We start from the raw sequence: 107,968 nt of genomic DNA, 5'->3' as shown, positions 1-107,968 counted from the left end.
CCCCCCCCCCCCCCCCCCCCCCCCCCCCCCCCCCCCCCCCCCCCCCCCCCCCCCCCCCCCCCCCCCCCCCCCCCCCCCCCCCCCCCCCCCCCCCCCCCCCCCCCCCCCCCCCCCCCCCCCCCCGGCGCCGGGGAGCGATGAGTCCGTCGGCGTCCGGCGGTCTACTGCTGCATGGCGACGACTCTGCTGGCGATCGGCACGCGCAAGGGGCTCTGGCTCGCGACGAGTGAGGACCGGCGCAGCTGGTCGCTGTCCGCACCGCACTTCCTGATGACCGAGGTGCCGAGCATCGGCATCGACACCCGCGCCGGGCGCACCCGGCTGATGGTCGGCGTCCGGTCCGAGCACTTCGGGCCCACGGTGCTGCACTCCGACGACCTGGGCCGGACCTGGGACGAACCGGCCGGCGGCGCGATCGGCTTCCCGGCGGACACCGGGGCCGCCGTCGAGCGGATCTGGCAGCTGCAGCCGGACTCCGCCGACCGGCCCGGGGTGGTCTGGGCCGGGTGCGAGCCGATCTCGGTGTGGCGCTCGGACGACGGCGGGGAGTCCTTCGTGCTGTGCCGCGGGCTCTGGGACCACCCGCACCGTGCCGAGTGGGGCGCCGGCTACGGCGGCGCGGCGGCGCACTCCGTCGTCCCCGGGCCCGAGGGCACGGTGCACGTGGCGATGAGCACCGGCGGCGTCTACCGGACGCGGGACGGCGGGGCCTCGTGGCAGCCGCGCAACTCCGGCATCTCCGCGTACTTCATGCCCGGGCCGGCGCCGGAGTTCGGCCAGTGCGTGCACAAGATCGCCCGGGACGCCGCCGATCCGCGGCGGCTGTACGCGCAGAACCACCACGGCGTGCACCGTTCCGACGACGACGGCGACTCGTGGACGTCGATCGCCGACGGGCTGCCCTCGGACTTCGGGTTCGTGATGCTCGCCGACCCGCGCCGGGGCGGGCGGATCTGGGTGGTGCCGCTGGTCGCCGACGGGCAGCGGATCCCGCCGGACGGCGAGTTGGCCGTCCACCGCAGCGACGACGCGGGGGAGAGCTGGCAGCGGCTGGATGCCGGGCTGCCCACGCACGAGTTCAACGCGGTGCTGCGGGACGCCGCCTGCGTCGACGCCGGTGACCCGGTGGGCGTCTACGTGGGCACCCGGGGCGGGGAGGTGTACGCCAGCGCGGACGCGGGGGAGTCGTTCACCCAGGTCGCCGGGCACCTGCCCGACGTCCTCTGCGTGCGCGCGGCGGTGCTGCCGTGACCGTGCAGGTGCTGCTGCCGCGGCTGCTGGCCGACTGCACGGGCGGCCGGTCCGCGGTGGCGCTCGACCTGCCCGTCGGGGCGACCGTGGGCGCGGTGCTCGATGCGCTGGCCGCCGAGCACCCGGTGTTCGACCGGCGGGTGCGCGACGAGACCGGGGCGCTGCGCCGGTACGTGAACGTCTACGTCGACGGCGACGAGGTGCGCCGGCTGCGGGGGCTGGCGACGGTCGTTCCGGCCGGCGCCGAGGTGATGGTCGTGCAGTCCGTCGCCGGCGGCTGAGGGTCAGCCCAGCAGGAGTGCCGCGGTCAGCAGGGTGACCGCGGCGGTGACCTCGCCCATCGCGCCCATCACGTCGCCGTTGACCCCGCCCAGCCGGGTGCCGGCCCGGGCGAACAGCCCCTCGGAGGCGCCCAGGCCCACCGCGAGCGCGGCCACGAGCGCCAGCGCAGCGGTGGCGCCGTCGGCGCCGACCAGGAGGGCGGCGCCGACGACGGCCGCGACGGTGAGCAGCGCGCTCGCCGCCAGCCAGCCGCGGGACACGGTGCCGGCCACCGCCCGGCCCAGCGAGGACCCTTCGGCGATCGGCACCCCCGCCAGCCCGGTGCGGGCCATCGCCAGCCGGGCGGCGACCGTGGCCGCGGGCAGTCCGAGCCAGCCGCCGTCCAGGGTGAGCAGGTGGGCCAGGCACGCCACCTGCAGCAGCAGGGTGAGCACCAGCGTGGCGACGCCGAACGGGCCGACGTCCCCCGAGCGCATCACCTGCAGCGCCCGCTCCCGCCCGCGCAGCGGGCCCAGCCCGTCGGCGGTGTCGGCGAGCCCGTCCAGGTGCAGCCCGCGGGTGCCCACGGCGAGGACGGCGATCCCCAGCACCGCGCCCACCAGCGGGCCCGCCGCGCGGCCCGCGGCCCAGGCGACCGCGGTGGCCACCGCCCCCAGCACCAGCCCGACCAGCGGCGCCCACGGCAGCGCTCCCCGCACCGACCCGACCGCCGGCATGCGCACCGCGGACAGCAGCGAGAACGCCTCGACCGGCCCGGACCACCAGCGGCGGCTCATCGCAGTCGCTGCGGCAGCCCTGCCACGACGAACCACACCTCGTCCGCGGTCGCGGCCAGCCGCTGGTTGACCGTGCCCAGGGTGTCCCGGAAGAGCCGCCCGGAGCGGGTCTCGGGTACCACGCCCAGGCCGACCTCGTCGCTGACCGCGACGACGTGCGCCGGCGTCATCACCCAGTTGGTGACCAGGGCGTCGCAGCGGGCGGCCAACCGGGTCAGCGCCGCCTCGGCCCGGCGCCGGTCGGCGGCGTGCGCGCCCCCGGTCTCCGCGCCGTTGTCGGCGGTGTCCCAGACCCCGGTCTCGTCCATCAGCGCGGCCACCCAGGTGGTGATGCTGTCGACCAGCACCGCCCCACCGCGGACCAGCTCGGAGGGCATCGTCGTCTCCAGCGTCGTCCAGCCCACCGGCCGGCGGGCCCGGTGCGCGGCGACCCGGTGGGCCCACTCGGCGTCGCCGTCGGTGACCTGGCTGGTGGCCAGGTAGGTGACGTCGTGCCGGCCCTCGAGCAGTTGTTCGGCGTAGGCCGACTTGCCCGAGCGGGAGCCGCCCAGCACCAGCACCCTGCTCATGGCAGCTCCAGCACGGTGCCCGCGCCGGTCAGCTCGAGCCGGGTGACCGTGCCGTTGAGCGGGGTGACCACGGGCAGCTCCGCGGGGCCCAGCCCGGCCGCGACGGCCTGCGCGGCCCGGATCGTGTCGCCGTGGGTGACGAGCGCGACCACCTCCGCCGGCGGGTCGGCGAGCAGCCGGGCGACGAGGCCGGCGACCCGGGCGTGCAACTGCGCCAGGCTCTCCCCGCCCTCGGCGGCCCAGTGCACGTCGGTCCAGTCGACGACGTCCCACAGCTCGCGCGAGGGACGGCCCTCCAGCACGCCGTAGCCCTGCTCGCGCAGCTCGGGCGTGGTGGCGACCGGCAGCCCGGTGGCCGCGGCGCAGTGCTCGGCGGTCTGCACCGCGCGCCGCAGGTCGCTGGAGAGCAGGGCGCCCGGTCCGGTGCCGGCGGCGGTCAGCGCGGCCAGCTCCGCGGCGGCCGTGGCCGCCTGGCGGTGCCCCAGCTCGGTGAGCGGCACGTGCGCGGTCTGGCCCTGCATCAGGCCGGCGGCGTTCCACTCGCTCTGGCCGTGCCGGACGAGGAGGAGGGTGAGGGGACCGGCCATCGTGGGGGAGAGCCTAGGCGGGGCCCGGCGGCGCACACTGGCCGGCATGACCGCCCCGGAACCAGTCAACGTCACCGACGCCCTCGCCGAATTCGACGACGTGTACAGCCCACGCATCGTCGCCCGGGTCAACGACTACGACGTGCGGATCGCACACACCCTCGGCGAGCACGTCTGGCACACCCACGAGGACACCGACGAGTTCTTCCTCGTCCTCGACGGCCGCTTCGACGTCGCCGTCCGGCAGCCCGACGGTTCGGAGGTGACCGTGCAGCTGAGCCGCGGGGACACCTACGTGGTGCCGCGGGGCACCGAGCACAAGCCGTCCTCGCCCGGCGGGTCGATCCTGATGTTCGAGCCCACCGGCACGGTCACCACGGGGGACGACGAGAGCGTCGTCGTCCCCGACCACGTCGACCGCACGGCGGGCCGCCCGCTCTGACCCGCCCGGCGACCACCGGCCGGGGGCGACTCGTACCGTCGTCGGCGTGACGATCCCGCTCCGCCCCGGCGCCGGCCGAGCCCCGGCACCCGCCGCCCGCCCGACCGGCCCCGATCCGCTGGCACCGCTGCTCGAGCTGCCCGGCGTGGCCGCCGCCGCGGAGCAGGCGCGGGCCGCGGTGGACCGGTTGCTCGGCCACAAGGTGCTCCGCCGGGAGTCCGCCGGGGTCAGTGCGGAGTCGGCGTTGCGCGGGGCCCGGGCATCGGCGGCGCTGGAGGGCGTCGACGTCCCGCTGCCCGCGCTCCGCGCCGGGGAGGTGAGCGACCCGGTCGTGCAGGGCTCGCTGCGGGTGTCGGTGGGGCTGGGGTCGATGGTGGAGACCTGGGAGCGCGCGCCGGGCCAGGTGCTCGCCCGGCTGCACGTGCTGGCCGCCACCGACCTCGCCGAGCCGGCCGACCTGGGCCGACCCGGCGGTGCGGCCGGTCCGCGGCTGGGCGGGCTCTTCTCGATCATCACCGGCGCGACGACCGTGCCGGCCGTGGTGGTGGCCGGGGTGGTGCACGGGGAGCTCGCCGCGCTGGCGCCGTTCGGGGTGCAGGACGGCGTGGTCGCCCGCGCCGCCGCCCGGCTGGTCGGCATCACCCGGGGCCTGGACCCGAAGGCGGTCTCGGTGCCCGAGGTCGGGTTCGCCGAGCTGGGCCGGGCGGCCTACGACGCCGCGCTGGCGGGCTACCGGTCCGGCGGCCCGGCGGGGGTGGCCGGCTGGCTCGTGCACTGCTGCCGGGCCACCGAGCACGGCGCCACCGAGGGCCTGGCGATCTGCGAGAGCCTGCTCCGCGGCTGACCCCGGCGGCCGCCGTCCTGCACCGCGGTGGCGGCTCGACCAGACTGGGCGGATGCGCTTCCTCGAGGTCGACGGTCTCGGACAGGTCAGCCGGGTCGGACTGGGCACCTGGCAGTTCGGCTCCCGGGAGTGGGGCTACGGCGACGAGTACGCCGTGGGGGCGGCGCGCGACATCGTCCGGCGGGCGCGGGAGCTGGGCGTCACGCTGTTCGACACCGCCGAGGTCTACGGCTTCGGGCGGAGCGAGAAGATCCTCGCCGAGGCCCTGGGCGCCGACCGGGCCGAGGTGGTCGTCGCCAGCAAGGTCTTCCCCGTGGCGCCGTTCCCGGCGGTCGTCCGCAACCGCGCGGCCGGGAGCGCCCGCCGGCTGCAGCTCGACCGGATCCCGCTCTACCAGATCCACCAGGCCAACCCGCTGGTCCCGGACTCGGTGATCATGCCGGGCATGCGCGCCCTCCGCGAGGAGGGCGTGATCGGTGCCGTCGGGGTCTCCAACTACCCACTGGCGCGCTGGCAGGCGGCCGACCGCGCGCTGGGCAGCCCGGTGGTGAGCAACCAGGTGCAGTTCTCCCTGGCGCACGCCGGGCCGCTGGCCGACCTGGTGCCCTTCGCCGAGCGCGAGAACCGGGTGGTCATCGCCTACAGCCCGCTCGCCCAGGGCCTGCTGGGCGGCAGGTACTCGGCCGAGAACCGCCCCGGGGGCGTCCGGGCGATGAACCCGCTCTTCGGCACAGAGAACCTGCGCCGGGCCGAGCCGCTCCTCCAGCTGCTCCGCGACGTGGCCGCCGCGCACCAGGCGAAGCCGGCCCAGGTGGCACTGGCCTGGCTGCTGAGCCTGCCGCAGGTGGTGGTGATCCCGGGGGCGTCCAGCGTCGAGCAGCTGGAGTCCAACGTGGCGGCCGCCGAGCTGGAGCTGACGCCGGAGGAGCAGCAGGCGCTGACCGCCGCGGCGCGCGACTTCCAGCCGGTCTCCACCGGCCGCACGGTCGCGGACCAGGTGCGCGAGAAGGTCGCCGAGGTGCGCCGCCGCGTGGGCGGCTGAGGAGGCGGCCGCGGCGGCGGCCGGGTGGGGGCCGGATGCGCCGGAGGTCAGGCGCCGCGGCGCCGGCCGCGACCCTCCGGCGGGGGCACCACCGGCACGGCGGTGTCCCCGGGAGAGACCGCCCGCAGCGCCCGCCGGCGGGCGTACCAGGCCAACCCGGCCACGGCGGCACCGACGGCGGCGCTGGTCACCACCGGCGTCCGCCCACCGAAACGCGAGCGCAGCGTCACCGGGCGGGTGAACTCCAGCACCGGCCAGCCGCGCTCGGTGGCGGCCCGGCGCAGGCCCCGGTCGGGGTTGACGGCCGTGGGGTGGCCGACCGCCTCGAGCATCGGCAGGTCGGTGACCGAGTCGCTGTAGGCGAAGCAGTCGGCGAGGTCCCAGCCCTTCTCGGCGGCCACCTCGCGCATCGCGGCGGCCTTGTTCTCGCCGTAGGCGTAGAAGTCGATCTCGCCGGTGTACTTCCCGTCGACGGTGACCATCCGGGTGGCGACCACCCGGTCGACGCCGAGCATCTCGCCGATCGGTCCGACCATCTCCGCCCCGCTGCTGGAGACGATGACGATCTCCCGGCCGGCGGCCCGGTGCGCCTCGATCAGGTCGGCGGCCTCGGCGTAGATCAGCGGGTCGACGATCTCGTGCAGCGTCTCGCGGACGATGTCGTGCACCACCGCGACGTCCCAGCCGGTGGTCATCGCGGTGATCTGGCTGCGCATCCGCTCCATCTGGTCGGCGTCGGCGCCGGCGAGGGAGAAGACGAACTGCGCGTAGGCGCCCTTGAGGACCGCCCGGCGGTTGATCAGCCCACCCTGGAAGAACGGTCGTCCGAAGGCCAGGGTGCTGGACTTCGCGATGACCGTCTTGTCCAGGTCGAAGAACGCCGCAGCGCGGGTCACATCCCACACGGTAAGGGGATCGGCAGCCCCACTGTCCAGGTGCACCGCCGTCCACACCCCGAGGGGTCATCCACAGTTCGCCCGCCGGCCTTCCGTCCGGGCCACCCGGCCGCTGCGCTGGTGCGGTGCCCGTTGCCCCGCGCCGCGCCAGCGCCCTCCCGTCCGACCGCCGCCCCCTCGTCGCCAGCACCGACGAGGCGCTCCTCGACGACCTGCTGGGGGTGCTCGCCGCCGCCGGTGCCACCGCGGAGCTGACCACCGGCGGGCCGGCGCTGCGCCGCGCCGCCCGCGACGCCCCGCTGGTGCTCGTGGGGGCCGACCTGCTCGGCAGCGCCCCGGTCCGCGCGCTGCCCCGGCGACCGGGGCTGCTGGTGGTCACCGGCACCGAGCCCGCGCCGGAGGTCTGGGCCGCGGCGGTGGAGCTGGGTGCCGAGCGGGTGGTGGTGTTGCCCCGCGACGAGGCGTGGCTGCTGGAACGGGCCGCGGCGGCGGTCCGCGCCCCGGCCCGGCCGGGCTGGCTGGCCGTCGTCGGCGGCGCCTGCGGTGGCGCCGGGGCCAGCACGCTGGCGACCGCGATGGCGGTGGCCGCACGGGCCGCCGGCGCCGGTGAGGTGCTGCTGGTCGACGGTGACGGCTGGGCGGCGGGGCTGGACCTGCTGCTGGGCGCCGAGCACGCGCCGGGCCTGCGCTGGCCGGAGCTGTCCGGGCTCAGCGGCCGGGTGTCCGGCGCCGCCCTGGCGGCCGCCCTGCCCGCGGCGCACGGCGTGGCGGTCCTCTCCGCCTCCCGCGACCAGCCGCAGCCGGTGCCCACCGACGCGCTCCTGGCGGTGGCCTGCGGGTCGCGGGACAGCGGGCTGGGCGTCGTCGTCGACCTGCCCCCGCGCGCCGAGGCGGCCGAGCAGCTGCTCACCGCGGCCGACCTCGCCGTGCTCGTCGTGCCCGCCCGGCTGCGGGCCGCGGCGGCCGCCCGCGCCCTGCTGGAGCCACCGGCCGGCGCCTGGTCCGCGGCGCTGCTGGTGAGCCGGCCGGTGCCCGGCGGGCTCACCCGCGCGGAGATCGCCGGCCTGGCCGGTCGGTCGGTCTTCGCCGAGCTGGCCGTCGACCGGGCCGCCGTGGTGCGCAGCGAACGCGGTGAGCCACCCTCGGTGGCCGCCCGCGCTCCGCTGGGCCTGGTCAGCCGCCAGCTGCTCGGCAGGCTGCCGGGGCGGGCGGCATGACCGCCGCCGCGACCACCCCGCTCATCGACCGGGTCCGCTCCCGGCTGGCCAGCGGCCCGGCGGCCGGCGTTCCCGGCGCGGCCGCCGTCGCCGCGCTGGTCCGGGAGGAGAGCGGCGGCCTGCTCGGCGACCGTGCGGTGCTGGACGCCGTGCGGCTGGCCACCGACGAGCTGGCCGGCGCGGGGGTGCTCGAACCGCTGCTGCGCCGTCCGGGGGTCACCGACGTGCTGGTCAACGGGCCGGAGGAGGTGTGGGTCGACTGCGGCGGTGGCCTGGAGCGGGCCGACGTCCGGTTCCCCGACGAGGCCGCCGTGCGACGGCTCGCCGTCCGGCTTGCCGCCTCGGCCGGGCGGCGGCTGGACGACGCCGCACCCTGGGTCGACGCCGGGCTGCCCGACGGCACCCGGCTGCACGCGGTGCTGGCCCCGGTCGCCGCCGGTGGCACCTGTCTGTCCCTTCGGGTGCTGCGGCGGGCGGCGCTGTCCTGGGCCGACCTGCGGGCCCGCGGCGCCTTCCCCGGCGCGGCCGCCGACCTGCTGCGCGCGGCGGTGCACCGCCGACCGGCCTTCCTGGTGACCGGCGGCACCGGCACCGGCAAGACGACCGTGCTGTCCGCGCTGCTCGGGCTGGTCGACCCGGCCGAGCGGATCGTGCTGTGCGAGGACGCGCCCGAGCTCGCCCCCGGCCACCCGCACGTGGTGCGGCTGCTGACCCGGCCGCCCAACGTGGAGGGCGCCGGCGCGGTCACCCTGCGCGACCTGGTCCGGCAGGCGCTGCGGATGCGCCCGGACCGGCTGGTGGTCGGTGAGGTGCGTGGCGCCGAGGTGGTCGACCTGCTGGCCGCGTTGAACACCGGCCACGACGGGGGCTGCGGCACGGTGCACGTCAACCGGGCCGCCGACCTGCCCGCCCGGCTGGAGGCGCTCGGCAGCACCGCGGGGCTGGACCGGGCGGCCGTGCACAGCCAGGCCGCCGCCGCGCTCGCGCTCGTCGTGCACCTGCGCCGCGGGCCGGCCGGGCGGTCGGTCGACGAGCTCGGCGTCGTCCGCCGCCGGGGCGAGCTGATCGAGGTGGTGCCCGGCTGGCGGGCCGACGGCGGGGAGTGCCCGGCACGGACGGAGCTGGCCGAGCTGCTCGACTGCCGGGTGCCCGGATGACCGCGGCGGCGCTGCTGTGCCTGGCGGCCGCGCTGCTGGCCTGGCCGGCGGCTGCCGGTGCGGCGCAGCGGCTGGGACCGCAGCGGAACCGGGGGTGGCGCCTGGCCCGCCCCGGGACGACGGCGCACCGGTGGGCCCTGCGGACCGGCCCGGCCGTGGCGGCGGGCATCGCCGGGTTGCTGCTGTCCACCCCGGTGGTCGCGCTGCTGGCCGCGGTCTGCGCGACCGCCGCGGCGCGGGTGGTGCGCAGCCGGGCCGAGGTGGGCGCGGAGGAGCGGCGCACCCGGGCCCTGGCGGAGGCGCTGGGCGTGCTGGTCGCCGAGGTCCGCTCCGGACGCCCGCTGGTCGAGGCCGCCGGCGCCGCGGCGGACGGCTGCCCGGACCCGGCGACCGCGCGGGTGCTGGCACCGGTGCTCCGGCTCGGTGAACCGCCGTCCCTCGCGCCCGGTGACCCGCTGGGCCCGCCGCTGGTCCGGCTGGCGGCCGCCGTCCGGCTCAGCGGGCGCACCGGCTGCTCGCTCGCCGCCGTCGTCGGTGCGGTGGAGGACGACCTGCGGGCGCGGCTGCGCACCGCGTCCGAGCTCCGCTCCGCCGTCGCCGGGCCGCGGGCGAGCGCCACCGTGCTGGCGGGCCTGCCGGTGTTCGGGCTGCTCATGGGCGCGGGCGTCGGGGCCGACCCGTGGCGGGTGCTGACCACCACCACACCGGGCACCGTGCTGCTCGTGCTCGGTGTGGGGCTGGAGGTGGCCGGGCTGGCCTGGTCGGCCCGGCTGGTCGGCCGGGTCGTGCGCGGGTGACCGGCGCCGCGCCGGCCGCGGTGGTGCTCGCGGCTGCGCTGCTGTGCTGGGTGCCGCCCGACGCGGCCCGCCGGGCCCGGGTCCGCGCGGTGACCGGGTCGCCTCCGGCAGGTGGTCCCGGCCTGCTGCGCCGGGCGTCCGGACTCCGGGCAGGGGCCCCACCGGGCCCGGCGCGGCGTCGGATCGAGGCGGCCGGGGGAGCGCTGGCGGTCTTCGCGCTGCTCGGCGGCGGGCTCCCGGGGGCGGTCGCGGCGGTGGTCACCGGTGTGGTGCTGGACCGGGCGCTGCGCCACGCGGGCGACGGACCGGAGCGCGCCGGTACGGCCCAGGTGCGCGCCGACCTGCCGGTGGCCTGTGACCTGCTCGCGGTCTGCCTGGCCTCCGGGACGCCGGTGGGGGAGGCGCTGGCCGCGGTCGCCGGCGCGGTGCCCGGCCCGCTGGGCGACCGGCTGGGGCAGGTGGCGGCGCTGCACCGGCTGGGCGCGGCGCCGCAGCGCGCCTGGGCGGGGGTCGGGCCGCCGGTCGACGCGCTGGCCCGGGTGCTGGTGCGGGCCGGGGAGTCCGGGTCGTCGGTGGTGCCGGCGCTGGCGCGGTTGGCGCTGGAGCTGCGTGCGGCCGAGCGGGTGCGCGTCGACGCCGCCGTCCGGCGGGCGGGGGTCTGGGTGCTCGCCCCGCTCGGGCTGTGCTTCCTGCCCGCGTTCCTCTGCCTCGGCGTCGTCCCCCTGGTGCTGGGCATCGCCGCCGACGTCTTCGGCTGAGGCACGACCGGCCCCCGCTCCGCCGGCCGGTGTCCACATCCCGACCCGCTCTCCACAGCTCCGTCGACCCCCTGGGTCGGGGGCGTGCGGGCCGGGAGGGTCGGGTCGACGGGCCGGGAGGCGGCCCGCGGGAGGGAGCGAGATGACACAGCGGGACGACGGGGGGCAGCAGGACAACGGAGGACGCGGGGCCACCCGGAGCGGTCGGGTGCGGGGTGCGCTGACCCGGCGCTGGGCGGCCGTGCGGGATCCGGGCGAGGACGGGATGAGCACCGCCGAGTACGCGGTCGGCACCGTGGCCGCGTGCGCGTTCGCCGCGGTGCTCTACCAGGTGGTCACCGGCGGATCGGTGCTCGCCGCGCTCGGCGACCTGGTCGAGTCCGCGCTGAGCACGCTGTCCTGAGTGGTGCCCGTGCGCCGCAGCCGTCGCCCGGGTGCGGAGGCGGGGATGGTCACCGCCGAGACCGCGGTCGTCCTCCCGGTGCTGCTGTTCGTGCTGGCGGGGGCGATCGCCGCGGTGGTCGTGGTCGCCGGTCAGCTGCGCTGCGTCGACGCCGCCCGGGAGGGGGCCCGGGCGGCGGCCCGCGGGGAGCCGGCCGCCGTGGTGCAGCGGATCGCCGGTGCCGCCGGCCCCGACGGCGCCGTGGTCGGGGTGGGCCGGAGCGGGGACACGGTGACCACCACGGTCGCCGCGGTGATCACCCCGCTGGGCCCGGTGCCGTGGCGGGTGACCGTGACCGCGACGGCCACCGCCGAGGTCGAACCCGCCGCCCGCGGGAGCGCACCGTGACCCGGCGGCCGTGTGCCGAGAGGGAGCGGGGCTCGGCGACGGTGTGGGTGGTGGCGCTCGCCGGGCTGCTGGCCGCGGTCGGGGTGGCCGCCGTGCTCGTCGGTGCGGCGGTCGTCGCCCGGCACCGGGCCACGGCGGCGGCGGACCTCGCGGCGCTGGCCGCGGCGGGCGCCGCGGTGCAGGGCGACCCGGCGGCGTGCGCCGTGGCCGGCGAGGTGGCGGCCGCGAACGGTGCGGCGATCACCTCGTGCCGAGTCGGTACCGGGCAGGTGGTGGAGGTGCACGTCCGGGTGCCGGTCCGGCTCGGCCCGCTGGGCGTGGTCGACGCCCGGGGGCGGGCCCGCGCCGGTCCGGTGCCGCCGGACGGCGGGGGGTCAGGAGGCGGGGGGTCAGAACACCAGGTCGTCGACGACCTCATCGGCGCCGGGAACGGCGTTCCCGGGCTCGAGCCGGACGTCGGTGTGGTCGTCGTCGTCGTCGTTGTCGGGGGCCGGGCCGATCCGGGCCGCGGGGCGGGCGTCCTCGGCGGGCAGCTCGGGGGCGCCGGTCAGCTCGTCCAGCACCACGTCGAGCACCCGGACGGCGCCGCGCTTGTCCAGCGGGTCGTTGCCGTTGCCGCACTTGGGCGACTGCACGCACGAGGGGCAGCCGGACTCGCACTCGCAGCTGGCCACGGTGGCCCGGGTGGCCTGCAGCCACTCCCGCAGCACCGCGTAGCCGCGCTCGGCGAAGCCGGCCCCGCCGGGGTGGCCGTCGTAGACCACGATCGTCGCGGCGCCGGTGTCGGGGTGCAGCGCGGTGGAGACGCCGCCGAGGTCCCAGCGGTCGCAGGTGGCCAGCAGCGGCAGGATGCCGATCGAGGCGTGCTCGGCGGCGTGCAGCGAGCCGGGCAGCACGGCGTCGTCGACGTCGGCGCGGCGCACGGCCCGCTCGTCGAGGGTCAGCCAGACCGCCCGGGTGCGCAGCTGCCGGGGCGGCAGGTCCAGCGGGAACTCCGCCAGCACCTCGCCGGTGCCCAGCCGCCGGCGCTGGTAGGCCACCACCTGGTTGGTCACGTCGACCACGCCGGTGTGCGCGGTCACCGTGCCGAGCCGCCGGGTGCGCTCGATCGAGACGATCGACAGGTCCACGGTGTCCCGGGCGACCGTCGTCCACTCCGGGCTCTCGGCGTGCACGACCGCGCAGGCGTCCTCGTCGTCGAACTCGTCGACCACGTAGGTCTCCCCGCGGTGCACGTACAGCGCGCCGGCGTGCACGGTGGCGTGCGAGGCGTCCCCGTCGACGGTGCCGAGCAGCCGGCCGGTGTCCCGCTCGATGATCGACACCGGCGCCGCGCCGCTGCCCCGGATGTCGACGTCCGGCCGTCCCCGCCCGGCCCAGTACCAGCCGGTGGGGCGGGCCCGCAGGTGCCCGGCGGCGACGAGCTCGGCGATCTGCGCCTCGGCCACCGGTCCACCGAAGTCGGCCAGCTCCTCGCTGCGCAGCGGCAGCTCGGCCGCCGCGCAGCACAGCTGGGGGCCGAGCACGTACGGGTTGCTGGGGTCGGTGACGGTCGCCTCGACCGGCCGCCCGAACACCGCCCGCGGGTGGTGGGCCAGGTAGTGGTCCAGCGGGTCGTCACGGGCGACGAAGACGACCAGCGACTCCCGCTGCGCCCGCCCGGCCCGGCCTGCCTGCTGCCACATCGACGCCAGCGTGCCGGGGTAGCCGGCCAGCACGACGGCGTCCAGGCCGGCGATGTCGATGCCCAGCTCCAGGGCGTTGGTGGTCGCCACGCCCAGCAGCTCGCCGCTGGACAGCGCCCGTTCCAGCTCCCGCCGCTCCTCGGGCAGGTAGCCGCCGCGGTAGGAGTCCACCTTCGCAGCGAGGTCCGACCGCCCGCGCGAGCGCAGGATCGCCCGGGCCTGCTCGGCGACGGTCTCCGCGCCGCGCCGGGAGCGGACGAAGGCCAGCGTCCGGGCGTCCCGCGCGACCAGGTCGGCGAGCAGGCCCGCCGCGTCCGCGGCCGCCGACCGGCGCAGCGGGGCGCCGTGCTCGCCGGTCCGCTCGGTCAGCGGCGGCTCCCACAGGGCGAACGTCGCACCCGGCCGTGGGGAGCCGTCCTCGGTCACCGCGGTCACCTCGGCGCCGACCAGCCGGGTGGCGGCCGCGGCGGGGTCGGCGACGGTCGCCGAGGCCAGCACGAAGACCGGCTCCGCGCCGTACCGGCGGCAGACCCGGCGCAGCCGGCGCAGCACGTGCCCGACGTGCGAGCCGAAGACGCCGCGGTAGGCGTGGCACTCGTCGATCACGACGTAGGCGACCCGGCGCAGCGTGCTGGACCACTTCTGGTGCGCCGGCAGGATCCCGCGGTGCAGCATGTCCGGGTTGGTGACGATCCACCGCGAGTGCCGACGCACCCACTCCCGCTCCTCGGTGGGGGTGTCGCCGTCGTAGGCGGCCGGGCGCACCGAGGGATCGGCCAGCGCCGCGACCGAGGCCAGCTGGTCGCGGGCCAGCGCCTTGGTGGGGGCGAGGTAGAGCACGCAGGCTCGGTCGTCCTCGGCGAGCGCGGTGAGCGCCGGCAGCTGGTAGGCCAGCGACTTGCCCGAGGCGGTCCCGGTCGCGACGACGACGTGTGCACCGCTGCGGGCGAGCTCCGCCGCGGCCACCTGGTGGCTGAACGGCGCGACCACCCCGCGGGCGGTGAGCCGGTCGCGCAGCTCCGTACCCACCCAGTCCGGCCACGCCACCACCCGGCCGGGGCGGGCGGGGAGCCGGTGCACGTGGGTGACCGGGTCCTCGTCCTCCGCGGTGCCGGCCAGCAACGACTCCAGCAGCTCGTCACCGGGCAGCGTCGCGGGCTCGGCGCCGCCGTCCGCGAGGGGCGGGGCCGGGTGGAGCGACGTCACGCCTCCCACTGTCACACCGCCGCGCAACCCGCCCACCGGTCGGCCGGGCCGAACAGCAGGGAGTGTGCGGCAGATCACAGAAGCTCTGGTGGAACCGACCGGGCTGCGGCACAGTGCGTGCCACGCCGGGACCCTCCCCGAGCGCGAGCCCGGGGGTGGCCGGCCAGTGTGCGCCCACCTCGCCGCGGAGGCCCCCATGCCCGACGCCGACCTGTCCGGAGGAGACCTCGCCCTGGTGGCGGTCGTGCTCCTCGTCTCCCTCGCTGCGCTGGCCTTCGCCGCCTGGCTGGTCCGGGCGGTGCTCGCCGCCGACCAGGGCACGGCGTCGATGCAGGAGATCGCCAAGGCGATCCAGGAGGGAGCGGGGGCCTTCCTGCGCCGCCAGTTCCGCACGCTGGCGGTCTTCGCCGTCATCGCCTTCCTGCTGCTGCTCCTCCTGCCGGTCATCGACGGCGGCCTGGGCACCCGGGTGGGGCGGGCGGTGTTCTTCCTGGTGGGGGCCGGCTTCTCCGCCAGCGTCGGCTTCATCGGGATGACCCTGGCCACCCGGGGCAACGTGCGCGTCGCCGCGGCCGCGGCCGCCGGCGGGCACCGCCCCGCCTTCCGGATCGCGTACCGCACCGGCGGCGTCTGCGGGATGATCACCGTCGGGCTGGGGCTCTTCGGCGCCGCGCTGGCGCTGCTGCTGTTCCAGGAGACCGCGCCGGTGGTGCTGGAGGGCTTCGCCTTCGGGGGGGCCCTGCTGGCCATGTTCATGCGGGTCGGCGGCGGCATCTTCACCAAGGCCGCCGACGTCGGGGCGGACCTGGTCGGCAAGGTCGAGGCCGGCATCCCCGAGGACGACCCGCGCAACGCGGCGACCATCGCGGACAACGTCGGGGACAACGTCGGCGACTGCGCGGGGATGGCCGCCGACCTGTTCGAGTCCTACGCGGTCACCCTGGTCGCCGCGCTCATCCTCGGCCAGATCTTCCTCGGCCCGGTCGGCATGGTCTTCCCCCTGGTGGTTGCGGCCATCGGGGTGATCGCCTCCATGATCGGCATCCTGACCAGCAACCCCCGCGGTGGCGACCGCTCCTGGATGGCGCCCATCAACCGGGGCTTCTTCACCTCCGCGGTCGTCTCGCTGGCGCTGGTCGCCGTCGCCTCCTTCACCGTGCTGCCGGTGCTGTCGGCCGGGCTGGACGTGCCGGTCAGCCCGCAGGTGCTCGGGTTCCTGTCGGTGCTGATCGGGATCGTGCTGGCCGCCGCCATCCAGCAGCTCACCGGGTACTTCACCGAGACCTCCCGGCGCCCGGTGAAGGACGTGGGCCGCAGCTCGCTGACCGGCCCGGCCACCGTCATCCTCTCCGGCATCTCCCTCGGCCTGGAGTCGGCGGTCTACGCGGCGCTGCTGATCGGCGCCGCGGTCTACGGGGCGTTCCTCATCGGCGGGGCGGCCGCCCTCTACGCCGTCGCGCTGGCCGGCTGCGGCCTGCTCACCACCGCCGGCGTCATCGTCTCGATGGACACCTTCGGGCCGGTCAGCGACAACGCGCAGGGCATCGCCGAGATGTCCGGTGACATCGACGAGGACGGCGCCCAGGTGCTCACCGACCTGGACGCGGTCGGCAACACCACGAAGGCGATCACCAAGGGCATTGCGATCGCCACCGCCGTGCTGGCCGCCACCGCGCTGTTCGGCTCCTACAACGCGAGCATCGTCGATGCGCTGGACGACGCCGGGTCGGCCCTGGGTGACGCCTTCACGCTGGTCTCCCCGAACAACGTCGTCGGCGCGGTCATCGGCGCCGCCGTGGTCTTCCTCTTCTCCGGGCTGGCGATCAGCGCCGTCTCCCGGGCGGCCGGGCGGGTGGTCTTCGAGGTGCGCGAGCAGTTCCGCACCCATCCCGGGATCATGGCCGGCACCGAGCGCCCCGACTACGGCCGCGTGGTCGACATCTGCACCCGCGACTCGCTGCGCGAGCTGACCACCCCGGGGCTGCTCGCCGTGCTGTCGCCGGTCGCCGTCGGCTTCGGGCTCGGGTTCGGCCCGCTGGCGGCCTACCTGGTCGGGGCCATCGCCACCGGCACGCTGATGGCGGTCTTCCTCGCCAACTCCGGCGGCGCGTGGGACAACGCCAAGAAGATGGTGGAGGACGGCGCGCACGGCGGGAAGGGCAGCCAGGCGCACGCCGCCACCGTCATCGGCGACACCGTCGGCGACCCGTTCAAGGACACCGCCGGGCCGGCGATCAACCCGCTGATCAAGGTGATGAACCTGGTGGCGCTGCTGATCGCCCCGGCGGTCGTGGCCCTCTCGGTCGGGGACGGCCAGAACACCACGGTACGGGTGCTCATCGCGCTGGGCGCCGTCCTCGTCATCGTCGCCGCGGTGGTGGTCAGCAAGCGCCGCTCGGTCGTCGTCGGCGGGGAGAGCGACACCACCGCTCCCACCCTGAGCGCCAGCGCCCCCTGAGCCGCCCGCCGCTGTGGACGACGCCGGCGGGTGTGGACGACGGCGCACGCGAGCCCCCCGCCGCCGCCCAGCATCGGCTCGTCGACCCCACCCGGGGCCGCACGAGCAGGGGAGGGCTGCGTGTCCGGACTCGTCTCCGTCCAGCTGGAGGCGCTCGGGCAGCTCCGCGTCGAGCTGTCCGGGCTGGGCGCGGAGCTGGCGGCCGACGCCGAGCTGAGCGGGGCCACCGGGCGGTCCCTGGCCACCGCGCTGGCCGGTCCGGTCGGTGCGGCCGCGGCGGGCGCCGGCGTCCGGTGCGCGGAGCTGGCCGGCGCGCTCGCCGACCGGACGGCGGCGGTGGCGGCGGTGCTCGACGCCGCGCTGACCGCCTACCGGGCCGCCGACGCCGGGCTGGCCGGGCAGCTGGCCGCCCTCGACCCACCCGGCGGCCCACGGGTGCCGCGGTGAGCGCACCGCTCCTGGCGCAGCTCGCCCGCTGGGACCTGCCCCAGCTGCGCGGCTGCGTCGGCACCCTCGCGCTGGTGGCCGACCGGCTGACGCCCTGGCGGGTGCGGCTGGACGCCCTGGGGCGGCAGCTGGCCACCGCCGAGTGCTGGTCGGGCGAGGCGGGGACGGCGGCCGCCGGCGCGCTGCTCGAGCTGTCCGGCGTGGCCACCGGCGTCGGCCACCGCATCGACGACGCCCTCACCGCGCTGCACCGGCTGGTCGGCGCCGCCACCGACGCCGCCGAGCAGGCCACCCGCGCGCTCACCGTCGCCGGCTCGGCCGGGTTGGAGCTCGACGACGACGGCCGGGTCAGCGGGCTGCCGCCGCACCCGCACCCGGCGATGGCCCCGGACCAGGCGGCGGAGCTCGCCGGTCGCCGGTCCGCGGCGGAGCACGCCGCCGCGCTCGCCGCCGGCCTCGCCGCGGAGGCCCGGTCCGCGGGGGAGCGGGCGCTGGCCGCCGCCGTCGCGGCGGGCGAGGCGCTGGGCGACCTGGTCGCCGTTCCGGGGGCGGTCACCTTCGCCGACCTCCTGCCGCGGCTGGCACCGCCCTGCCGGGTCGACGCCCCGGCGCCGCCCCGGGCGGGGCCGCTGGCCGCCGCCGAGTGGTGGGCCGGGCTGAGCGCGCCCCAGCAGCTGGCCGTCATCGCCACCCGTCCCGGCTCGGTCGGCGCGCTCGACGGCCTGCCGGGGTGGGCCCGGGACCGGGCCAACCGGCTGCGGCTGCGCACGGCGCTGGCCGGTCTGCCGCCCGGCGAGGCCCGGCAGGCCGCCACCGCGGTCGCCGCCCAGCTGGCTGCGGGGGAGGACGGCCCGCTGCCGGTGCAGCTGCTGGTGTTCGACCCCGCGCAGGGGCTGGCGGCGCTGTCGGTCGGGGATGTCGACGCCGCGCAGGCGGTGGCCGTCCTCGTCCCCGGCATCTTGACCACGGTCGCCGACGACCTCGCCGGGCTGGCCGGCGCCGCCGCGGACGTGGTGTCCGCCGCGACCACGGCCGCGCCCGGGCTGGCCGTGGCGGCGGTCGCCTGGCTGGGCTACCGCACCCCCGGGCTGCTCGGCGCCCTGCAGCCGGTCACCGCCGTGCACGCCGGTCGGAAGCTGGACCGGGCGCTGGACGGGTTGGCCGCGGCCCGCGGCGGCCCGGGAGCGCCACCGGCGGCCCGCACCACGGTCGTGGCGCACAGCTACGGCACCCTGGTCACCGGCCAGGCCGCGCGGGCGCCCGGCCGGCTCGCCGCCGACGCCCTCGTCCTGCTCGGCAGCCCCGGCACCGGAGCGGGGCGGGCGTCCCGGCTGGAGGCCGAGGAGGTCCACGGCGCGTGGACGCCGGTCGACCTGGTCAGCATCAGCGGGTACTACGGGTCCAGCCCGGCCGACCTGGGCTTCGGTGACGTCCCGCTGCCCACCGACCCCGGCCAGGGGCACACCGAGTACTACGACCCCGACCGGCCCACGCTGGCCGCCGTCGGGGCGGTCGTGGCCGGCGCCGGGCCGGCCCGGTGACCCGGTGCCACTGCCCCGGCGGGACGAGGCCCCCGCACCCGGGGAACCGCAGCGTGCGCCGACCGTTGACCGGGCATCGGCGCGCCCGGATCGGCTCGCTGCCCGGCCGGGTGTCCGGGCGGTGGCCTACCGTGGCGGCTGCCGAACGGGTGCAGTCGACCCTGCCCCGTGTGCACCGGGCGGGAGCCCGGCGCCTGCACCAGCACCCTGACAGGAGTCCCGTGCCGCCCTCCAAGACCACGAAGTCCGCCACCAGCACCGGTGCCCGTGCGCCGCGCAAGCGTGCCGCCGCCGCCGGGTCCCGGCCGCTGGTCATCGTGGAGTCGCCCACCAAGGCGAACAAGATCGCCGGGTTCCTGGGTGGCGAGTACACCGTGGAGGCCAGCGTCGGGCACATCCGTGACCTGCCGCGCAACGCCGCCGACGTGCCGGCCGCGCACAAGGGCGAGTCCTGGGCGCGGCTGGGCGTCGACGTCGACCACGGCTTCCAGCCGCTCTACGTGGTCAGCCCCGACCGCAAGCAGCAGGTCACCCGGCTCAAGCAGCTGGTGAAGGAAGCCAGCGAGATCTACCTCGCGACCGATGAGGACCGCGAGGGCGAGGCCATCGCCTGGCACCTGATCGACACCCTCAAGCCGAACGTCCCCATCCGCCGGATGGTCTTCCACGAGATCACCCGCGAGGCGATCGCACGCGCGGTGGCCAACCCCCGGGAGCTCGACACCGCCCTGGTCGACGCCCAGGAGACCCGCCGCATCCTCGACCGGCTCTACGGCTACGAGGTCTCCCCGGTGCTGTGGAAGAAGGTCCTGCCCAAGCTCTCCGCCGGCCGCGTGCAGTCGGTCGCCACCCGGATCGTGGTCGAGCGCGAGCGGGCCCGGATGCGCTTCACCGCCGCCGACTACTGGAGCCTGGACGGGGTCTTCGAGGTCGCCCGGAAGCGCGCCGGTGCCGACGCCGGTGAGCCGACGACCCTGCGGGCCCGGCTGGTGACCGTGGACGACAGCCGGGTCGCCACCGGCAAGGACTTCGACGCCGACACCGGCACGGTCACCAGCAACGTCGTCCACCTCGACGAGGCCGGCGCCCGCGGCCTGGCAGCCCGGCTCGAGGGGCGCGCGGTCGCGGTCAGCCGGGTCGACGAGCGGGACTACACCCGCAAGCCCTACGCCCCCTTCATCACCTCGAGCCTGCAGATGGAGGCTGGCCGCAAGTTCGGCTGGTCCTCGGCGCAGGTCATGCGGGTGGCGCAGCGGCTGTACGAGAACGGCCACATCACCTACATGCGGACCGACTCGACCAACCTGTCGAACGAGGCGATCACCGCCGCCCGCCGGCAGGCCGCCGAGCTGTACGGCGATGCCTACGTGCCGGCCGAGCCGCGCCGCTACGCGACGAAGGACAAGGGCGCCCAGGAGGCGCACGAGGCGATCCGCCCCGCCGGTGACTCCTTCCGCACCCCCGGCCAGCTGGCCGGGCAGCTGGCCCGCGACGAGTTCCGGCTCTACGAGCTCATCTGGCAGCGCACCATCGCCTCCCAGATGGCCAATGCCGTGGGCAAGACGCTGAGCATCCGGCTGGCGGGCAGCTCCAGCACCGGCGAGGCCGTCGAGTTCACCGCGTCCGGGCGGACCATCACCTTCCCCGGCTTCCTGCGGGCCTACGTCGAGGGCAAGGACGAGGGCTCCGGGACCGAGGACGCCGAGGCCGACGACAGCGAGCGCCGGCTGCCCCGTGTGGAGCAGGGGCAGCAGCTGGACACCCGCGAGCTGGAACCCAAGGGGCACACCACCAGCCCGCCGGCGCGCTACACCGAGCCGAGCCTCACCGCCCGGCTGCAGGAGCTGCGGATCGGCCGGCCGTCGACCTACGCGTCGATCATGCAGACCATCCAGGACCGCGGGTACGTGTGGAAGAAGGGCTCGGCGCTGGTCCCGTCCTTCGTCGCCTTCGCCGTGGTGAACCTGCTCGAGCAGCACTTCGGCCAGCTCGTCGACTACGACTTCACCGCCCTGCTGGAGGACGAGCTCGACGAGATCGCCGCCGGGCGGTTGGGCCGGGTCGACTGGCTGACCGAGTTCTACTTCGGCGGCGAGGGCGGGCACGCCGGGGGCATCGGCGCCTCCGGTGGCCTGAAGTCCGTGATCGGCCAGCGGCTGGAGGAGATCGACGCCCGCGGCGTGAACTCCATCCCGTTGCGGGCGGTGGCACCCAACGGCGACCCGGTGGTCGTGCGGGTCGGCCGGTACGGCCCCTACCTGCAGGCCGGTGGCGAGGACGGCGCCCGGGTCAGCATCCCCGAGGAGATCGCGCCCGACGAGCTGACCAGCGAGAAGGTCACCGAGCTGCTGGAGGCACCCTCCAGCGACCGCGAGCTGGGCATCGACCCGGAGTCCGGTTTCCCGGTGGCGGTGAAGGCCGGCCGCTACGGGCCCTACGTCACCACGCTGGTGCCCGAGGGCAGCAAGGAGCAGCCGCGCACCGCGAGCCTGTTCAAGAGCATGTCGCCGGAGACGGTCACCCTCGAGCAGGCGCTGCGGCTGCTCACCCTGCCGCGCACGGTGGGCGTGGACGCCGACGGTGAGGAGATCCAGGCGCTCAACGGGCGCTACGGGCCCTACCTCAAGAAGGGCACCGACTCGCGCTCGCTGGAGAGCGAGGACGCGCTGTTCACCGTGACGCTGGAGCAGGCGCGGGAGATCTTCGCCCAGCCCAAGCAGCGCGGTCGCGCCGCGGCCAAGGCGCCGCTGAAGGAGCTGGGCCCCGATCCGGTGAGCCAGGGCCAGATCACCGTGCGGGAGGGACGCTTCGGTCCCTACGTCACCGACGGCGAGCACAACGCCAGCCTGCGCAAGGGCGACGACATCGAGACGCTCACCCTCGAGCGGGCGGCCGAGCTGCTCGCCGACCGCCGCGAGCGGGCGCCGGTGAAGAAGAAGGCGGCGAAGAAGACGGCGGCCAAGAAGGCGCCGGCGAAGAAGGCGACCGCGAAGAAGACGACCGCGAAGAAGACGACGAAGAAGGCCGCCCCGGCGGCCGCCGACGTCGCCGAGCCGGTCTCCGCGGGCAGCTGAGGGCGGGCAGCGCGGTGGAGGGCTGGGACCAGCGCCGGGCGTCGTTCGGCGCCGTCGCCGCCGAGTACGCCGCGCTGCGCCCGTCCTACCCGGCCGACGCGGTGTCCTTCCTGCTCGGGCCCCGACCACGGCGGGTGCTCGACCTGGGCGCCGGCACCGGTCTGCTCACCGACGCGCTGCTGGCGGCCGGGCACGAGGTCGTCGCCGTCGAGCCGGCGCCGGGGATGCTCGACCAGCTGCGTGCCCTGCTGCCGCAGGTCGAGGCCGTGCTCGGTGGCGCGGAGGCCGTGCCGCTGCCCGACGCCGGCGTGGACGCCGTGGTGGCCGGCCAGGCCGCGCACTGGTTCGACCCGGTCCCCGCCGCGGCCGAGCTGCGCCGGGTGCTGCGGCCCGGTGGCGTGGTCGGGTTCGTCTGGAACACCCGCGACGAGCGGGTGCCCTGGGTGGCCGCGCTCGGGCAGCTGCTCGCCGCCGAGGCGCGGGACCACGAGGCCGACCAGGGGGTCGTGGCGCGGTTCGCCGTCGAGCTGGCGGCCGAGGTCGCGGTCGCCGACTCCGGGGTCGTCCAGGAGGTCACCCCCGAGCAGGTGGTGGCCGGGATCGGCACCCGCAGCTACGTGGCCACCATGGACGCCGACCACCGGGCGGAGTTCCTCGGCCGGGTGCGGGAGCTGCTGGCCGGGCACCCCGACACGCGCGGCCGCGCCGTCCTCCGGCTGCCGTACACCACCCGGGCGTACCGGCTCACCCCTCGCTGAGGCCCCGGGAACCCACCGTCCGGGCTCGGAACCGGGCCGTTCCGTCGTTCCCGACCGGTACGGTGACCCCGCCGCCCGTGGCCCGACCGCCACCGTTCCCACTCACCTCCGGGAGTCCCGATCAGCTCCGACCCGGACGGGCCGTCCACGCACGGGCCGTCAGCAGACCACCAGCCGGGCCCCGGTCCCGCCGACGTGCCCGGCGCCGGGTCCGGCGGGGTGGTCGACGGCGGTGCGATCGCCGACGAGCCGGACGCGGTGCCCGCCGACGGGCTGGCCCCGGCCGGCACGCCCACGGTGGACGGCGCCGGGGTGCCGCTGGCCGGGCTGCCCGAGCGGCCCTGGCGGGCCGAGTACGAGCGCTCCGGCGCCGAGCCCGGCCCGGACACCGCGCAGGACACGGCCGGGCCGGGCGGGGCCGGCGGCAGCGACGAGCCGGACGGCGACGCGATCGACGGCAGCGTCGGCATCGGCTCCCGGATCCGCGCCGTGCTGCGGGTGCGCGACTTCCGCAAGCTCTGGCTGTCCACCGCGCTGTCCAGCTTCGGTGACTGGCTGGGGCTGCTGGCGATCACCTTCACCGCGTACTCACTCGTCGAGGGCTACGCGGCCAACTTCGCCCTGGGGGGCGTGCTGCTCTTCCGGCTGCTGCCGGCCATCCTGCTCGGCCCGCTCGCCGGTGCCTTCGCCGACCGGTTCGACCGCCGGAAGACGATGGTCGTCACCGACATCATGCGGTTCGGCCTGTTCGCCTCGATCCCGCTGGTCGGCAACCTGTTGTGGCTGTTCATCGCCCAGTTCCTGATCGAGGCGATCAGCCTGTTCTGGATCCCGGCCAAGGACGCCGCAGTGCCCAACATGCTGCGCAAGGACCAGCTGGAACCGGCCAACCAGCTCTCCCTGATCACCACGTACGGCTTCACCCCGGTGCTGGCCGCAGGGGTGTTCGCGGTGCTCACCGCCGCCGGTGGGCTCGGCGAGGTCATCCCCGGGTTGGACGAGGCGGACCTGGCCCTCTACCTCAACGCGCTGACCTTCCTGGTCGCCGCGATCGTGATCTGGAACCTGCCCTCGATCAGCGGCCGCCGGGCCGCGGGCACGAAGGTCACCGGCGACAGCTTCCTCAAGTCGCTCGGGGAGGGGTTCTCCTTCGCCGGGCACACCCCGCTGGTCCGCGGCCTGGTCGTCGGCATCACCGGGGCCTTCGTCGCCGCCGGCGTGGTCATCGCCACCGCGCAGGCCTTCGTGGTGTCCATGGGCGGCGGGGCGGCGGCCTATGCGCTGCTGTTCGGCGCGGTGTTCGTCGGGCTCGGGCTGGGCATCGCGGTGGGCCCCAGCGTCGCCCGGGACCTGCCCCGCGAGCGGCTCTTCGGGATCATGATCGTCGGCGCGGGTACTGCCGTCGGCCTGCTGGCCTGGACCTTCACCCTGTGGCTCGCGCTGCTCCTGGTCGTGCTCATGGGCTTCTTCGCCGGGATCGCCTACCTGGCCGGCTTCACCCTGCTGGGCACGGAGGTCGACGACTCCATCCGCGGGCGCACGTTCGCCCTGGTGCAGTCGCTGGTCCGCGCGGCGCTCATCCTGTCCCTGGCCGTCGCACCGTTCGGGGTGGGCTCGATCGCCCGGCGCACGGTGGACCTGGGGCCGGTGGCGCTGACGGTCACCGGTGAGCGGGCGATGCTCTTCCTCGCCGGCCTGGTGGCCGTCGGCGTCGGCCTGATCGCCTACCGGCAGATGGACGACGGCCGCCCGATGCCGCTGGTCGCCGACGTCGTCACCGCGCTGCGCCGGGACACCACCGCCCGCCGCCGGCTGGCCGGGGGCGGTGTGCTCATCGCGTTCGAGGGCGGCGAGGGCGCCGGCAAGTCCACCCAGGTCCGCCGCCTCCACGAGTGGCTGACCGAGGAGGGGCTGGGCGCCCGCACGACGCTCGAGCCGGGTGGCACCGCCTCCGGTGGGCGGATCCGCTCGATCCTGCTCGACCCGGCCAGCTCCGGGCTCTCCCCGCGCGCGGAGGCGCTGCTCTACGCCGCCGACCGGGCCCAGCACGTCAACGACGTCCTCCGGCCCGCGCTCGACGCCGGCGAGGTCGTCATCACCGACCGGTTCGTCGACAGCTCGCTGGCCTACCAGGGCGCGGGGCGCACCATCCCGATGGACGACGTCCGCTCGATCTCCCGCTGGGCGACCCAGGGCCTGCAGCCGGACCTCACCGTGCTGCTGGACCTGCCCCCGGAGGTCGGGCTGGCCCGCGCCCGCGGGCGGGCCGCCGCCGACCGGATGGAGTCGGAGTCGCTGGAGTTCCACCAGCGGGTCCGCCAGACCTTCCTCGCCCTGGCCGAGGCCGAGCCGGACCGCTACCTGGTGCTCGACGCGCGGCAGTCACCCGACGAGCTGGCCGCCGCGATCCGCAGGAAGGTCAGCGTCCTGCTCGAGGGGATGCCGCTCCAGCAGCCGGCCAAGGCCCGCGTGGCGCGGGGGCGCCGGGGGAACGAGCACGGCGTGCAGACCGGTGCCACCCCCCAGTTGCACCCCTGAAGGGTGAAGGACCCCGTTGCCCCCCACGCCTCGCACGCTCGCCGCGGGCCCCTGCAGCGGGGCCGGCACTGAGTGGGGCAAGGTGACCACGTGAGCGCTATCGGGGTGTGGGCGGACGTCGTGGGCCAGCCCGCGGTCGTCGCCGAGCTGCAGGCCGCCATCGCGAACCCGGCGGCGATGACCCACGCGTGGCTGTTCACCGGCCCGCCGGGCTCGGGCCGCTCGGTGGCCGCCCGCGCGTTCGCCGCCGCCCTCCAGTGCCCCGCCGGCGGTGACGGCACCTGCCACGAGTGCCGGACGGTGCTCGCCGGCAGCCACGCCGACGTCCACCGCGTCGTGCCCGAGGGCCTGTCGATCGGCGTCGCCGAGGTGCGGCAGATCGTCCGCACCGCCGGCCGCGCGCCGTCCGGTGGCCGGTGGCAGGTCGTCGTCGTCGAGGACGCCGACCGGATGACCGAGCAGGCGGCCAACACGGTGCTGAAGATGCTCGAGGAGCCGCCGCCGCGCACGGTCTTCCTGCTGTGTGCGCCCTCGCTGCACCCCGACGACGTGCCGGTCACCATCCGGTCCCGCTGCCGGGTGGTCGCGCTGCGCACCCCGAGGGCCGAGGCGGTCGCCGAGGTGCTCACCCGCCGCGACGGCATCGACCCGGCGCTGGCCGCCTGGTCGGCGGCGGCCGCCGGCGGGCACGTCGGCCGGGCGCGGCACCTGGCCCGCGACGAGTCGGCCCGGCTGGCGCGCAAGGCGGTGCTGGACATCCCGCTGTCGCTGGTCTCGCTGGCCGCCTGCCTCAACGCAGCCGACGACCTGGTGGGCGCCGCGAAGGAGGAGTCCGACCGGACCACCGCCGAGGTCGACGCCGTGGAGACCGACGCGGTCAAGGCGAGCCTGGGGGTGGGCGCCCGCGGCCCGGGGGTGGCCGCGGCCAGCCGGGGCGCCGGTCAGCTCAAGGAGCTGGAGAAGCGGCAGAAGTCCCGGGCGACCCGGCTCGGCCGGGACTCCCTGGACCGCGCACTCGTGGATCTCGCCGCCCTCTACCGCGACGCGCTGGTGATCAGCTCGGCCGGGGGAGCCGCCGACCCGGGCGTGCCCCTGGCGCATCCGGACCGGCGCGCGGACGCCGTGGAGCTGGCCCGGCGGATCGGTGCGGAGGGCGCGTTGCGACGCATCGACGCGGTGCTGCGTGCCCGCACGGCGCTGGAGCAGAACGTCAAGCCGCAGATCGCGGTGGAGGCGCTGACCGTGGCGTTGCGGCTGCCGGCCTGACCCGCCGGGGGCTGCGCGGCGCCGGCTCACCGGTGCCGTAAGCTCTCCGACGCACGCCCGCCGCCTTAGCTCAGTCGGTAGAGCATCTCACTCGTAATGAGAAGGTCGTCGGTTCGATTCCGACAGGCGGCTCTCCAGCTCCCCCCGCCGGGAACTCAGCCCCGGCCCGCAGCCTCCGGCTGCTGTCCCGCGACGCGGCGCCACGCGGATCTCCCGGTGGGACGCCGACGGCGGCGCCCCCGGGTGGGTGCGCCGCCGTCTGCGTGCTGCTCGGCGATCCGGCCGGAGCCGGTGTCAGGAGTGGACGGGGGTCAGTGGCTGCCGGCGTCGAGGGCCCGCTGCCGGGAAGCCTCGATCTCGGCCTCGGCCTCGGCGCGCCCGACCCACTCGGCGCCCTCCACCGACTTGCCCGGCTCGAGGTCCTTGTAGGTCTCGAAGAAGTGCTGGATCTCCAGCCGGTCGAACTCGGAGACGTCGTTGATGTCCTGCAGGTGGGCGACCCGGGGGTCCGTCGCCGGAACGGTGAGGACCTTGTCGTCCCCGCCCTTCTCGTCGGTCATCCGGAACATCCCGATGGCCCGGCAGGTGATGAGGCACCCGGGGAAGGTCGGTTCCTCCAGCAGGACGAGTGCGTCCAGCGGGTCACCGTCCATCCCGAGCGTCTCCTCGATGTACCCGTAGTCGGCGGGATACCGGGTCGAGGTGAACAGCATCCGGTCCAGGCGGATGCGTCCGGTGGCGTGGTCCAGCTCGTACTTGTTCCGCTGGCCCTTGGGGATTTCTACCGTCACGTCGAACTGCACGCCGATAGTGTGGCGCACGAACGTCCGCCGCGTTGGCGGAGGTCACTCCAGGGGGTGGGAGAGATCTCGTCGAGTCCGCAGGACGAGCCGTCGGACCAGCTGTCGGAGGCGGGTGACGGAGCGGCCCGGCAGGGGGCGCAGCCCTCGGGTGAGACACCTCCCGCGACGGTCCCGGACGACGCCGCACCGTCGGCCGGCGAGGACGCCGAGCCCACGGACGCGCCCCCGGCCACCGGCGAGCAGGCCACCGCCGAGCCGACCAGCGGCGAGCCGGCCGCCGACGAGCCGGCGAGCGATGAGCTGACCACCGATGAGCCGTCCGCCGACGAGCCGACCACCGAGGCCGCTGACGAGGCGGAGGCGCTGCGGGTGGCCGCCGAGCAGGCCGCGGCCGACCTGGCCGAGGTCAAGCGCTGGATCGCCGAGCGCGCCGCCGCCGAGCAGGCCGCCGCGGCGGAGGCCGCACAGCTCACCCCCGAGGACGAGGCCGCCGCCGCCGCCGAGCAGGCCGCCGCGGACCTCGCCGAGGTGCGCCGCTGGGCCGCGGAGCAGGCGGCCGCCGCGCAGGCTGCCGCGGAGCAGTCCGCAGCCGAGCAGGCGGTGTTCGAGCAGGCCGAGGCCGAGCGCGCGGCCGCGCTGCAGGCGGAGGCCGACCGGATGGCCGCCGAGCGGGCCGAGGTGGAGCAGGCGGTGCTCGCCGAGCAGGCCGCCCGCCGCGCCGCCGAGGAGGAGGCGGCCGCCCGCGCCGCGGACGAGGCGGAGGCCCACCGGGCCGCGGAGCAGGCGGCGGCCGATCAGCGGGCCGAGGACGACCGGCTGGCCGCGGCACGTGCCGAGGAGGAGCAGGCCCGGGCAGCCCGGGTGGAGGCAGCCCGGGTGGAAGCGGAGCGGGCAGCCGCCGAGCGCCCGACAGCCGAACCGCGGCGGGACACGGGTACCGCCGCGCCGGGCGCCAGCCCGCTGGCGGGCCTGCCCGGTCAGCCGGCCACCGGCACCCGGCCCACGCCCGGACCCCGTCCCACCCCCGCCCCGAAGCCCATCCCCGCCCCGAAGCCCGTGGCCGCCCCGAGGCCCGTCCCCGCCGGTGCCTCGGCCACCGCGCCCCCCACCCGCAGCGACCGCCGGGCCGGTGGCCGCCGCCGGGGTCGGGCGCTGCTGGCAGCCCTGCTGGTGCTGGCCGTCGCCGCCGTGGCGGTGGTGCTGAGCCTGCAGCTCACCGGCAACCGCGGCGGCGGCGAGTTGGCGGAAGGTGCCGAGCAGGTCCCCGACGCGGTCCTGCCGGTGCTCACCGACCCCTCGCCCGTGCTGGCCGAGCTGTCCGGCAGCGCCCCGCTGCCCGATCCCGCCGTGCTCGGCGACGTGCTCACCCCGCTGCTGGCCGACCCGGCGCTGGGCAGCGGGCTCTCCGCCCAGGTCGTCGACGTCGCGACGGGTGAGGTGCTGTTCGACCTCGGCGGCGCCGACCCGGGCACGCCCGCCTCGACCGCGAAGCTGCTCACCGGACTGGCCGTGCTCACCACCCTCGACCCCGTCGACACGCTCACCACGACCGTCGTCGCCGGCGCCTCCCCCGGGGAGGTCGTGCTGGTGGGCGGCGGCGATCCCACGCTCTCGACCACCGCGCCGTCGCAGGACTACCCGGGCGCGGCCACCGTCGCCGAGCTGGCCGCCGAGGTGCAGCAGGCGCTGGGCGGCACCCCGGTCACCCGGGTGGTGGTCGACAACTCGCTGTTCACCGGCCCGCTCACCGCCGCCGGCTGGGGGGCCGGCGACGCGCCCTCCACCTACGCGGCGCCGGTCACCGCGACCGCCGTCGACGGCGCCCGGGTCGACCCCGGCGAGCCGATGCGCAGCGGCGCCCCGGGCACCGACGCCGGTGAGGCGCTGGCCGCGGCGCTGGGCGTCCCGGACGCCCCGGTCGCGCTGGGGGAGGCCCCGGCCGGCGCCCGCACCCTGGGCAGCGTCGAGTCGGCCCCGGTCGTGCGGCTGGTCGAGCAGGCGCTGATCGACTCGGACAACCTGCTGACCGAGTCCCTGGCCCGGCACGTGGCGATCGCCCGGGGACTGCCGGCCGACTTCACCGGCGCCGCCCAGGCGGTCACCGACGTGGTCGCCGACGCCGGCCTGGACACCACCGGCGTCACCCTCGACGACGCCAGCGGGCTCTCCACGCTCGACCGGGTGCCCGCCCAGCTGCTCACCCAGCTGCTGCGCGGGGTCGCCGACGGCAGCATCCCCGGGACCGGTGCGCTGCTCAGCGCGCTGCCGGTCGCCGGGTACGACGGCACGCTGGCCGAACGGCCCGGTGAGGACGCCGGCCGCCCCGGCGCCGTGCGGGCCAAGACCGGCACCCTGAACGGCGTGCACGACCTGGCCGGGACGGTGCTCACCGACGACGGCCGGCTGCTGGCCTTCGCCGTGCTCGCCGACGGGGCCACCGGTGGCCTGGTCGCCGCGGAGGCCGCCCTGGACGACGTCACCACCGCCCTCGCCGGCTGCGGCTGCCGCTGAGCCGGGCGCCGGGCGGGCCGTTCCGCGTACGGTGAGCCGATGAGCCGCTCCTCGTCCCTCGTCGACTGGGACCTCGCCGGCCGCACCGCCCGCCGGCTCACCAACGCCGGCCCGGAGACCTCCCGGGAGGAGGCCGCCGAGGTCGTCGCCGAGCTGCACCGTGCCGCCGCCGCCGCGGTCGCGCACGTCGAGGAGCTGACCGGGCTGCACCCGGTGCCCGGCGGCCCGGAGCCGGTGGTCGCCGTCGTCGACCGGCCCGGCTGGGTCGACGCCAATGCCCGCGGCATGGCCGCGCTGCTCGACCCGCTGACCGAGGGGCTGCGGGCGGCCGCGGGCAGCACCCCGCCCGGGCCGCTGGCCACCGCGATCGGTTCCCGGGCCACCGGCGTTCAGGCCGGCGGGGTGCTGGCGTTCCTCTGCACCCGGGTGCTCGGCCAGTACGAGGTGTTCGGCACCGGTGGCCGGCTGCTGCTGGTCGCACCCAACATCGTCGAGACCGAGCGGCGTCTGGGCGTCGACCCGACCGACTTCCGGCTGTGGGTCTGCCTGCACGAGGTCACCCACCAGCTGCAGTTCACCGCCGTCCCGTGGCTGCGCCCCTACCTCGAGGAGCAGGTGCAGGCCTTCGCCGCGGCCACCGACCTCACGCCCGACGTGCTGCGCGAGCGCCTCACCGACCTGGTCCGCAGCCTCGGCGATGCGGTCCGCGGCGGCTCCGACGGGGACGCCCCGCAGGGCCTGATGGCGCTGGTCCGCGGCCCGGAGCAGCGGGCGGTGCTCGACCGGGTCACCGCGGTGATGAGCCTGGTGGAGGGGCACGCCGAGTTCGTCATGGACGGCGTCGGCCCCGACGTCGTCCCCTCCGTCCGCACGCTGCGCAAGCGCTTCGCCCAGCGGCGCAAGGGCAGGGGCCCCATCGACCGGGTGCTCCGCCGCCTGCTCGGGCTGGAGCAGAAGATGCAGCAGTACGCCGACGGCCGGGTGTTCGTGGCCGGCGTCGTGGAGCTGGCCGGCATGGACGGGTTCAACCAGGTCTGGGCCGGGCCGCAGAACCTGCCGCTGATCGAGGAGCTCACCGAGCCCGCCCGCTGGGTGGAGCGCGTGCTGGGCAGCCGCCCGGCCGTCCCCGCCTGAGGTGGCCGGGCCGCCACCGGCGGTCGCAGTCGTCCGGCAGGCCGTGCGCGCGGGGCTGCGCCGCTCCGACCGGCCGGTGCTGACCGCCTGCAGCGGGGGCGCGGACTCGGTGGCGCTGGCCTCCGCGCTGGCCTTCGAGAGCCGCGCCGCCGGCGTCCGCGTCGGAGGCGTGACCGTCGACCACGGGCTCCAGTCCGGCTCGGCCGCCCGCGCCGACGCCACCGCACGGCTGCTGCGGGGGCTCGGCCTCGACCCGGTGCTGACCGTGCGCGCCGAGGTGGGGGACGACGGCGGCCCGGAGGCGGCCGCCCGTGCGGCCCGGTACGCCGCCCTGGCCCGGGTGGCCGGCGAGCACGGCGCGCGGGTCGCGCTGGGCCACACCCTCGACGACCAGGCCGAGACGGTGCTGCTGGGCCTCGGCCGCGGATCGGGCCCGCGCTCGGTGGCCGGCATGGTGGACGAGCGGGTCGCCGACGGCGTCCCCTGGTGGCGGCCGTTCCTCGGCGTCCGGCGGTCCACCGCGCGGCAGGCGTGCGCCGACCAGGGGCTGCCGGTGTGGGACGACCCGTGGAACGCCGATCCGGCCTACACCCGGGTGCGGCTGCGGGCCGAGGTCCTCCCGCTGCTGGAGGAGGTGCTGGGCGGCGGGGTCGCCCCGGCGCTGGCGCGCACCGCCGAGCTGCTGCGGGAGGACCTGGACACCCTCGACGAGCTCGCCGACGACCGGCTGGCCGACCTGGTCGTGGACGGCGAGCTGCCGGCCGGGCCGGTGGCCGAGCTGCCCGACGCGCTGCGCCGGCGGGTGCTGCGCGGCTGGCTGCTGGCGGCCGGGGTCCCCGACCTGCAGGCGGTCCACCTGCGCGCGGTCGACGCACTGCTCACCCGCTGGCGCGGGCAGGGGCGGGTGGACCTACCCGGTGGGACGGGGGTGCTGCGGTCGTCTGGCAGGCTGGTGGCGCAGTCCGGCGCACGGCGCGGGACCGCCACCCCCCGCGCCGTCGAACCCCCAGAGGAGCCCTGACCGTGAGCGAGCCGACCATCCCCGGAGCGCAGGGCACCGGCCAGGTGGACACCGGGCAGGTGGGCACCGGGCAGTTGGGCCCCGACCACGGCTACGGCCCCGACATCGACCACGTGCTCCTGTCCGCGCAGCAGATCGAGGACCGGATCGAGGAGCTCGCCGCAGAGATCGCCGCGGACTACGCGGGCCGGGAGGTGCTGCTGGTCGGGGTGCTCAAGGGCGCGGTGATGTTCATGTCCGACTTCGCCCGGGCGCTGCGGCTGCCCACCCAGATGGAGTTCATGGCCGTCTCCTCCTACGGCAGCGCCACCAGCTCCTCCGGCGTGGTGCGCATCCTCAAGGACCTCGACCGGGACATCAGCGACCGGCACGTGCTCGTCCTCGAGGACATCATCGACTCCGGGCTCACCCTGTCCTGGCTGCTGAAGAACCTGGGCGGCCGGCGGCCGGCGAGCCTCGAGGTGTGCACCCTGCTGCGCAAGCCCGACGCGGTGAAGGTCGACGTCCCGGTGAAGTACATCGGCTTCGACATCCCCAACGAGTTCGTCGTCGGTTACGGCCTGGACTACGCCGAGCGCTACCGCGACCTGCCCTACATCGGCACGCTCAAGCCCGAGGTCTACAGCTCCTCCTGACCGCCCCGCCGGTCCGCTGACAGCAGACCGACAGCGCGCGACCAGCGGGGACACAGCTGGCCCGGTGTACCGTCGACTCAACGACGTCGCCCCGCGGCGGGCTGCCGCCTCCGTCCGCGTGCGGCGTCCTGCGACGATCAGGAGGGTCGACGGGCGGTCCGGGGCGTGCCCCGGGTGTCCCGGCAACGGTGTATGGAACGTAAGAAGATCTTCCGCTCGGTCTGGTTCTGGGTCCTCATCGTCGTCGCGCTGGCGTTCGTGGGGTCCAGCTTCTTCCGTGGGAACGACGCCTACGACGAGATCTCGACATCGACCGCCCTCGCCCAGATCGAGTCCGGGAACGTCACCTCCGCGACGATCAACACCACCGAGCAGACGGTCGACCTCGACCTCGAGAACCCGGTGGAGGGGAGCGAGCAGGTCAGCGCCTCCTACCCGGTCGCGCTCGAGGAGGACCTGGTCGGCCTGCTGCGGGACGCCGACGACGAGTTCGACACCACCGTCACGCAGACCAGCCTGCTCACCAGCCTGCTGGTCAGCTTCCTGCCCTTCCTGATCCTGCTCCTGCTGCTGTTCTGGCTGTTCAACTCCATGCAGGGCGGCGGCCGCGGTGTGATGGCCTTCGGCAAGTCCAAGGCCAAGGTGGTCAGCAAGGACACCCCGAAGACGACGTTCGCCGACGTCGCCGGCGCCGACGAGGCGATCGAGGAGCTGCAGGAGATCAAGGACTTCCTGCAGAACCCGGTCAAGTTCCAGGCGATCGGCGCGAAGATCCCCAAGGGCGTGCTGCTGTTCGGCCCGCCCGGCACCGGCAAGACGCTGCTGGCCCGCGCGGTGGCCGGTGAGGCCGGCGTGCCGTTCTACTCGATCTCCGGGTCGGACTTCGTGGAGATGTTCGTCGGGGTCGGCGCCAGCCGGGTCCGCGACCTGTTCTCCCAGGCCAAGGAGAACGCCCCGGCGATCATCTTCGTCGACGAGATCGACGCCGTCGGCCGGCAGCGCGGCGCCGGCATGGGTGGCGGGCACGACGAGCGCGAGCAGACCCTCAACCAGATGCTGGTCGAGATGGACGGCTTCGACGTCTCGGGCGGGGTCATCATGATCGCCGCCACCAACCGGCCGGACGTCCTGGACCCCGCGCTGCTGCGCCCGGGTCGCTTCGACCGGCAGATCGCCGTCGACCGCCCCGACCTGGCCGGCCGCACCGCCGTGCTGAAGGTGCACGCCACCGGCAAGCCGCTGGCCGACGACGTCGACCTGGAGACCGTCGCCCGCCGCACCCCCGGCTTCACCGGCGCCGACCTGGCCAACGTGCTCAACGAGGCCGCGCTGCTCACCGCCCGGCACAACGGCACGGTGGTCACCGACGCCGCCCTCGAGGAGGCGATCGACCGCGTCATCTCCGGGCCCGAGCGCAAGACCCGGGCGATGAGCGAGAAGGAGAAGAAGGTCACCGCGTACCACGAGGGCGGTCACGCCCTCGTGGCGCACGCACTGCCGAACACCGACCCGGTGCACAAGGTGACGATCCTGCCGCGCGGCCGCTCGCTGGGGCACACGCTCGTGCTGCCGACCGAGGACCGGTACACCCAGACCCGCTCGGAGATGATCGACACCCTGGCCTACGCGCTGGGTGGCCGCGCGGCCGAGGAGCTGGTCTTCCACGAGCCCACCACCGGCGCCGGCAACGACATCGAGAAGGCCACGTCGCTGGCCAGGTCGATGGTCACCCAGTACGGGATGAGCGCGAAGCTCGGTGCGGTCAAGTACGGCAGCACCGACTCCGAGCCGTTCCTGGGGCGGGACATGGGGTCGCGGCCGGACTACTCCGACGCCGTCGCCGCCGACATCGACGGCGAGGTGCGGGCGCTGATCGAGGCCGCGCACGACGAGGCGTGGGAGATCCTGGTCGAGTACCGGGACACCCTCGACCAGCTGGTGCTCGAGCTGATGGAGAAGGAGACCCTCTCCCGCGAGGACATGGCGCGGATCTGCGCCGGCGTCTCCAAGCGGCCCTCGCTGGCGCCGTACAACGGCTTCGGCAAGCGGACGCCGTCCCAGCGCGGTCCGGTGCTGACCCCCGAGGAGCGCGCGGCGGCGCAGAACGGCCACGCCAACGGCACGACGCAGGGCAAGAACCCGGTCGGGGACGTCGGCGCCCCGGCCCCCGGCCGGTGAGCGCCCGGGTCACCGGGGGCGGGCACGAGGTCGACGGGGTCGGTCAGGACCGGGTCACCGGCGACGTCGTCGGTGACCTGCGCCCGGGCCGGATCGACTCCGCGCGGGCCGAGGCCGCCGTCCGGGAGCTGCTGCTCGCCATCGGCGAGGACCCGGACCGCCCCGGCCTGGTGGACACCCCCGCCCGGGTCGCGCGGGCCTACGCCGAGGTCTTCGCCGGCCTCGACCAGGACCCCCAGGAGGTGCTGGCGACGACGTTCGACGAGGACCACGACGAGCTGGTGCTGGTCAAGGACATCCCGATGTACTCGACCTGCGAGCACCACCTGGTGCCCTTCCACGGGGTCGCGCACGTCGGCTACATCCCCGGCGCCGACGGCCGGGTGACCGGGCTGTCCAAGCTGGCCCGGCTGGTCGACGTCTACGCCCGCCGGCCGCAGGTGCAGGAGCGGCTCACCCGCCAGGTCGCCGACGCGCTGTACGACGCGCTCAAGCCGCAGGGCGTGATCGTGGTGGTTCAGGCCGAGCACCTGTGCATGTCGATGCGCGGGATCCGCAAGCCGGGGTCGTCGACGACGACGTCGGCCGTGCGCGGGGTCTTCCGGGACAGCGCGGCCACCCGCAGCGAGGCGATGAGCCTCATCCTGCAGCGGTGAGCCTCGCGCTGCCGCGCCCCGGCCGGTGCGTGGTGATGGGCGTCCTCAACGTCACCCCCGACTCGTTCTCCGACGGCGGCACGTTCGCCGAGACGGGGTCGGCGATCGCCCACGGGCTGCAGATGCACGCCGCCGGGGCCGACTACGTCGACGTCGGCGGCGAGTCGACCCGGCCCGGAGCCGACCGGGTCGACTCGGCGGAGGAGTGCCGCCGGGTGGTGCCGGTGGTCCGCGAGCTGGCCGACGCCGGCGTCCGGGTCAGCGTGGACACCACCCGCGCCGAGGTCGCCGAGGCGGCACTGGACGCCGGAGCGGTGCTGGTCAACGACGTCAGCGGGGGGCTGGCCGACGCCGGCATGGCCCGGCTGGTCGCCGACACCGGGGTGCCGTGGGTGCTCATGCACTGGCGGGGCCACAGCCGGGAGATGTACGCGGCGGCCCGCTACGGCGACGTGGTCACCGAGGTCGCCGCCGAGCTGACCGCCCGGGTGGAGGACGTCGTCGCCGTCGGGGTCGACCCGGCGCAACTGGTGCTCGACCCGGGGCTGGGGTTCGCGAAGAACGCCGAGCACAACTGGGCGCTGCTCGCCGGCCTCGACCGGCTGGTCGCCCTCGGCCTGCCGGTGCTGGTCGGCGCCTCCCGGAAGACCTTCCTGGGCCGGTTGCTGGCCGGGCCCGACGGCGCCGTCCGGCCGGTCGAGGGCCGGGAGGCGGCCACGACGGCCATCTCGGTGCTCGCCGCGCAGGCCGGCGCGTGGGGCGTGCGGGTGCACGACCCGGTGCAGTCGCTGGACGCGATCAGGACGGTGGCGGCGGTGCAGGCCGCCCGCGGCGGAGGGAACCACCATGGCTGATGAAGGACCCCGTCCCCCTCACCCCTCGCAAGCTCGGGGCGAGCCTCTGGACGGGGCCGGTCCCGACCGCATCACCGTGCACGGGCTGACCGGGCACGGTTTCCACGGGGTCTACCCCGAGGAACGCGAGCGCGGGCAGACCTTCCGGGTGGACGCCGCGCTGGAGCTGGACACCGCCCCCGCGGCGGCGACCGACGACCTCACCAGGACGGTCAACTACGCGGAGCTCTCCCAGCGGCTGCACGCGGTGCTCGTCGGCGACCCGGTCGACCTGCTGGAGACCCTCGCCCAGCGGCTGGCCGACCTCTGCCTCGGGTACGAGATCGTGCAGGCCGTGGAGATCACCGTGCACAAGCCGCAGGCCGACCTCGGCGTCCCCGCCGCCGACGTCACCCTGGCCATCCGGCGCGAGCGCGCATGAGCCGCGCCGTCCTGTCGCTGGGCGGCAACCTGGGTGACCGCGCAGGCACCCTGCGCCGCGCCATGGAGTCCCTCGCCGGGCAGGGCCTGGTGGCCCGCTCGGTGCTGTACGAGACGCCGCCGTGGGGGCCGGTCGAGCAGCCGCCCTACCTGAACGCGATCGCCGTCGTGCGCGGCGACCGGGACGCCGCCGGCTGGCTGGCGCTGGCCCAGGAGCTGGAGCAGGCCGCCGGCCGCACCCGGGAGGTGCGCTGGGGCGCGCGGACGCTGGACGTCGACGTCGTCACGGTGACCGGGGACGACGGCACCCCGGTGCTCTCCGACGACCCGCAGCTCACCCTCCCGCACCCCCGGGCCGCCGAGCGCGCCTTCGTGCTGGTGCCCTGGCTGGCGCTGGACCCCGGCGCCGAGCTCCCCGGCCACGGGGCGGTGGCCGACCTGGTCGCCGCGCTGCCCGCCGACGACGTCGCCGCGGTGGTCCGCTGGGAGCAGCTGGCGTGAGCCTGGTGCGCCGCCGCGACCTGGTGGTCCTCGCCGTCGGCCTCACCGTGGCGTCCTGGCTGCTGGTGCAGGCGACGTACGGGTCGCTGCCGGTGCGGTCCTGGTGGCTGCCGCTGCCACTGGGCGTGCTGGCGCTCGCGGAGGCGTTCGCTGCCCGCGCGCTGCGGACCCGGCTGACCGCGCAGCGGGAGCGCCGGCCGTCACCGACCGGCTCCGCCCGCCCGGTCGAGCCGCTGCTCGTCGCCCGGCTCGCGGTGCTCGCCCAGGCGAGCGCCTACGTCGGGGCGGTCTTCGCCGGGGTGTGGGGCGGACTGCTGCTGCACGCGCTGCTGTCCCTCGGCGAACTGCGGGCCGCCGCCGGCGACGCGGTCACCGGTGCCATCGGCGTCGTCCTGGGCGGCGGGCTGGTCGCCGCCGCACTGTGGCTGGAGCACGTCTGCCGGATCCCACCCGACGAGGACGAGGACACCGCACCCCCCGCCCGCGCCTGAGGTCACACGGCGCCGGCGGTCTCGGGCACCCGCCCCTCGACCGAGCGGCGCAGCGCCCGGTGCAACGACTCCGGGGTGAGGACCCCGAGGAAGCGGTCGCCGTCCAGCACCGCGACCCAGCCGGCCTCCAGCTGCAGCATTGTGGCGAACGCCGCCTTCAGTGTGGCGTCGACCGGCACCCAGGCCTCCATCCGCCGGGCCGCGTCGCGGACCCTGCCCGCGCCCGCGGCCCGCTCGCCGGAGAGCCAGCCGTGCAGCCGCTGGGCGTCGTCCAGGACCACCGCCCAGCGGGCCCCGGCGCGCTCCATCGCCGCCCGGGCATCGGCCAGCCCGTCGTCGACGTGCACCACCGGCGGCCGCTCGAGGTCGCTCTCGTCGATGCCGGTGACCGCCAGCCGCTTGAGGCCGCGGTCGGCGCCGACGAAGTCGGCGACGAACGGGGTGGCCGGGGAGCCGAGCAGCTCGGCGGGCGGCGCGAACTGCTCCACGGTGCCGCCCTCGCTCATCACCGCGATCCGGTCACCGAGCCGGACCGCCTCCTCGATGTCGTGGGTGACGAAGACGATCGTCTTGCGGACCGCCTCCTGCAGCCGGAGGAACTCCGTCTGCAGCCGCTCGCGCACGATCGGGTCGACGGCGGAGAACGGCTCGTCCATCAGCAGGACGGCGGGGTCGGCGGCCAGCGCCCGGGCCACCCCGGCCCGCTGCCGCTGCCCACCGGAGAGCTGGTGGGGGTAGCGGTCCCCGAACGTGGCCGGGTCCAGCCCGACGAGGGTCAGCAGCTCCTCGACCCGGTCGCGGATGCGCGCCTTGTCCCAGCCGAGCAGGCGGGGCACGGTGGCGACGTTGCGGCGGACGGTCTGGTGCGGGAACAGGCCCACGCTCTGGATGACGTAGCCGATCCGGCGGCGCAGCTGCACCGGGTCGACCTGGGTGACGTCGTCGTCGCCGAGCAGGATCCGCCCGGTCGAGGGCTCGATGACCCGGTTGATCATCTTCATGGTGGTCGTCTTGCCGCAGCCCGACGGCCCGACCAGCACGGTGAGCTCGCCGGCGGCGAAGGTCAGGTCGAGTTCCCGCACCCCGACCGTGCCGTCGGCGTAGGTCTTGCCCACCCCCTCCAGCCGGATCCCCTCGGCGTTCTGGCCCGCACCCGGTGGGGGAGCAGCGGCTGGAGCAGTAGCGTCCATGGGGTGGCCTTCCTGGCAGGCGCCCGATGCTGAGCGCGGCGAGCGACGTCGTGCTCGCCGTGGAAGCGGCGCCGAACCCCTGGTTCGACCCCTCCTACGTCACGGAGAACTGGGACACCATCTTGGGGTACGCGGGAGAGCACGTCAGGCTGACGGTGGCCGGGGTGGTGCTCGGCGCCCTGCTCGCCTTCCCGATGGCGCTGCTGGCCCGGCGCAGCCGCTGGCTGGCGGGGCCGGTGCTGGGGTTGTCCACGCTGATCTACACGATCCCGTCGCTGGCGATGTTCGCCTTCGTGGCGCCGGTCACCGGGCTGTCGGCGACCACGGTGCTGGTCGGCCTGGTGCTGTACTCGCTGGTCATCCTGGTCCGGAACTTCCTGGCCGGCCTGCAGTCCGTGCCCGCTGACGTCCGGGAGGCCGCGCTGGGCCTGGGGTACGGCCCGGCCCGGACGCTGTGGCAGGTGGAGCTGCCGCTCGCGCTGCCCTCGTTCATGGCCGGGCTGCGGGTCGCCACCGTCTCCACCGTCGCCCTGGTGACGGTGGGGGTCATCGTCGGGCACGGCGGGCTCGGGCAGCTGATCACCGGCGGGTTCAACGCGAACTTCTACCGCGCGGAGATCGTCACCGGGACGGTCGGCTGCGTGCTGCTCGCCCTGCTCGCCGACCTGCTGCTGGTCGGTGCCGAGCGGGCGCTGACGCCCTGGGCGCGCCGGGGGCGGGCGTGAACCTGCTCCGGGAGGCGTGGGTCTACCTCAACGACCCGTACAACTGGTCGCGGCCGAACGGGGTCCTCGAGCTGCTCGGGGAGCACCTGCGGATCTCGGCCGGGGCGGTGCTGGCGGCGATGGCCCTGGCGTTGCCGGTCGGCGCGCTGCTCGGGCACACCGGCCGCGGCGGCGGCTTCACGGTCGCGCTGTCCAACGTCAGCCGGGCGGTGCCCACGCTGGCCCTGCTCACGCTCTTCGCGGTCTCCCCGATCGGTTTCGGGCCCACCGCGACCACCATCGCCCTCGCGGCGTTCGCCGTGCCCCCGATCCTGACCAACACCTACGTCGGGTTCCGCGGCGTCGACCCGGACGTGGTGGAGGCCTCCCGGGCGATGGGCATGTCCGGGCGGCAGGTGCTGCTGCGGGCCGAGCTGCCGCTGGCCGCCCCGCTGCTGATGACCGGCGTCCGCACGGCCGCGGTCCAGGTGGTTGCCACCGCCACGCTGGCCGCCCTGGTGGCCGGGGGCGGGCTCGGGCAGATCATCACCCTCGGGTTCGGCCAGCAGGACTACGGCACCGTGCTGGCCGGCGCGCTGCTGGTCGCCGCCCTCGCGGTGCTCACCGAGCTGGTGCTCGCCGGCGCTGCCTGGGCGCTGGCGCCGGGGCAGAAGCAGCTGCCGTTCCGCCGTCCGGGGCGCGCCCCGGTGGAGGACGGGTCCGGTGCGGGGCCGGCCGCCGAGGCGAGGGTCGGCGCCCGGGGCTGACCGGGCGGTCACAGAAGGGCAACGCCGGGCAGCCCGGCTTGCCAATGCCCCTGCCGACGAGTTCAGTTGCGCACTGCGGGAAACCTCCCGCCAGACACGCGTGGCCGTCCAGCAGCGGGCGCCACGGGACACAGAAGGCGGAGCTGATGCGCGTACGCGCCCACGTCCTGACCCCACTTGCCATCGCCGCCGTCCTCGGCACCGCGGCCTGCGGTGAGTCCGGTTCCTCGGGTACCGGCGGGAGCGCCGACGCCGGCGGCTCGGCCGCCTCCGGCGATGCCTGCGCCCCGGTGCCCGGTGACCAGCTCGTGGTGCTCGAGGACGATCAAGACCTGCAGAACGCCGACAACATCATCCCGGCGGTCAACGCGGAGGCCGCCGCAGCCAACCCCGCGCTGCTGCCCGCGCTGAACGCCGTCTCGGCCGAGCTGACCACCGAGGACCTGGTCGAGATGAACGCCGCTGTCGACGTGCAGCGGCAGAGCGCCGAGGACGTCGCCCAGGGCTGGGTCGACGAGCACGGCAGCGTGACCGAGGGGCTGGAGCAGGGCAGCGGCCCGATCACCGTGGGGGCGGCCAACTTCACCGAGTCGACGGTGCTGGCCAACATCTACGCCGACGTGCTCACCGCGGCGGGCTTCGATGCCTCGGTGCAGGTGGTGGGCAACCGGGAGCTGTACCTGCCGGCGCTGCAGCGCGGGGAGATCCAGGCCTTCCCCGAGTACCTGGCCACGGTCACCGAGTTCATCGAGGGCGACGACACCACCCAGGTCGCCTCCGGGGACGTCGACGAGACCCGCGCGGTGCTCACCCCGCTGGCCGAGCAGGCCGGGCTGGTGTTCGGCGAGCCGGCCGAGGCGGCCGACCAGAACGCCTTCGCCGTCACCACCGCGTTCGCCGACCAGGTGGGCGTCACCACCCTGTCCGAGCTCGCCGAAGCCTGCGGCGACGGCTCGCTGCTGCTCGGCGGCCCGAGCGAGTGCCCGACCCGACCGCAGTGCCAGCCCGGGCTGGAGGACACCTACGGCCTGGAGTTCGCCGGGTTCCAGGAGTACGACACCGGCGGCCCGCTGACCAAGGCCGCCATCCAGCAGGGTGAGGTCTCCATCGGCCTGGTGTTCAGCTCCGACGGCGCCCTCGCCCAGTAGGAGGACCACCCTTCCCCCCACGCCTCGCACGCTCGGCGCGGGACCCTGAAGGGTGGCCGTTCCAGCACGTCAGCTCAGTACCAGCCGCCGGGGGGCAGCTGCTCCCCGGCGGCGACGGCGGCGTCGACCCGGTTGCCCTCCGGCGCCAGCGGGCAGGTCCACGCCGGGTCGAAGGTGCACGAGGGGTGGTAGGCGAAGTTGAGGTCGACGACCAGCCGCCCGTCGTCACCACCGAGGTCGGCGCCCTTCACCGTGTCCAGCAGGTAGCGACCGCCGCCGTAGGTCGAGCGGTCGGCGCTGGCGTCGCGCAGCGGCAGGAACAGCCCGCCGCCGTACCCGGCCAGCCACCACAGGTCCAGCCGGCCGACGTCGCCGAGGGTGACCTGCCCGACCCGGCGCAGCACCACCCCGCCGTCGTCGGTGGTGGGCACCCCGAGCCGCACCGGCTCGACGTCGGTGTCCACCCGGACGTCGAAGCGCAGCGCCGGGTCGTAGCCGGCGAACGGCAGCCCGGCGAACCCCGGGCGGGCGCCTGCCGGGAGCGGGGAGTCGGGGTGCCCGGCGAACAACGCGTCACGCCCGGCCCGCCAGCTCCGCCAGCCGTCCTCGGGGTCGTCTGCGGCGCGGGCCACGGCGTAGAGGGCGGCCACCCGGCGTCGCCAGTCCAGCAGGCTCAACGTCATCCACCCAGCCTGCCACCGCACCCCACGCCGACGCCGTGCCGTGACCGCCTGATGGCGCTCGGTGGCCTTATGGTGGGTGCATGGGAGGTCGCCGGGACGACAGCGACCTCGGGGCACCGGTCGCCGCCGGGCGTCCGCCTGTCCCGCAGCCGGCCCTCCGGGGTGCTGCCGGGTCGACGGCAGCCACGACCGGGACAGCCACGACCGGGACAGCCACGACCGGGACAGCCACCACCGGGGCGGCCGCCGCACCGGCCGGCCCGCCGCCCGCGCCGACCGCGCCGGCCGAGCCGGGCGAGTCCCGCGCGGGATCCCGGGGGCGCGCCCTGTGGGGTTCCGCCGGCGTCGGCCTGGCGGTGCTGGTCACCGCCGCCGTCGTGCTCACCGACGACCCGGTGCACCTGCGCGTGCTGCTGCTCGGCGTCTGCTGGGCAGCCGTGGTGGCCGGCCTGCTGCTCGGCAACCGTGGCGGCGCGCCCGAGACGGGAGACCGGGCGGCGGCGGACCGGGAGGCGGAGCTGCGGCACGCCTACGACCTGGAACTGGCCCGCGAGGTCGCCGCGCGGCACGCGTACGAGGCGGAGCTGGAGGGCCGGCTGCGGCGGGAGGCCGAGCAGGCCATGCGCGCCGAGCTCACCCAGCTCCGCGGCGAGCTGGCCGGCCTGACCGGGATGCGGGAGGAGCTCGCGTCGGTGACCCGGCTGCGCGAGGACCTGGGCCCGCTGGACCAGTTGCGCTCGGAGGTCGCCGCGCTCGGCTCGCTGCGCCGTGAGCTCGGCGGGCTGGGCCAGCTGCACACCGAGCTGGCCGCCCTGGGCGAGCTCCGGGCAGACCTGGGCCGGATGCGGACCGAGCTCACCGAGCAGCTCTCCGGTGAGCTGCTCGTCGAGCGGATGGTCATGCGCGCCCAGTCGGTGCGGGGGCCGGCCGCCGCGCTGCCCGAGCACCGTCCCCTGGAGAGCAGCTGGCAGCCGGGCGGGGCGACCCCGACCGGCTGGGACGCCCTCTTCCCCACCATCGACGCCGAGCCGGGCCGGCCGCCGGCCGAGGTCCCGCCCGCTCCGGTGCCCCCGCCGCCGTCCCCGCGAGCCGAACGCCCGCCGTCGCCTCGTGCCTGGCTGAGCGCACCGGATCCGGGGGAGCAGCCCGCCGAGCAGCCTGCCCCCCGGCGGCACCGCCGGTCCACCGAGCCCGCCGGCGACGCCCCCGCGGCCGGCCGGCACAGCGGGGCCGCCCCGGCCGCCGAGCCCCTCCCGGCCCCGGACCGGTGGACCGCTCCGGCGGAGACCCCCCGCAGCGGGCCGGACGCCGCCGCGCGGACCCGCGACACCGAGCTGGGTCCCTGGTCCAGCGGGCCCTACGGCACCGGCGCGCTCACCGGGCTCGCAGAGGTCGCCGCCGAGCCCGAGCCCGCTCCGGTGCCCGAGCCCGCCCCGGTGCCCGAGCCCGCCCCGGTGCTCCAGCCCGCTCCCGGGCCGCGGCCCGCCCCGGAACCGCAGGGTCACGCCCGGCTGGAGCAGATCCTCGCCGAGAGCGGCGTCCCGGCCCCCAGCGGGCGCCGTCGTCGTCGCTACCGCGACGAGGAGGACGGCGGCGACGACGTGCTGGCCCGGGTGCTGCGCGGGGAGTAGCCGCTCAGCCGATGGGGCCGCGGGAGAGCGCGCCGCCGTCGAGCACCATCGTCTGCCCGGTGACCCAGCCGGCCTCGTCCGAGAGCAGGTAGGCGGCGGCCTCGCCGACGTCCGCGGGCACGCCCAGCCGCCCCACCGGGTACTGCGCGGTGACCTGCTCCTCGCGCCCGGTGAACAGCGCCTCGGCGAACCGGGTCTTCACCACCGCCGGCGCGACGGCGTTCACCCGCACCTTCGGCCCCAGCTCCACGGCCAGCTGCGTGGTCAGGTTGATCAGCGCCGCCTTGCTCACCCCGTAGGCGGCGATGCCCTCGCTGGACTTCAGCCCGGCCACCGAGGCGACGAGCAGCACCGAGCCGCCGTGCTCGGCCATCCAGGCCCGCCAGGCCTCCTGCACCAGGCCGAGGCTGGCGACGACGTTGGTGTCCAGGATCTTGCGGACGGCGTCCAGCGGCGCGTCCATCAGCGGGCCGTAGACCGGGTTGATCCCCACGTTGCCGACCAGCACGTCCAGGCTGCCGAAGGTGTCGACCGCGGTGCGGACGGCGGCGGCGCGGTGCTCGGCGTCCCCGGCGTTGCCGGCGACCGCCACCGCCTTCTCCGGCCCGCCCAGCGCCTCGACCGCCTCGGCGAGCGCGTCGGGCTTGCGGGCGGTGAGCACCACCCGGGCGCCGCGGTCGACCAGTGCCCGGGCGATCCCGAGGCCGATGCCCCGGCTCGCGCCGGTGACCAGTGCGGTGCGTCCCTCGAAGCTGCTCACCGTGCTCCTCATGCTCGAGCGCCGGCTCCGCTGCCGGCGCGCGCCTCAACGTAACCAGGGGCGGGTGCGCCCGCGGGTCCACCCGGGTGAGCCAGGACACAGCGGTGGGCCGTTGCCCGCGGCCCCGAGCGGTAACAGACTCGACGGTGACACGTCACCTGCGTGACACGCCTCCGGGCGGTTGCAGCGGGCGGGGTGCCCTGAGAACACCGCACAGCACCACCGCACGGCACGACCGCACAGCACGACTCCGGCCCACGACGACGTGGGACGACGCGACCTGAGTCCGGTACCCGCCAGGGACTGGAACGAGAGGGTGCACCGGGATGACCGTCCGTCCCTCCCGCGCGGGAGACACCGCGTCCACCGACCTGCCGACCGTCCTGCCCGCCGCCGGGCTGCCCCCGGCCGCCGAGGCCCCCGCCCGTCTCCGCGTCGGCGTCATCGGCGCCGGCCGCGTGGGCGCCGTGCTCGGTGCCGCGCTCGCCGCCGCCGGCCACGACGTGGTCGCCGCCGCGGGGCTCTCCGCCGCCACCCGCGAGCGCGCCACCCGGCTGCTGCCCGGGGTACCGCTGCGGCCGGCCGACGAGGTCGTCGCCGGCAGTGACCTGGTGGTGCTCGCCGTCCCCGACGACACGCTGCCCGGGCTGGTCGCCGGCCTGGCCGGGACCGGCGGCTGGCGCCGCGGCCAGCTGGTCTTCCACACCTCCGGCGCGCACGGGCTGGCCGTGCTCGAGCCGGCCGAGCGCGCCGGGGTCCTGCCGCTGGCGCTGCACCCGGCGATGACCTTCTCCGGCGGCCCGGAGGACGCCCAGCGGCTGGCCGCGAGCCCGTTCGGGGTGACCAGCCGACCCGAGCACCGGGCCGTCGCCGAGACGCTGGTGCTGGAGATGGGCGGCGAGCCGTTCTGGGTCGCCGAGGCCGACCGACGGCTCTACCACGCGGCGCTGGTCACCGGCGCCAACCACCTGGTCACCCTGGTCGCCGAGGCCGCCGACCTGCTGCGCGCCGCCGGGGTCGACGCCCCCGCGCGGGTGCTGGGCCCGCTGCTCACCGCTGCCCTGGACAACGGCCTGCGCCGCGGCGACCGCGGGCTGACCGGCCCGGTCAGCCGGGGCGACGTCGGCACCGTCCGCGACCACCTGGAGACCCTCGCGGAGCGGGCGCCGGACTCGGTCGACGCCTACGTGGCGCTGGCCCGGCGCACCACCGAGCGGGCGCTGGCCGCCGGCCGGCTGAAGCGGCACGAGGCCGACCCGCTGCTGGACCTGCTCGACGGCTCGCACCAGAACGGCGTAGCTCGATGACCGCTGGTCGGCCTCCTTCCGGGTTCCCTCGCGAGCGTGCGAGCGGAGGGGAGAAGGGGGTCCTTCCGCCGATGACCACCCTCACCACGCCCCTGGTGACCGAGACGACCGCCGAGCTGCGCCGGGTGCGCGCCGCGCTGCCCGGCCCCGTGGTCCTGGTGCCCACGATGGGTGCGCTGCACGAGGGGCACCGCACGCTCGTCCGGGCCGCGCGGGAGCGCGGTGGCAGCGTCGTCGTCTCGGTGTTCGTCAACCCGACCCAGTTCGGGCCGGGTGAGGACTTCGACCGCTACCCGCGCACCTGGGACGCCGACCTGGCCGCGCTCGCCGAGGAGGGCGCCGACGTCGTCTTCCACCCGCCGGTCGACGAGGTCTACCCGCCCGGGGCGGTGGGGGTCACCGTGCAGCCCGGCCCGCTGGGGTCGGTGCTCGAGGGCGCCGTCCGCCCAGGGCACTTCGCCGGCGTGCTGACCGTCGTCGCGAAGCTGTTCGGCCTGGTCCGCCCGGACGTCGCCGTCTTCGGGGAGAAGGACTACCAGCAGCTCACGCTGATCCGGGCGATGGCCGCCGAGCTGGCGCTGGGCGTGGAGGTGGTGGGCGTGCCGACCGTCCGCGAGGACGACGGTATGGCGCTGTCCTCCCGCAACCGCTACCTCGACCCGGAACAGCGGGCCGCCGCCGCCGCGTTGTCCAGGGCACTGCGTGCCGGGGCCGCGGCCGGGGCGCAGGGCGCCGACGCGGTGCTCGCCGCCGCCCGCGCGGTGCTCGACGCGGCCCCCGGCCTGCTCCAGGACTACCTCGAACTGACCGATCCCCGGTTGGGCCCGGCGCCGGCGGCCGGACCGGCCCGGCTGCTGGTCGCCGCCCGCGCCGGCAGCACCCGGCTCATCGACAACACCGCGGTCCTCCTGGCCCGCCCGATCGGAGACGACCGATGATGCGCACGATGCTCAAGAGCAAGATCCACCGCGCCACGGTCACCCAGGCCGACCTGCACTACGTCGGCTCGGTGACCATCGACGAGGACCTGCTCGACGCCGCGGACCTGCTGCCCGGCGAGCAGGTGGCGATCGTCGACGTCACCAACGGTGCCCGGCTGGAGACCTACGTGATCCCCGGCGAGCGCGGGTCCGGGGTGATCGGGATCAACGGCGCCGCCGCGCACCTGGTGCACCCCGGTGACCTGGTGATCCTGATCAGCTACGGCCTGATGGACGAGACCGAGGCCAAGTCCTACCTGCCGAAGGTCGTGCACGTCGACGGCGCCAACCGCATCGTGGAGCTCGGCGCCGACCCGGCCGCGCCGTCCCCGGGCGTGCAGGGTCAGCGGCGCGGCGACGTCGTCGACCCCCGGTGACACCGCTGACGGCGGCCCGCACCCGGCTGCCGTTGCGGCTGTCGGCGCCGGCCCCCGGCTGGGAGCTGAGCGCCGACGTCTGCGTCGTCGGCTCCGGCGTCGCCGGGCTGTGCGTCGCGCTGCACGCCCGCGCCGCCGGGCTGTCGGTCGCCGTCGTCACCAAGGTGGCGGTCGACGACGGCTCGACCCGCTGGGCACAGGGAGGGATCGCCGCCGTCCTCGACCCGGCCGACACCCCCGCCGCGCACGCCCGGGACACCGAGGTCGCCGGCGTGGGGCTGTGCGAGCCGGCCGCGGTGCAGGCGCTGGTCACCGAGGGCCCCGAACGGCTGCACCAGCTGATCAGCTGGGGCGCGGCGTTCGACCGCGACCCCGCCGGCCGGCTGCTGCTCACCCGCGAGGGCGGGCACTCCACCGACCGGATCGTGCACGCCGGCGGGGACGCCACCGGAGCCGAGGTGCAGCGGTCGCTGGTGCAGGCCGTCGCCGCCGACCCCGGCATCACCCTCGTCGAGCACGCGATGGTGCTCGACCTGGTCACCGACGCCACCGGCCGCGCGGCCGGGGTGACCCTGCACGTGCTGGGGGAGGGCAGCGCCGACGGCGTCGGCGCGGTCCGCGCCCGGGCCGTGGTGCTCGCCACCGGCGGGATGGGGCAGGTCTACGCCTCGACCACCAACCCCTCGGTCTCCACCGGCGACGGCGTCGCCCTCGGCCTGCGCGCCGGGGCGGTCGCCACCGACCTGGAGTTCGTCCAGTTCCACCCCACCGCGCTGTACCTGGGCCCGGGCGCCCGGGGGCAGCAGCCGCTGGTCTCCGAGGCGCTGCGCGGTGAGGGGGCGGTGCTGCGCGACGGCGCGGGGGAGCGGTTCCTGGTCGGCGTGCACGAGCTGGCGGAGCTGGCGCCCCGGGACGTCGTCGCCAAGGCGATCACCCGGGTGCAGCTGCGCGACGGCGTCGACCACGTCTGGCTCGACGCCCGGCACGTGCCCGGGCTGGCGGCCCGCTTCCCGACCATCGTGGCCCGCTGCCGCGCCGCCGGGATCGACCCGGTGACCGAGCTGGTGCCGGTCACCCCGGCGGCGCACTACGCCTCCGGCGGTCTGGTCACCGACCTGGCCGGGCGGACGACGGTGCCCGGCCTCTACGCCTGCGGGGAGGCCGCCTGCACCGGGGTGCACGGGGCGAACCGGCTGGCGTCGAACTCGCTGCTGGAGGGCCTGGTCTTCGCCGGCCGGATCGGCGAGGCGCTGGCCCGCGAGCTGCCCGTGCCCGGCCTCGCGGCCGGCGTCGACCCCCGTCCGACCGGACTGCTGGACGCCGAGGTCCGGGGCGCGCTGACCGCCACCATGTCCGCGCACGTGGGCGCGCTGCGCAGCGGCGCCGGACTGGCCGCCGCGGGCGAGCGGATCGCCGTCCTGGCCGAGCGGGCCGGTGACGACGTCGAGCCCGGCGTGCCCGGCTGGGAGACCACCGACCTGTTCACCGTGGCCACCGCGATCACCGCGGCGGCCACCGCCCGCGAGGAGACCCGTGGCTGCCACTGGCGCGAGGACCACCCCGACGTCGACGAGGACTGGCGGGTGCACCTGGACGTGCGGCTGGACGCCGACGGCGGGGTCACGGTGACCCGCCGCCCGGTCGGCACCCTGCTGGAGGTCGGCTGGTGAGCGACGCGACCGACCTGACCGGGACCGGGCTGGACCCCGCGTGGGTCGACGAGCTGGTCGAGCGGACGCTCACCGAGGACCTCACCGGCGGCGCCCCGCTGCCCCGCGCCCCGGACGTCGCGGTCGGCTACGACGTCACCAGCGCCGCCACCATCCCCGGTGACCGGTTCGGCACGGCGGACCTGGTGGCCCGCGCGGACGGCGTCGTCGCCGGGTTGCCGGTGGCCGCCCGGGTGTTCACCCGGCTGGCCCCCGGCGCCACGCTGACCGCCTCGGCCGCCGACGGCGACCGGGTGCGCCGCGGCGACGTGCTGCTCACCGTGCGGGGCCCGGTGCGGGCCCTGCTGGCCGCCGAGCGCAGCGCGCTGAACATCGCCAGCCGGGCCAGCGGGATCGCCACCGCCACCCGCGCCTGGGTCGACGCGGTGGCCGGCACCGGCGCCACCGTGCTGGACACCCGCAAGACCACCCCGGGGCTGCGGCCGCTGGAGAAGTACGCGGTGCGCTGCGGCGGTGGGGCGAACAAGCGGATGGGCCTCTACGACGTGGCGATGGTCAAGGACAACCACGTCGCCGCCGCCGGCTCGGTGGCCGCCGCCGTCGCACTGGTCCGGGAGCGCGCGCCCCGGGTGACCGTGCAGGTCGAGTGCGACACCCTGGAGCAGGTCGGCGAGGCGGTCGGCGCCGGCGCCGACTTCCTGCTGCTGGACAACATGACCCCCGACCAGCTGCGGCAGGCCGTCGCGCTGGTGGGCGACCTGGACGTCGACCTGGAGGCCACCGGCGGGCTGACCCTGGAGGTCGCCCGGGAGGTGGCCGACACCGGCATCGACCACCTCTCCGTCGGCGCGCTGACCCACTCCTCGCCGATCCTGGATCTCGCGCTGGACCTGCGCGCCGGGGGCTGACCGTGCTGCTCACCGTGGACGTCGGCAACAGCCACACCGTGCTGGCCACCTTCGACGGCGACCGCCGGGTCGGCAGCTGGCGGGTGACCACCCGGTCCCGGGCGACCGCCGACGAGCTGCTGCTCCTCTGGCGGGGGTTGCTGCGCGACACCGAGGTGACCGGGGTGGCCGCCTGCGCCACGGTGCCCGCGCTGCTGCCGGCGCTGCGCCAGCTGCTGGACTCCCTCGCCGTCCCGGTCACGCTCATCGGCCCCGGGGTGCGCACCGGCGTGCCGCTGCACGTCGACAACCCGCGGGAGGTCGGTGCCGACCGGGTGGTCACCGCGCTGGCGGCGCACGAGCTGTACGGCCGGCGCCCCGACGGCAGCGGCCGGCCGGTCGTCGTCGTCGACTTCGGCACCTCCACCAACGTCGACGCGGTCGGCCCCGGCGGGCAGTTCCTCGGCGGGGCGCTGGCCCCCGGTGTCGAGGTCAGCCTGGACGCGCTGGCCACCCGGGCGGCTCAGCTGCGCTCGGTCGAGCTGACCGTGCCCGCGCAGGCGATCGGGAAGAACACCGTGGCCGCGCTGCAGTCCGGGCTGGTGCTGGGCTTCGCCGGTCTCGTCGACGGACTGGTCGACCGGATCGCGGGGGAGCTGGTGGCCCAGTTCGGCGCCGCGCCGGTGGTGGTGGCCACCGGTGGGCTGCACCGGCTGGTCGCCGACAGCTGCCGGTCCATCGCCGAGCGCGACCCGGACCTCACCGTGCACGGCCTGCGGCTGGCCTTCGAGCGCCACCAGGGCGGTACCGCCCAGCGTTGACCGGCCACCGCCGTAGGCTGGGACCCCGTGAGCGAGGAACCCCCCGGCAACGGCAACGCCGACGACGAACTCCCCGAGCAGCTGCGGGTCCGGCGGGCCAAGCTGGACCGGCTGCGTGAGGCCGGGATCGACCCCTACCCGGTCACCGTGGCCCGCACCGCGAGCCTGGCCGACGTGCGCGCGGAGCACCCCGACCTGCCGCCGGACACGATGACCGGCGAGCTGGTCGGCGTCACCGGGCGGGTGATCTTCTCCCGCAACACCGGCAAGCTCTGCTTCGCGACGCTCCGCGAGGGCGACACCGAGCTGCAGGTCATGCTGTCCCGGGACCGGGTGGGCGAGGAGGCGCTGGCCGCCTGGAAGGCCGACGTCGACCTCGGTGACCACGTGCTGGTCACCGGAGAGGTCGGCACCTCCCGCCGCGGCGAGCTGTCGGTGTTCGCCGACTCCTGGCAGCTGGCCGCCAAGGCGCTGCGGCCGCTCCCGGTCGCGCACAAGCCGATGAGCGAGGAGCTCCGGGTCCGGCGCCGTTACGTCGACCTGATCGTCCGCGACGAGGCGCGGCGCACCGTCCAGGAACGCGCGGCGGTGATGAGTTCGCTGCGCGCGGGGCTCACGGGTCGCGGTTTCCTCGAGGTCGAGACACCCATGTTGCAGACGGTGCACGGAGGCGCTGCGGCTCGCCCGTTCCGCACGCACATGAACGCCTTCGACCTGGACCTCTACCTGCGCATCGCCCCGGAGTTGTTCCTCAAGCGCTGCATCGTCGGCGGCCTGGACCGGGTGTTCGAGATCAACCGGAACTTCCGGAACGAGGGGGCGGACTCCTCGCACTCCCCGGAGTTCGCGATGCTCGAGTTCTACGCCGCTTACGGCGATTACTCCGACGGCGCCCGCATCACCCGGGAACTCATCCAGGAATGCTGCGCGGCGCTGTTCGGCGACCACGTGGCGCGGCACCACGACGGCACCGAGCTGGACCTGTCCGGCGAATGGCCGCAGCGGCCGCTGTACACCCTGGTCTCCGAGGCGGTGGGGGAGGAGGTCACCCCGCAGACGCCGGTCGAGCACCTGCGCGCCCTCGCCGAGCGGCACGAGGTCGGCGTCGACCCGGCGTGGCTGCCCGGCAAGGTCGTCGAGGAGATCTTCGAGGCGCTGGTGCAGCACACCCTGCAGAGCCCGACGTTCGTCGTCGACTACCCGCTGGACACCTCACCGCTGACCCGCGCGCACCGGTCGGAGCCGGGGTTGGCCGAGAAGTGGGACCTCTACATCGGCGGCATCGAGCGCGGCACCGGCTACTCCGAGCTGGTCGACCCGGTCGCCCAGCGCGAACGGTTCACCCAGCAGGCGCTGCTGGCGGCCGCCGGCGATCCCGAGGCGATGGCGCTGGACGAGGACTTCCTGGAGGCCCTCGAATACGGCATGCCGCCCACCGCCGGGGTGGGCATGGGCATCGACCGGCTGATGATGACGCTCACCGGACTCGGCATCCGGGAGACGATCCTGTTCCCGTTGGTACGCCCACTCCATTCCTGACCTGCACTTTCCCGCCCCTTCTGGTGATATGTGGACGGGGATTGGGGAAATGGCGGGCAATGTGGTGCAATGGGCGCGGTCGGCCTTCGGGTCGGCAATCTGCACCGGCCACGGGGGCTGACGCAACAGGAGTGGGACAACAATGGCTCGCAAGGTCCAGGTGATCCTCAGTGACGACCTCGACGACAGCATTTCCGCCGACGAGACGGTGACTTTCGCCCTCGACGGGACGACGTACGAGATCGACCTGTCGGAGAAGAACGCCGCGGAGATGCGCGAGGTGTTCGGCAAGTACGTCGCGGCGGCGCGCAAGGTGAGCAGCCGCGGCACCCGGGCCTCCGGTGCCGGGCGTTCCCGGGCCACCGGTGGCGGTGGCCGGATGGACCGTGAGCAGGCCGGCGCCATCCGCGAGTGGGCCCGCAAGAACGGCCACGAGGTCAGCGACCGCGGCCGCATCCCGGCCAGCGTCGTCGAGGCCTTCGAAGCCGCTCACTGAGGAAGGACCCCCTCGCCCCCCGGCGCTCGCACGCTCGCGCCGGGGCCCTGCGAGGGGGCCGTTCCAGCACGTCACCTTCGGCCCGGCACCTCTTCGGAGGTGCCGGGCCGTGGTGCGTCCGCTGTCGGCGTAACGGCGGAACGGGGGCGGCGGAACACCGCCAGTGGGACGACAGTTGACTCCTACGAGCCCCCGATCAGGTTCGACGGCCTCGTCTCGGCGCAGGTCGGGTGGTGCGAACTACAGTGGAACGACCGGTGCCCCAGCGCGCCGACGTACGTCGGGTGTCCACCGTCCCCTGCCGGGGACACGAGCACAGCAGGTCCAGCCGGTCAGAGGGAGATACAGCAGATGTTCGAACGGTTCACCGACCGAGCCCGTCGGGTGGTCGTCCTGGCCCAGGAAGAGGCCCGGATGCTCAACCACAACTACATCGGCACCGAGCACATCCTCCTGGGTCTGATCCACGAGGGTGAGGGTGTCGCCGCCAAGGCGCTCGAGTCCCTCGGCATCTCGCTGGAGGGCGTCCGGCAGCAGGTCGAGGAGATCATCGGGCAGGGCCAGCAGGCCCCGTCCGGGCACATCCCCTTCACCCCGCGCGCCAAGAAGGTGCTCGAGCTGTCCCTGCGCGAGGCGCTGCAGCTCGGCCACAACTACATCGGCACCGAGCACATCCTGCTCGGCCTGATCCGCGAGGGCGAGGGCGTGGCCGCCCAGGTCCTGGTGAAGCTCGGCGCCGACCTCAACCGTGTCCGCCAGCAGGTCATCCAGCTGCTCTCCGGCTACCAGGGCAAGGAGCCGGCCGCTGCCGGTGGCCCGGCCGAGGGCACGCCGTCGACCTCGCTGGTCCTCGACCAGTTCGGCCGCAACCTGACCCAGGCCGCCCGCGACTCCAAGCTCGACCCGGTCATCGGGCGCGCCAAGGAGATCGAGCGGGTCATGCAGGTCCTGTCGCGGCGGACCAAGAACAACCCCGTCCTGATCGGCGAGCCCGGCGTCGGCAAGACCGCCGCCGTCGAGGGCCTGGCCCAGGCCATCGTCAAGGGCGAGGTGCCCGAGACGCTGAAGGACAAGCAGCTCTACACCCTCGACCTCGGTGCGCTCGTCGCCGGTTCCCGCTACCGCGGTGACTTCGAGGAGCGGCTGAAGAAGGTCCTCAAGGAGATCCGCACCCGCGGCGACATCATCCTGTTCATCGACGAGATCCACACCCTCGTCGGGGCGGGCGCCGCCGAGGGCGCGATCGACGCCGCCAGCATCCTCAAGCCGATGCTGGCCCGCGGTGAGCTGCAGACCATCGGCGCCACTACGCTGGACGAGTACCGCAAGCACCTGGAGAAGGACGCCGCTCTCGAGCGCCGCTTCCAGCCCATCCAGGTCAGCGAGCCGACCCTCGCCCACACGGTGGAGATCCTCAAGGGCCTGCGCGACCGCTACGAGGCGCACCACCGGATCAGCATCACCGACAGCGCCCTCGTGGCCGCGGCGACGCTGGCCGACCGGTACATCTCCGACCGCTTCCTGCCGGACAAGGCGATCGACCTGATCGACGAGGCCGGTGCCCGGATGCGGATCAAGCGGATGACCGCCCCGCCGGACCTGCGCGAGTTCGACGACCGGATCGCCGGCGTCCGCCGCGAGAAGGAGTCGGCGATCGACGCCCAGGACTTCGAGAAGGCGGCCTCTCTCCGCGACAAGGAGAAGCAGCTGCTGGGCGAGAAGTCCGAGCGGGAGAAGCAGTGGAAGGCCGGCGACATGGACGTCGTCGCCGAGGTCGACGACGAGCAGATCGCCGAGGTGCTGGCCAACTGGACCGGCATCCCGGTCTTCAAGCTCACCGAGGAGGAGACCTCCCGGCTGCTCCGCATGGAGGACGAGCTCCACAAGCGGATCATCGGCCAGGAAGAGGCCATCAAGAGCGTCAGCCAGGCGATCCGGCGCACGCGGGCGGGCCTGAAGGACCCCCGCCGTCCCGGTGGCTCGTTCATCTTCGCCGGCCCCTCGGGTGTCGGTAAGACCGAGCTGGCCAAGGCGCTCGCGCAGTTCCTCTTCGGCGAGGACGACGCCCTGATCCAGATCGACATGGGCGAGTTCCACGACAAGTTCACCGTGTCGCGGCTCGTCGGTGCCCCTCCCGGCTACGTCGGTTACGACGAGGGTGGCCAGCTGACCGAGAAGGTGCGGCGCAAGCCGTTCTCGGTGGTCCTCTTCGACGAGATCGAGAAGGCGCACGCCGATGTCTTCAACACGCTGCTGCAGGTGCTGGAGGACGGCCGGCTGACCGACGGCCAGGGCCGGATCGTGGACTTCAAGAACACGATCCTGATCCTGACCACCAACCTCGGGACGCGGGACATCTCCAAGGCCGTCGGCCTCGGCTTCCAGGCCGGGAACGACAACCAGAGCAACTACGAGCGGATGAAGCTCAAGGTCAACGAGGAGCTCAAGCAGCACTTCCGGCCGGAGTTCCTCAACCGCATCGACGACATCGTCGTGTTCCACCAGCTGACCGAGGACGAGATCGTCCACATCGTGGACCTGATGCTCGCCCGCCTGGAGACGCAGCTGAAGAACAAGGACATGGCGATCGAGGTGACCCCGGCGGCGAAGAAGCTGCTGGCCGCCCGGGGCTTCGACCCGGTGCTGGGTGCCCGCCCGCTGCGGCGCACCATCCAGCGCGAGATCGAGGACGCGCTGTCGGAGAAGATCCTCTACGGCGAGCTGACCAGCGGTCAGATCGTGGTGGTCGACGTCGACGAGTCCGAGGACCCGACCAAGTCGACCTTCACCTTCCGCGGTGAGGCGCGGCCGATCGACGTGCCCGACACGCCGCCGGTGGCCCTCACCGGTGCGGACGGCGACGACGAGGGTCCGGCGGCCGCACCGGCCGAATGAGGAAGGACCTCGTTCTCCTCACCCCTCGCACGCTCGGGGCGAGCCTCTGAACGAGGCCGCACACAGGGGCCGTCTCCCAGTCGGGAGGCGGCCCCTGTGCCGTTCCCGGGGACTGCGCGGTCGTGCCTGGGGCGGGACGGCGCGTCCGCCCCGCCTCAGCCGGGCAGCGAGAACCGGCCGTCGGCGGTCTGCTCGACCAGGCCGTCGACCAGCAGCGAGTCCAGGCAGCGGGACCGCTGGACGGCGTCGTCCCAGGCCGGCACCAGCGCATCCGCCTCCACCGGTTCGTGCGCGGCGCGCAGCACGTCCAGCAGCCGGCCCCGCACCTGCCGGTCGGTGCCGGCGAACTTCTGCGCCCGGCGGGGTGGGCCGTCGTGGGCCGGGGCGCCGGCCAACCGCCAGGCGCAGCGGTCCCGCACCGGGCAGGCGGGGCAGCGCGGTGTCCCGGCCACGCAGACCAGTGCGCCGAGCTCCATCACCGCCACCGAGAAGCGGACCGCGCGGGCGTCGTCGGCCGGCGCCAGCGCGGCGATGTCGTCGAGGTCGGCGGCGCGGGCCGGGGCCGCCTCCGCCCGGCCGTGCACCAGCCGGGCAACCACCCGGCGGACGTTGGTGTCCACGACGGGCTGGCGCCGGCCGTGGCCGAAGCAGCTGACCGCCCGGGCGGTGTAGGTGCCGACGCCGGGCAGTGCCTCCAGGTCGGCCACGTCGGCCGGTACCCGACCCCCGTGTCGTTCGGTGAGGGCGACCGCGGCCTCCCGCAGCCGCAGCGCCCGCCGGGGGTAGCCGAGCTTCCCCCAGGCACGGATGACCTCGGCGGGGCTCACGGCGGCCAGTGACGCCGGGGTGGGCCAGCGCCGCAGCCACTCGCGCCAGACCGGCTCCACCCGGGCCACCGGGGTCTGCTGCAGCATCACCTCGCTGACCAGGACCGCCCACGGGTCGGTGCCCGGCGCCCGCCAGGGCAGGTCGCGGGCCGCCCGGGCGTACCAGTCGACGATCGTCTCCCCGACCGGCTCGAGGTCGTCGGCGGCAGCGGACCGGTCGGTGTCGGGGAGGGCGCTCACGAGCGTCCAGTCTGCCAAGTGGCCGAGCGGGGGACCGGTTCGCCACGGAGCGTCACCGGGGATCCCGGCACGGTGAGATCGGTGCGACCTGCGTACCCGGTGCCGGATCGGTCCGGGCGTGGCGCACGGCCACGGGTGCGGGCGGGCGGCTAGCGTCGCCCTGTGCTCCACCCGGTCGGCCCCCTGCCCGCCGCTGTCTACTGGCGGCGGCGGCTGCTCGTGCTCGGGTGCGCCGTGGGGGTGCTGGGCGGCGGCAGCTGGGTGGCGGTCGCCGCCGCCACGGGCGGGGACGCCGAGGTCGTGGCCGAGGCGCCCACCACCGGGGAGCCGGCCGACCCGCCGCTGCTGGACCAGGTGACGCCGTCGCTGGCCGCGGTCGAGGTGCCCACGGCGGCGCCCCCGTCGGACGAGCCCGTCGACGAGCCCGCGCCGGAGCCCACCGGGCCGGCTCCGGGCGACCGGTGCAGCGACGACATGATCGCGGTCGAGGTCCGGCCTCAGCCGGCGACCACCCCGGTCGGCAGCAAGCCCACGTTCGACCTCCTGGTGAGCAACGTGTCGGAGGTGCCGTGCGTGCGCACCCTGGACAAGGAGCTGCAGGAGATCGTGCTGCTCGACGGCGCGGGCAACCGGCTGTGGGGCAGCAACGACTGCTTCCCGGAGTCGACCGACGACGTCCGGACGCTGGAGCCGGGGGAGTCCGTCACCTTCCCGGTGCTGTGGGGCGGGCTCACCAGCAGCCCTGGCTGCGCCGCGGAGCGGACCCCGCCGCCGCCGGGGGAGTACGTGCTGCGCGGGCGGCTGGACACCCGCACCAGCTCGGACGCCGCGTTCACCCTCACCTGAGGAAGGACCCCCTCGCCCCCCACCGCTCGCAAGCTCGCGGCGGGCCCCTGCGAGGGAGCCGAGGGGGAACGGGGTCCTTCGTCAGGAGTAGCGGTCGAGGATCGAGGTCTCGGCCAGCCGGGACAGGCCCTCGCGGATGCCGCGGGCGCGGGCCTCGCCGACGCCCTCGACGGCGAGCAGGTCCTCGATGGTGGCGGCCAGCAGCTTCTGCAACCCACCGAAGTGGGTGACCAACCGGTCGATGATGCCGGCCGGCAGCCGCGGCACCCGGGCGAGCAGGCGGTACCCGCGCGGGCTGACCGGGGAGTCGAGGGCGTCGGGGGAGGTGGGCAGGCCGTAGCAGCGCGCCACCGCGGACAGGTCGAGGAGCTCGGTGGCCGACAGCGCCCGCAGGTCGGCCAGCACCTCCTCGCCGGTGCGCCCGCGCCGGCCGCTGGGCAGGTAGTCGCGCACCAGCAGGCCGCGGTCCTCCTCGACGCCGGCGAGCATCTCGTCCAGCTGCAGGGCGAGCAGCCGGCCGTCGGTGCCGAGCTCGATGACGAAGCCCTCGATCTCGTCGGCGATCCGGCGGACCATCTCCAGCCGCTGGCTGACGCTCATCGCGTCCCGGACGGTGACCAGGTCCTCGATCTCCAGGGCCGACAGCGTGCTGGCGACCTCGTCCAGCCGCAGCTTGTACCGCTCCAGGGCGCTCAGCGCCTGGTTGGCCCGGGCCAGGATCGTCGTCGGGTGCTCGAGGATGTAGCGGCGGCCGGTCACGTACACCGAGATGATGTGCATCGACTGGCTGACCGAGATGACCGGGAACCCGGTCTGCAGGGCCACCCGCTCGGCGGTGCGGTGCCGGGTGCCCGACTCCTCGGTGGGGATCGTCGGGTCGGGCATGAGGTGCACCCCGGCCCGGACGATCCGGGAGCCGTCGTAGGAGACGATCACCGCGCCGTCCATCTTGGCCAGCTCGCGCAGCCGGGTGGCCGACAGCGCCACGTCGAGGGCGAACCCACCGGTGCACAGCGACTCGACCACCCGGTCGTAGCCGAGCACGATCAGGGCTCCGGTGCGGCCGGCGAGGATGCGCTCCAGGCCGTCCCGGAGCGCGGTGCCCGGGGCGATCCGACCGAGCAGTTCCCGCAGCGCGGCCTCGGGGTCCACAGCGGGGGGCACGAGCGCTCCTGACGGTCGGGCGGTACGGCGGCTGATCCTACGCGGCTCCCCCTGCTGCTCGGTCACCTCGGGTCCTCCCTGCGGGGGACCATCGGCGCCCCCGACACGCTCCGTCACCACATCCGTGCGAACGCGCCGCCCAGATCGGCGACCTCGATCAGTCGCATGCCCTGGGGGGCCGGTCCGGAGTCGGCCGGGACCAGCGCCGCGGTGTACCCCTGCCGGGCGGCCTCGCCCAGCCGCCGGCCGAGGCCGCCGACCCGGCGGATCTCCCCGGACAACCCCACCTCGCCGATGGCGACCAGGCCGGCGGGCAGCGGGGTGTCCTTCGAGGCGGAGGCGATCGCCAGCGCCAGCGCCAGGTCGGCGGCGGGCTCGACGATCCGCACGCCGCCCACCGAGGCGGCGAAGACGTCGGCGTCCCCGAGCCGGATGCCGCCCCGCCGTTCGACGACGGCGTTGATCATCGCCACCCGCTGGGAGTCCAGCCCGCTGACCGCCCGCCGGGGGGAGCCACCGCCACCGCTGGTGGCCACCAGCGACTGGACCTCGGCCAGCAGTGGCCGGCTGCCCTCCATGGTCACCGTCACGCAACTGCCCGGCACCGGGGCCGAGCGCCGGGAGACGAAGAGGTGGGAGGGGTCGGGGACGCCGACCACACCGCCGTCCCCGATCTCGAAGCAGCCGATCTCGTCGGCCGGACCGAACCGGTTCTTGGTGGCCCGGATCATCCGCAGCGTCGAGTGCCGTTCACCGTCGAAGGAGATGACCACGTCGACCAGGTGCTCCAGGGCCCGGGGCCCGGCGATGGCACCGTCCTTGGTCACGTGACCGACCAGGATGGTGGTCATCCCGCGGCTCTTGGCGACGGCGGTCAACGCGCTGGCCACGGCCCGCACCTGGCTGGCCCCGCCGTCGGTGCCGTCGACCGCCGGGGAGCGCACGGTCTGCACGCTGTCGAGGACCAGCAGCGAGGGGGAGACGTCCTCGACGTGGGAGAGGACCGCCGACAGCTCGGTCTCGGCGGCCAGGTAGAGCTCGTCGTGCAGGGCGCCGATCCGCTCGGCGCGCAGCCGGACCTGCGCGGTGGACTCCTCGCCCGACACGACCAGCGTCGGGCCGTTCGCGGCGGCGACCCGGTGGGCGACCTCGAGCAGCAGCGTGGACTTCCCGACCCCCGGCTCGCCGGCGACCAGCAGGACCGCGCCGGGGACCAGGCCGCCGCCGAGCACCCGGTCGAACTCGGGGATGCCGGTGGGGACCGCGCGGGCGCCGGCGAGCTCGACCTGCCCGATCGGCCGCGCCTTCGCGCTCACCGGACCGGCCGAGACGGCCCGCAGCGGGGAGGCGATCGCGCCGACCTCGGTCAGCGTGCCCCAGGCCTGGCACTCGGGGCAGCGGCCGACCCACTTGGCGGAGGTGTGACCGCACTCGGAACAGCGGTGGGCCGGGCGGGTGGACTTCACACCAGAGGGGGGCACCCGGCCATGGTGGCGGCGGGGTACGACAGAACGCGGGAGGAGAGGGTGAGCCGCCGGCTCACTCGTGCGCGGACTCGGAGGACTCGGACCCGGGCTCGGTCGGCTCGGACCCGGTGGCGCCGGTCTCCTCGCCCTCCTCCTCGTGGTGCCAGTCGAACTCCTCGCCGCGGGGGAGGTCGCGGGTCGGGATGCCGACCGGCACGTCGACGGTGACCTCCCCGGCCTGCTCGAAGGTGAACGTCACGGGGGTGTACTGGCTGACGCCGAGGGACTCGTTGAGACCGACCAGGGTGATCCCGGGCCCGTCACCGTTGCTCAGCAGCAGGGCCTCGCCCGCCGGCACGGTGACGTCCAGCGCGCTGCTGGTGGCACCGGCGGCGACCGGCTCGGCGGCGGGGTCCACGACCTCGACGTCGGTGAAGTCCGGGCCGGTGACGGAGACGAGCGTGTCATCGCTCTGGCTCTCGTTCACGATCGCGCCGATCAGCCGCGCATCGCCGCCGACCGGGTACTGGCCCCCGGTCGGGTACGGCAGCTGCAGGCCGCGCAGGACCACGCCGTCGGCGTCGGCGTTCACGCCGATGTTCTGCACCTGGGTGGCGGTCTGGGCCACCTGCCCGGCGCCGCAGGCCGAGAGGGCGACCGGGGAGAGGAGCAGGGCACCCAGTGCGGCAGCGCGCGGTGCGCGGCGGTTCACAGCGTCGACCTCCAGAGACGTGCCGGCCACCGAGGACGCCGGTGGCACGAGTCGCCCAGAGCGTAACCGTCCCCCCAGGATGTCCGCTGGGAGGTGAGGCCCGTGGCGGACGCAGGCGGACCGGGTGAGCGTGCTGCCGGTGATCCGGCGACGGCCGACTTCCCAGCTCAGGCGCCGGACACCCGGCGCTGGTGCTTCGCCGACCAGCTCGGCGGCCACTTCCTCGACGCGCCGGACCAGCCGGTGCTGCTGGTCGAGTCGAGGGCGGTGCTCCGGCGTCGCCGCTTCCACCGGCAGAAGGCGCACCTGCTGCTCTCCGCGCTCCGGCACCGGGCGGCCGAGCTGGGCGACCAGGCGCTGTTCCTGCAGACCGACACCTACGGCGAGGCCCTCGACCGGGTGCGCGACCGGCTGTCGGTCTGCGCCCCGACCACCTGGCCGGCCCGCGACCTCGTGCTGCGCCGTCCCGGCGTGACCGTGCTGGAGGCCCGCGGCTTCGTGACCCGGCAGGCCGACTTCCGGCGCTGGGCGGCGGGCCGGTCGCGGCAGCGTCTGCTGATGGACGACTTCTACCGGGTGGCCCGCCGGGTGCACGGCGTCCTCGTGGACGGCGCGGAGCCGGTCGGCGGCGCCTGGAACCTCGACCACGACAACCGCGAGCCGCCGCCGGCCGACGGGCGGTCGCCGGCCCCGGCGCCGTGGCTGCCGGTGGAGGACGAGATCGACGAGCGGGTGCGCGCCGACCTCGATGCCTGGGAGGCCGCCGGCGACGTGGCCTTCGTCGGCGACGACGGGCCCCGGCTGTTCCCGCTCACCGCCGCCGAGGCCGAGGACCGGGTGCGGGACTTCCTGGCCCACCGCCTCCGCGCCTTCGGTCCGCACGAGGACGCGATGCTCGCCGAGGAGCCGTGGCTGGCCCACTCGATGCTCTCCGCGACGCTCAACCTCGGGCTCGTCGACCCGCGCGAGCTCGTGCACCGGGCCGAGCGGGCGTACCGCGACTCGGTGGCCGCCGGCGACCCGCTGCCGCTGAACTCGGTCGAGGGGTTCGTCCGCCAGGTGATGGGCTGGCGGGACTGGATCTGGCACCTGTACTGGCACCTGGGCCGGGACTACCGGCACGGCAACGCGCTGGAGGCCCACCAGGAGGTGCCCGCCTGGTTCGCCGACCTGGATGCCGGGGCGGTGGACGCGAACTGCCTGTCGCACGTGCTCGCCGACGTGCGGGAGCGGGGCTGGGTGCACCACATCCCGCGGCTGATGGTGCTGGGCAACTACGGGCTCCAGCGCGGCATCGAGCCGCTGGCGCTGACCGACTGGTTCCACCGGGTGTTCGTCGACGGCTACGACTGGGTGATGGTGGCCAACGTCGTCGGGATGAGCCAGCACGCCGACGGCGGCGTGCTGGCCACCAAGCCCTACGCCGCCGGGGGCGCCTACATCGACCGGATGAGCGACTACTGCGGCGGCTGCCGGTACGACCCGAAGAAGCGGGTGGGGGAGGACGCCTGCCCGTTCACCGCCGGCTACTGGGCCTTCCTGGACCGCAACCGCGAGCGGCTGGCCGGGAACCGGCGGATGCGTCAGCCGCTGGCCGGGCTCGGTCGGCTGCGCGACCTGGAGGCCGTTGTCGAGCAGGAGCAGCTGCGGGGCACCGACCCGATCTGACCCGCGACTCAGGTGATCGCCGCGCCCCCGGCCAGCAGCAGGACGACGTCCAGCACGGTCAGCAGCATCACCGCGGGGAAGGCGAGCCGGCGCCCGCGGCGGCTGCCGGCGAGCGCGGCGAGGACCACGGCCGGGGCGGCGAAGGCGCAGGCCAGCCAACCGAGCAGGCCCGGCGGGCCGGGCGGCCCCAGCACCAGCAGCAGGGTGGCGGCGCCGAGCAGCACGGCGCCGGCCACCGCGGAGGGCACCGCGCCCACCCGGTGCGGCAGGCCACGGACACCGGTGGCCAGGTCGTCGTCCACGTCGGGCGCCACGTTGGCGACGTGCGCCGCCCCACCGAGCGCCGCCCCGGCGGCAACCAGCCACCAGGGGGCGGTCGGCGCCCCGGGGGCGGCGGCCACCACACCGGCGGGGAGCGCGCCGAAGCCGGTCAGGTAGGGGAGCGGGGACAGTGCGGTCCGCTTGAGCCCGGCGTCGTAGGCCAGCCCGCTGGCGAGCAGCACGAGCAGGAGCAGGCCGGGGACGAGCCCCAGGGCCAGGGAGGTGCCGACGGCGACGACGACGGCGACGGCCGTGGCCCGGCGCAGCAGCGTCGGGCTGAGCAGGCCCTGGACGACGGGCTTGTCGGTCCGCCCGACGGCCCGGTCCCGGTCGGCGTCCAGCCAGTCGTTGCACCACCCGATCGCGGCCTGGCCGGCCAGCACCGCGACCCCGACCAGCGCGGTCCGTCCGGCGGGGACGCCGGCGGCCACGGCCAGCAGGACGGCGACGGTGGTGACCGCCAGGGCGGGTTCCAGGTGGGTGGCGCGGGCCATCGCCACGGCGGTCGCGAGCGGTCCGGAACGGCGCGCGACGTCGTCCGACTGCACACCGACCACCTCCCTGTCAACCCCTTGCTGACCTCGCGCAAGCCGCTGACCTGCACTTTTGTCGCACTCTGCCGAGCCGGACCGCATTCTCCCGTGGTAACCTGGGCTGAGCGAAAGGGGTCACATCCACATGGGCTTCACTGTTGGCGAGACCGTTGTCTACCCGCACCACGGCGCGGCGCTCATCGAGGCGATCGAGCAGCGCACCATCAAGGGCGTAGAGAAGTCGTACCTCGTGCTGAAGGTCGCCCAGGGCGACCTCACCGTCCGCGTACCGGCCGACAACGCCGAGATCGTCGGTGTCCGTGACGTCGTCGGCCAGGAGGGTCTCAACAAGGTCTTCGAGGTCCTGCGTGCCCCCCACACCGAGGAGCCGACCAACTGGTCGCGCCGCTACAAGGCCAACCTCGAGAAGCTGGCCTCGGGTGACGTGAACAAGGTCGCCGAGGTCGTCCGCGACCTCTGGCGCCGCGACAAGGACCGCGGGCTCTCCGCCGGCGAGAAGCGGATGCTCTCCAAGGCCCGCCAGATCCTGGTCAGCGAGCTCGCGCTCGCCGAGGGCACCAACGAGGACAAGGCCGAGGTCCTCCTCGACGAGGTGCTGGCCTCCTGAGCCAGCTCCACCCCCGCACCACCACGACCACTCCCGTGCACGCTGTCGGCATCGTCGCAGCGGCCGGGAGTGGTCTGCGTCTGGGGGCAGAGATGCCCAAGGCGCTGGTCGCCCTGGGTGGCCGCCCGCTGGTCTGCTGGGCGGTCGACGGGCTGCGCGCGGGCGGGGCCGACGAGGTCGTCGTCGCCGTCCCGGCCGCGCAGCGAGCCGCCTTCACCGCCGTCCTCCCGGCCGACGTGCAGGTGGTGGCCGGGGGTGGCACCCGCACCGCCTCGGTCCGGGCCGCGCTCGCCGCGGCCGGCGAGCACGACCCGGGTCAGCGGCGCACCGCGGTGCTGGTCCACGACGCGGCCCGGCCGCTGACCCCACCCGACGTCGTCGCCCGGGTGCTCGCCGCCCTCGCCGGCGGCGCCCGCGCCGTCGTCCCGGTGCTCCCGGTCGTCGACACCACGGTCGTGGTCGACGACGACGGCGTGGTCGCCGCCGACGTCCCACGTCCACCGCTGCGCCGGGTGCAGACGCCGCAGGGCTTCGACCGCGCCACGCTGGTCGAGGCCTACGCGCGCGCCGACGGGGTGGCCGCGGAGTTCACCGACGACGCCTCCGTGGTCCGCGCCGCCGGCATCCCGGTGCACACCGTGGCCGGCGACGAGCGGGCCGCCAAGATCACCGTGGCGCACGACCTGCGCGTGGCCGAGCTGGCCGTGCAGGAGTTCGGGGTCGAATGGTGACCGTGGACCCCGCGAACCTGCCCCGCGTCGGTGTCGGCACCGACGTGCACCCGATCGAGGCCGGCCGGCCGTGCTGGCTGGCCGGACTCGAGTGGCCGGGTGCCGACGGCTGCGCCGGGCACTCGGACGGCGACGTCGTCGCCCACGCGCTGACCGACGCCGTGCTCTCCGCCGCCGGCCTGGGCGACATCGGCGGCCTGCTCGGTACCGACGACCCGCGCTGGGCCGGCGCCCGGGGCGCCGCGGTGCTCGAGCACGTGCGTGCGGTGCTCGCCGAGGCCGGTTGGACGATCGGCAACGCGAGCGTGCAGCTGATCGGGAACACCCCGAAGGCATCGCCGCGGCGGGCGGAGGCCGAGGCGGTGCTGTCCGCGGCGCTCGGCGCCCCGGTCAGCGTGACCGCCACGACCACCGACGGGCTGGGCCTGACCGGGCGCGGCGAGGGGCGGGCGGCGGTGGCCACCGCCCTCGTGGTCCGGAGCACGCCCGCCGCGCCCGTAGACTCGGCACGGTGAGCCTCCGCCTGTACGACACGGCCGCGCGTGCCGTGCGCGACTTCACGCCCCTGCGTGCGGGACAGGTCTCCATGTACGTCTGCGGCCTGACCGTGCAGGGCCCGCCGCACATCGGCCACATCCGGTTCGCCGTCGCCTTCGACGTGCTGCGCCGCTGGCTGGAGCACCAGGGCAACGAGGTCACCTACGTCCGCAACGTCACCGACGTCGACGACAAGATCCTGGCCAAGGCCGCGGCGGCCGGCGTGCCGTGGTGGGCCTGGGCCTACGAGAACGAGCGGGCCGCCACCCGCGCCTACGAGGTGCTGGGCACCCTGCCGCCCACCTACGAGCCGCGGGCGACCGGGCACGTGCCGGAGATGGTCGAGCTCATCGAGCGGCTCGTCGAGCGCGGGCACGCCTACGCCGTCGGCGGTGACGTGTACTTCGACGTCCGCTCCTTCCCCGGCTACGGCGAGCTCACCGGGCAGAAGGTGGGCGACCTGCAGCCGGCCGCCGACACCGACACCGACGAGCGCAAGCGCGACCCCCGCGACTTCGCGCTGTGGAAGTCGGCCAAGCCCGGCGAGCCCGAGACCGCCTCCTGGCCGACGCCCTGGGGGCGCGGCCGACCCGGCTGGCACCTCGAGTGCTCGGCGATGGCCGAGAAGTACCTGGGTGCCGAGTTCGACGTGCACGGCGGAGGGCTCGACCTGCGCTTCCCGCACCACGAGAACGAGCGCGCCCAGTCCCAGGCCGCCGGCGACGGGTTCGCCCGCTACTGGCTGCACAACGCCTGGGTGACCATGGGCGGCGAGAAGATGAGCAAGTCGCTGGGCAACACGGCGCTGGTCGGCGAGGTCGTCCGGCGGGTGCGCCCGGTGGAGCTGCGCTACTACCTGGTCGCCCCGCACTACCGGTCGACGATCGAGTTCACCGACGCCGCGCTGGAGGAGGCCGGGGTCGCCTACCGGCGGATCGAGTCCTTCGTCCGCAAGGCGGCCGAGCGGGTCGGCGCCGACAGCGGGAAGCTGGAGATCGGCCTCGAGATCGCCGCCGCGATGGACGACGACCTGGGCACCCCCACCGCCGTCGCGCACCTGCACGAGCAGGTGCGGGCGGGCAACACGGCGCTGGCCGAGGGCGACGACGACCGGGTCACCGAGGTGCTCGGCTCGGTCCGGGCCGGCCTCGCCGTGCTGGGACTGGACCCGCTCGACCCGCAGTGGGCCGACGCCGGTGACCGGCGCCTGGTCGAGGTCACCGACGGCCTCGTCCACCTCGCGCTCGAACAGCGCACCGCGGCCCGCGCCCGCAAGGACTACGCGGCCGCCGACGCCATCCGTGACCAGCTCGGCGCCCTGGGCGTGCAGGTCGAGGACACCCCCCAGGGCACACGATGGGAGCTGACCACCTGATGGCCGGCAACAGCCAACGACGCGGCCGCTCGGCCGGCGCCGGGAAGAAGACCGCCACCACGGGCACCGGCGGCAAGAACCGCCGGTCGCTCGCCGGCCGGGGCGCCACCCCGCCGGCCGCGGCGCGGCCGCACCACCCGGCCTACAAGAAGGCCCAGGCGGTCGCCGCCCGGCGGGACAGCCGGGCGCGGGTGCAGCGCCGCAACGAGGAGGCGCCGGAGCTGCTGCTGGGCCGCAACCCGGTGCTGGAGGCGCTGCGCGCGCAGATCCCGGCGACCGCGCTGTACGTCGTCACCGGCGACGCCCGGGGCGGTGCGGCCACCGACGAGCGGATCGCCGAGTCGGTGCAGCTGGCCGCCGACCGCGGGCTGCCGCTGATGGAGGTCGGCCGGCCCGAGTTCGACCGGATGAGCGACGGGTCGCTGCACCAGGGGATCGGCCTGATGGTGCCGCCCTACGACTACGCGCACCCCGAGGACCTGCTCGACATCGCCCGGGACTCCGGCCGCCCGCCGCTGCTGGTGGCGCTGGACGGGGTCACCGACCCGCGCAACCTGGGCGCGATCATCCGTTCGGCCGCCGCCTTCGACGCACACGGCGTGGTCATCCCGCAGCGCCGGGCGGTCGGCATGACCGGCTCGGCCTGGCGCACCAGCGCCGGCGCCGCCGCGCGGCTGCGGGTCGCCCGCGCCACGAACCTGGCCCGCAGCCTGGCCACCTACCAGGACGCCGGACTGCAGACCGTGGGCCTGGCCGCCGACGGGGACATGAGCATCCACGAGTACGACGGGCTGGCCGACCCGGTCGCCCTGGTGGTGGGCGCCGAGGGCGCGGGCCTGTCCCGGCTGGTGCGCGAACGCTGCGACGTCGTCCTCTCCATCCCGATCACCCGGGACACCGAGTCGCTCAACGTCAGCGTCGCGGCCGGCATCGCGCTCTACCAGGCGGCGACCGCCCGGAGGTAGGTCGAGCAGACGGCCGCGGAGGCCACTGAGATCTGCGTTCTCGTGGCGTGGACTGCCGCGAAGCCGCTAGATCGCAGATCTCGGCCAGCGTCTCAGCCGAGCAGCTGGGCGACGGTGTAGATGACCAGCCCGGCGAGGCCGCCGACCACGGTGCCGTTGACCCGGATCCACTGCAGGTCCCGGCCGACCTGGAGCTCGATGCGGCGGCTGGTCTCCTCGGTGTCCCAGCGGGCCACCGTCGTGCCGACCAGGTCGGCGGCGTCGCCGGCGAAGCGCTCCACCACGTAGCCGGCGGCGCGCACCGACTGGCGCTGCACGAGCTCCCGGACCGTCGGGTCGGTCTGCAGCACACCGGCGCCGGAGCGGATCAGGCCGACCATGCGGGCGCGCAGCTCGGAGTCCGGGTCGGCGGCGGCGGCGACGACGGTGGTCTTCGCCGTCGACCACAGCGACCCCGACCAGGCGCGCACCGCCGGGTGGTCGAGCAGCTCCTCCTTGAACTGCTCCACCCGGGCCGCGGTCGCCGGATCGGTCCGCAGCCGGTGCACGTAGGCCCGCAGCCGCTGGTCGTAGCTGCGCCGCAGCTCGTGCCGCGGATCGGCGCCGACCTCGGCGAGGAAGCCCTGCAGCAGGTCGAAGACCCGGTCGAACACCCGGTCGTCGACCCAGTCGGGCACCCACGCGGGGGAGGCGTCGCCGAGCCGGGCGCGGAACACCAGCCGGTTGTCGGCCAGGAAGTTCGCCAGCCCGGTCAGCGCCGCCGACAGCACCTCCTGGTGCCGGTCGCCGTCCACCATCAGCTCCAGCCCCCGGGCGACGGCGGGCGCGGCAGGGGTCTCCCGGAGCTTGCGGTCGACGAGGCCGGCGACGGCCGGCTGCAGCTCGTCGTCCTTGAGCAGGTCGGTGAGCGCGCCCAGCGCGGCGCCGGCGTCCCCGGCCAGGCGCTCGGCGCGGCCGGGCGAGGCCAGGAAGGCACCGAGCCGGCCCGGGACGTCGACGGTGGCCAGCCGCTCCTCGACCACCCTCCGGGTCAGGAAGTTCTCCTGCACGAAGGCGCCCAGGCTGGTGCCGATCTGGTCCTTCTTGCGCGGGATGATCGCGGTGTGCGGGATGGGCAGGCGCAGCGGGTGCCGGAACAGGGCGGTCACCGCGAACCAGTCGGCGAGCGCGCCGACCATCGACGCCTCCGCCGTCGCCCGGACGTAGCCGACCCACGTCCCGGCGTCCTCGCCCAGCAGCACGCAGGCCAGGAAGACGACGGCGGCGAGCACGAACAGCCCGGTCGCCAGCCGCTTCATCTTCTGCAGGTCGGCGGCCCGTTGCGGGTCGTCCAGCGCGCCGGCGAGGGGAACGGCCAGGGACGGTGACTGCTGCGGGCCCGGCACCCGGACGAGCCTAGGAGGAACGCAGCGGACCCTGCAGCCCCGGGGGGCTGCAGGGTCCGCGGGTGCCAGCGGTCAGGAGGTCTCGTCGAGGGTGACGTCGACCTCCGTGAGGTCCGAGCCGCGGCGGACGGTGAGGGTGACGGTGTCCCCGGGCTCGGCGCTGCGGATCGCGGCGGTCAGCTCGGTGGAGGTGGTGATCGCCCGGTTGCCGACGGCGGTGATCACGTCACCGGACCGCAGCCCGGCGTCGGCCGCCGGGCTGCCGGGGTTGATGTCGACCAGCTCGGCACCGCTGCCCACCGGGGAGTTGCCGCTGGCCGAGGTGCGGGCGGTGACCCCGAGCAGCGCGTGGCTCGCCGAGCCGGTCTCGATGATCTGCTCCGCGATCCGCTGCGCCGTGTTCCCCGGGATGGCGAAGCCCACGCCGATGTTGCCGCTCTGCGACCCCTGGCCGGGCAGGCCGCTGCTGGGGACGGTGGCGATCGCGGTGTTGATCCCGATCACCTCGCCGGCCGCGTCGACGAGCGCGCCACCGGAGTTGCCCGGGTTGATCGCCGCATCGGTCTGGATCGCGTCGATCACCGTGCTGTCGTCCTGCGTCGACCCGGTCTGCACCGCGCGGTTGGTCGCGCTGATGATCCCGTCGGTGACGGTGTTGGTCAGCCCCAGCGGGGCACCGATGGCCACCGCCACGTCGCCGACCTGGACCTCGGCGGAGTCGGCGAAGGTCGCCGGGGTGAGGCCCTGGGCGTCGCGCAGCTGCACGACGGCGAGGTCGGAGCTCGGGTCGGTGCCCACCACGGTGGCGTCGTAGACCGTGCCGTCGCTGGTGCGCACCTGGACGGTGACGTCGCCGGCGCCGTCGAGGGCGACCACGTGGTTGTTGGTGAGCACGTAGCCGTCCTCGGAGAGGACGACGCCGGAGCCGGACCCGGAGCCGGAACCGGAGGTCACGTAGAGGGTGACCACGCTGGGTGCGGCCTTGGCCGCCGCGGCGGTGGCCGTGGTCGCGCGCTCGGGGTCGGTGATCGTGACGCTCTGCGCGCTCGACCCACCCGCCGTCGCCACCCGGCCGTCGTCGGTGAGCGCGACCACCCCGGCGCCCGCGCCACCACCGATCAGGGCGCCGGCGACCAGGCCGGCCAGGCCCATCTTCCAGCGGCCCGCCGGCCGCGCCGCGGCGGGCGGGGTGAAGGCCGGGGGCAGGCCGCCGTACACCGGCTGCTGCATGGGGTGCTGCGCGGTGGTCTGCTGCGCGGTGGTCTGCTGCGCGCCCCAGCCGGCCGGCGGCCAGGGGCGGTGGCCGCCGGCCGGGGCAGCGAACTGCTGGGTCTGCTGCCGTCCGGCGTCCACGGCCGGAGTGGCCTGCCACCCGGTGGCCGGGGCCGCCTGCGTCTGCCAGCCGGGGCCGGCCGCGGGGGTGGTCTGCGGGGTGGCCGGACCCTGCGGAGCCGGAGCCGGCCAGCCGGCGGAGCTCCCGGCGGTCGCGGTGCGGTCCGACGCGGTCTCGTCGGCCGGGCGGTTCTGCTCAGTCATCGTTGCTGGTCCTCCCACGTCGCGGCAGGACCTCCCCGCCGCGATGACACCACTGTGCGCGCCCGGGCTGTTCCGAGGCTGGTGGTGCGCTGTGAGTTCCCTGGACGCGCCGGTTCACCCGCGGAGGTCGCCGCGGGCGACCAGTTCGGTGGTCACCCAGACGGCGAGGGCCTCCGCGGCCAGCAGGCCGACCAGCACCAGCAGTTGGGCCGCGCCGGCCTGCAGCGCGGTCCCGCCGCCGAGGAGCACACCCACGAAGGCGCCGGGCAGGGTGACCAGCCCGACCGTCCGGGTCTGGTCCAGCGCCGGCACCAGCGCCGTCGCCGCCACCGGCCGGGCCACCTCGAGGACGGCGTCCCGGGGGAGCAGCCCGACGGAGAGCGCGGCCTCGACCTCGCCGCGTCGCTGGTCCAGCTCGTCGCGCAGCCGGCGGCCGGCCAGCGAGGTCGCCGTCATCGCACCGCCGATGACGATGCCGGCGACCGGGATCACCGCCTCCCCGCGCAGCGGCACCGCACCGCTGGCCAGCACCACGGTGACCACGGGCGCCGCGCCGACCACGATGGCGGAGGCGGCGGCGCGCACCCGGTGCACGGCGCCGGGGGAGCGCAGCGGCCGGCCGGTGATCCGGCCGGCCGCGGTCACCCCGGCGACGCCGACCATGAGCAGCACGAACGCCGCGGAGAGCCACAGCGACGACACGACCGCGACCAGCACCACCGAGACCGCCGCCAGCTGTGCGGTCGCCCGCAACGCCGCGATCAGGACCGGGCGCTGCTGCCCGAGGCCGGAGAGCCGCCCGGCGACCGCGGCCAACGCCGTCAGGGCGACGACGGCGACCGCCAGCCCCGGTCCGAGGTCCACCACCGAGCCGTCCACGGGGGCTCATGGTGCCGTCCCGGCGCAGCGCGCCACGCCGGGACGGTCGGGAGGGCGTGAACCGGCCCGGTCCGGGGAACCCCCCGTTCGCGGGTCCGCCCCACCGGCGTCCGTCGCTGTCCTGCCTGGTCCTGTCCTGCTTGTTCCTGTCTTGCCTGTTCCTGTCCACCGCTGCCCCGCCCGGAGGTCCCCCGGTGCCCCGTCGTGTGCTTGCCCGCCTCGGATTCGCCCTGCTGATCGGCCTCGGCGCCGTGCTGGCCGCGATCGGGGCTGCCGCCGTGCGCACCTCCGGCCTGGTCGCGGTGGCGCTCGCCGCCGTGGTCAGTGCCTGCGTGGCCGTCGGTGTGGCCCGGGAGGCGGTGCCGCCGCGGCCCCGGCGCGCGGTGGCCGAGGCGGGCTGGCGCGCGGCCGCCGGCACCGTCGGCGTCCTGCTGGTGCTCAGCGGCAGCGCGGTCGTGGCCGGTGGCACGGTCACCACGCTGCTGGCCGGCTGCGGGCTCGCCTGGCTGGTGGGCCGGTGGCTGCTCTCCTCCGGGAGGCGGAACCGTGCCGGGCGGGCTGCGCCGCCCAGCACGACGGAGCTCGCCGACGTCGTCCCGCTGTCCCCGGGCGGGCCGGCGACCTGGGCGGAATCGACCGGCCCCGAGTCCTGGGCGGAGCCGACGGGCCCCCGGGCCTGGGCGGCGTCGATGAGCGTGCCGGCGCTGGGCCAGGAGTGGGTGCGCACCTCCGCGGCGCTCGGCCAGGTGCGCGAGCCGCGTGCCCGGCAGGAGCTGGTGCGCCGGCGGCAGGAGGCCCTCGACGAGCTCGAGCGCCGCGACCCGGCCGGGTTCGCCCGCTGGCTGGCCGAGGGCGCCACCGTCGACAGCGACCCGGCGGTCTACGTCTCCGGTGACCCGGCCGCCGGTTCCGACGCCGCCTGACGGTCCGGCCCGAGGGGCGCGGCGGTCAGTCGCCGTCCGGGGCGAACCCCTCGATCAGCGCGCTCAGGTCGACCGCGCCGGGGTCGGGCAGCCGGTCGATCGCGCGCTCCATCACGGTGACCGCGGCGGCGTCGAACAGGTCGGGCACCCCCGCCAGCTGCAGCGCCGAGCGGATCAGCCGGGCGTCCTTGGTGGCGCCGGTCAGGCCGAAGCTCACCGGGTGCTCGCCGGAGAGCATGTTGCCGGCCTTGAGCCGGGCGTACGGGGTGTCCATCGGGCCGCCGTCGACCGCGTCGAGGAACAGCTGCGGGTCGACCCCGAGCCCACGGGCCAGGGCGACCGACTGGGCGGTCCCCACGCTGATCGAGACCAGCCAGGCGTTGCACGCCATCTTCAGCCGGCTGCCCGCACCGGCCCCGCCCGCCCACACCGTCCTGCGGCCCATCGCGTCCAGCAGCGGGGCCAGCCGCTCGCGCTGGTCGGCGGGGCCGGAGGCGAGCATGACCAGCTGGCCCTGCTCGGCGGGCTGCCGGGTGCCCAGGACCGGGCAGTCGACGAGGACCAGGCCGAGCTCCCCGGCGACCTCGGCGATCCGGTCGGCGCCCTCGACGCCCACCGTCGAGCACTGCAGCCAGACCGTGCCGGCCGGCGCCTCGGCCTGCCGGACCACCTCGATGGCGGCGTCGGCGTCGAAGAGCATGGTGAGGACGACGTCGGCACCGGCGACCGCCTCGGCGGGGGAGCCGAACGCCTCCGCGCCGGTGGGGGTCAGTGCCCGGGCCTTGTCGCCGTCGCGGTTCCACATCCGCACCGGGACGTCCGCCCGGCGCAGGGACTGCACCATGCCCGCGCCCATCACGCCCGTACCGAGGACCGCCACCACCGGGTTCGTCATGTGTCGATCTTCTCCCCGGGCCCGGCCGGTCGGCAGCGTGGGTGCCCGGGGGAGGCCGGCCGGCCGGTAACCTCGGGCCCGGCCTCGGCCTCGCCCCATTAGCTCAGTGGTAGAGCACTCGCCTTGTAAGCGAAAGGTCGTCCGTTCAATCCGGACATGGGGCTCCCTCTCCCGCTCGCGGGGCGCCCGGCGGCGTGCCAGGGTCGGTGCGACCGCTGCCGCCCGGGCAGCACCCCTGCGAGGAGTCCGCCGTGAGCGACCACGTGTACCGGCTGAGCGAGATCGTCGGCAGCTCCACCACCAGCGTCGACGACGCCATCCGCACCGCGGTGCGCAAGGCCGCGGAGACGGTCCGCCACATCGAGTGGTTCCAGACCCAGGAGATCCGCGGCCAGGTCGTCGACGGCGACGTCGCCTACTTCCAGGTCACCATGAAGATCGGCTTCCGCGTCGAGGACTGACGCTCAGGCGAGGACGACGTCCTCGCCTGACACCAGCACCGCCACCGGGGCGAGCGGCTCGGTCGCCGGCCCGACCAGCGCCTCCCCGGTGGCGGGGTCGAAGACCGAGCCGTGGCAGGGGCAGGCCAGCTGCTCGCCGTCGGCCGGCCGGACGGCGCAACCGTGGTGCGTGCAGGCCGCGTCGAACGCGACGACGACGTCGTCCGCCGGGCGGCTCAGCACCACCCGCCGCCCGTTCACCGACAGCTCGTAGCTGCCGCCGACGGGGACCTCGCCGAGCGCCACCAGCCGGCTTCCGGCGGCCGCGCCGGTGACCTGGGGGACGTCCGCCCCGGCGCAGGCGGTCAGTGCGGCGGCGCCCAGACCGGCGCCCCCGGCGACGAGCAGGGCGCGGCGGGAGAAGCAGGGGTGCACGGGCGCCATCCTCCCCGGACCCGGTCCCGTCCCGAGCAGGACGGGCTCCTCCCTCAGTCGAAGCTGCCGGCGCCGCCGGACCGGTAGCGGGCCCGCCGTTCGAGCCGTTCCCGCTCGACCCGTTCGCTGCGCACCCGCGCCGTCGTCCCCGGTGGCCACCCGGCCTTGACCGCGCGGTGCTCGGTGGTCTCGGTCATGTAGGCGGTGGCGAGCATCAGCCCGATGACCAGGCCGCCGACCGCGGCCGTGACCCGGATGCCCAGAGGCACGGGCGGGAGCAGCAGGCACAGCAGGATGACCGGCGCCAGCTGGACCAGCGCGCGCAGCAGGTGGCGGACCACCCAGGTGGACCGGGTGGTGTCGGCCAGCACCCAGTCGGACAGGTGCGGCGGCAGCCCGCCGCCGTAGGCGTACCAGAGCCACTGGACTGGGTTCGGGCGTCCCGCGGGCACGGCGACCACGGTAAGCCGATGGGGCGGCGGTCGCCGACGGGTTCCGCACCACCTGTTGTCGCAGGCGATCCGGCGCCCGCGCGGGCGTACGGTGCGCCGGTGGACGAACGTCGGGTCGGGGTGCTGGCCGGCCTCGGGGCCTACCTGCTGTGGGGCGTGTTCCCGCTCTACTTCCCCCTGCTGGAGCCCGCCGGCGGGTTGGAGATCGTGGCCCACCGGGTCGTCTGGTCGCTGCTGTTCGTCGCCCTGCTGCTGAGCGTGCGGCGCGGCTGGATGCAGGTCCGGGCGATCATCGGTGACCGGCGGGCGCTGCTGGTGCTGTCGGCCGCCGCCGCGCTGATCGCGGTGAACTGGCTGGTCTACGTCTACGCGGTCAACGCCGGGCACGTGGTCGAGGCCTCGCTGGGCTACTTCATCAACCCGCTGGTCAGCGTCGTCCTCGGCGTGCTGGTCTTCCGGGAGCGGCTGCGCCGGCTGCAGTGGGTGGCCGTGGGCATCGCCGCCCTGGCCGTCGTCGTGCTCACCGTCGACTACGGCCACCCGCCGTGGATCGCGCTGGCCCTGGCGTCCAGCTTCGGGCTGTACGGCCTGATGAAGAAGGTGGTGCGGGTCGAGGCGGCGCCGGGCCTGTTCGTCGAGACGGCGGTGGTGTTCGTCCCGGCACTGGTCGTCATCGGGTTCATGCAGGCCGACGGGCAGGCCGCCTTCGGCCACGCCGGCGCCGGTCACGCCCTGCTGCTGGTGGGCTCGGGGCTGGCGACCGCCGTCCCGCTGCTCCTCTTCGCCGCGGCCACCCGGCGGGTGCCGCTGTCGACGGTCGGCCTGCTGCAGTACGTCACCCCGCTCATGCAGCTGTCGATCGGCGTCTTCGTCTACGACGAGCCGATGCCACCGGCCCGGTTGGCCGGGTTCGCCATCGTCTGGGTGGCGCTGGCCGTCTTCACCGCGGACAGCCTGCGATCCGCCCGGGCGGCGCGGCGGGCCCCCGCGGAGCCGATGCCCGCCGGCCTCTGACCGGGTGCGCCGGCATCTCCCGGCGCGCACCGCGGGCTGCCCGGAACTGTCGGTGCCCGGCACTACCGTCGACCGCGATCGACCACCGGCGCCGACGGCGCCCCCACTCCCCGGAGGCAGCACCATGAGCACCGAGACCGCGTCCGCCGTCCCCGCGGCCCCTGCCGAGGTCGACGCCGAGGCGGGTGCGGCAGTCGGGGCGGGCCTGGGTGTGGGCGGGGGTGCGGGCGGGGGTGCGGCACCGGTCGGCCTGGCCGAGCGCGACCGTGCGGTGCTGGCCTTCGAGCGGCACTGGTGGCGCTTCGCCGGGGCGAAGGAGGCCGCCATCCGCGAGCGGTTCGGGCTCTCGGCCACCCGGTACTACCAGGTGCTCAACGCGCTGGTCGACCGTCCGGAGGCGCTGGCCGCCGATCCGCTGCTGGTACGCCGGTTGCGCAGGATGCGGGCGGTGCGACAGCGCGCCCGGCACGGCGATGTCCTGGGCACCGACGGCTGAGCCGTCTAGCCTCACTCACTGTGGGGAGGCATGCGGCGCCGGGCGGTGACGGCAACCAGCCAGAGACCAGCGTTGCGCGCAGTCGGCGTCGTGCCGATTCCCGCCGCGAGTCCGGCGGCCAGCCGGAGTCCGGCGCCCAGCCCGAGTCGGGCGGTCGGCCCGCGGCGAACACCGACGGCGCGATGACGATGCCCCGGCAGAGCCGGGCCGAACGACGCCGCGAGGGTCAGCTGCCCTCCATCGGCGACGCCGCCGTCCGCCGTCCGCCGGAGCGCCCCACCCCCGCAGCCCCGGCCGGTACGGGTCGCCGGCGGACCGACGCCGCGCCACCCACGACCGCCACCGCGCGTCCCACGGCCGACGCTGCGCCGCCCACGGCTGTCACCGCACGTCCCGCAGCTGCCGCAGGCGCCACCGGGCCGGCCACCGCCGTCGGTGGTGCGCCGGTGGTCGCCGGCCGCCCCGGCGTCCCGCCGATGCGCCGCGAGACACCCGCCCCCGCCACCGCCCTGGTGCCCGCCATGCCGCCCGCCACCCCGCCCGGCCGGGCGTCGGACCCCGTCCCCGCCGTGGCCACCCAGCGGGTCGACGAGGGCCGCCCCGCCCGTCGGCCCGCGGCCGCTCCGCTGCCCCAGCACGCCACCCAGCGGGTCTCCGGCGCGGCGCCGGCCGAGTCCGCCTGGGGCACGGCGGCACCCGCCCGTCCCGCCGACGAGCCGGCCGCGCCTGCCCGCACCGACCCCGAGCCCGCGTTGTCCAGCATGGCCCGGCTCGCCGAGTCCCGCCGTCGCCGCGAGGCGCTGGAGGAGGCCGCCGCCACCGGCAGCGTGCCCCAGGCCCCCGTCACCGGCGGGGGGCGTGCTGCCCAGCGGGCCGAGCGCCAGGCCGCCGACTCCGCGCGCCGCAAGGCCGAGAAGGCCGCCGGCGCGACCCGGGCCGGTTCGGTCGAGGCGGCCCCCGACGAGACCGGCGGCGCCGGCCGCCGGCTGCCCCGGCGCGCGGCGGTGGGCGTGCTCGCCGTCGTGCTGGTCGCGCTCACCGTGCTCAGCGTCTGGTCGTTCACCACGCCCGGCACCCAGGAGACCTCCGCCCGGTCGCCGGTGACCAGCGCCGCGCCCACCGCCTCGGCCCCGGCCGCCGCGGGGCCGGAGACGGCGGTGGCCGACCAGGTCCTCACCACCCCGCCGACGGTGCCGGTCGAGCCGGTCCGCGCCCCGATCACCGTGCTGAACAGCACCAGCATCAACGGGCTCGCCGGTGACCTCGGCGAGCAGTTCTCCGGCGGGGGCTGGGAGATCGCCGCCACCGGCGCCTACCCGGGCTCCGACATCGCCGCCAGCACCGTCTACTTCACCGCCGGCGACCCGGTGCAGGAGGCGGCGGCGAGCCAGCTCATCGAGGAGTTCCCCGAGCTCACCGGCCCGGCCGCCCGCTTCTTCGAGGTCCCCGGCCAGCCGGCTCCCGGCCTGGTCGTCGTCGCCACCGGTAACTGGCGGCCCTGAGACACCCCGGCGGCCGGAACCTCCCGGGCCGCTCACGCGTTGCCGCCCACGTGCGCTCCGCTCCCGGGCCGGCGCGCCCCGGCCCGCGTCTCGGCGCGCGGCCGGTGGCGACCGCCCTCCCCACCGCCCTCCTCCTCGTCGTCCTGCTGACCCTCGGCGCGGTGGTCACCGTGCTCGCCGCGGGGTCCGGCAGCCCCGCGCGGGCGGCGGAGGACGTGCGGACCGAGGACGCCCGGATCGCCTCCGGCAGCGGCGCCGACGCGGTCGAGCTGGACACCACCTTGTACCTGCCGGCCGCGGCCGGCGCCCCGTTCCCGGCGGTGCTGCTCGCCCACGGGTTCGGCGGCAGCAAGCAGTCGGTGGCCGACGACGCCCGTGACCTCGCCGGGCGGGGGTACGCCGTCCTGACCTGGTCCGCTCGCGGGTTCGGCGCGAGCACCGGGCAGATCGGCCTGGACGACCCGCGGTACGAGGTCGCCGACGTCAGCACCCTGCTCGACCGGCTGGCCGAGCGCGACGACGTGCTGCTCGACGAGGCCGGCGACCCCCGGGTGGGCGTGGCCGGTGCCTCCTACGGCGGGGCGCTGAGCCTGCTGGCGGCCGCCTACGACCAGCGGATCGACGCGATCGCCCCGCAGATCACCTGGAACTCGCTCACCACCGCACTCTTCCCCGATGCCTCGGGCATCATCGAGGACGCCGGCACGCCGGCGGCCACCCCGCGGACCACCGACGCCGGCGTCTTCAAGCGGGTGTGGGCCGGGCTGTTCTTCGGGATGGGGGCGGCACCCAGCGGCGACGGCCCGCCCGCCGGGAACGGTCCGCCCGCGGGCATCGGCCCGCCCGGCGAGCTGGCCGGTGCCGACCAGGACGCCGTCGACCAGGCCGCCGTCGCCCAGGCGCTGACCTGCGGCCGCTTCCGGCCCGAGATCTGCGCCGCCTACCAGGAGGCGGCCAGCAGCGGCACCCTCACGCCCGAGGTCGCCGCCGTCCTGGAGCGGAGCAGCCCGGCGGGCGTGCTCGACCGGATCACCGCACCGACGCTGCTCCTCCAGGGCACCCAGGACTCGCTGTTCGGCCTCGGCGAGGCCGACGCGAACGCCCGCGGGATCGCCGCCAACGGCACCCCCGTGCAGGTGGTCTGGTTCGAGGGCGGCCACGACGCCGGCGCATCGGACCGGGTCACCGCCGACCTGCGCGACCAGGTGGCCGGCTGGTTCGACGCGCACCTGCGCGACGGCACGGTCGACCCCGCCGGCTTCCGGTACCCGGCGCCCACCGGGCTCGGTGGTGGCGTCGGCCGGGTGCAGGGCGGCTCGCGCACCGTCGAGGCCGACGACTACCCCGGCCTCGACGGTGACCCCGTCACCCGGCTCGACGTCGCGCTGGAGGGCAGCACCCAGCCGGTGGTCACCCCCGCCGGCGGCAGCCCGGCAGCGCTCACCACGGTGCCCGGGCTGGGTGGCATCGGCGCCGCGCTGAGCGGCGGCACCCTGGAGATCCCCGGTCAGTTCGCCGTCTTCGCCAGTGCGGAGCTGACCGGTGCGGTCGAGGTGATCGGTGCCCCGCAGGTGCGGCTGGCCGTCTCCTCGCCCACCGGCGAGGCCACGCTGTTCGCCAAGCTCTACGACGTCGGCCCCGACGGCACCACCACGCTGCCCGCCGGGCTGGTGTCGCCGCTCGCGCTGACCGACGTCTCGACCGACCCCTCCGCGCCCACCGAGGTCGAGGTCACCCTGCCGGGGATCGTGCACCGGTTCGAGGCCGGCCACGCCATGCGCGTCGTCGTCTCCTCCACCGACCAGGGGTACGCCCTGCCGGCCGACGCGTCGGTCTACACCGTCGGCCTGGCCGACGGGGCGGGGCTCACCGTCCCCGAGGTCGCCGGCGAGGTGCAGGCCACGGCCGGCACGGCCCGCTGGTGGATGCTGCTGGGCGTGCTCGCCGCCCTCGGCCTGCTGGGCTGGCTCGCCGCGGTGCTGTGGGGCCGGCGGCGCAGCCGCGCGGACACCCCCGCCGCCGACGGCGAGGACGTGCCGCTGCGGTTCACCGGCGTCACCAAGGCCTACAAGGACGGCTTCGTCGCCGTCCGGGACCTCTCCTTCGAGGTGCGCCGCGGTCAGGTGCTCGGGCTGCTCGGCCCGAACGGCGCGGGGAAGACCACGTCGCTGCGGATGCTGATGGGCCTGATCCGCCCGACCGAGGGGCGGATCGAGGTGTTCGGCCACGCTGCGGGTCCGGGTGCACCGGTGCTGTCCCGGCTGGGTTCCTTCGTCGAGGGGACCGGGCTGCAGCCGCACCTGTCCGGCCGGGACAACCTCACCCTCTACTGGGCGGCCACCGGCCGGCCGGCGGCCGACGCGCACATGGAGGAGGCGATCGAGGTGGCCGGGCTGGGTGCGGCCATCGACCGCCCGGTGCGCCGGTACAGCCAGGGCATGCGCCAGCGGGTGGCGATCGCCCAGGCGATGCTCGGGCTGCCCGACCTGCTGGTGCTCGACGAGCCGACCAACGGGCTGGACCCGCCGCAGATCCACGCGATGCGCGCGGTGCTGCGCTCCTACGCCGAGACCGGCCGCACGGTCATCGTCTCCAGCCACCTGCTGGCCGAGATCGAGCAGACCTGCAGCCACGTCGTCGTCATGGCCAAGGGCCGCAAGATCGCCCAGGGCACCGTCGAGGAGATCGTCGGCACCGGTGGGTCGGTGCTGGTCGGGCTCGCCGACGACGGCGACACCGAGCGCGCCGCGCAGGTGCTGGCGGGGCTGCCGGGCACGGGGCCGGTCGAGCGCACCGACGAGGGCCTGGTGGTCGACCTCGGGCCGACCAGCCGCGCGGCCGCGCTGACCGCGCTGGTGCAGGCCGGCGTCGCGGTCGACCAGCTCACCCCGCGCCGCCGGCTGGAGGACGCGTTCCTGTCACTGGTGGGGGAGTCATGAGCAGTGCCGTTGACACGCCGTCGACGGGTGCGGCGCCGGGGTACCGGCCCGGGCGCACGCTGCGGCTGGGCGTGGAGCTGCGCCGCCAGTTCAAGCGCCGCCGCACCCTCGGTGTCGTGGCGCTGATGGCGGCGCTGCCGCTGCTCCTGATCGGCGCGCTGCAGCTGGGCGGCACCGAGGAGGCGGAGGAGAACACCCGGGTCAACCTGGTCGACGTCGCCTCGGCCAGCGGGCTGAACCTGACCCTGTTCGTGCTCTTCGCGACCACCGGGTTCTTCCTGGTGGTGGTGTTCGCGCTCTTCTTCGGTGACACGGTCGCCAGCGAGGCCTCCTGGGGGTCGCTGCGGTACGCGCTGGCGACGCCGATCCCACGCATGCGGCTGCTCCGGCAGAAGTGGCTGGCCGCGCTGGTGATGTCGGTGGGCTCGATGCTGCTGCTGGTCGCGGTGGCCGTGGTCGCCGGCGGGATCGCGTTCGGCTTCGGCGACGTGCAGACCCCGGTCGGCGTGGCGCTGGACCAGGGGACGGCGTACCTGCGCCTGGCCGGGATGCTCGGCTACCTGAGCGTGCACCTGCTCGTCGTCGGCTCGCTGGCCTTCTGGCTGTCGACGGTGACCGACGCCCCGCTGGCCGCGGTCGGCGGCTCGGTGTTCACCACGATCGTCTTCGCCGTGCTGGAGCAGGTCGAGCAGCTCGGCGGGATCCGCGACTGGTTCCCCACCGCGTTCAACTACGCCTGGACGGACCTGCTGCAGACCCCGGTCGACTCCGGCGACCTGTTCCGCGGCGTCGTCCAGGGGCTGGTCTGGTCCGCGCTGTTCACCGCCCTCGCGTTCCGGCACTTCGCCCGCAAGGACGTCACGAGCTAGGAGAAGGACCCCGCTCCCCCCAGGCCTCGCGAGCTCGGCCCGGGCCCCTGCAGCGGGGCCTCAGAGGCTGGCGAGCACGGCCTGGGCCCAGCCCTCGCCCATGGCGGCGTCGGTGACCGAGGCGTTGGGGAGGGCGGCCAGCAGCTCGGCCATCCCCGGGACGGCGGCGCCGTTGGCGGTCACCCACAGCCGGCCGACGGCGGGGGCCATCTCCAGGTCGCTGACGCTGTCGCCGATCGCGACCGCGTCGTCGGCGGTGAGCCCGCGGCGGGCCAGGTCCCAGCTGATCGCCGCGCCCTTGGAGATGCCGCGCGGCATCAGGTGGTAGACGTGCGGCGGCAGGGCGGCCTCGTCCAGCCGCATCCGCGGGGCGGCGGGGACGGCGCCGTTGTCGTTCATGGTCAGCCAGCCCCAGCCGCGCTCGGCCAGCCAGGCGTCCACGGCGGCGGTGTCCACCCGGCCGCGCAGCAGCGCGTCGGCCGAGTGCGTGCTGTGCCAGGGCTCGTGCCACTCGATCCGGCCGGGGTTGGCGGCGATCAGCTCCTCGACCACGCCCAGTTCGGCGAGCACGTCCATCGGCGTCCGGCCGGCGTACTGCGCGGGCAGCTCCCCGGCCAGCAGGTGGGTCTCCCGGCCGCCGGCCCAGCTGACCAGCGAGCCCAGCTCGGCGATCGCGCCGTCGGCGGCGAAGATCCGCGCGGCCTCCAGCAGCTGGGCGGAGGTGCGCCCGGAGACGAGGACCAGCGCGACCCCGGCGCGGTGCAGCTCCAGCAGCGCGGCGGCGGGGGAGTCGGTCAGGTCCCGGCCGGCGGTGTGCCAGAACGACCCCCGCGGACCGACCATCGTGCCGTCCAGGTCGGTGTAGACGATGCGGGTGGCCACCGCTCCATCTTGGTGCCCCCGCCGTGCGCGGCACCGCCCGGGTAGAGTCACCGGCGTTCCACTCATCCAGAGGGGCAGAGGGACACGGCCCGATGAAGCCCCGGCAACCGCTCGCCGCACTCGTGCGGCGAGGAGGTGCCAATTCCGTCCCGCGCGGCTCGACGGCCCGATGCGGGGAAGATGAGGAGGTAGTCGTCGCATGACACTGACCGCTCCCAACAGCACCTCGACCAGCCCGGCTCTCCAGGCCGACTCGTCGGCGGGTGGGCCGATCGCACCCAATCCCGCCAAGGGCCTGGTCTGCCGCAACTGCGGCGCCACCTTCGGGCTGATCGCCGAGCACGCCTGCGCCGAGTGCTTCGGCCCGCTCGAGGTCGACTACGACAAGGACCTGCTCGCCGCGGTCACCCGTGAGCAGATCGAGGCCGGCCCGCAGAACATCTGGCGCTACGCGGCGCTGCTGCCCGTGGGGCAGGACCCGGCGTCCCGCGTCACCCTCGACCCGGGGATGACCCCGCTGGTCCGCGCCGACCGGCTGGCCGCCGAGCTCGGGATCACCGGCGGGCTGTGGGTGAAGGACGACTCGGCCAACCCCACCCACTCGTTCAAGGACCGGGTGGTCAGCCTCGCCGCCACCGCGGCCAAGGGCTTCGGGTACGCCAAGATCGCCTGCGCCTCGACCGGCAACCTGGCGAACTCGGTCGCCGCGCACGCCGCCCGCAACGGGCTGCCCTCCTATGTCTTCGTGCCCAGCGACCTGGAGCCGGGGAAGATCGTCCAGTCGGCGGTCTACGGGCAGGCGCTGATCGCCGTCGACGGCTCCTACGACGACGTCAACCGGCTGACCAGCGAGCTCGCCGAGACCGACGAGTTCGAGGACGCCGCCTTCGTCAACCAGAACGTCCGGCCCTACTACGCCGAGGGCTCGAAGACGATGGGCTACGAGATCGCCGAGCAGCTCGGCTGGCGCATCCCGGCCCAGGTGGTCATCCCGATGGCCTCGGGCTCGCTGCTGACCAAGGTCGACAAGGCCTGGCGGGAGCTGGTCGCCGCCGGCATCGTCGAGGACACCGGCTGGAAGGTCTTCGGGGCCCAGTCCGCCGGCTGCGACCCGATCGCCACCGCCTTCGACAACGGCTGGGACGTCGTCAAGCCGGTCAAGCCCACCGGCATCGCCAAGTCGCTGAACATCGGCAACCCCGCCGACGGCCCGTACGCGCTCGACGCGATCCGGCGCACCGGTGGCTCGGTCGGCCGGGTCGGTGACGACGAGATCGTGCAGGGCATCCGCGACCTGGCCCGCACCACCGGCGTCTTCGCCGAGACCGCGGGCGGGGTGACGACGGCGGTGCTGCGCCAGCTGGTGGAGAAGGGGCTGCTGGACCCGGCGCAGGAGACCGTCGTCCTCAACACCGGTGAGGGTCTGAAGACCCTCGACCCGCTGCTGCCGGTGGTCGGCCCCTCGCACCACGTGCAGCCGTCGCTGAAGTCGCTGCGCGAGGCCGGTCTCATCTCCTGAGACAGGTCGTCATCGAAGCGTTACCACACGGGGTCGGAGTCCGCGCAACGGACCGGTGACCTGCACGCTTCTGTCCTGTACCGTTCCGCGCGGTTCGAGTTCCACGTTCGTGTTCGACGGGCGGAAGAGCGAGACCCGACCCCCCCGGACGCAGGGGGAGTTGACCGCACGCACGAACGTGGGAGCACCCGTGGCAGAAGGCACCGTGAAGTGGTTCAACGCCGAGAAGGGCTTCGGCTTCATCGCCGTCGACGGCGGCCAGGACGTCTTCGTCCACTACTCGGCGATCCAGATGGACGGCTACAAGAGCCTCGACGAGGGCCAGCGGGTCGCCTTCGAGGTCGTCCAGGGCGAGAAGGGCCCGCAGGCCGACGCGGTCCGCAGCGCCTGATCCACCCGGCACACGAGGCCCGGTCCCCCGCGGGGGGCCGGGCCTCGTGGCGTTCCCGGACGGCCGGGAATCACCACGAGGGGGACCCCCGTTCTTGCACTCGCACAGGTCGAGTGCCAGACTCTTCATTGGCACTCGCGCATGTCGAGTGCCAATCAGGTCGGAACGGTGAGGCACCGGCGGGTGGGCCGAAGGAGCGTCCACGTGGCTGGTGTCGTCCGTCGCGGGCGCCGGACCAGACCGTGCAGCGATCCACGCATGGAGGACATCACCACATGGCCAAGATGATCGCGTTCAATGAAGAGGCGCGCCGCGGCCTCGAGCGAGGGATGAACACCCTCGCCGACGCCGTCAAGGTGACCCTCGGCCCTCGGGGCCGGAACGTCGTGCTGGAGAAGAAGTGGGGCGCTCCCACCATCACCAACGACGGTGTGAGCATCGCCAAGGAGATCGAGCTCGAGGACCCGTGGGAGAAGATCGGGGCCGAGCTGGTCAAGGAGGTCGCCAAGAAGACCGACGACGTCGCGGGTGACGGCACCACCACCGCCACCGTGCTCGCTCAGGCCCTCGTCCGCGAGGGGCTGCGCAACGTCGCCGCCGGCGCCAACCCGATGGCCCTGAAGAAGGGCATCGAGAAGGCCGTCGCCTCGGTCTCGGAGTACCTCCTCTCGACCGCCAAGGACGTCGAGACCAAGGAGCAGATCGCGGCCACCGCCTCGATCTCCGCCGCCGACACCGCCATCGGTGAGCTCATCGCCGAGGCGATGGACAAGGTCGGCAAGGAAGGTGTCATCACCGTCGAGGAGAGCAACACCTTCGGCCTGGAGCTCGAGCTCACCGAGGGCATGCGCTTCGACAAGGGTCACCTGTCGGCGTACTTCGTGACCGACACCGACCGCATGGAGACCGTCCTCGACGACCCGTACATCCTGGTCGTCAACGGCAAGATCTCCTCGGTCAAGGACCTGCTCCCGCTGCTGGAGAAGGTCATGCAGTCCGGCAAGCCGCTGGCGATCATCGCCGAGGACGTCGAGGGCGAGGCCCTCGCGACCCTGGTGGTCAACAAGATCCGCGGCACCTTCAAGTCGGTCGCCGTCAAGGCCCCCGGCTTCGGTGACCGGCGCAAGGCCATGCTCGCCGACATCGCCATCCTCACCGGTGGTCAGGTCATCAGCGAGGAGGTCGGCCTCAAGCTCGACAACGCCGACGTCTCCCTGCTGGGCCGCGCCCGTCGCGTCGTCACCACCAAGGACGAGACGACGATCATCGAGGGCTCCGGCGACGCCGAGCAGATCCAGGGTCGGGTCAACCAGATCCGCGCCGAGATCGAGAAGTCGGACTCCGACTACGACCGCGAGAAGCTGCAGGAGCGCCTGGCCAAGCTGGCCGGTGGCGTCGCCGTCATCAAGGCCGGCGCCGCGACCGAGGTCGAGCTCAAGGAGCGCAAGCACCGCATCGAGGACGCGGTGCGCAACGCCAAGGCCGCCGTCGAGGAGGGCATCGTCGCCGGTGGTGGCGTCGCCCTGGCGCAGGCCACCACCGTCGCGTTCGAGAAGCTCGACCTCGAGGGTGACGAGGCCACCGGTGCCAACATCGTGCGCGTCGCGCTCGAGGCCCCGCTGAAGCAGATCGCCATCAACGCCGGCCTCGAGGGCGGCGTCGTGGCGGAGAAGGTCCGCAACTCCGAGACCGGCTGGGGCCTCAACGCCGCCACCGGCGAGTACGTGGACCTGATCGCGGCCGGCATCATCGACCCGGCCAAGGTCACCCGCTCGGCGCTGCAGAACGCCGCCTCCATCGCGGCGCTCTTCCTCACCACCGAGGCCGTCATCGCCGACAAGCCGGAGAAGAACGCCCCGGCCATGGCCGGTGGCGGCGACGGCGGCATGGGCGGCATGGACTTCTGATGAAGGACCACGTCGCCCCCCACGACGCGCTCCGCGCGCCGCGGGTCCCTGCGACGTAGCCGTTCCATCGCGTCACCTGCACCACCAGCACTGCCCGGCAGGGGCGGTCCCGCACTCGCGGGGCCGCCCCTGTCGGCGTTCCCGGCCCGCCCCTCCGGTCGGCCCGACCCGAGCGGGTCCACCCAACCGTGCCGGGGGAGTCGCTCGTGGTCGGGCAGGGTAGGACCCGCCGGTGACGGTGATCATCGGGACGTCGGGGTGGCAGTACCGCGACTGGCGCGGGCGGTTCTACCCGCCGAAGCTCGCGCAGCGGCTCTGGCTGGAGCACCACGCCGAGCACTTCGCCACCGTCGAGAGCAACAACGCCTTCTACCGGCTGCCCGAGCGCCAGACCTTCGAACGCTGGCGCGAGCGGACCCCACCGGACTACCGCTGGGCGGTCAAGGCCAGCCGGTTCCTCACCCACCTCAAGCGGCTGCGTGAGCCGGCTGAGCCGGTGGCGCGGCTGATGGACCGGGTCGCCGGGCTGGGGGACCGGCTGGACGCCGTCCTGCTGCAGCTGCCGCCCACCCTCCAGGCCGACGTCGACCTGCTCAACGAGTGCCTGGGCCAGTTCCCCGCCGGCACCCGGGTCGCCGTCGAACCGCGGCACGAGAGCTGGTGGACCGACGAGGTCCGCGGGCTGCTGGAGCGGTACGGGGCGGCGCTGTGCTGGGCCGACCGGGCCGAGCGGCCGATCACCCCGCTGTGGCGCACCGCCGAGTGGGGCTACCTGCGGCTGCACACCGGAGCCGACGGCTGGGACTACCCGCCCGGGACGCTGCAGTCGTGGGCGGAGCGGCTGAGCGAGACCTACGGGGCCGACGACGTCCTCGTGTACTTCAACAACGACCCCGGCGGTGCGGCGACCCGCGACGCGGTCACCTTCGCCGACGCCGTCCGAGCCGGCGGGGGCACGCACACCCGGGTCCCGACGATGGACCAGGCGAGCGGCGCGGCCTGGCCGCCCGCGCCGCCCCCGCGTCAGGGGGCGGTGGGGTCCTCGGCGAAGACCACCCCGAGCTGACCGGCGGCCTGCTCGAGCACGTCCAGCACCGCCAGGGTGTCGGCCAGCGGCATCACGCTGCTCTCCACGCGACCGGCCCGCACGCACTCGGTCACCTCGGCGAGCTCGTGGCTGTACCCGGCCCCGGTCGCCGGGAGGGTGATCTCCTCGGGCTCGGCGCCGGCACGGTGCAGCACGATCGTCTGCGGGTGGTGGAAGCGGGGGAGCACGTCGATCCAGCCCGTCGTGCCGAAGACCCGGGCCTGCCCGGGCAGCGCGTTGCGCAGTGAGGTGATCAGCGTCGCCGACCGGCCGTCGGCGTACCCGAGCAGCAGCGAGGCCTCGGCGTCCACGCCGGTCTCGAACGTGGATCCGGTGGCGGCGACGGTGTCCGGCGTCCCGAGGACGTGCTGGGCGAAGGAGACCACGTAGACGCCGAGGTCGAGCAGCGCGCCGCCGCCGAGCTCCTTGGCGAACAGCCGGTCGACCGGGTCGAACTCGCGGGCCACCCCGAGGTCGGCCTGCACCGAGCGGACCTCACCGATCGCGCCGTCGGCGATCAGCTCCCGCATCCGGACGACGGCCGGCTGGAACCGCGTCCACATCGCCTCCATCACGAACACGCCCCGCTCCCGGGCCCGGTCGACCACCTCGCGGGCGCCGGCCGTGGTGGCGGTGAACGCCTTCTCCACCAGCAGCGCCTTGCCGGCGGCGATGGCCCCCAGGGCCACGGCGTGGTGGTGCGGGTGCGGGGTGGCGACGTACAGGACGTCGACCCCGGCGTCGGCGATGATCCCGGCGTAGGAGCCGTGCGCGCGCTCCAGCCCGTGCCGGCGGGCGAAGCCCTGTGCCCGCTCCAGCGACCGGGAGGCGACCGCGACCACCCGCGCCCCGTCGACGACGGCGAAGTCCGCCACCACCTTCTCCGCGATGCGGCCCGGCCCGACGACGCCCCAGCGGATCTCAGTCACGGGCAGACGGTAGCGGGGAGCCGAAGCGGAGCAGGTTGCCGTCGGGGTCGACGTGCGCTCCTTCGCGGAGGCCGTAGTCGGTGTCCACCGGCATCGTCGTCCGCCCGACGCCCGCGGCCTGCAGGAGGGCGGCCACCGCGTCGGCGTCCGGGACGTGCAGGAACACCGCGGCGGCCGTGCGCAGCGGGTCGTGCCCGGGGACGACGGTCAGGTGCAGCTCCAGTCCGGCCCACGCGGCGAAGCCGTAGGTGTCGTCATGTCGACTGGTCGAGAAGCCGATCGCTGCGTAGTGCGCCAGCGCCCGGCCCAGGTCGGTCACCGGGAGGATGGGGGAGGCCCGGACCTCGGTGTGTGACGTGCGGGCAGACTGGCACCGTGGCCGTGCTGATCGACACCCCGGTGTGGCCGTGGCGGGGGCGGCGCTGGTCGCACCTGGTCAGCGACGTCGACTACGAGGAGCTGCACGCCTTCGTCGCCGCGCACCTGGAGATCCCCCGGCGTGCGTTCCAGGGCGACCACTACGACGTCCCGGAGGAGCTCTACGCGCGGGCGGTCGCCGCCGGCGCCGAGCCGGTGGCCTGCCGGGAGCTGCTGCAGCGGCTGCTCGCCGCGGGGCTGCGGGTCAGGAAGAACGCGCCCGCAGCAGGCTGAGCTCGGCGGTCAGGTTGGCCCGCGCGCGGGGCTCCCAGTCGGTGGCCACCGCGGGCAGCCGGTAGAGCACGGGCAGCGCCAGCAGGTGCTCGAGCACCGCGATCCGCCCGGCGGTGAAGTCGGCGTCGGAGAGGTGCCCGTACTCCTCGCGCACCGCGGAGGCGTAGGCGGCGTAGGACCCCGGCGGGCTGGCCAGCACGGCGAGGTCGGCGTCGCAGAGCACCGCGCCGTTCGCGTCGTCGTCGGCCGGGTCGTGGCCGGCGGTGATCAGCACCAGGCGCTCGACCTCCGCGACGGTCGCCTCCGGCACCAGCCCGAGCAGTCCGATCCGGGCCCGGGCCGCGCTGACCTCCTCGTTGTCGCTGCGGGTGGGGTCGTAGGCGACGTCGTGGTACCAGGCGGCCAGCCGGACGGCGGCCGGGTCGCTCGCGTGGTCGGCCAGCCGGTCGACGAGGCCGAGGACGGCGGTGAGGTGGGCGAGGTCGTGGTAGCGGCGGTGCGGCTCGCCCCAGGCGCCGACCACGGCGGCCCACTCGGTGCGCGAGGTCGGGGAGTCCCCGGCCAGCGCCGCCCACTCCTCGAACCCGATGCCCGCCACGTCCCGGAGTCTCCCAGCGGCCGGGAGCCCCGTCGACCGCCCGCAACACCAGCGACCCGCGGACGCCACAGGCGCGGACTAGAACGGGCTCGGCACTGCCTGACCACTCGGGAGAGGACCCCCATGACCGCTGCACCCGACATCCCGCTCATCGACGTCGGACGCTGGCGCACCGGCGACCCGGCGGCGCGCGCGGAGCTCGCGGCGCGGCTGGACCGGGCCATGCAGGACTCCGGCTTCTTCCTCGTCTCCGGGCACGGCATCGCGCCGGAGCTGCGCGAGCGGCTGCGCGCCGCGGCGCGCCGGTTCTTCGCGCTGCCGGGTGCGGCCAAGGAGCCCTACCGCTGCGCACCGGGCGGGCGGGGCTGGATCGCCAAGGGCATGGAGGCCAACGCCTTCTACGGCGAGGTGCCCGATGCCGCCAAGGCCGACATCAAGGAGAGCTTCACCTCCGGCCGGGCCCACCGCACCGGCGACCCGCACCTGGACGCGGAGTGGTTCCCGGCCAACGTCTGGCCGGGAGAGGTGCCCGAGCTCGCGGCGCTGTGCGCGGAGTACAGCGCCGCCACCCGGGAGCTCTTCACCGACCTGATGCAGATGTGCGCGGTGGCGCTGGGCCTGGAGCCGACCTGGTTCACCGACCGCTCGGCGGACGCGCCGTTCACCTTCAACATCAACCGCTACCCCTCGCTGGCCGACAGCGGCACCCCGCTCCCGGGCCAGTACCGGGTGGGGCCGCACACCGACTGGGGCATCCTCACCATCCTGGACCGGCAGCCCGGGTACGGCGGCCTGCAGGTGCAGGGTCTGGACGGCGAGTGGTCGAACGCGCCCTTCGTGCCGGACGCGTTCACCGTCAACATCGCCGATCTGCTGGCCCGGTGGACGGGTGACCGCTGGCGCTCGACCCGGCACCGTGTGCTGCCGCCGTCCGCGGACGCGCCGCGGGAGGAGCTGATCTCGCTGATCATGTTCTTCGAGACGGACGTGACCAGCGTGGTCGAGCCGTTCGCGCCGCCGGTCGGCGGCGGCGCCTGGTACGCGCCGGTGACCGCGGGGGACTACCTGCTCGAGCGGGAACGCGCGGCCACCGTCGCCTGATCCGGGGACCCGTGCCCAGTGCGCCGGCGGCACCGGGCGGCGGGCAGGATCGGCACCGTGCCCGACACCGTGCCCGCTGACGACCCCAGCGCCGGCGACCCAGGCGCTGATGAACTGGGCTCGCTCGTGGGGGCGCGCATCCGGGAGCGGCGGCGGGCCCGCGGGCTGACCATGGTGCAGCTCGCCGACCTCGCGGGCCTGTCGCAGCCCTTCCTCAGCCAGGTGGAGCGGGGGCTGGCGCGACCGAGCATGGGCTCGCTGCACCGGATCGCCCGCTCGCTGGGCACCACCACCCCGGCGCTGCTGGCCGGGGCGGGACAGGGCCCGCCCGGGCTGGTCAGCCTGGTCCGGGCCGGGTCCGGGACGACGGTCGACCACGACGGTGGCAGCACGCGCGCCCTGGTCGACGGCACCCCGGCGCTGCTGCCGCTGGAGTTCCGGGTCACCCACCGCGACTTCCCGGACTACTTCGAGCACCCCGCGGCGGAGTTCCTCTACGTGGTCAGCGGCCGGATCGAGGTGGACCTCGCCGACGAGGGGACGCACCAGCTGGGGGTGGCCGACACCCTCTACTACGCCGGGGACGTGCCGCACCGCTTCCGGCTGATGGGCCGCTCGCCGGCGACCGTCCTGGTCGTGCAGGCGGCCACCCCGGAGGCCCACCCCGGCAGGCTGACCCGCCCGCGGCGGGGTGGAACGGACAACTGACGCCCCGGCAACCCGCCGGAAACACCCGACCGCGATATTGCTCTGGTCAATGAAGGCCGGAGTAGCGGGGGTGCGGGATGACCTCGACCGAGGTGGTCGACCGGGTGGCCGAGACGGGACCCGCGCCGGCCGGAGGCGGTACCGCGGTGCCGGCCGGACGCCCGGTGCCCGCGCGGAGCCCCGCGGCCGGAGCGCGGACGGGTAGGGGCCTGCGGGTCGTCGTCCCGGCACTGCTCGGGCTGGTCGTCGTCGGCCTCTGGTACCTGGTCAGCCTGGTGGTGCTGGAGCCGCGCCGACAGTTCATCCTCCCGCCGCCGCACGAGGTGTTCCTCGAGGCGTTCCTCGACGGCGACTCCCTGCTGGAGCTGCTCGGCCCGCTCGGGACCACCGCCCGGGTCGCGCTCACCGGCCTGGCGTTGGCCGCCGCGCTCGGGCTCACCCTCGCGATGGTGATGAGCCAGTCGCGCTGGGTCGAGGTCGCCGTCTACCCCTACGCGGTGGCGCTGCAGAGCATCCCCATCCTGGCGCTGGTGCCGCTGATCGCGTTCGCACTCGGCTACGGGTTCGGCAGCCGGCTGGTGGTCGTGGTGCTGATCTGCCTCTTCCCGATCATCACCAACACGCTGTTCGGCCTGCAGTCGGCCAGCGAGGAGATGCACGACCTGTTCAGCCTGCACGGGGCCGGTCGCGTGGTACGGCTGCGCAAGCTGCAGGTCCCGGCAGCGCTGCCGGCCACCTTCGCCGGGCTGCGCATCTCGGCCGGGATGGCCGTCGTCGGTTCGATCGTGGCCGACTTCTTCTTCCGGCAGGGCGCGCCCGGCATCGGCCTGCAGATCGACGTCTACCGCAACAACCTCGACGGCGAGATGTTGTACGGCGCCATCCTGCTGGCCTCGCTCTTCGGCCTGGTCGTCTTCTGGACCTTCGGCTGGCTCGCCCACCTGGCCACCGGCGCCTGGTACCGCCCGCCCCGCCGCTGACGTCGTCCGCCGTTCCACCGGCCGGCGACCCGTCGGCCGATCCCACCACCCCTCCCGTGAGGAGACCCCATGTCCGCTGCCCGGCGCACCTCCCGCCGCCCGGCCCGGTCGCTCGGCCCCGGTGCTGCGCTCCTGACCGCCTCCCTCGTGCTGGCCGCCTGCGGCGGCTCGGCCGACGACGACGCCGCCGCGGCCGTCGGCGGTGACGGCGCGCTCTCGGACTGCCCCGCGACCGTCGTGCTGCAGACCAACTGGTTCCCCGAGCCCGAGCACGCCGCCGCCTACCAGCTCATCGACCCGGCGGAGGCCACCCTCGACGCCGAGGCAGGCATCTACTCCGGCCCGGCCGTCGCCGACGGGAACGTGACCGTCGAGATCCGGGCAGGTGGGCCGTTCATCGGCTTCCAGAGCAACACCGCCCTGCTCTACACCGACGACGAGGTCATGCTGGGCATGGTCGACACCGACGAGTCGGTCCGGCTCTCCGCCGAACAGCCCACCCAGGCCGTGGTCACCCCGCTCGAGCTCAACCCGCAGGTGCTGCTGTGGGACCCGGACAAGTACGACTTCGCCTCCTTCGCCGACATCGGGAAGAGCGATGCGACCGTCCTGTACTTCCAGGGCGCCACCTACATGGACTACCTGCGCCAGCAGGGCTTCGTCCGCGCCGAGCAGCTCGACGGCTCCTTCGACGGCTCGCTCACCCGGATCGTCGCCGGGGAGGACGTCGTCATCCAGGGGTACGTCACCCAGGAGCCGTGGCGGCTGGAGAACGAGTTCACCGACTTCGGCAAGGAGCCGGGCTACCTGACCCTCGGGGACGCCGGCTACGACACCTACGGCTCCGCGTGGGCCGGGACGCCGGAGTCGGTGGAGGCCAACAGCGCCTGCCTGAGCCAGCTGGTGCCGCTGCTGCAGCAGGGCCAGGTCGACTACATGTACGACCCGACGCCGGTCAACGAGGCGATCTCCGCGTACCTGGAGGAGATCGGCCAGTTCTTCCAGATCACCCCGGAGCGGGCCGCGGCGATCACCGACTCACTGCACGAGGACGGCATCGTCGCCAACGCCCCCGACGGGACCCTCGGCGCCTTCGACGCCGACCGGATGGAGCGGATGACCGAGCTGCTCACCGGCGTGTTCGACGACCTGGGCACCGAGCTGGCCGACGGGCTGACCGCCGAGGACATCTACACCAACGAGTTCATCGACCCCTCGATCAGCTACGACCGGTCCCGCTACGTCCCGCAGAGCGGTTCGTGAGCCGGCGACCGGGCGGGGGAGCACGCCGGTGAAGATCACCGAGATCACGGCGTTGCCGCTGCTCATGCGCAGCGCCAACCAGCCGATGACCTTCTTCGTCGTCCGGGTGGCCACCGACGACGGCCGGGTCGGGCTGGGGGAGGCCTGCGACTGCTTCGGCGTCTCCCACCCGACCGTGCTGGCCCGCATCGTCGAGGACGTGTTCGCCCCGGCGCTGCTGGGGGCCGAGGTCGGCGCCGGCGGCCCGGCCGTGGACGCCGTCGCGCAGGCGACCCGCCGGACGCTGGGTGCCGGGACGGTCGCCGCGCAGGCCCGCAGCGCGGTGGCGATCGCGCTGACCGACCTGGCGGCGCAGGAGGCCGGCCGGTCGGTCAGCGACGTCCTCGGACGGGTGCGCGACAGCGTGCGGGTCTACGTCGGCAGCAGCCCCTTCCTCGAGACCAGCAGTGCCACGGAGCACCTCGACCGGCTGGCCCCGGCGCTGGACCGCGGCGTGGACATGGTCAAGATGCGGATCGGGCTCGACTGGCGGGGTGCCCTGCGGGTGCTGGCCGACCTGCGCGCCCTGCTCGGGGACGCGGTCGAGGTCGCCGTCGACGCCAGCGAGTTCTTCACCCTGGCCGAGGCGCTGCGCATCGCCGACGGGCTGGTCGACCTGGACGTGGCCTGGCTGGAGGAGCCGCTGCCCTACGAGCAGCGGCCGGCCATCGCCGAGCTGGCCCGCCGCACCCGGGTGCCGTTGGCCTACGGGGAGCACCTGTTCACCCTCGGCGAGGCCGCGGAGGCGATCGCCGGCGGGGTGAGCGTGGTGCAGCCCGACGCGTCCATCTGCGGCGGGGTCGAGCCGGCGCGGGCGGTCGCCGCCCTCGCCGCCGCGCGGGGGGCCCGGGTGGTGGGGCACCACCACGGGGGCGTGGTCTCGATGGCGGCCAACCTGCACGTCGCCGCCTCCGCACCGGCGCTGGACCTGCTGGAGTTCCCGGTGCACCTGGACCCGCTGCTGCGCGACTCGGCCGGGGCGGACCTCGGGTTGTCGGCCATCGTCGCCGGGCGGCTGCCGGTGCCCACCGGGCCGGGACTGGGGGTGACGGTGGCACCGGAGGCCCTCGACCGGTACGCCCTCCGGCCGTGAGGGTGCTCGTCACCGGCAGCCGCGGTCAGGTGGGCCGGGCGGTCGTCGACCGGCTGGTCGACGCCGGGCACGACGTCCGGGGCACCGACCTCGGGTCGCCGGCCTACGCGGGGGGAGAACCGGTGCCCTACGTCCGGGCCGATCTCACCGACGCCGGGCAGGCCCTCGCCGTCGCCCGGGACGTCGACGCCGTGGTCCACACCGCGGCGCTGCCACGCCCGGGGCTGGACCCCGACCACGTGGTGTTCGGGGTCAACACCGCGGCCGCCTTCGCGGTGGTCGACGCCGCCGCCCGGTCCGGGGTGCGCCGCTTCGTGGCGCTCTCCTCCGACAGCGTCGCGGGCATCACCTGGGCCGCGGTGCCCGGGCCGCCGGCGTTCCTGCCGATCGACGAGACCCACCCGGACCGCCCCGAGGACCCGTACGCGTTGAGCAAGCAGGTGGGGGAGTTGCTCTGCGACGCGTTCGTGCGCCGCACCGCGGGCACGGCGGTGTCGGTCCGGGCGACCTGGGTGATGACGCCGGAGACCTACGCGGGCAACCTCGGTCCCTTCCTGCGCGACCGGGCCGTGCCCAGCCCGATGTTCTGGTCCTACGTCGACGTCGCGGACCTGGCCGAGCTGCTGGTGCTGGCCGTCGAGGCGGACACCCCCGGGCACGAGGTGGTCTACGCGGCCGCTGCGGACAACGCCGGGGGCCGGGACCTGCGCGCCGAGGCGCTCGCCGTCCACCCCGGGCTGGAGGTGCGGCCGCTGGACCGGCCGGACGCCAGCGCGATCAGCAGCGCGAAGGCCCGCCGGCTGTTCGGCTGGATGCCGAGCCGCAGCTGGCGCGACCACCTCGCCGCGGACGGCCGGCCGCTGCGCTGACCCCGGCGGGGTCCCCAGGTCCGCGGTCCGTGGCGGTTACCGTCCGGCGCATGACGCAGCCGCCTCCACCGCCGGGCTGGTACCCCGACCCGGCCGGCGGTGGCGGCCTGCGCTGGTGGGACGGCAGCGCCTGGAGCCCGCACACCCAGTCGCACACCCAGGTCCCGCACATCCAGCCTGAGCACCCGCGGTCGGTGCTGCTGGAGCAGCCGGTGCTCGTCGTCCGGCAGCGCACCAAGCTGGTCGAGCTCACCAACGAGTACGCCGTGCTGGACGGCGCCGGGCAGCAGGTGGGCGCCGTCGTCCAGGTGGGGCAGAGCAGCCTGCGCAAGGCGTTCCGGCTGATGTCGCGCTGGGACCAGTTCCTCACCCACACCCTCGAGGTGCGCGACGCCGCCGGCCCGGTGCTGCTGCTCACCCGCCCGGCGAAGCTGCTGCGGTCGCGGGTGCTGGTGGTCCGGCCCGACGGCACGCCGGTGGGGGAGGTCCACCAGGCGAACGTGGTCGGGCACATCCGGTTCGACCTGGTGGTGGCCGACCGGCTGGTGGGGGCGATCCAGGCGGAGAACTGGCGGGCCTGGGACTTCGCGGTCACCGACGCCGCCGGGGCCGAGGTCGCCCGGATCACCAAGACCTGGGAGGGGCTGGCCCGCACCCTGCTCACCACGGCCGACGACTACCTGGTGCGGGTGCACCAGCGGCTGCCCGACCCGCTGGCGAGCCTGGTGCTGGCCAGCGCGCTGACCGTGGACACCGCGCTGAAGCAGGACGCGCGCGGCCTCAACTGAGTCCGCGATCGATCGGGCCGCCACGAGCATGGGGGCCGGGGGCACGGGTACGGTGGTGAACGTCCGGGCCGGGCGACCTGTGTCCCCGGGCTCCACTTGATAACTGCCGCTGGGGAACACCGCTCCGACCTCGGTCGGGGGTCTGGAGCCTCAGATGTGCAAAACGCCGCGAGGCGACCAGCGTCCGGTCCGGACCTCACCGACGACGAAGCCCCCGCTCTCCTCGAGAGCGGGGGCTTCGTCGCGCGGGTCCTCCTACTCGGTCTGGCCGAGCAGCCAGCCGTGCTCGCCGGTCAGCGCGTTGGCTGCCGAGGGGCCCCAGGAGCCGGGCTCGTAGGGGTGCACCTCGGGCCGGGCGTCGAGCACCGGCTGCAGCGCCCGCCAGGTCTGGGCCAGCCCCTCGCTGGTGGTGAACAGCGAGCGGTCACCGACCAGCACGTCGTGGATCAGCGAGACGTAGGGCGGCAGCGGCTCGCCGCCGGGGATCTTCGACAGGTCCAGCGAGACCCGCGCCGGTGCCATCGCCAGGTCCGGCCCCGGCTTCTTGGCCATGACGTCGATGTCCACCGAACCCGCCCCGGCCAGCGACAGGGAGACGACGTTGCCGTTGGCCGGCACGTCGTCCACCGGGCCCTTCGGGCGGTGCAGGATCAGGCTGACCCGCTGCTGCTTGGCGGCCAGCCGCTTGCCGGTGCGCAGCAGGAACGGCACCCCGCGCCAGCGACCGGAGTCGATGCAGAGCCGGGCGGCGACGAAGGTGTCGGTGTCGCTGTCGTCCGGGACGCCGTCCAGCTCGCGGTAGCCCTGGAACTGGCCCAGGACGACGTCCTCGGGGGCCAGTGGCCGGAACTTCGACAGCACCGACTCGCGGGCGGAGAGGATGTCGTTGGCCGAGAAGCTGACCGGGGGCTCCATCGCCACCTCGGCGGCGACCTGGAACAGGTGGGTGACCAGCATGTCCAGGGTCGCGCCGGTGGCGTCGTAGAAGTCGGCGCGGTCGGCGACGTCGAGGTCCTCGGGGACGTCGATCTGCACCTGGGCGACGTGCTCGCGGCTCCAGACGTGCTCGAACAGGCCGTTGGCGAAGCGCAGCGCGTGCAGGTCCTGGGTGCCCTCCTTGCCCAGGAAGTGGTCGATCCGGAAGACCTGCTCCTCGTCGAAGACCGAGTGCACGACGGCGTCCAGCTCGCGGAAGCCCTCCGGGGAGTCGCCGAACGGCTTCTCGTAGACCACCCGGGCACCCTCGGCGAGCCCGTGCTCGCCCAGCGCCTCCGTGTAACCGGTGAACGCCTTGGGCGGCAGGGACAGGTAGTGCACGAGCTGCGCCTCGTCGCCGATCTCGGCGCGCGCCTTGGCGACGACGTCCAGCAGCTGACCCGGGTCCTCGACGGTGAACCCGCCGCCGGCGAAGCGCAGCCGGGCGGAGAACTCCTCCCACGGGCCCTCGTCGGGGGAGGGGCCGAACTCGGTCAGGGACTCACGGACGTGGTCGACGAACTCCTCGTCGGTCCGCTCGCCGCGGCCGCTGCCGATGAGCCGCCACTCGTCGGGCAGCAGGCCGTGCTGGGCCAGCTGGAAGAACGCCGGGAGCACCATCCGGCGGGCCAGGTCACCGGTCGCGCCGTACAGCACGAACACGGTCGGGGTCAGGTCGTTCGCGCCGTTCTCGGGCACTGTCGTCCTCTCACACGTCGTCCGGGCCGAGTCCGCCAGGGACCGGCCCCAGGGGATGCCGCCCACGACGTCGGGGGTGCACCGAGCTGTTCCCGTCAACCGCCCGGTGTCCGGCAGTCTTCCCCATCCCCGCTCCGCTGCGCGCGCCGATCACGGTGTGTGGGCCGCGGCTGGGAGTGGGCAACCAGTGGTCATGAGACGACCTGCGCTGCTCGCCCTGCCCGCTGCCGCCGTCCTCGCCCTGACCGCCTGTGGCGGGGAGGCCGACGAGGAGCCGACCCCCGCCGTCGGCACCACGTTCGCCGACGAGGACGTGCCGGACACCGCCGCGCCGACCGAGACCGGCCGCGCCTCGGGTGCCCCGGTCGCCGACGTGGAGTTCGCGGACCAGTCCGGGGACGGCAGCTCGGTCACCGTCGACCGGGTCGCGATGACCGTGGACGGGTTCGTCGCGATCCTGACCGACGACGGCGACGACGACGACGAGACCATGGGCGAGCTGCTGGGTTCGGCCGCGGTGGAGGCCGGGGAGGCGACCGACGTCGAGGTCCAGCTCTCCCCGGCGCTGACCGAGGACACCGAGCTGGAGGCGGTCCTCTACGGCGACACCGACGAGGACGGCGAGTTGGACCCGACGGTCGACCAGCGCGTCCCGGACACCGACGACGACGGTTTCGTCTCCGAGGACGCCTCCTACACCGTGCAGTGACCGCGGCCGAGGCCCCTCGGGCGCCGGTCTGAGGGGCCTCAGGGAGCCCGCCACCGCGGAGAACTGCCCGATCACCCGATCCCGGCGGTGCCCCCTCAGGACGACCGTCCTCCTCGTCCACCCACGGACGACACGAGGAGACGGTCATGGCGCACTACCCCAACCCCGCCCTGGAGGCCGAGCTGGCCTACCGCCGGGAGCTGGTCGAACGGGCCTTCGCCCGGGGCAGCCGGCGCGGGTCCTGGACGGCCCGCCGGCGGCGGGCGCGCTGAACCGCGCGGACGCCGTCGCGTCGGTGGTCCGTGCCACGATCACCGGCGTGCCGCGCTGGGACGAGGGTCCGCTGGTCGGCCGGGCGAGCGAGCTCGGCCGGCTGCTGGCGCACGTCGACGCGGCGGCCGGGGGGCGCCCGTCGGGGGTGCTGGTCGGCGGGGACGCCGGGGTGGGCAAGACCCGGCTGATCGACGAGCTGTCCCGCCGGGCCAGCGGCGACGGCGTCCGGGTGCTCACCGGGCACTGCGTCGACCTGGGCGACGTCGGCCTGCCCTACCTGCCCTTCGTCGACCTGCTGCGGCCGGTGCTCACCGACCCGGAGCTGGCGCCGGTGCTGGCCAGCCACCCGGTGCTGAGCGGCCTGCTCGGCGGTGGCTCGGTGCCCGAGCGCGCCGGCACGGAGCTGGGCCAGCCGTCGCCGCACCGCACCCTGAGCCCGCCGGACGACGACGGCCGGCTCCAGCTGTTCGCGTCGGTGGCCGCGCTGCTGGGCGAGCTGGCCACCGAGCAGCCGGTGCTCGTCGTCCTGGAGGACCTGCACTGGGCCGACCGCTCCAGCCGCGACCTGCTGCGCTACCTGCTGGCCCGGCTGGTCGACGAGCGGGTGGCCGTCGTCGCCTCCTACCGCGCCGACGACCTGCACCGCCGGCACCCGCTGCGCCCGCTGCTCGCCGAGCTGGTGCGGCTGCCGCGCGTCGAGCGGCTGCTGCTCGAGCCGCTGGCCGACGCGGAGGTGGCGACGCTGGTCCGCCGGCTGGCCGCCGGGTCGGGGAGCCCCTCCGCCGCGACCGTCGAGGACGTCGTCGCCCGGGCGGAGGGCAACGCCTTCTACGCGGAGGAGCTGGTCGCGGCGGGGCTGGCGGGCGAGGCGCTGCCCGGTGGGCTGTCCGAGGTGCTGCTGGCCCGGGTCGAGCAGGTGACCCCGGCCGCCCAGCAGGTGCTCCGGGTGGCCGCCGTCGCCGGTCGCTCGGTGCGGCACGAGCTGGTGTCCGCGGTGTCCTGGAAGAGCCCGGAGGAGACGGAGCAGGCGCTGACCGAGGCGGTGCACCACCACCTGCTGGTGGTCTCCGGCGACGGCCGCTACCGCTTCCGGCACGCGCTGCTGCGGGAGGCCGTGCTGGCCGACCTGCTGCCCGGTGAGCGGGTGCGGCTGCACGCCGCCGTGGCGGCCCAGTTGGCCGCGCGGCCGGAGGCGGGGACGGCGGCCGAGCGCGCCCACCACCTGCGCGAGAGCAACGACCTGCCCGGGGCGCTGAGCGCCTCGCTGGAGGCGGCGGAGGCCGCCCGCCGGGTGGGCGCACCCGCCGAGCAGCTGCAGCACCTGGAGGCGGTGCTCGCGCTGTGGGCGGCGGTGCCCGACGCGGCCGAGCGCGCCGGCCGCCCGCAGTGGACGGTGCTGCTGGACACCGCGTCGGCGGCCCGCGCGGTCGGTGACCTGCACCGGGCGGTGGCGCTGCTGCGCTCGGCCGGTGAGCTGCTGGGCGCCGACGGCGACCCGGCGGCCCGCGCCAGGGTGCACTACACGCTCGCGCAGGTGCTGGGCCGGATCGAGGAGGCGGCCGAGGCGCATCGGGAGAGCGCCGCGGCGATGGCGCTGGTGCCGGCCCAGCCACCCTCGGCGGTGCGCACCTGGGCGGCGGCGACGCACGCCCGCACCAGCTACTCCCTGGGCCTGGTCGCCGAGGCGGACGCGGCGGCGGAGGAGGCGCTGGCCGCCGCGGACGTCCTCGGGCTGGACAGCGCGTGGGCCGACACCGCCGTCTCCCTCGCCCGCGGGTCGGGTGCCGGTGACCGGGCCGCGGTGCGGACCCGGTTCGAGGAGGCGCGGGCACGGGCCGTCCGGTCCGGCGACGCCGACGTGGAGATGCGGGTGTGGTTCAGCCAGGCGATCACCGCCCACGACGCCGGGAACGTGGCCGAGGCGCTGGCGCACGCCACCGCCGGGCTGGCCCGGGCGGCGACGCTGGGCGTCGAGTGGTCGTTCTACGGCGCGGAGCTGCGGCACCTGGAGGTGCTGACCCGGTACGTGCTCGGCGACTGGGACGGCAGCCTGGCCGCCGCCGACGCGCTGGCCCGGGTGCCGGACATGGCCGCGCACGTGCGCGCCGACGGGCTGCTGGTGCTGGTCGGCCGGGGTGATCCGCGCGCCGGCGAGCGGCTGGCCTGGGCGCGGGGGCCGGCGGCCCGCTGGGACAACCACGTGCTGCTGATGCTGGCCACGGTGGCCGCGGAGATCGAGCTGGCCGGCCGGGCCGGTGACGCCGCGGCGGCGGTCGAGCGGGCCCGGTTCGCCGACCGCCGGCTGCGCGAGCTGTGGGTGGACGAGCGGCTCGCCTCGGTGCGGCTGGTGGCGACCGCGCTGGCGGCGGTCGGCGACGCGGTCGCCGCGGCCCGGCGGGCCGGGGACGAGCCGGCCGTGGCCCGCTGGGCGACGGACGCGGCGGAGCTGGCCGAGGTGGGCCGGTCGGCGGCCCGGGTGCCGTTCCCGGTGGGGATCGAGGCCCGCGCGTGGGGCACCCGGCTGGAGGCCGAGCTGGCCCGGGTGCGCGGCGAGGCCGCGGTGGAGCTGTGGCGGCGGGCGGTGGAGGAGTTCGGCGGCCTCGGGCACGGCTACGAGCAGGCGCGTTCCCGGTTGCGGCTGGCCGAGGCGCTGCTGGCGGCCGACGACCGCGCGGGCGCGGCCGCCGAGCTCCCCGCGGCCCACGACGTGGCGGTGCGGCTGGGCGCCGAGCCGCTGCGGACGGCGGTCGAGGCGCTGGCCCGCCGCGGCCGGCTGGAGCTGCCAGGCGTCCGCACCCCCGAGGCGGGCACGGTGTTCACCCCGCGCGAGCGGGAGGTGCTGGCGCTGGCGGCGCAGGGCCGAACCAACCGGCAGATCGGCGCGGAGCTGTTCATCAGCGAGAAGACCGCCAGCGTGCACGTGAGCAACATCCTCGCCAAGCTCGGTGCCGCCAGCCGCGCGGAGGCGGTGGCCATCGCCGCCGACCGCGGGCTGCTCAGCTGAGCCGGCTCCCCCTCCGGCAGTTGATCATCGGCGAGCGGCTGCGCCCGGTGGCGTGTCGTCCAGCCATTCGCCGATGATCAGCGCGCGATGTCAGCGTTCGGCCGGGTGAAGCGGGCGCGGACCCGCTCGACCCACTCGTCCAGCACGTTCGTGCGGTCCCCGGGTGCGGTGGGCGCGGCCGGCATCAGCAGCCACAGCGCCAGGTAGAGGAAGACCCCGGCGCCGCCGGCGAAGACGAGCCCGACGAAGCCGAGGCGCCACAGCAGCGCGTCGACGCCGGTGTGCCGGGCCAGGCCGGCCGCGACACCGCCGAGCATCAGGTCCGTCCGGCTGCGCTGCAGCGGCGGGCGCGCGGAAGGGTCCTGCGGGGTATCGGTGTGCTGGTTCTCGGTGTGCGGGCTCTCGGTGTGCTGGGTCTCGGTGTGGACTGTCTCGGTCATGGCACCAGCCTGCGTGCGGCGACGCCCCGGCGGCATCGGGGAACGCCCGGATCCGACCCTGGACCCGCGGCTCGGGGTCGGCCTCGCTCAGAGCATGGTGCGCAGGCGTTCGCGGCGGGCGCGGAGCACGTCCACCGACGCCGAGGCCGACGGCGGCCCGGGCACCGACTGGCGCAGCTGGGTGTGCACCACGGCCTGCGGGGTCGCGGTCTTCGCCGCGACGCGGTTGACCAGCCGGTTGATCTCCCGGCGGAGGTCGGTGGCGTCGCGCCAGGAGCGGCCGGCCTCGTCCTCCTCCGGGTGGTCCTCGACGACCATGAACCCGTCGTCGTCGCCCTGCCGGTGCGAGGCGGCGATCCGGGCCCGCAGCTCGTCGTCCCGCTTGGACAGCAGCTCGGCGGTCTGCGCCGGGGTCAGCAGCCCGGGGATGCCGAGGAAGTCCTCCGCGTCGGCCGCGAGCGGCTCCACGGCACCGCTGCCCGCGCCGGTGTGCGCCGTCCCGCTGGACAGCACGTGCGCGAACCGGGCGTCGGCCTCCAGCGCCTCCCACTGCTTGAGCTCGCCCTCGCGCGGCTCCCGCGGCGGCAGGTCCAGCGCCTCCAGCTCCTCGTCGGGCTGGGTCTTCGGCGGCGGCATGACGTGGTTGCGCTGCTCCTCCATCGACGCGGCCAGCGACAGCAGCGGGCGGACGGCGGGGAGGAAGACGGTCGCCGACTCGTGAGGGGCCCGGGCGCGCACCACACGGCCGACGGCCTGGGCGAAGAACAGCGGCGTCCGGTAGGAGGTCATCCAGGCCAGGACGGCGGCGCGCGGCACGTCGACGCCCTCGGAGACCATCCGCACGCAGACCGCGATCCGGGCGCCGCCCTTGTTGAACTTCTCGATCTTCTTCGACGCCTTGGGGTCGTCGGAGAGGATCAGCTCCGGCGCCTTCCCGGTCACCCGACGGACGATCTTGGCGTACTCGCGGGCGTCGTCCTGGTCGCTGGCCAGCACCAGCCCGGCGGCGTCGGGCATGCCGCCCTCCTCGCGGAGGTGGGTGATCCGGTCGTCCATCGCGGCGATCACGTGCGGCACCCACTGGCCCTTGGGGTCCAGCGCGGTGCGCCAGGCCTGCATCTCCACCGACCGCGTGCCGGCCTCGGAGAGCGACGCGGCGACGACCTCGCCGGCGGAGTTCCGCCAGCGGGACGTGCCGGTGTAGGCGGCGAACACGACGGGGCGGACGACGCTGTCGGCCAGCGCCTCCTTGTAGCCGTAGGTGAAGTCGGCCGTCGACATCAGGCCGCCCTGGCCCTCGAACCCGTCCTCCACGTACTTCACGAAGGGGATGCGCTCGTCGGCCTTGGTGCGGAACGGCGTCCCGGTCAGGCACAGCCGGCGGGCCGCGCGGCCGTAGGCCTCCTCGACCGCCTCGCCCCAGGACAGGCCGTCGCCGGCGTGGTGCACCTCGTCCAGGATCACCAGCGTCTTGACCGTCGTCGCCCGGGCGGCGTGCAGCATCGGCTTGCCGGCCACCTGCGCGTAGGTGGTCACGTAGCCCTGCGTGCCGGCGCGCACCGGGCCCACGGCGTTGGTCAGGTTGGGGTCGAGCACGATGCCCATCGCGTCGGCCGCGTCGGCCCACTGCAGGCGCAGGTGGTCGGTCGGGCAGACCACGATCACCCGGGCGACCTCGCGGCGGGACAGCAGCCGGGCGGCCAGGGTCAGCGCGAAGGTGGTCTTCCCCGCGCCCGGGGTCGCGGTGACCAGGAAGTCCTTCGGGGACTCCTCCTCGTACTTGCCGAGGGCCGCCTGCTGCCAGGCCCGGAGCGGTCGGCTGGTCGTCTGCGGGGCCCGGGCCGCCGCCTGTGTTGCAGTCGCCATGTCGGGAGTCATTCTGGACGGCGACCGGGCAACACGCCCAACCACCCACCTCCCGCGCGCGTCCCGGGCTGCGACGTATGGCGGCGGGCGGCGCGTCGCTGACCTGCGGTGATGCCATGGGGCGGGGCGGGGTGTGGCGCTCGTCATGATCGAGCCGGACCGTCTCGTCACCCTCGCCGGTCCCGTCGTCCCCAACCGCCCCGTGACGGCGTCCGGAGGCCCGGTCCAGAGGGGCACGACGGGGTGATCGGGTCGGCGCGCCGACGGACCTGCCCGCCGCGACGTAGGCTGACGGCGGCCCCTCGACCAGGAGGCCCGTTCGGCCCGGCCCCCAGCGGGACACCCCCCGCTGCCCGGCGCCGCCTCATCCCACCGCGCCGCCCTCCCCGCGCCATGGCCTCCTGGAGTCCTCGTGTCCGCTGCCGTCCTGTCCCGCGCCCTGCCTCCGCTCGCCCAGCGGCTCGGCGGGGTCGCCAGTTCCCCCGTCCGCGAGCTGCTGGCGCTGCTCGACCGGCCGGGCGTCATCTCCTTCGCCGGCGGCCTGCCCGCACCCGAGCTCTTCGACCTGGACGGCGTCCGGGCCGCCTACGACGCCGTGCTCTGGGGCCCGCACGCCCGCCGCGCGCTGCAGTACGCGCCGACCGAGGGTGACCGTCAGCTGCGGGCGCGGGTGGCCGGCCGGATGACCGCCCGCGGCATGCTCAGCTCGGTCGACGACCTGCTGGTCACCTCCGGCTCCCAGCAGGGGCTGACGCTGGTCGCCACGGCGCTGCTCGATCCCGGCGCCGTCGTCCTGGTCGAGGACCCGACGTACCTGGCCGCGCTGCAGTGCTTCCAGCTGGCCGGTGCCCGCGTCGTCCCGGTCGCCACCGACGAGCACGGCATCGACCCGGCGGTGCTGGCGGAGACGATCCGGCGGGAGCGGCCGGCGCTGGTCTACCTGGTGCCGACCTTCGCGAACCCGACGGGGCGCACCATGCCCGAGCACCGGCGCGCCGAGGTGGTGGAGCTGACCGCCCGGCACGGCGTCTGGCTGGTGGAGGACGACCCCTACGGCGAGCTGCGCTACCGGGGCGCGGACGTCGCGCCGCTGGCTGCCCAGCCGGGGGCCGACGAGCACGTCGTCCACCTGGGCAGCTTCTCCAAGATCGCGGCCCCGGGGTTGCGGCTGGGCTGGCTGCGGGCGCCGTCCCGGCTGCTCCCGGCGCTGACCGTCGCCAAGCAGGCGGCCGATCTGCACACCTCGACGATCGACCAGGCCGCCGCGGCGGCCTGGTTCGCCGCCGCCGACGTGGAGGCCCACCTGCAGACGCTGCGGCGGGCCTACCGGCAGCGGCGGGACGCGATGGTGGCCGCGCTGCCGGCGACGCTGCCCGCGGGCAGCACCTGGACCGAGCCGGACGGCGGGATGTTCGTCTGGGCGCGGCTGCCCGGGGGCGTCGACACGGCCGAGCTGCTGCCGCGGGCGCTGGCGGCCGACGTCGCCTTCGTGCCGGGAGCCGCCTTCTACGCCGGGGCTCCGGACCGGTCGACGCTGCGGCTGTCGTTCACCACGCACACGCCCGACCGGATCGCCGAGGGCATGGCCCGGCTGGGCGGCGTGCTGCGCGGCTGACGTGCCGGAAAGGCCCCGCCCAGAGGCTCGCCCCGAGCTTGCGAGGGGTGAGGAGGGCGGGGTCCTTCCTCAGTCGGCGGGCTGGTCGACCCAGTCGGGGCCGTTGACCTCGCCGGGGCCGGCCAGGTCGGCGGCGTCGACGATCGTGTACGCGTAGCCCTGCTCGGCGAGGAACCGCTGCCGGTGGGCGGCGTACTCGCTGTCCAGGGTGTCGCGGCTGACCACGGTGTAGAAGTGCGCCTGCCGGCCGTCGGCCTTGGGCCGCAGCACCCGGCCGAGGCGCTGGGCCTCCTCCTGCCGGGAGCCGAACGTGCCCGACACCTGGACGGCGACCGCGGCCTCGGGCAGGTCGATGGAGAAGTTGGCGACCTTGGAGACGACGAGGGTCTTGATCTCGCCGGTGCGGAACGCCTGGAACAGCCGCTCGCGCTCCTTGTTCGACGTCGACCCCTGGATCACCGGGGCGTCGAGCGCCGCGCCGAGCTCGTCGAGTTGGTCGAGGTAGGCGCCGATGACGAGCTTCTGCTCGTCGGGGTGCCGCTCGAGCACCCGGCGGATCACCGGCAGCTTCGAGTGGGCGGTGGCCGCGATCCGGTACCGCTCCTCGGGCTCGGCGACCGCGTAGGTCATCCGCTCCTCGTCGTCGAGGGAGACCCGGACCTCGATGCACTCGGCCGGGGCGATGTGGCCCTGCGCCTCGATGTCCCGCCACGGGGCGTCGTACCGCTTGGGCCCGATGAGGGAGAAGACGTCGTCCTCGCGGCCGTCCTCGCGCACCAGCGTCGCGGTCAGCCCGAGGCGGCGTCGGGACTGCAGGTCGGCGGTGAGCCGGAAGATCGGTGCGGGGAGCAGGTGGACCTCGTCGTAGACGATCAGGCCCCAGTCCTGGGCGTCGAACAGATCCAGGTGCCGGTACTCGCCCTTCCGGCGGGTGGTGATCACCTGGTAGGTCGCGATGGTGACCGGCCGGATCTCCTTGCGCTCGCCGGAGTACTCGCCGATCTCCTCCTCGGTCAGGCTCGTCCGCGCGATCAGCTCACGCTTCCACTGCCGGCCGGAGACGGTGTTGGTGACCAGGATGAGCGTGGTCGCCTTCGCCTCGGCCATCGCCGCGGCGCCGACCAGCGTCTTGCCCGCGCCGCAGGGGAGGACGACGACGCCCGAGCCGCCCGCCCAGAAGCCGTCGACGGCCTCCTGCTGGTAGTCGCGCAGGTGCCAGTCGTCCTGGTCGAGCTCGATCGGGTGGGCCTGGCCGTCGACGTAGCCGGCGAGGTCCTCGGCCGGCCAGCCGATCTTCAGCAGCGCCTGCTTGAGCCGGCCGCGCTCGGAGGGGTGGACGACGACCGAGTCGGCGTCGATCCGGGCGCCGAGCATCGGAGCCACCCGCTTGCTGCGGACGACCTCCTCCAGCACGGCCTTGTCGGTGCTGGTGAGCGTCAGCCCGTGCACCGGGTGGTTGGCCAGGGTCAGCCGGCCGTAGCGGTCCATGGTGTCGGCGACGTCGACGAGCAGTGCGTGCGGCACCGGGTAGCGGGAGAAGCGGACCAGGGCGTCGACGACCTGCTCGGCGTCGTGCCCCGCGGCGCGGGCGTTCCACAGCGCCAGCGGGGTGACCCGGTAGGTGTGCACGTGCTCGGGGGAGCGCTCCAGCTCCGCGAACGGGGCGATCGCCGCCCGGCACTCCTTGGACTGCGGGTGGTCGACCTCGAGCAGCAGGGTCTTGTCCGACTGGACGATGAGGGGGCCGTCGCTCACGCGGGGGTTCCTTTGCTCGGAGACAGCGGCGCAGCACTCGCGCCGGACTGACCACGGTAACGCCGGTCGGGGGCAGGCCCTTCCGGCTCCAGGTGCCCGCTGTCGACACGGTGACATCTCGACATGACGACACCGGTCTGCCGAGGTGTCGCATGCCGAGGTGTCGCGCCGTGCTCGATCAGAAGGGCGGTGGGTCGTCTGCCGGTTCGGGTGGTGGTGGCTCGGGTCCGACGGCCCGTCCGGCTGCTTCGGGCGGGCTCGGTTCGGGCGGGCTCGGTCGGAGGCCCGGTGGGCGGGTGGTGCGGGTGACCCCGGAGGGGGTGGTGACGTGCAGGGTGCCGTCGGGATCCATCTCGAACCGCCAGCCGGGGGCGTGGGTCTTCAGGCGGTGGTGGGAGCGGCACAGGCAGCAGAGGTTGGCGCAGTCGGTCTCGCCGCCGCGGGAGTGTGGGATGACGTGGTCGAGGTCGGCCCAGCCGACACGTTGACCGCAGTTCGGGAAGCGGCAGCGCCGATCCCTGGTTGCGACGAAGGCACGTTGTCGCGCGGTGGGCTCGTAGCGTTCGGTCGCCGGTGGCGGGCCCAGCACCGCGCAGCCGCAGTCGCCGC

The 107,968-nt window shown here is 75.4% G+C and carries 100 protein-coding genes, 2 tRNA genes, 1 pseudogene and 1 riboswitch; of the genes and pseudogenes, 74 read left to right on the top strand and 29 right to left on the bottom strand.

The annotated features are described in order from the left end of the window. Positions 1-171 precede the first annotated feature (171 nt). Together ACI79U_RS11655 and ACI79U_RS11650 are read left to right on the top strand one after the other, a co-directional pair. Positions 172-1,251 (top strand): WD40/YVTN/BNR-like repeat-containing protein, encoded by a 1,080-nt coding sequence (locus ACI79U_RS11655; protein WP_457067463.1) that lies wholly within the window; start codon positions 172-174, stop codon positions 1,249-1,251. Next, positions 1,248-1,532, top strand: coding sequence for a MoaD/ThiS family protein (locus ACI79U_RS11650; protein ID WP_457067465.1), 285 nt, complete (start codon positions 1,248-1,250; stop codon positions 1,530-1,532). The genes ACI79U_RS11655 and ACI79U_RS11650 overlap by 4 nt, the downstream gene beginning before the upstream one ends. A 3-nt stretch (positions 1,533-1,535) precedes the next feature. Here ACI79U_RS11650 and ACI79U_RS11645 read toward each other — a convergent pair whose 3' ends face one another. From ACI79U_RS11645 to ACI79U_RS11635, 3 genes are read right to left on the bottom strand one after another with little or no spacing between them, the layout of a single operon-like run. Continuing rightward, positions 1,536-2,309, bottom strand: a complete 774-nt coding sequence (locus ACI79U_RS11645) for an adenosylcobinamide-GDP ribazoletransferase (RefSeq protein WP_457067467.1) — start codon at positions 2,307-2,309, stop codon at positions 1,536-1,538. Continuing rightward, the gene (cobU, locus tag ACI79U_RS11640) at positions 2,306-2,878 is read right to left on the bottom strand and encodes a bifunctional adenosylcobinamide kinase/adenosylcobinamide-phosphate guanylyltransferase (RefSeq protein WP_457067469.1); all 573 of its coding nucleotides are present in this window, start codon (positions 2,876-2,878) and stop codon (positions 2,306-2,308) included. The genes ACI79U_RS11645 and cobU overlap by 4 nt, the downstream gene beginning before the upstream one ends. Further along, positions 2,875-3,465, bottom strand: a complete 591-nt coding sequence (locus ACI79U_RS11635; RefSeq protein WP_457067471.1) for a histidine phosphatase family protein — start codon at positions 3,463-3,465, stop codon at positions 2,875-2,877. The genes cobU and ACI79U_RS11635 overlap by 4 nt, the downstream gene beginning before the upstream one ends. A gap of 46 nt (positions 3,466-3,511) precedes the next feature. On the opposite strand from ACI79U_RS11635, the gene ACI79U_RS11630 reads away from it, so the two are divergent. Genes ACI79U_RS11630 through ACI79U_RS11620 form a run of 3 tightly spaced genes read left to right on the top strand, consistent with a single transcriptional unit; the run spans position 3,512 to position 5,793 of the window. Then, complete coding sequence (locus tag ACI79U_RS11630) at positions 3,512-3,907, top strand: cupin domain-containing protein (protein WP_457067473.1); 396 nt, start codon at positions 3,512-3,514, stop codon at positions 3,905-3,907. Positions 3,908-3,953: 46 nt separating this feature from the next. Beyond that, positions 3,954-4,751 (top strand): oxidoreductase, encoded by a 798-nt coding sequence (locus ACI79U_RS11625; RefSeq protein ID WP_457067476.1) that lies wholly within the window; start codon positions 3,954-3,956, stop codon positions 4,749-4,751. A 52-nt stretch (positions 4,752-4,803) separates the two neighbouring features. Further along, a complete protein-coding gene (locus tag ACI79U_RS11620; RefSeq protein ID WP_457067478.1) occupies positions 4,804-5,793 on the top strand; it encodes an aldo/keto reductase in 990 nt (329 codons plus the stop codon). A gap of 47 nt (positions 5,794-5,840) precedes the next feature. On the opposite strand, the gene ACI79U_RS11615 is transcribed toward ACI79U_RS11620, so the two are convergent. After that, the gene (locus ACI79U_RS11615; protein WP_457067481.1) at positions 5,841-6,689 is read right to left on the bottom strand and encodes an HAD family hydrolase; all 849 of its coding nucleotides are present in this window, start codon (positions 6,687-6,689) and stop codon (positions 5,841-5,843) included. 125 nt (positions 6,690-6,814) lie between these two features. On the opposite strand from ACI79U_RS11615, the gene ssd reads away from it, so the two are divergent. The 7 genes and pseudogenes from ssd to ACI79U_RS11580 all read left to right on the top strand — a co-directional run. Beyond that, the gene (gene ssd, locus ACI79U_RS11610) at positions 6,815-7,906 is read left to right on the top strand and encodes a septum site-determining protein Ssd (protein WP_457067483.1); all 1,092 of its coding nucleotides are present in this window, start codon (positions 6,815-6,817) and stop codon (positions 7,904-7,906) included. After that, complete coding sequence (locus ACI79U_RS11605) at positions 7,903-9,063, top strand: TadA family conjugal transfer-associated ATPase (RefSeq protein WP_457067485.1); 1,161 nt, start codon at positions 7,903-7,905, stop codon at positions 9,061-9,063. Before ssd ends, ACI79U_RS11605 begins: the two co-directional genes overlap by 4 nt. Next, positions 9,060-9,860, top strand: coding sequence for a type II secretion system F family protein (locus ACI79U_RS11600; RefSeq protein WP_457067487.1), 801 nt, complete (start codon positions 9,060-9,062; stop codon positions 9,858-9,860). Before ACI79U_RS11605 ends, ACI79U_RS11600 begins: the two co-directional genes overlap by 4 nt. Beyond that, on the top strand, positions 9,857-10,618 hold the full coding sequence (locus ACI79U_RS11595; protein ID WP_457067489.1) for a type II secretion system F family protein: 762 nt from the start codon (positions 9,857-9,859) through the stop codon (positions 10,616-10,618). Before ACI79U_RS11600 ends, ACI79U_RS11595 begins: the two co-directional genes overlap by 4 nt. Positions 10,619-10,760: 142 nt before the next feature. Then, positions 10,761-11,021: a DUF4244 domain-containing protein gene (locus ACI79U_RS11590; protein WP_457067491.1), complete on the top strand. Its 261-nt coding sequence runs from the start codon at positions 10,761-10,763 to the stop codon at positions 11,019-11,021. Then, complete coding sequence (locus ACI79U_RS11585; RefSeq protein WP_457067493.1) at positions 11,022-11,408, top strand: TadE family type IV pilus minor pilin; 387 nt, start codon at positions 11,022-11,024, stop codon at positions 11,406-11,408. Beyond that, positions 11,339-11,749: pseudogene (locus tag ACI79U_RS11580) on the top strand (Rv3654c family TadE-like protein); the annotation flags it as partial. The gene ACI79U_RS11585 and the pseudogene ACI79U_RS11580, both read left to right, overlap by 70 nt. Positions 11,750-11,797: 48 nt before the next feature. Here the strand turns inward: ACI79U_RS11580 and ACI79U_RS11575 are convergent. Continuing rightward, on the bottom strand, positions 11,798-14,299 hold the full coding sequence (locus ACI79U_RS11575) for a DEAD/DEAH box helicase (RefSeq protein WP_457067495.1): 2,502 nt from the start codon (positions 14,297-14,299) through the stop codon (positions 11,798-11,800). A 196-nt stretch (positions 14,300-14,495) separates the two neighbouring features. Between ACI79U_RS11575 and ACI79U_RS11570 the strand changes: the two genes are divergently transcribed. The 8 genes from ACI79U_RS11570 (at position 14,496) to ACI79U_RS11535 (ending at position 26,513) form a co-directional block, all read left to right on the top strand. Beyond that, positions 14,496-16,757 (top strand): sodium-translocating pyrophosphatase, encoded by a 2,262-nt coding sequence (locus ACI79U_RS11570; RefSeq protein ID WP_457067497.1) that lies wholly within the window; start codon positions 14,496-14,498, stop codon positions 16,755-16,757. 120 nt (positions 16,758-16,877) lie between these two features. Then, positions 16,878-17,204: a hypothetical protein gene (locus ACI79U_RS11565; RefSeq protein ID WP_457067499.1), complete on the top strand. Its 327-nt coding sequence runs from the start codon at positions 16,878-16,880 to the stop codon at positions 17,202-17,204. Beyond that, positions 17,201-18,745 (top strand): alpha/beta hydrolase, encoded by a 1,545-nt coding sequence (locus tag ACI79U_RS11560; RefSeq protein WP_457067501.1) that lies wholly within the window; start codon positions 17,201-17,203, stop codon positions 18,743-18,745. The genes ACI79U_RS11565 and ACI79U_RS11560 overlap by 4 nt, the downstream gene beginning before the upstream one ends. 221 nt (positions 18,746-18,966) lie before the next feature. Next, a complete protein-coding gene (gene topA, locus ACI79U_RS11555) occupies positions 18,967-21,819 on the top strand; it encodes a type I DNA topoisomerase (RefSeq protein ID WP_457067503.1) in 2,853 nt (950 codons plus the stop codon). A gap of 14 nt (positions 21,820-21,833) precedes the next feature. Then, the gene (locus ACI79U_RS11550; protein ID WP_457067505.1) at positions 21,834-22,577 is read left to right on the top strand and encodes a class I SAM-dependent methyltransferase; all 744 of its coding nucleotides are present in this window, start codon (positions 21,834-21,836) and stop codon (positions 22,575-22,577) included. 195 nt (positions 22,578-22,772) lie between these two features. Further along, positions 22,773-25,115: a dTMP kinase gene (gene tmk, locus ACI79U_RS11545; RefSeq protein ID WP_457067507.1), complete on the top strand. Its 2,343-nt coding sequence runs from the start codon at positions 22,773-22,775 to the stop codon at positions 25,113-25,115. A gap of 90 nt (positions 25,116-25,205) precedes the next feature. Continuing rightward, on the top strand, positions 25,206-26,381 hold the full coding sequence (locus tag ACI79U_RS11540; RefSeq protein WP_457067509.1) for a DNA polymerase III subunit delta': 1,176 nt from the start codon (positions 25,206-25,208) through the stop codon (positions 26,379-26,381). A gap of 59 nt (positions 26,382-26,440) precedes the next feature. Continuing rightward, positions 26,441-26,513 (top strand) — tRNA-Thr (locus ACI79U_RS11535). Positions 26,514-26,692: 179 nt separating this feature from the next. Here ACI79U_RS11535 and ACI79U_RS11530 read toward each other — a convergent pair. Then, entirely contained in the window at positions 26,693-27,184 is a 492-nt protein-coding gene (locus tag ACI79U_RS11530; RefSeq protein ID WP_457067512.1) for an inorganic diphosphatase, read from the bottom strand. Between the two features lie 54 nt (positions 27,185-27,238). Here ACI79U_RS11530 and dacB point away from each other — a divergent pair, with 54 nt between their 5' ends. The 10 genes from dacB to ACI79U_RS11480 all read left to right on the top strand — a co-directional run bounded on the left by dacB (position 27,239) and on the right by ACI79U_RS11480 (position 37,585). Further along, on the top strand, positions 27,239-29,695 hold the full coding sequence (gene dacB, locus ACI79U_RS11525) for a D-alanyl-D-alanine carboxypeptidase/D-alanyl-D-alanine endopeptidase (protein ID WP_457067514.1): 2,457 nt from the start codon (positions 27,239-27,241) through the stop codon (positions 29,693-29,695). Positions 29,696-29,734: 39 nt separating this feature from the next. Then, on the top strand, positions 29,735-30,829 hold the full coding sequence (locus ACI79U_RS11520; RefSeq protein WP_457067516.1) for a zinc-dependent metalloprotease: 1,095 nt from the start codon (positions 29,735-29,737) through the stop codon (positions 30,827-30,829). A gap of 43 nt (positions 30,830-30,872) precedes the next feature. Then, positions 30,873-31,850, top strand: a complete 978-nt coding sequence (gene tilS / locus ACI79U_RS11515; protein WP_457072796.1) for a tRNA lysidine(34) synthetase TilS — start codon at positions 30,873-30,875, stop codon at positions 31,848-31,850. Positions 31,851-31,852: 2 nt separating this feature from the next. After that, positions 31,853-32,485: a hypoxanthine phosphoribosyltransferase gene (gene hpt / locus ACI79U_RS11510; protein ID WP_457067520.1), complete on the top strand. Its 633-nt coding sequence runs from the start codon at positions 31,853-31,855 to the stop codon at positions 32,483-32,485. 192 nt (positions 32,486-32,677) lie between these two features. Next, a complete protein-coding gene (ftsH, locus tag ACI79U_RS11505; RefSeq protein WP_457067522.1) occupies positions 32,678-34,663 on the top strand; it encodes an ATP-dependent zinc metalloprotease FtsH in 1,986 nt (661 codons plus the stop codon). Next, positions 34,660-35,319, top strand: coding sequence for a GTP cyclohydrolase I FolE (gene folE, locus ACI79U_RS11500; protein WP_457067524.1), 660 nt, complete (start codon positions 34,660-34,662; stop codon positions 35,317-35,319). The genes ftsH and folE overlap by 4 nt, the downstream gene beginning before the upstream one ends. Further along, positions 35,316-36,173 (top strand): dihydropteroate synthase, encoded by an 858-nt coding sequence (gene folP / locus ACI79U_RS11495; RefSeq protein WP_457067526.1) that lies wholly within the window; start codon positions 35,316-35,318, stop codon positions 36,171-36,173. Before folE ends, folP begins: the two co-directional genes overlap by 4 nt. 76 nt (positions 36,174-36,249) lie before the next feature. Further along, positions 36,250-36,594 (top strand): dihydroneopterin aldolase, encoded by a 345-nt coding sequence (gene folB, locus ACI79U_RS11490; RefSeq protein WP_457067528.1) that lies wholly within the window; start codon positions 36,250-36,252, stop codon positions 36,592-36,594. Beyond that, on the top strand, positions 36,591-37,094 hold the full coding sequence (gene folK, locus ACI79U_RS11485; protein WP_457067530.1) for a 2-amino-4-hydroxy-6-hydroxymethyldihydropteridine diphosphokinase: 504 nt from the start codon (positions 36,591-36,593) through the stop codon (positions 37,092-37,094). The genes folB and folK overlap by 4 nt, the downstream gene beginning before the upstream one ends. After that, complete coding sequence (locus ACI79U_RS11480; RefSeq protein ID WP_457067532.1) at positions 37,091-37,585, top strand: DUF3180 domain-containing protein; 495 nt, start codon at positions 37,091-37,093, stop codon at positions 37,583-37,585. Before folK ends, ACI79U_RS11480 begins: the two co-directional genes overlap by 4 nt. A gap of 2 nt (positions 37,586-37,587) precedes the next feature. Here ACI79U_RS11480 and ACI79U_RS11475 read toward each other — a convergent pair whose 3' ends face one another. After that, positions 37,588-38,775, bottom strand: a complete 1,188-nt coding sequence (locus ACI79U_RS11475) for an ABC transporter ATP-binding protein (protein ID WP_457067534.1) — start codon at positions 38,773-38,775, stop codon at positions 37,588-37,590. 26 nt (positions 38,776-38,801) lie between these two features. Between ACI79U_RS11475 and ACI79U_RS11470 the strand changes: the two genes are divergently transcribed. The 3 genes from ACI79U_RS11470 to ACI79U_RS11460 all read left to right on the top strand — a co-directional run bounded on the left by ACI79U_RS11470 (position 38,802) and on the right by ACI79U_RS11460 (position 41,394). Further along, positions 38,802-39,500 carry an ABC transporter permease gene (locus tag ACI79U_RS11470; RefSeq protein ID WP_457067536.1) on the top strand — a complete coding sequence of 233 codons (699 nt, stop codon included), beginning with the start codon at positions 38,802-38,804 and terminating at the stop codon, positions 39,498-39,500. Continuing rightward, positions 39,497-40,246, top strand: a complete 750-nt coding sequence (locus ACI79U_RS11465) for an ABC transporter permease (protein WP_457067539.1) — start codon at positions 39,497-39,499, stop codon at positions 40,244-40,246. The genes ACI79U_RS11470 and ACI79U_RS11465 overlap by 4 nt, the downstream gene beginning before the upstream one ends. A gap of 146 nt (positions 40,247-40,392) precedes the next feature. Continuing rightward, positions 40,393-41,394: a glycine betaine ABC transporter substrate-binding protein gene (locus tag ACI79U_RS11460; protein ID WP_457067541.1), complete on the top strand. Its 1,002-nt coding sequence runs from the start codon at positions 40,393-40,395 to the stop codon at positions 41,392-41,394. Between the two features lie 74 nt (positions 41,395-41,468). Here ACI79U_RS11460 and ACI79U_RS11455 read toward each other — a convergent pair whose 3' ends face one another. Further along, positions 41,469-42,077, bottom strand: a complete 609-nt coding sequence (locus tag ACI79U_RS11455) for a DUF1684 domain-containing protein (protein WP_457067543.1) — start codon at positions 42,075-42,077, stop codon at positions 41,469-41,471. Positions 42,078-42,433: 356 nt separating this feature from the next. Here ACI79U_RS11455 and ACI79U_RS11450 point away from each other — a divergent pair, with 356 nt between their 5' ends. Beyond that, positions 42,434-43,708 (top strand): DUF6779 domain-containing protein, encoded by a 1,275-nt coding sequence (locus ACI79U_RS11450; RefSeq protein WP_457067545.1) that lies wholly within the window; start codon positions 42,434-42,436, stop codon positions 43,706-43,708. A 4-nt stretch (positions 43,709-43,712) separates the two neighbouring features. On the opposite strand, the gene ACI79U_RS11445 is transcribed toward ACI79U_RS11450, so the two are convergent. Continuing rightward, entirely contained in the window at positions 43,713-44,468 is a 756-nt protein-coding gene (locus ACI79U_RS11445; RefSeq protein WP_457067547.1) for an SDR family oxidoreductase, read from the bottom strand. Between the two features lie 326 nt (positions 44,469-44,794). On the opposite strand from ACI79U_RS11445, the gene ACI79U_RS11440 reads away from it, so the two are divergent. From ACI79U_RS11440 to ACI79U_RS11400, 9 genes are all read left to right on the top strand, one after another. After that, complete coding sequence (locus ACI79U_RS11440) at positions 44,795-45,775, top strand: Rossmann-like and DUF2520 domain-containing protein (protein WP_457067549.1); 981 nt, start codon at positions 44,795-44,797, stop codon at positions 45,773-45,775. Positions 45,776-45,846: 71 nt separating this feature from the next. Continuing rightward, the gene (gene panC / locus ACI79U_RS11435; RefSeq protein ID WP_457067551.1) at positions 45,847-46,713 is read left to right on the top strand and encodes a pantoate--beta-alanine ligase; all 867 of its coding nucleotides are present in this window, start codon (positions 45,847-45,849) and stop codon (positions 46,711-46,713) included. Between the two features lie 8 nt (positions 46,714-46,721). Beyond that, positions 46,722-47,132, top strand: coding sequence for an aspartate 1-decarboxylase (gene panD / locus ACI79U_RS11430; protein WP_457072795.1), 411 nt, complete (start codon positions 46,722-46,724; stop codon positions 47,130-47,132). Continuing rightward, positions 47,129-48,802 carry an L-aspartate oxidase gene (locus ACI79U_RS11425; protein WP_457067555.1) on the top strand — a complete coding sequence of 558 codons (1,674 nt, stop codon included), beginning with the start codon at positions 47,129-47,131 and terminating at the stop codon, positions 48,800-48,802. Before panD ends, ACI79U_RS11425 begins: the two co-directional genes overlap by 4 nt. Next, complete coding sequence (gene nadC / locus ACI79U_RS11420; RefSeq protein WP_457067557.1) at positions 48,799-49,710, top strand: carboxylating nicotinate-nucleotide diphosphorylase; 912 nt, start codon at positions 48,799-48,801, stop codon at positions 49,708-49,710. Before ACI79U_RS11425 ends, nadC begins: the two co-directional genes overlap by 4 nt. A gap of 2 nt (positions 49,711-49,712) precedes the next feature. Continuing rightward, the gene (locus tag ACI79U_RS11415; RefSeq protein WP_457067559.1) at positions 49,713-50,510 is read left to right on the top strand and encodes a type III pantothenate kinase; all 798 of its coding nucleotides are present in this window, start codon (positions 49,713-49,715) and stop codon (positions 50,508-50,510) included. Between the two features lie 27 nt (positions 50,511-50,537). After that, positions 50,538-52,049 carry a lysine--tRNA ligase gene (lysS, locus tag ACI79U_RS11410; RefSeq protein ID WP_457067561.1) on the top strand — a complete coding sequence of 504 codons (1,512 nt, stop codon included), beginning with the start codon at positions 50,538-50,540 and terminating at the stop codon, positions 52,047-52,049. 142 nt (positions 52,050-52,191) lie between these two features. Continuing rightward, on the top strand, positions 52,192-52,545 hold the full coding sequence (locus ACI79U_RS11405; RefSeq protein WP_457067563.1) for a histone-like nucleoid-structuring protein Lsr2: 354 nt from the start codon (positions 52,192-52,194) through the stop codon (positions 52,543-52,545). Between the two features lie 351 nt (positions 52,546-52,896). Beyond that, the gene (locus tag ACI79U_RS11400) at positions 52,897-55,440 is read left to right on the top strand and encodes an ATP-dependent Clp protease ATP-binding subunit (protein ID WP_457067565.1); all 2,544 of its coding nucleotides are present in this window, start codon (positions 52,897-52,899) and stop codon (positions 55,438-55,440) included. 155 nt (positions 55,441-55,595) lie between these two features. Here ACI79U_RS11400 and ACI79U_RS11395 read toward each other — a convergent pair whose 3' ends face one another. Next, positions 55,596-56,507: an A/G-specific adenine glycosylase gene (locus tag ACI79U_RS11395; protein WP_457067567.1), complete on the bottom strand. Its 912-nt coding sequence runs from the start codon at positions 56,505-56,507 to the stop codon at positions 55,596-55,598. 162 nt (positions 56,508-56,669) lie between these two features. On the opposite strand from ACI79U_RS11395, the gene ACI79U_RS11390 reads away from it, so the two are divergent. Next, positions 56,670-57,353: a MucR family transcriptional regulator gene (locus tag ACI79U_RS11390; protein WP_457067569.1), complete on the top strand. Its 684-nt coding sequence runs from the start codon at positions 56,670-56,672 to the stop codon at positions 57,351-57,353. A gap of 81 nt (positions 57,354-57,434) precedes the next feature. Here ACI79U_RS11390 and disA read toward each other — a convergent pair whose 3' ends face one another. The 3 genes from disA to ACI79U_RS11375 all read right to left on the bottom strand — a co-directional run bounded on the left by disA (position 57,435) and on the right by ACI79U_RS11375 (position 60,695). Next, on the bottom strand, positions 57,435-58,517 hold the full coding sequence (gene disA / locus ACI79U_RS11385; RefSeq protein ID WP_457067571.1) for a DNA integrity scanning diadenylate cyclase DisA: 1,083 nt from the start codon (positions 58,515-58,517) through the stop codon (positions 57,435-57,437). A gap of 113 nt (positions 58,518-58,630) precedes the next feature. Beyond that, a complete protein-coding gene (gene radA, locus ACI79U_RS11380) occupies positions 58,631-59,998 on the bottom strand; it encodes a DNA repair protein RadA (RefSeq protein ID WP_457067574.1) in 1,368 nt (455 codons plus the stop codon). A 58-nt stretch (positions 59,999-60,056) separates the two neighbouring features. Next, the gene (locus tag ACI79U_RS11375) at positions 60,057-60,695 is read right to left on the bottom strand and encodes a copper chaperone PCu(A)C (protein WP_457067576.1); all 639 of its coding nucleotides are present in this window, start codon (positions 60,693-60,695) and stop codon (positions 60,057-60,059) included. 102 nt (positions 60,696-60,797) lie between these two features. On the opposite strand from ACI79U_RS11375, the gene ACI79U_RS11370 reads away from it, so the two are divergent. After that, positions 60,798-62,363, top strand: coding sequence for a cryptochrome/photolyase family protein (locus ACI79U_RS11370; protein ID WP_457067578.1), 1,566 nt, complete (start codon positions 60,798-60,800; stop codon positions 62,361-62,363). Between the two features lie 8 nt (positions 62,364-62,371). Here the strand turns inward: ACI79U_RS11370 and ACI79U_RS11365 are convergent, their stop codons facing one another. Next, positions 62,372-63,232, bottom strand: coding sequence for a UbiA family prenyltransferase (locus ACI79U_RS11365; protein WP_457067580.1), 861 nt, complete (start codon positions 63,230-63,232; stop codon positions 62,372-62,374). Between the two features lie 130 nt (positions 63,233-63,362). Here ACI79U_RS11365 and ACI79U_RS11360 point away from each other — a divergent pair, with 130 nt between their 5' ends. Genes ACI79U_RS11360 through rlmB form a run of 5 tightly spaced genes read left to right on the top strand, consistent with a single transcriptional unit; the run spans position 63,363 to position 67,453 of the window. Beyond that, entirely contained in the window at positions 63,363-63,845 is a 483-nt protein-coding gene (locus ACI79U_RS11360) for a CarD family transcriptional regulator (protein ID WP_036334607.1), read from the top strand. Between the two features lie 35 nt (positions 63,846-63,880). Further along, positions 63,881-64,576 (top strand): 2-C-methyl-D-erythritol 4-phosphate cytidylyltransferase, encoded by a 696-nt coding sequence (gene ispD / locus ACI79U_RS11355; RefSeq protein WP_457067584.1) that lies wholly within the window; start codon positions 63,881-63,883, stop codon positions 64,574-64,576. Between the two features lie 2 nt (positions 64,577-64,578). Further along, complete coding sequence (ispF, locus tag ACI79U_RS11350; RefSeq protein WP_457067586.1) at positions 64,579-65,091, top strand: 2-C-methyl-D-erythritol 2,4-cyclodiphosphate synthase; 513 nt, start codon at positions 64,579-64,581, stop codon at positions 65,089-65,091. Next, complete coding sequence (cysS, locus tag ACI79U_RS11345) at positions 65,088-66,488, top strand: cysteine--tRNA ligase (protein ID WP_457067588.1); 1,401 nt, start codon at positions 65,088-65,090, stop codon at positions 66,486-66,488. The genes ispF and cysS overlap by 4 nt, the downstream gene beginning before the upstream one ends. Beyond that, on the top strand, positions 66,470-67,453 hold the full coding sequence (gene rlmB / locus ACI79U_RS11340; RefSeq protein WP_457067590.1) for a 23S rRNA (guanosine(2251)-2'-O)-methyltransferase RlmB: 984 nt from the start codon (positions 66,470-66,472) through the stop codon (positions 67,451-67,453). Before cysS ends, rlmB begins: the two co-directional genes overlap by 19 nt. Before the next feature lie 92 nt (positions 67,454-67,545). Here rlmB and ACI79U_RS11335 read toward each other — a convergent pair whose 3' ends face one another. The 3 genes from ACI79U_RS11335 to ACI79U_RS11325 form a co-directional block, all read right to left on the bottom strand. Continuing rightward, positions 67,546-68,838, bottom strand: a complete 1,293-nt coding sequence (locus ACI79U_RS11335) for a DUF445 domain-containing protein (protein ID WP_457067592.1) — start codon at positions 68,836-68,838, stop codon at positions 67,546-67,548. A 72-nt stretch (positions 68,839-68,910) separates the two neighbouring features. Continuing rightward, positions 68,911-70,374 (bottom strand): trypsin-like peptidase domain-containing protein, encoded by a 1,464-nt coding sequence (locus ACI79U_RS11330; RefSeq protein ID WP_457067594.1) that lies wholly within the window; start codon positions 70,372-70,374, stop codon positions 68,911-68,913. A 114-nt stretch (positions 70,375-70,488) separates the two neighbouring features. Beyond that, positions 70,489-71,253, bottom strand: coding sequence for an ABC transporter permease (locus ACI79U_RS11325; RefSeq protein ID WP_457067597.1), 765 nt, complete (start codon positions 71,251-71,253; stop codon positions 70,489-70,491). 194 nt (positions 71,254-71,447) lie between these two features. On the opposite strand from ACI79U_RS11325, the gene ACI79U_RS11320 reads away from it, so the two are divergent. Next, entirely contained in the window at positions 71,448-72,176 is a 729-nt protein-coding gene (locus tag ACI79U_RS11320; protein WP_457067599.1) for a hypothetical protein, read from the top strand. A 25-nt stretch (positions 72,177-72,201) separates the two neighbouring features. On the opposite strand, the gene ACI79U_RS11315 is transcribed toward ACI79U_RS11320, so the two are convergent. After that, positions 72,202-73,071 carry an NAD(P)-dependent oxidoreductase gene (locus ACI79U_RS11315; RefSeq protein WP_457067601.1) on the bottom strand — a complete coding sequence of 290 codons (870 nt, stop codon included), beginning with the start codon at positions 73,069-73,071 and terminating at the stop codon, positions 72,202-72,204. A gap of 92 nt (positions 73,072-73,163) precedes the next feature. Here ACI79U_RS11315 and ACI79U_RS11310 point away from each other — a divergent pair. Both ACI79U_RS11310 and ACI79U_RS11305 read left to right on the top strand, forming a co-directional pair. Beyond that, a tRNA-Thr gene (locus ACI79U_RS11310) sits at positions 73,164-73,235 on the top strand. An 87-nt stretch (positions 73,236-73,322) separates the two neighbouring features. After that, positions 73,323-73,532, top strand: a complete 210-nt coding sequence (locus ACI79U_RS11305) for a dodecin (protein WP_153362314.1) — start codon at positions 73,323-73,325, stop codon at positions 73,530-73,532. A 3-nt stretch (positions 73,533-73,535) separates the two neighbouring features. Here ACI79U_RS11305 and ACI79U_RS11300 read toward each other — a convergent pair whose 3' ends face one another. Together ACI79U_RS11300 and ACI79U_RS11295 are read right to left on the bottom strand one after the other, a co-directional pair. Continuing rightward, complete coding sequence (locus tag ACI79U_RS11300) at positions 73,536-73,955, bottom strand: Rieske (2Fe-2S) protein (RefSeq protein WP_457072793.1); 420 nt, start codon at positions 73,953-73,955, stop codon at positions 73,536-73,538. 44 nt (positions 73,956-73,999) lie between these two features. Continuing rightward, positions 74,000-74,398 carry a DUF5313 family protein gene (locus ACI79U_RS11295; RefSeq protein WP_457067606.1) on the bottom strand — a complete coding sequence of 133 codons (399 nt, stop codon included), beginning with the start codon at positions 74,396-74,398 and terminating at the stop codon, positions 74,000-74,002. A 99-nt stretch (positions 74,399-74,497) separates the two neighbouring features. On the opposite strand from ACI79U_RS11295, the gene rarD reads away from it, so the two are divergent. The 5 genes from rarD to ACI79U_RS11270 all read left to right on the top strand — a co-directional run bounded on the left by rarD (position 74,498) and on the right by ACI79U_RS11270 (position 81,218). Further along, positions 74,498-75,412, top strand: a complete 915-nt coding sequence (gene rarD / locus ACI79U_RS11290) for an EamA family transporter RarD (RefSeq protein ID WP_457067608.1) — start codon at positions 74,498-74,500, stop codon at positions 75,410-75,412. 124 nt (positions 75,413-75,536) lie between these two features. Next, on the top strand, positions 75,537-75,908 hold the full coding sequence (locus ACI79U_RS11285; protein WP_457067610.1) for a DUF3263 domain-containing protein: 372 nt from the start codon (positions 75,537-75,539) through the stop codon (positions 75,906-75,908). Between the two features lie 182 nt (positions 75,909-76,090). Further along, positions 76,091-77,410 carry a LytR C-terminal domain-containing protein gene (locus ACI79U_RS11280; RefSeq protein ID WP_457067613.1) on the top strand — a complete coding sequence of 440 codons (1,320 nt, stop codon included), beginning with the start codon at positions 76,091-76,093 and terminating at the stop codon, positions 77,408-77,410. 104 nt (positions 77,411-77,514) lie between these two features. Beyond that, positions 77,515-80,349, top strand: coding sequence for an alpha/beta fold hydrolase (locus ACI79U_RS11275; protein ID WP_457067616.1), 2,835 nt, complete (start codon positions 77,515-77,517; stop codon positions 80,347-80,349). Further along, complete coding sequence (locus tag ACI79U_RS11270; RefSeq protein ID WP_457067619.1) at positions 80,346-81,218, top strand: ABC transporter permease; 873 nt, start codon at positions 80,346-80,348, stop codon at positions 81,216-81,218. The genes ACI79U_RS11275 and ACI79U_RS11270 overlap by 4 nt, the downstream gene beginning before the upstream one ends. Before the next feature lie 60 nt (positions 81,219-81,278). Here ACI79U_RS11270 and ACI79U_RS11265 read toward each other — a convergent pair whose 3' ends face one another. Beyond that, positions 81,279-82,100 (bottom strand): HAD family hydrolase, encoded by an 822-nt coding sequence (locus ACI79U_RS11265; RefSeq protein WP_457067622.1) that lies wholly within the window; start codon positions 82,098-82,100, stop codon positions 81,279-81,281. Between the two features lie 59 nt (positions 82,101-82,159). Then, positions 82,160-82,287, top strand: a riboswitch (SAM riboswitch). Positions 82,288-82,299: 12 nt separating this feature from the next. Here ACI79U_RS11265 and thrC point away from each other — a divergent pair. The 4 genes from thrC (at position 82,300) to ACI79U_RS11245 (ending at position 86,983) form a co-directional block, all read left to right on the top strand. Continuing rightward, complete coding sequence (gene thrC / locus ACI79U_RS11260; protein ID WP_457067625.1) at positions 82,300-83,619, top strand: threonine synthase; 1,320 nt, start codon at positions 82,300-82,302, stop codon at positions 83,617-83,619. Between the two features lie 190 nt (positions 83,620-83,809). After that, complete coding sequence (locus ACI79U_RS11255) at positions 83,810-84,010, top strand: cold-shock protein (RefSeq protein ID WP_457067628.1); 201 nt, start codon at positions 83,810-83,812, stop codon at positions 84,008-84,010. A gap of 275 nt (positions 84,011-84,285) precedes the next feature. Then, positions 84,286-85,917 (top strand): chaperonin GroEL, encoded by a 1,632-nt coding sequence (gene groL / locus ACI79U_RS11250; protein WP_457067631.1) that lies wholly within the window; start codon positions 84,286-84,288, stop codon positions 85,915-85,917. A 232-nt stretch (positions 85,918-86,149) separates the two neighbouring features. Next, a complete protein-coding gene (locus ACI79U_RS11245; protein WP_457067633.1) occupies positions 86,150-86,983 on the top strand; it encodes a DUF72 domain-containing protein in 834 nt (277 codons plus the stop codon). On the opposite strand, the gene ACI79U_RS11240 is transcribed toward ACI79U_RS11245, so the two are convergent. Then, the gene (locus ACI79U_RS11240; protein WP_457067636.1) at positions 86,941-87,933 is read right to left on the bottom strand and encodes a Gfo/Idh/MocA family protein; all 993 of its coding nucleotides are present in this window, start codon (positions 87,931-87,933) and stop codon (positions 86,941-86,943) included. The genes ACI79U_RS11245 and ACI79U_RS11240 overlap by 43 nt on opposite strands. After that, entirely contained in the window at positions 87,926-88,252 is a 327-nt protein-coding gene (locus ACI79U_RS11235; protein ID WP_457067639.1) for a VOC family protein, read from the bottom strand. The genes ACI79U_RS11240 and ACI79U_RS11235 overlap by 8 nt, the downstream gene beginning before the upstream one ends. 56 nt (positions 88,253-88,308) lie before the next feature. On the opposite strand from ACI79U_RS11235, the gene ACI79U_RS11230 reads away from it, so the two are divergent. Continuing rightward, a complete protein-coding gene (locus ACI79U_RS11230) occupies positions 88,309-88,584 on the top strand; it encodes a DUF4031 domain-containing protein (protein WP_457067642.1) in 276 nt (91 codons plus the stop codon). On the opposite strand, the gene ACI79U_RS11225 is transcribed toward ACI79U_RS11230, so the two are convergent. Continuing rightward, positions 88,556-89,182, bottom strand: coding sequence for an HD domain-containing protein (locus tag ACI79U_RS11225; RefSeq protein WP_457067645.1), 627 nt, complete (start codon positions 89,180-89,182; stop codon positions 88,556-88,558). The genes ACI79U_RS11230 and ACI79U_RS11225 overlap by 29 nt on opposite strands. 123 nt (positions 89,183-89,305) lie before the next feature. On the opposite strand from ACI79U_RS11225, the gene ACI79U_RS11220 reads away from it, so the two are divergent. From ACI79U_RS11220 to ACI79U_RS11190, 7 genes are all read left to right on the top strand, one after another. Continuing rightward, positions 89,306-90,283, top strand: coding sequence for an isopenicillin N synthase family dioxygenase (locus ACI79U_RS11220; RefSeq protein WP_457067648.1), 978 nt, complete (start codon positions 89,306-89,308; stop codon positions 90,281-90,283). A gap of 57 nt (positions 90,284-90,340) precedes the next feature. Continuing rightward, positions 90,341-90,991: a helix-turn-helix domain-containing protein gene (locus ACI79U_RS11215; protein WP_457067651.1), complete on the top strand. Its 651-nt coding sequence runs from the start codon at positions 90,341-90,343 to the stop codon at positions 90,989-90,991. 77 nt (positions 90,992-91,068) lie between these two features. After that, entirely contained in the window at positions 91,069-91,971 is a 903-nt protein-coding gene (locus ACI79U_RS11210; protein ID WP_457067654.1) for an ABC transporter permease, read from the top strand. Between the two features lie 69 nt (positions 91,972-92,040). Next, positions 92,041-93,234, top strand: coding sequence for an ABC transporter substrate-binding protein (locus ACI79U_RS11205; RefSeq protein WP_457067657.1), 1,194 nt, complete (start codon positions 92,041-92,043; stop codon positions 93,232-93,234). Between the two features lie 28 nt (positions 93,235-93,262). Next, positions 93,263-94,366: a mandelate racemase/muconate lactonizing enzyme family protein gene (locus tag ACI79U_RS11200; RefSeq protein WP_457067660.1), complete on the top strand. Its 1,104-nt coding sequence runs from the start codon at positions 93,263-93,265 to the stop codon at positions 94,364-94,366. Further along, on the top strand, positions 94,363-95,235 hold the full coding sequence (locus ACI79U_RS11195) for an NAD-dependent epimerase/dehydratase family protein (RefSeq protein WP_457067663.1): 873 nt from the start codon (positions 94,363-94,365) through the stop codon (positions 95,233-95,235). Before ACI79U_RS11200 ends, ACI79U_RS11195 begins: the two co-directional genes overlap by 4 nt. A gap of 50 nt (positions 95,236-95,285) precedes the next feature. Continuing rightward, positions 95,286-96,023 (top strand): phospholipid scramblase-related protein, encoded by a 738-nt coding sequence (locus ACI79U_RS11190; RefSeq protein ID WP_457067666.1) that lies wholly within the window; start codon positions 95,286-95,288, stop codon positions 96,021-96,023. A 255-nt stretch (positions 96,024-96,278) separates the two neighbouring features. Here ACI79U_RS11190 and ACI79U_RS11185 read toward each other — a convergent pair whose 3' ends face one another. Then, complete coding sequence (locus ACI79U_RS11185; protein WP_457067669.1) at positions 96,279-97,697, bottom strand: glucose-6-phosphate dehydrogenase; 1,419 nt, start codon at positions 97,695-97,697, stop codon at positions 96,279-96,281. A gap of 193 nt (positions 97,698-97,890) precedes the next feature. On the opposite strand from ACI79U_RS11185, the gene ACI79U_RS11180 reads away from it, so the two are divergent. The 3 genes from ACI79U_RS11180 to ACI79U_RS11170 all read left to right on the top strand — a co-directional run bounded on the left by ACI79U_RS11180 (position 97,891) and on the right by ACI79U_RS11170 (position 101,683). Continuing rightward, on the top strand, positions 97,891-98,406 hold the full coding sequence (locus tag ACI79U_RS11180) for a DUF7282 domain-containing protein (protein WP_457067672.1): 516 nt from the start codon (positions 97,891-97,893) through the stop codon (positions 98,404-98,406). 146 nt (positions 98,407-98,552) lie between these two features. After that, on the top strand, positions 98,553-98,678 hold the full coding sequence (locus ACI79U_RS11175; protein WP_457067675.1) for a hypothetical protein: 126 nt from the start codon (positions 98,553-98,555) through the stop codon (positions 98,676-98,678). 23 nt (positions 98,679-98,701) lie between these two features. Then, positions 98,702-101,683, top strand: coding sequence for a helix-turn-helix transcriptional regulator (locus ACI79U_RS11170; protein WP_457067678.1), 2,982 nt, complete (start codon positions 98,702-98,704; stop codon positions 101,681-101,683). Positions 101,684-101,760: 77 nt separating this feature from the next. Here the strand turns inward: ACI79U_RS11170 and ACI79U_RS11165 are convergent, their stop codons facing one another. Both ACI79U_RS11165 and ACI79U_RS11160 read right to left on the bottom strand, forming a co-directional pair. Next, positions 101,761-102,123, bottom strand: coding sequence for a PspC domain-containing protein (locus ACI79U_RS11165; RefSeq protein ID WP_457067680.1), 363 nt, complete (start codon positions 102,121-102,123; stop codon positions 101,761-101,763). 87 nt (positions 102,124-102,210) lie between these two features. Next, a complete protein-coding gene (locus tag ACI79U_RS11160; protein WP_457067683.1) occupies positions 102,211-103,989 on the bottom strand; it encodes a DEAD/DEAH box helicase in 1,779 nt (592 codons plus the stop codon). A 412-nt stretch (positions 103,990-104,401) separates the two neighbouring features. Here ACI79U_RS11160 and ACI79U_RS11155 point away from each other — a divergent pair, with 412 nt between their 5' ends. Beyond that, positions 104,402-105,604: an aminotransferase-like domain-containing protein gene (locus ACI79U_RS11155; protein ID WP_457067685.1), complete on the top strand. Its 1,203-nt coding sequence runs from the start codon at positions 104,402-104,404 to the stop codon at positions 105,602-105,604. Positions 105,605-105,673: 69 nt separating this feature from the next. On the opposite strand, the gene ACI79U_RS11150 is transcribed toward ACI79U_RS11155, so the two are convergent. Together ACI79U_RS11150 and ACI79U_RS11145 are read right to left on the bottom strand one after the other, a co-directional pair. Continuing rightward, complete coding sequence (locus ACI79U_RS11150; RefSeq protein ID WP_457067688.1) at positions 105,674-107,359, bottom strand: DNA repair helicase XPB; 1,686 nt, start codon at positions 107,357-107,359, stop codon at positions 105,674-105,676. A gap of 178 nt (positions 107,360-107,537) precedes the next feature. Next, the coding region (locus ACI79U_RS11145; RefSeq protein WP_457067691.1) for an HNH endonuclease at positions 107,538-107,968 on the bottom strand (431 nt) is incomplete at its 5' end.

Source organism: Modestobacter sp. SYSU DS0904, assembly GCF_054051115.1.
Note: the sequence above shows the minus strand (reverse complement) of the source record. Positions and strands in the feature narration are given on the sequence as shown.

Excerpts from the sequence above, each read along its gene's own strand:
- ACI79U_RS11655 (WP_457067463.1), top strand. The coding sequence starts at position 172 with ATGGCGACGACTCTGCTGGCGATCGGCACGCGCAAGGGGCTCTGGCTC.
- ACI79U_RS11645 (WP_457067467.1), bottom strand. The coding sequence starts at position 2,309 with ATGAGCCGCCGCTGGTGGTCCGGGCCGGTCGAGGCGTTCTCGCTGCTG.
- cobU (WP_457067469.1), bottom strand. The coding sequence starts at position 2,878 with ATGAGCAGGGTGCTGGTGCTGGGCGGCTCCCGCTCGGGCAAGTCGGCC.
- ACI79U_RS11635 (WP_457067471.1), bottom strand. The coding sequence starts at position 3,465 with ATGGCCGGTCCCCTCACCCTCCTCCTCGTCCGGCACGGCCAGAGCGAG.
- ACI79U_RS11630 (WP_457067473.1), top strand. The coding sequence starts at position 3,512 with ATGACCGCCCCGGAACCAGTCAACGTCACCGACGCCCTCGCCGAATTC.
- ACI79U_RS11620 (WP_457067478.1), top strand. The coding sequence starts at position 4,804 with ATGCGCTTCCTCGAGGTCGACGGTCTCGGACAGGTCAGCCGGGTCGGA.
- ACI79U_RS11605 (WP_457067485.1), top strand. The coding sequence starts at position 7,903 with ATGACCGCCGCCGCGACCACCCCGCTCATCGACCGGGTCCGCTCCCGG.
- ACI79U_RS11600 (WP_457067487.1), top strand. The coding sequence starts at position 9,060 with ATGACCGCGGCGGCGCTGCTGTGCCTGGCGGCCGCGCTGCTGGCCTGG.
- ACI79U_RS11590 (WP_457067491.1), top strand. The coding sequence starts at position 10,761 with ATGACACAGCGGGACGACGGGGGGCAGCAGGACAACGGAGGACGCGGG.
- ACI79U_RS11570 (WP_457067497.1), top strand. The coding sequence starts at position 14,496 with ATGCCCGACGCCGACCTGTCCGGAGGAGACCTCGCCCTGGTGGCGGTC.
- ACI79U_RS11520 (WP_457067516.1), top strand. The coding sequence starts at position 29,735 with ATGAGCCGCTCCTCGTCCCTCGTCGACTGGGACCTCGCCGGCCGCACC.
- ftsH (WP_457067522.1), top strand. The coding sequence starts at position 32,678 with ATGGAACGTAAGAAGATCTTCCGCTCGGTCTGGTTCTGGGTCCTCATC.
- folK (WP_457067530.1), top strand. The coding sequence starts at position 36,591 with ATGAGCCGCGCCGTCCTGTCGCTGGGCGGCAACCTGGGTGACCGCGCA.
- ACI79U_RS11475 (WP_457067534.1), bottom strand. The coding sequence starts at position 38,775 with ATGGACGCTACTGCTCCAGCCGCTGCTCCCCCACCGGGTGCGGGCCAG.
- ACI79U_RS11470 (WP_457067536.1), top strand. The coding sequence starts at position 38,802 with ATGCTGAGCGCGGCGAGCGACGTCGTGCTCGCCGTGGAAGCGGCGCCG.
- ACI79U_RS11460 (WP_457067541.1), top strand. The coding sequence starts at position 40,393 with ATGCGCGTACGCGCCCACGTCCTGACCCCACTTGCCATCGCCGCCGTC.
- ACI79U_RS11455 (WP_457067543.1), bottom strand. The coding sequence starts at position 42,077 with ATGACGTTGAGCCTGCTGGACTGGCGACGCCGGGTGGCCGCCCTCTAC.
- ACI79U_RS11440 (WP_457067549.1), top strand. The coding sequence starts at position 44,795 with ATGACCGTCCGTCCCTCCCGCGCGGGAGACACCGCGTCCACCGACCTG.
- panC (WP_457067551.1), top strand. The coding sequence starts at position 45,847 with ATGACCACCCTCACCACGCCCCTGGTGACCGAGACGACCGCCGAGCTG.
- panD (WP_457072795.1), top strand. The coding sequence starts at position 46,722 with ATGCTCAAGAGCAAGATCCACCGCGCCACGGTCACCCAGGCCGACCTG.
- ACI79U_RS11405 (WP_457067563.1), top strand. The coding sequence starts at position 52,192 with ATGGCTCGCAAGGTCCAGGTGATCCTCAGTGACGACCTCGACGACAGC.
- ACI79U_RS11400 (WP_457067565.1), top strand. The coding sequence starts at position 52,897 with ATGTTCGAACGGTTCACCGACCGAGCCCGTCGGGTGGTCGTCCTGGCC.
- ACI79U_RS11360 (WP_036334607.1), top strand. The coding sequence starts at position 63,363 with ATGGGCTTCACTGTTGGCGAGACCGTTGTCTACCCGCACCACGGCGCG.
- rlmB (WP_457067590.1), top strand. The coding sequence starts at position 66,470 with ATGGGAGCTGACCACCTGATGGCCGGCAACAGCCAACGACGCGGCCGC.
- ACI79U_RS11330 (WP_457067594.1), bottom strand. The coding sequence starts at position 70,374 with ATGACTGAGCAGAACCGCCCGGCCGACGAGACCGCGTCGGACCGCACC.
- ACI79U_RS11315 (WP_457067601.1), bottom strand. The coding sequence starts at position 73,071 with ATGACGAACCCGGTGGTGGCGGTCCTCGGTACGGGCGTGATGGGCGCG.
- ACI79U_RS11300 (WP_457072793.1), bottom strand. The coding sequence starts at position 73,955 with ATGGCGCCCGTGCACCCCTGCTTCTCCCGCCGCGCCCTGCTCGTCGCC.
- ACI79U_RS11285 (WP_457067610.1), top strand. The coding sequence starts at position 75,537 with ATGAGCACCGAGACCGCGTCCGCCGTCCCCGCGGCCCCTGCCGAGGTC.
- ACI79U_RS11280 (WP_457067613.1), top strand. The coding sequence starts at position 76,091 with ATGACGATGCCCCGGCAGAGCCGGGCCGAACGACGCCGCGAGGGTCAG.
- ACI79U_RS11270 (WP_457067619.1), top strand. The coding sequence starts at position 80,346 with ATGAGCAGTGCCGTTGACACGCCGTCGACGGGTGCGGCGCCGGGGTAC.
- thrC (WP_457067625.1), top strand. The coding sequence starts at position 82,300 with ATGACACTGACCGCTCCCAACAGCACCTCGACCAGCCCGGCTCTCCAG.
- groL (WP_457067631.1), top strand. The coding sequence starts at position 84,286 with ATGGCCAAGATGATCGCGTTCAATGAAGAGGCGCGCCGCGGCCTCGAG.
- ACI79U_RS11220 (WP_457067648.1), top strand. The coding sequence starts at position 89,306 with ATGACCGCTGCACCCGACATCCCGCTCATCGACGTCGGACGCTGGCGC.
- ACI79U_RS11210 (WP_457067654.1), top strand. The coding sequence starts at position 91,069 with ATGACCTCGACCGAGGTGGTCGACCGGGTGGCCGAGACGGGACCCGCG.
- ACI79U_RS11205 (WP_457067657.1), top strand. The coding sequence starts at position 92,041 with ATGTCCGCTGCCCGGCGCACCTCCCGCCGCCCGGCCCGGTCGCTCGGC.
- ACI79U_RS11190 (WP_457067666.1), top strand. The coding sequence starts at position 95,286 with ATGACGCAGCCGCCTCCACCGCCGGGCTGGTACCCCGACCCGGCCGGC.
- ACI79U_RS11180 (WP_457067672.1), top strand. The coding sequence starts at position 97,891 with ATGAGACGACCTGCGCTGCTCGCCCTGCCCGCTGCCGCCGTCCTCGCC.
- ACI79U_RS11175 (WP_457067675.1), top strand. The coding sequence starts at position 98,553 with ATGGCGCACTACCCCAACCCCGCCCTGGAGGCCGAGCTGGCCTACCGC.
- ACI79U_RS11165 (WP_457067680.1), bottom strand. The coding sequence starts at position 102,123 with ATGACCGAGACAGTCCACACCGAGACCCAGCACACCGAGAGCCCGCAC.
- ACI79U_RS11160 (WP_457067683.1), bottom strand. The coding sequence starts at position 103,989 with ATGGCGACTGCAACACAGGCGGCGGCCCGGGCCCCGCAGACGACCAGC.